Raw genomic sequence first — 115343 nt, forward strand, 5'->3', positions numbered from 1 at the left:
GAGGTCTTCCCATGATCAACGTGACCAATCGTACCAATATTAACATGCGGTTTTGTTCGTTCAAACTTGCTCTTCGCCATTTGAGCTCTCCATTTTTCGTCCAAGCCAAGGACTAAGTTAAAAATTAATTACCAACCTGAAATTACGCGTATTTCTTTTGAATCTCCAAAGCAACAGCTGAAGGCACAGGCTCGTAATGATCAAACTGCATTGTATACTGCGCACGCCCCTGACTCATAGAGCGAAGAGTATTCACATAACCAAACATATTTGCCAAAGGAACCATTGCATTCACAACCGTTGCAATGCCGCGCGCTTCAGTTCCTGAAATCTGTCCCCGACGAGAATTGAGATCACCAATAACATCACCAACATAATCATCTGGTGTAACAACTTCCACCTTCATGATCGGTTCAAGAAGCTGTGCACCAGCCTTCTTTGCCCCATCACGAAAAGCCGCACGAGCAGCAATCTCAAAAGCCAAAACCGAAGAATCAACATCGTGATAGCCACCATCAATGAGAGTCGCTTTTACACCAAGCATAGGAAAGCCCGCAAGAGGACCTGACCCCATAACACTCTCAATCCCTTTTTGGACACCGGGAATATATTCTTTAGGAACAGCACCACCAACAATCTTTGACTCAAAAATAAAGTCATCACCATCATGAGGCTCAAAAACAATTTTCACACGAGCAAATTGACCTGCACCACCCGATTGTTTCTTATGCGTATAATCAATTTCCGCCATTTTAGTAATTGACTCACGATAAGCAACTTGAGGCTGCCCAACATTTGCTTCAACCTTAAACTCACGCCGCATACGATCAACAATAATATCAAGATGAAGCTCACCCATTCCAGCTATAATAGTCTGACCAGATTCCTCATCCGATTTAACACGAAATGAAGGATCTTCGGCTGCTAGACGGTTAAGAGCAATACCCATTTTTTCTTGATCTGCTTTTGTCTTCGGTTCAATTGCAATCTCAATAACAGGCTCTGGAAATTCCATCCTCTCCAAAATAACAGGCTTCAAAGGATCACAAAGAGTATCCCCTGTTGTCGTCTCCTTAAGTCCTGCAAGAGCAACAATATCACCAGCAAATGCTTCTTCAATATCCTCACGAGAATTTGAATGCATTTGAAGCATACGCCCCAAACGCTCTTTTTTCTTTTTCACAGTATTCTCAAGAGAAATACCTTTCTGAACTTTACCTGAGTAAATACGACAGAACGTCAATGAACCAACAAAAGGATCATTCATAATTTTAAAAGCAAGCATAGATAACGGAGCATCATCAGAAGATTCGCGTGTCGTCTCAGCCTCATTCTTTACATCAACACCCTTAATCGCCGGAATATCAATTGGAGAAGGAAGATAGGAAACAACAGCATCCAAAAGTGGCTGCACCCCCTTGTTTTTAAAAGCCGTACCACAAAGAACCGGATGAAACTGAACTTCTACTGTCCCCCTACGAATGAGAGAAACAAGCTGCTCGTTGGTTGGCATAACACCTTCCAAATAAGCCTCTGTCGCAGCTTCATCAACCTCCACAGCCATCTCAATCAATTTCTCGCGATATTCTTCAGCTTTCTCCTTTAACTCAGAGGGAATTTCACTTATCACTGCCGAGGCACCAATAGAACCATCCCACTTTAAAGCCTTCATTTCTACAAGATCAACAACTCCTTCAAAGTCATTTTCAGCACCAATCGGCAACTGCAAAACAAGCGCTTTAGCACCTAACCGAGAACCAACCATCTCCACACTACGATAGAAGTCAGCTCCTATTTTGTCCATTTTATTAACAAAAACCATACGAGGCACGCGATACTTCTCAGCTTGCCGCCAAACAGTTTCCGTTTGAGGCTCCACACCAGCATTTGCATCCAACAAGGCTATTGCACCATCAAGAACACGCAAAGAGCGCTCAACTTCAATCGTAAAATCAACGTGCCCTGGCGTATCAATAATATTAAAGCGACGCTTCCGACCGTCTTGCCCTTCCCAAAATGTCGTTGTTGCAGCAGACGTAATCGTAATACCACGCTCCTGCTCCTGCTCCATCCAATCCATTGTAGAAGCCCCATCATGGGTCTCGCCAATTTTATGATTCTTACCGGTATAGAACAGAATACGTTCAGTCATCGTAGTTTTACCAGCATCAATATGCGCCATAATACCAAAATTACGATAATCTTCAATTTTATATTCGCGAGCCATTATATTTGCCTTAGTTTAAAACTTCTACCAGCGATAGTGAGAAAAAGCACGATTAGCTTCAGCCATACGATGAACATCTTCACGCTTCTTCACGGCAGAACCACGATTATTAGCCGCATCCATCAATTCACCAGATAAACGCTCAACCATCGTCGTTTCATTTCGACCACGTGCCGCCGCAATCAACCAACGAATAGCAAGAGCCTGACGACGATCAGGACGAACATCAATCGGAACTTGATAAGTAGCGCCACCAACACGGCGTGAACGAACCTCAATATGAGGAGCAATATTCTCTAAAGCTCGATGAAATAGAGCCACAGGATCTGTTTTTACTCTTTTTTCCACAGAATCGAGCGCACCATAAACAATACGCTCTGCAACTGATTTTTTACCATCAAACATAATGGCATTCATAAATTTCATAATAACCAAATCACCAAATTTTGGATCTGGATTAATCTCACGCTTTTCTGCTCTATGACGACGGGACATTAGCTTTGTCTCTCAATATTATTTTGGACGCTTTGCGCCATACTTTGAACGACGCTGTTTACGATTCTTGACACCCTGCGTATCAAGCAAACCACGAATAATGTGATAACGAACTCCTGGCAAATCTTTCACACGACCACCACGAATCATTACAACAGAGTGCTCTTGAAGATTATGTCCCTCTCCAGGAATATAACCAATCACCTCAAATCCATTCGTCAAGCGAATTTTAGCAACTTTACGAAGAGCAGAATTAGGTTTCTTCGGTGTTGTTGTATAAACACGCGTACAAACACCACGCTTCTGCGGATTCGACTGCAGAGCAGGAACCTTATTACGTTTAACTGGCGCCACACGCGGCTTGCGAATCAACTGGTTTACGGTAGGCATGTAACCTTCCTCTTTTTCGATCTACATTCGTCTCACCCAATCGGGCTTTTCTATTTTTATTTCTATCTACCCCAACAGAATCGGAACAGATATCTAAGTCTACACACAAAATCGGGCACACCTGCAAAAAAAACAGTTTACCCGACCATAAGCAGAGAAGGCAATAGCCTTTTGCACTAGCATTTGCTTTTAATCTTCTTAACACCTGTGAATAATCTTCCGGTTCATATCCAAAACGCCTGATTACATTCACATCGGTTATGTCCATCTCTAATAGCGAGAACACGTACATTCGTCAAGAACTAAACAGCAGAAAGTTTTTAAAAATGAAAATAAATTAAATTTTAAAACTTTAAATTTGCTTTTATTGCTACTCTTGATAAATCAATTTACCATAGTAATATCCCCTATAAATAAAAAAGTAGCGATGTGACTGTAGTAAAACATACATGCAGTAAATTGAATTGCATATTGGATATCTAATGATGAGCGCCATGAAAATAGCAACGTGGAATATTGCCGGGATAAAAGCACGACATGAAACATTATGTCAATGGCTGCAGCAAAGCCAGCCGGACATAGTCTGTTTACAGGAAATTAAAAGTATCGATGAAAATTTTCCACGCGATGCAATTGAAAGTTTAGGTTACCATATAGAAACACACGGACAAAAAAGTTTTAATGGCGTTGCGATTCTCTCTAAAAAAACACCAGATGAAGTGATCCGTCGATTACCAGGCAATGATAATGATAAACAAACACGTTACATTGAAGCTGTTTATTCAACAAACAAAGGTGTTGTTCGTGTTGCATCTCTCTATTTGCCAAATGGGAATCCTATTGAGAGTGAAAAATATTCCTATAAGATAGAATGGATGGAAAGATTATATACACATGCAAAATCATTACTTACGTATGAAGAACCTCTTATTCTAGCAGGTGATTATAATGTCATCCCCACTCCATTAGATGCAAAAAAACCTCAAGAATGGTATCAAGATGCCTTATTTCTTCAAGAAACAAGAAAAGCATTCCAACGTATTCTTCATTTAGGTCTTTACGATGCTATCCGGAATGTCACCGATACTCCCTCCTTCAGTTTTTGGGATTTTCAGGCAGGTGCTTGGCCTAAGAATAATGGGATTCGCATTGATCATTTATTATTATCACCAGAAGCTGTTGATCAACTAATTTGCGCTCAGAGCCAAACAGAAGTAAGGGGATATCAAAAACCATCCGACCACGTTCCTGTTTGGATTCACCTTAATATCAATTAATAAAGTAAAATCCTCATTTCATGAGACAACAAAAAAATTCCACTCAAAAATAATAACTATGCTACAGCATATAAACAGTATATCTTAAGCAAATAAAATAAAAACAAATGAATGGAGGACATAAATGAAGAAATCATTGTTAATGCTTATTGCAGCAACGGCCATTGGATTCTCAAGTTTCGCGCATGCTGAACATGATACTCTTGAAAAAATAAAACGAACAGGTGAAATTACTTTAGGTGTCCGTGAATCATCTGGTTTAGCCTACGCCCTTGGTAATAATAAATATGTAGGTTTTCATACAGAAATGGCAGAACGGATCATTGATGATATCTCAAAAAAAATTGGTAAACCAATTAAAATTCATTATCTTCCCATCACTTCTCAAAATAGAATTCCTCTCTTAAAAAATAAAACCTATGATTTTGAGTGCGGCTCAACAACACATGATATTGCCCGCAGTAAAGAAGCAGCATTTGCTTATACGACATACATTGAAGAGGTTCGGATTGCTGTAAAGAAAAACTCTAACATTAAATCTCTTGAGGATTTAAATGGAAAAACAGTTGCAACGACCACCGGTACAACATCTGTTCAACTTATTCGTAAAAATAAACGTGCAAAAAACATTCAGTTTAAAGTTTTAAAGGGGAAAGATCACGGAGATAGTTTTTTATTATTAGAATCTGGTAAGGCAGATGCTTTTGTCATGGACGCTTCAATTCTTGCTGGACATATTGCTAAATCAAAGAATCCATCTGATTATGTCATTCTTGATACTGTACTTTCAGTCGAACCTATTGCCTGTATGCTCAGATTAAATGACAAAAAATTTGAACAAACAATCAACGATAGTATTGTACGTCAGATTAAAGATGAATCACTGGAAAAGCTTTATAATAAGTGGTTTATGAAACCGATCCCACCTGCTAACACTGTTATGAACCTTCCCTTGTCAAAACAAACAAGATATGCTTGGGATCACCCAAATAATAAGCCTCGAGAAAGCTACGCAGAAAAAGATTTATAGAATTTAATAAAGAAGAACCACACTCTTTTGAAATTGAGTGTGGTTTATATTTTAATTCACTTTTTAATAAATCTGGACTATGTAGATGCGCGTGGTTTATTGTCCTATTTGTGAATGACTAATTTGAGGGAATATCAATTAATGGACTTTTCTTTCCTTTGTAGAGATGACCTTACTCAAACATTGGTAACAGGATGCTTGGGAACTCCCGGCGTGAGCCATACCTATTTAGATACACTTCTCGATGGCTTTAAAAATACGGTTATATTGTCTATCACTTCACTTATATTAGCTGTATTGTGTGGTGTTGTTATAGGAACAATGCGCACTTTACCCAAAACATCCATAATCAATTATATATTTCGCACTATCGGTACTATTTGGGTAGAGATTATGCGTAATATTCCCCTCCTTGTACAAGTGTTTTTGTGGTATTTTGTTGTTCCGAAGATTTATCCACCAGCGATGAAATTTTCCCCCATTCTCTTGATAACATGCGCATTGGGATTCTTTACATCTGCACGCATTGCTGAACAGGTTCGTTCAGGCATTGAAGCGATTCCTTCTGGACAACGCTATGCTGCTATGGCAATGGGATTTACAACTTATCAAAGTTATCGCTATATTATACTACCACGTGCTATACGTGCAATTATGCCACCTCTTACTTCAGAAGCAATGGGGATTGTGAAAAATTCATCTATAGCATTCGCCGTTTCAATAAATGAGCTCATGCAATTTCAATACCAAACAATTGAAGAAGTAAGCCATGTTTACGAAAATTATTTGCTTGTTACGATCCTTTATATTCTAATAGCCTTATTCGTATTCATTGTGATGACAGTCATTGAACAAATACTCAAAATTCCTAATTTTCAAACAAAGGGAAATTGAATATGATGAATTTCATAAGCTCTCAGTTTGGACTTTATTTTCCTTTCAATTTTTCCGACTTTGATTTTTCCTTTTTTACCTTTGATGTATTTCGTTCTTACATTTTATCAGGTTTACTCTTTAGCGTTTTTCTAACTCTTTTTGCAACGGTATTGGGGTTTGTTTTCGGCACACTTTTAGCAATGATGCGCCTTTCTTCCATAAAACTTCTTTCTTGGTTTGCAATCAGTTACATAACAGCTATGCGTTCAATACCACTTGTGATGGTTATCTTATGGTTTTTCGTGCTTCTGCCTTTTTTAACTGGTATATCCATTGGTGCAAATAAATCAGCACTCATTACCTTTACCGCATTTGAAACGGCTTATTTTGCTGAGATTATGCGTGCTGGAATCAATTCAGTTCCGCAAGGACAAAAATATGCAGGACAAGCTCTTGGAATGACATATTGGCAAAGTATGTACATTGTCATTCTTCCTCAAGCCTTTAGAGATATGCTTCCAGTCTTTTTAACACAAGTTATTATCCTTTTTCAGGATACAACCCTTGTTTATGCCATCAGTGGTCATAGCCTTTTGAATGGTTTTGATATTGCTGCTAATAATTTTGGTGTAAAGCAAGAAGCTTATATCTTAGCAGCTATTTTCTATTTTGTTATCTGTTTTACACTGTCACAAATAGTTTTGTATTTACAAAAAAAAGTATCCATTATTCGCTAACAGGAAAAAAAATGTCTACTCATATGATCGAAATAAAAAATGTTTCTAATTGGTATGGCGAAATTAAAGTCCTTAAAAACTGTACAACCAATATTAATAAAGGAGAAGTCGTTGTCGTTTGTGGTCCATCAGGCTCAGGAAAGTCAACACTCATTAAAACTATTAACGCTCTCGTCCCTTTTCAAAAAGGTGAAATTTGGATTAATGGAATACCTGTTCATTCAAAAAAAACGAATCTGCCTAAATTGCGAAGTCAGGTAGGAATGGTGTTTCAACACTTCGAGCTTTTCCCCCATTTATCTGTCACAGAAAATTTGACAATTGCACAAATCAAAGTCCTAAAACGAAGCAAAAAAGAAGCACTTGAACGTGGATTGTTATATCTTGAACGCGTTGGCCTCATTGAACACAAAGATAAATATCCTGGTCAACTTTCTGGAGGGCAACAACAACGTGTTGCTATTGCACGTGCCTTAACTATGGATCCACTTGTCATGCTTTTTGATGAACCAACATCTGCTCTAGATCCTGAAATGGTAGGTGAAGTACTCGATGTCATGATTAGCTTAGCAGAAGAAGGTATGACGATGATTTGTGTAACCCATGAAATGGGATTTGCACAAAAAGTCTCTGAGCGTGTTATTTTCATAGATCAAGGAAAAATTCTTGAAGACTGCTCATCTAAAGAGTTTTTTTCTGATCCGCAAGCAAGAAAACCGAGAACGCAAGAATTTTTGTCTAAAATCCTAAGTCATTAGCCATTAGATTATCAAAAAAAGCTATCTTTACTATGAACTTGTATACAAGAAAACAGAGTTTAATATAAGATGAAAGAATGTAAAAATATTACAATCAGATGTTTAAAAACTGTTATTCTTTAAAATCTCAGCAACCAGTGAAATTGCTGTACGTCTCTCAGATTCATTACAAAGAGCAAAAGCCTGTTCTTGCAAAGGATGAATCCAATTTTTGTCTTTTACGTTAGCTTTTTCATAGGCAGCAGTTAACATTGCTGCCCCACGGACAATTTTTCCTTCTTGAAGCAGTATATTTCCAAGCATTGCTTGGGCAGAAGGATTTCCTTTTTTTGCTGAAAGTTGAAACCATCGTGCTGCTTGTATAAGATTCTTCTCCCTTCCCTCTCCCTTTAAAAATATTTTTCCTAAATGATACTGAGCTTTAGGATTTCTATAGTTTACCGCAGCCTGCATATAAAGATGAGCAGCATAAGAAGGATCAGGTTTCACAGGTGATTGAGGAATACCTTTTTTTATATATCTCGCAAGTTTAACCAATGCATCAGAAACATAACTTTCATCCTCTGAACCAAGATCAGCACCTTTTTCAACAATATATGCAAAAAAATTATATGCCTTATAATCATTTTTAGGGACACCATCACCGTTTGCATAGATAGAGCCAAGTTTCCAATTCGCACCAATATGGCCTCTCTTAGCTGCACAACGTAATGCTGCAATAGCCTGATTTATATGCCCATTTTTATAAGCAGACATGCCACGTTTAAAAAAATAAAACGAACCATCATTCGCTTCTTGCAAGCTATTGACATCTATTACATAAACAGTCGAAAAGAATCCCCCTAAAATCACAACAATCGTGACTTTTTTCCATATCTGAAACCTATTAACCATTTCCCCCCCTATCTCAATTTTAATGATTATATCTGTTACAAATTTCTTTGTAGATATTTAAACTCTTTTTCTTAGTAAGAAGCATACGCGATTTTAAAGTAAAAATTTTAAAAGAAAAGACAAATAGATAAAAATCATCCAAAATGTTCGATAAAATTAAGTATCCATTTTTATATACAACAAATTGATTTTTAAATATAAATCATCATTCTATATTTTGTAACACATCCTTTAACATTCTAAGCTTTATCGATCTTAAAATTTTATACGTATGAGTAAAAATCGTTCAATAAAATAACGTGTATTAAACAGCAACTTGAGAATGAAGAGAATACATGATGAATGGTAAGCGTTTAAATATAAAAAACAATACGAAAGATGGGTAAATATAATGATGATAGTTAACTTATAACTTCACGACTGCCTTACCACCTTAAAGATGAAGTTTTTTGTCTCCGTCAATCTATAAACAATACAAGCTTTTTGTTTAACGGATTGCACCTGACATCATTTCACATGGGGTTACTTCATACTTTACACACAAGTTCTAACTCAGAATACTCACCACTACATACAAAAAAATACCACATGTGTAATTTTACATGCCTTATATTGCTACTCTAAATGATGATATTTTACAGAAATAAAACAATGTTTTGATTTATAATGATAATTTACCTTTTTGCATATTGAATGAGGACCTCGAATATCGTAAGATTCTCTCATTCCAAACCTGTTCCAGGTTAAATCAATCAAAACCATCCGCTTGCACATTACAAGCAGAGAGAGCTATGTGGATAAAAACTCTGTGTAAGAAAGAACTAAAAATGCCTCTTACGAACAGTTTGAGCTAAGGGTTGTCCGGATATTGGACAGAATGGTGCCCCCCGGCGCTTGTTACTTCACAAGCATAAAGAAGGGAAGCTCAATGGATTTACCGTTATACCACTCATGATCTACGTCGTGGAATAGGCTTGGATGCCTTAAAAGATGTCTCTTTAATGATAAACATAAAACAATGGATTTCAGTAGAGATTTTATGATCGTTCATGAAAAACTAACAAAAGAAAAAGTTTCTTTAAAGAAGATCTATACTAGCCCTACTGGTATGCAATTATCTATCAAAAAAATAAAAAGTTGAAATCAATCTAACCGCTCTAAAGCAACAAATATTTTTTTCTGCGCTGCACGCAGTTCTACAACCCTGTTCCGCTCACGCTCAACAATTTCTGCTTTTGCATTTGCTATAAATTGGGGGTTATTTAACTTAAGCGATATTTTTTCAATATCTTGTTCAATTTTACTGACATCCTTCCTCAAACGAACACGTTCAGCCTCCAAATCAATCAACTGTCCTAATGGTAAACAAAAAACAGCCTCTCCCAAAATCATTTGTGCCGATACTTCCGGAAGTTTATCAGAGAAATCAATAACTTCAATACGCGCTAATTTTTTAAGAAGTGCATCATAACGCTTCACACGCTCTCGCGTTACTTCCCCTCCTTCGACAACAACAAGAGGTGCTTGTGTCGCCACTGGAATATTCATTTCAAAACGTACAGACCGAATCCCCGTGACGACATCAATAAGCCAATTAATATCATCAGCAGCTTCTTCATCTATCAATGTTTCCTCTGGCCATTTTGTCAATGCGAGCATATCCTCACGCTTGATGGCTTGCGTTTCTGTAAGAGACCATAACTCTTCCGTCATATAAGGCATAAAAGGATGAAGAAGTTTATAAACTTCATCTAAAACCCAAGCAGTACAAGCTTGAGCCTCATTTTTAGCATCTTCATTTTCCCCCTGAAAAATAGGTTTGAGAAGCTCCAAATACCAATCACATAATGTATTCCAAATGAAACGGTAAAGAGTGGCAGCTGAATCATTAAATTTATAGTGTTCAATACCAGTCGTAACTGCTGAAATTGTTTTAGATAACTCTGTTAAAATCCAACGATTAAGCGGCAATTTTGCTTGTTCTGGTTTAAAAGTTGGATCATGCTTCACACCATTCATCTGTGCAAATCGGGTAGCATTCCACAATTTCGTAGCAAAATTACGATAACCAGCAATACGGGAAACATCAAGTTTTACATCACGACCTTGTGCTGCCATAATAGCTAAAGTAAACCGAAGTGCATCAGCACTATATTGATCAATAAGCTCTAAGGGATCAATAATATTTCCCTTTGATTTTGACATCTTTGCACCCTTTTGATCCCGTACAAGAGCATGCACATAAACCGTTGGGAAAGGAACGTCACCCATAAAGTGAAGTCCCATCATCATCATACGAGCAACCCAGAAAAAAATAATATCAAATCCTGTCACAGATAAAGATGTTGGGTAAAAAGTAGATAATTCAGTCGTTTTATTTGGCCATCCTAATGTTGAAAAAGGCCAAAGAGCTGATGAAAACCAAGTATCTAAAACATCCGGATCACGGATTAATTCAACAACCTCACCATAATGAGCAAAAGCTGAATCTAAAGCCTCTTTTTCACTTTTTTCAACAAAAACCGTTCCATCAGGACCATACCAAGCAGGAATCTGATGTCCCCACCATAATTGGCGAGAAATGCACCAAGGTTGAATATTTTCCATCCAATTGAAGTACGTCTTTTTCCAGTTATCGGGAACGAACTGCGTTTTGCCTTGTTGAACAGCCTCTATCGCTGGCTTTGCTAATTCAGCAGCATGAACATACCATTGATCCGTCAAAAAAGGCTCAATAGGGACACCACTGCGATCTCCATGAGGAACCATATGGGTATGATCATCAACAGAAGCTAAATATCCCTGTTCTTCCATCAAAGAAACAATCTTCTGGCGAGCAACAAAACGATCAGATTTATCGAGATTTTCTACTAACATTTTTAATTCATCTGATAAAATCAAACCATCGAAAAATGCTTCATTTTCACGAAGAAAAATCTCGGCTTGCTGGGTAAAAATATTGATCAAGCGTAAATGATTACGCTGTCCTACTTCAAAGTCATTAAAGTCATGAGCTGGTGTGATTTTTACAGCACCACTTCCAGCTTCAGGATCAGCATGGCTATCACCAACAATTAATAACCTACGACCAACAAGCGGCAAAAGAGCATTTTTACCGATAAGATTTTTATAACGCTCATCTTCAGGATTAACAGCAATTCCTGTATCACCAAGCATTGTTTCTGGTCGTGTTGTCGCCACTGTTATAAAAGTTGTCGCATCATTTGGATCAAAAATTTTACCTTCAAGTGGATATCTAAAGTGCCACAAACGTCCTTGAACTTCTTTTTGCTCAACTTCAAGATCTGAAATAGCTGTCAACAATTTAGGATCCCAATTGACGAGGCGCTTATCCCTATATATCAACCCTTGCTTATAAAGCGTGACAAAGACTTCACGAACCGCCTGCGACAACCCCTCATCCATTGTAAACCGCTCACGCGACCAATCACATGAAACCCCAAGGCGACGCAACTGGTTTGCAATAACGCCTCCAGTTTCATAACGCCATTCCCAAATACGCTCAATAAACTTTTCTCTCCCCATTTCTTGACGCGTTGGCTCTTGGCGTTCTGCAAGTTGACGCTCCACTACCATTTGCGTAGCAATCCCAGCATGATCCATACCAGGCTGCCACAACACATTTCTGCCACGCATCCGCTGAAATCTAACTATTATATCTTGAATTGTCGTATTGAGCGCATGCCCCATATGAAGTGAGCCCGTAACATTAGGAGGAGGAAGCATAACGCAAAAAGGTTCTGCACCGCTTTTAGAACCAGCTCCCGCTTTAAAAGCCCCACGAGTCTCCCATCTCTTTGCAACCCGTTGCTCTATAGAGGCAGCATCATAGTTTTTTTCTAACATTCTATCCATCCATAACGCCGCTGAAAAACACAATATATGATCAAAACCTGATCAGAATCTCGTGAATCTCAGCCATTCACTAGAGAGCTCGCAAAATCGCAAACAAAATTCTCATAAAATGAAAAACATAAAAATAATGTAAAAATAATTAAGACGATTTTTTAATCGCCTTCATAATCTCTTCACGCAAAATATCTTCCAGCAAAATAGGCAATTTAGACTGTAACCATTCTGCTATAGCAGGACGCAACACATCCTTTGCAATCTTTTCTGCAGAAGAAATACAATATGCAGACAATTCCACATGACCATCCCTTCCAGCGTCTGACTGTGATTTCCTTATCTCATCTTCATATTCTTTTGCTTTATAAACAGAATTCCGTTCTTCAGAAGAAAGCTTCATCTTTTGCATATCCATACCAACTGTATTATTTTCTGCCTCTATATCCTCTTTCTCTTGCGTTATCTTCCCTCCTTGATTTTCAGAAGAAAGACCAATACGATCAGCTAAAGCTTTCATAGCATCATCAACCGATAAGGTTGTATCATAAATACCCTCGGATGCCACTTCTGAAGCATTCACTGCAACATCTTCATTTAAAAAGTGATCAGATTGAACCGCATTTTCTTCGATTATTTCACGAATAGATGTTAAAATTTCATCCATACTTGGCTCACGTAACACGCTTGAACTCTGTACCATACTTTACAACCTCTCAAAGACGCAACAACAAATAGAATCATATTTTCAGTGTATGCAAAAGAATTATAAGATCAACATGCCTCCTACGATATTTTCAAATATGCTTGTCATAAAGAGGGCGCTACACACAGTTTTCTACACTTATAAAAATAATATCTCGCCGCAATATCTTTCAACATATTCAACTGTTGATTTACTAAGCTTTTAAAAACTAAAATAATTTAATAAGATTCAAAGAGATACTTTTATGTATTATCGGATATATTTAATTGTTTTTAAACCTAAATAACTTGCAGTCAATTTACCAATAGAAGATTGAACACTATAGCTCGCCACAACAGCATTACGCTCTGCCATTGCAAGCGCAATCTGAGCATTAATCAATAGAGTACGAGAATTTAAAACATCCAGCGTCGTTGCTTGCCCTACGAGATTTTCTTGAACACGACCTTTCAGAGCAATTTCAGCAGCACGAACACTTTCACGGTAAGCAACAACAGATGAGCGTGCGCCCTCCAACTGAAACCAAGCAGAAGTAAGTGCTTGTCGCGTATTACTATGCGCCAAATCGAGTTGAAGCTGCGCCTGTCCAAGCTGTTCCCTTGATTGGCGAATTTGCGCAGACGTACGCCCTCCTTCAAAGATTGGGACACTTACTGACAACACTATCGATTTAGAAATGCCATCTTCTCCAACCCCGCTGTAGATTCGATTATAAGATGCAGTTGCAGAAAAATCAACTTTAGGGAGCAACGCCCCTTCTTTCGCCTTTACATTATAAACACTCGCATCGACTAAATATTTAGCATAAAGGATTGCTGGATGCATCACAACGCTCATTTGGTAAGCCATATCAAGGTTGACGGGAAAATCTTTGGCTACAGGTGGGCGTTTTAACTTTTCAGGATCAGAACCAATAACTTGTCGATACACTGCCTCTGCTGCTTTTACATCAGCACGAGCAAGACTCAGCTCTGAAACCGCCACGGAACGTGCAGCTTGAGCTTGAGCAAGATCAACATGCCCTCCTTCACCCACATCAAATTTTGCTTTATTGGAACGAACTTGTTCCTCAAGAGCTGCCAAATTTTCTCTCCGAAGATCGGCAACACGACGTGCGTGATAGACATTAGCATAAGCGGTCACCGCCTCCAGAAACGTATTTTGTTCAACATTACGAAGATATTCACGCTGAGCCTGCAACTTAACTTGAGCTGAAGAAAAGATATTTTGCGTGATAAAACCATCAAATAATCTTTGATTTAATCTCACTCCTATAGATCCAGAAGTGACATAAGGACCTGTAAAAGACTTATTGCGCCCATAGTTCCCAACTCCCTCAACTTGTGGCAATAGCCCCGATCGCGCAATGACAACATCATCACTGGATATACGCACAGCTGCACGTTCACTATTCAACTTAGCATTATATTTATAAGCCTTAGAAAAGGCATCCATCAATGTTTCAGCACAAACAGCCTCTGATAGAAAAACACTCAACACCAGCAATAAACACGCCTGAAACTTCTTGTTTACTCTAAACATAATACACACAATAACAAACCCCAAATAAATTACAAAATTATCTTTTATTCACAAAACAAACAAGCACTAAAACACAAAACCAGGTGTTTTGAAAAAACAAGGAAGAGGCTTTACAGCGAGGTTAAAAGCACGACGAGCCGAGATGATCCCATCTTCTTTTATATAGATTTGTGCAACAGCAGCATTTCCATGCCCTTCAACCACAACAAGACGTCCACAGTCTTTCATTTGATCAAAGATACCTTGAGGAATAAAATCAACAGATCCCTCAATGAAAATCACGTCATAAGGTCCCTCAACGGCATATCCTTTCTCTAATGGACCATGAACGACAACCACATTATCACATTGATTCCGTTCTAAAGCTTCAAGAGCACGTTCAAAGAGAGATTTATCACTTTCCAGCGCAATCACAGACCCTGCAAGTTTTGCAAGCAACGCTGCACAATAACCACTATTTGCACCAATATCTAAAACAACATCTGATGATTTTACAGCGGCAAGCTGTAGTAATTTCGCTAGAGACGCAGGTTTCATCAAATAGCGTGCAGGAACCCCATCTTGCACTGGACATAGAACAATATCAGTATCAAGATAACTTAACACTTTCATATCTTCCGATACAAAATCTTCACGAGATACCGTTAAAAAGGCTTCAAGAACTGATAAATCCGTTACATCGACTGTACGAATTTGATTGTCAACCATTTTGCGACGAAGCTCAGCAAAATCTGCAACCATAACGAATATTTTCTCCTAACCTACAAAAAACAAACAAAACAACGACAACAAGGGACGAAGATCTCTTAAACTATGGGTGTTAGAAAAAAGGATGCTACAGTCAACAATTAGATTTTAACTGTATAATCTCTCATACAAAAGTGTCTTCACAAGAATAGAGGGAAATAATCTATTTTCCTATACCTCATCTCCCCTAAAAGCCGTTTCGTTTAAAATCGGCTGGAGGCCTCGCCCGGAATCGAACCGGGATACAAGGATTTGCAGTCCTCTGCGTAACCATTCCGCCACGAGGCCTCGTCAACAAACATAAAGGTTTCAATAAGGGAAGGCAACGCATCCGTCAAGGTGTAGAAATATTCTCTCGCCTTTTTTCCTCTTATTACACAATTTATCATATTTTTTTTAAAAAAGTAATTTTATCCTTTGCAAATCAGTATTGCTTTGCTATAGCCTTTTCAATTAAATGATTGGGCACCGTTCCCCGGTAGCTCAGCGGTAGAGCAACCGGCTGTTAACCGGTTGGTCGCTGGTTCGAATCCGGCCCGGGGAGCCACTTTTCTTTTATTCTACGTAATTTATTGTTTTTTCTAAAGTTTTTAGACATGAGGGATTCGTTAATAAAAGTAATGGAATAGGATTTTTGCAATAAAATAGAAACGCAATATCCTACGGGATGTGTTTTTTGCAATGAACGCAAAAAACTATTGATTCATTTTAAAATAGCACAAATAAGATTACTTTTCTCAAACCACCGCACCTCTATAAGAGGGCACTGCAATTATTTGCACATTATAAATTATAAATTACGATTTCTTTCATCAAAGATGAATTATTAAGCTCCATCAGCAATGAAACTGTCTCATATTTTTTTTCCAAAGAAAGAATGATTTATACTCAATAAAGAAATTAAACTTAAAAACCTGCTCATGAAGCAATCATTTTGAAAAATGGAAGAAACAATAATCAAGGTCATATATTATCTCCATACACCCCACATAACCTCCTCCCCATCCTAAAAGCAAAAAACATAAAACAAGTCTGTAAACACTCCAACGTCTTATCTAATAGGTTGCCTCCTGCTAGCCACTTCAACGCTTTACAAACAACCTTGCCTTGTTCACCACACTGTCATAAAACATTTAATACATAAAATCTTATAGGCTTTATAGCCCCAAATACTTTATATCCCCCCAAATAATAGTGTTTTACAGTAAAAACCAAGATAACGAGCTAAATTGTTAAGAATCTTGAGAAAGCCTTCAGAAATCATGACATTCTCGCTATTGTATTATGCAGTCACATGCTTTTTTAAAGAGATATCTCTTAAATCCCCCAAGACTCTTTCACAATGACACCCCCGTAAATGGTATAAAATGAAATCGATTGATCAGCCCCATCTTTATTTATAATAAAAGCCATACCATCATACTATTTTCCAACTCTCAATCTCAGCAATCCCCCATTGCCTTTGAAAGAGTTTATAAAAATTATTTTATTTATTTTTCAAATGTTTATTTATATGACAACTTCACACATAACGTGCAAGCGAATACTTTTGATTGATCCGCATAAATAACTTAAAAATGAAAAAAATACGATATAGTGAATTATTAAATATATAAAACAATGAGTTATTATTAGACATCAATTTTTAAAATTAAAAGTTATCATTAAAGATAAAACACATCCTTTATAAAAATAATTTTATATAAATAAAATCTACTTTTATTCCCATTTAAAAAAATGGGAATAAAGCAAATAAATAATTGCCTCTACAATAAAGATTTTTAATAAATCCAAAAAGTTAGAAGTTTTCATTTCTAAAAAATGAAAACCTCTAAAGGATCTTCTTACTTTGACAAGAGTATTTTATAGCTCTTTTCATCAACAAAAGTAAAAAATCTCCAGTACATGATCTTTTTTCAAGACTTTATCTAAGCAGCCCTCTTAACTGATTTTCGAAAACGAAGAGGCTTTGCACGCTTTACTACTGCTTTTGCTTTTTTATGCCTCTCATTTTGAGGTGAAGAATTCTTCCGCTGCAACTGTGCGGTATCATCTTTTCGACCTAAAAACTGTTTTTGATGTTTAGATTTTTTAAAACGGCGTTCCTTATCGTTTTCTTTTTCTTTACTTTCTCGTACAATTGGCTTTTCTGGAAACGCTGCAAATTGTTCTGGAACAGCCTCAGCCACCAATTTCATACGAATCAAGCGCTCTATAGCACGCAAGCGGGACCTTTCTACCTTCTCATCAAAAAGCGTAAGTGCTACACCAGATGCGCCATTACGTCCTGTACGACCAATACGATGTACATAACTTTCAGCTTCATCTGGTAAGTCGTAATTAATAACGTGGCTTATCCCTGGTATATCAATACCGCGTGCAGCAATATCTGTTGCCACTAGAATCTGCACAGATCTTTCACGAAAAGCTTTTAAAGCAGACTGGCGAGCACCTTGTGATTTATTTCCATGAATTGTTGCGACTAAATATCCTACCTTTTCTAAACTACGTGTGACAGCATCTGCCCCATGTTTAGTTCGAGTAAAAACAATAACCGAATCAAAAGCTGGATTTGTCAAAAGTTTACTTAAAACATTCTTTTTTTCATTCGTAGGAACACAATATAATTTTTGGCAAATCTCTACAGCCGTAGTACCTTGAGGAACAACTTCAATTTTAACCGGATCATTGAGTAAACATTTTGCAAGCACAGCAATTTCCCTCGGCATTGTTGCAGAAAAGAGTGCTGTCTGACGCTCTTGATGCAAAAGCTTTGCAATTTGCTTAACATCATGAATAAACCCCATATCCAACATACGATCTGCTTCATCCAAAATCAAAAAACGAGATTGGGAAAGATCAACACACTTTTCACGAACAAGATCTCTCAAACGCCCTGGAGTCGCTATCAAAACATCCACACCTGCTTCCATACGTTTAATTTGTTTTAAACGTGATACGCCCCCAAAAATAAGACATGTTGAAAGATGTGCTCCTTTCGCCGCAGTGCGAATCGCTTCATCAATCTGAACAGCAAGTTCGCGCGTTGGAGCTAAAATCAAAGCGCGTGCAGTTTTAGGGCAGCGTTTATCACCTAAAGCCAAAATCTGACTTAAAATAGGCAAACTAAATGCCAAAGTTTTTCCAGAGCCTGTCTGAGCAACACCTAAAATATCGTGTCCTTTCAACATCACTGGAATAGCTTGTTCTTGTATAGGTTTAGGTTTACTCATCCCAGCAATGAGTAAATTTTTAATCAAAAGAGTAGGCAAACCTAACTTTGTAAAAACATTTTCTTCTTTTATAGGCAAAATAAAATCTTTCCTTAGCTGAAGAACTCAAAAGAAGTAACCATCTGAACTCTCCACTCAAGAATCCGCGCAAGAGAAATCCCTGACATTTTAAATGAAGCAACGCCTAAAAAGCGGCTTGCGCAACTCATGAACACCTTGAAATCAAGATAAAGGCGTATAAACTTCACTTTACAAAAAGCCAACAAACCAGCCTAAATGCCTTCATCTCTATTATCTTTGGATTATGATAAAAAAGCAAGAACTTTACGAAATACATTTATCATGAATAAAAACAATATTTAGATCGTTTACTTTTTGATGATTGTGTCCATCGGTAAATGTACCTTGATAAAATCAGGATAAATCTCGAGAAAAACTGGATTTTGTAAAGTTTTTTGACCGCCATAAATTAAATACCATTGGTTTTTATCAAAAATCGCCAAAGTTTTATATTGAATGATGCGATCTTTCATCTCAAGAACTGTTGGAATTAAAGCATACAAAGTACCGTTATCAGTTTGTAAATACTCTATATTTTCTTTATCTAAATAATAAGCACCAGAAGGCAACCCCTCAAATTTCTTATGCAACTGTTGAAGAAAATCACTACGTAAAGCACTCTCTGTTGTATTCAATCGATGTGCCATCTCTTTATAAAGCCGCTCAGGCATATAACGAGAAATAGGCATAAAATCCCCATTTTTTATAGCATTATTGACATCAACAACGACTCTTGAAAGTTCATCTTTTTGTACTATTGTTGGCTGAGATGCTAAACTCTGTTGATTAACAATCAAAAAGAAAAATAGACTCAGCACCGAATAAAAAATAGGTTTCATCATTATACTTCTTGTTTTAGTAAAATTTCAGTTTCTCAAATAACAAAATCAAATAACGTTTGATCATCAGTAATATCACGATAACGCCAACCTAACGCTTGAAATTTTTCCTCTAAAAGACAAAAATTACCGTATTTTTTTGTTTCAATCGCAACCAATACAGAACCAAAGTTTCTCGCTGACTTTTTAAGATATTCAAAACGTACGATATCATCATCTGGTGATAATGTGGAAAGAAAATGACGCAATGCACCAGGATGTTGCGGAAAACTAAAAATAAAATATTTTCTCAACCCTTGGAAACGTAAAGAACGCTCTTTAATTTCTGGCAAACGCTCAAAATCAAAATTACCTCCTGAAATAACGAGAAGAATTTTTTTCCCCTTTAACTCTTGAGGAGGAATACTGTTAAGCGCATCAATCGATAAAGCACCAGCCGGTTCAAGAACCACACCTTCAACATTAAGCATTTCAACCATCGTAGAACAAACGCGGTTTTCAGGAACCGTAATGACAGAATCAGGGGGAAATTGCTTTAGAATTGTATAGTTTAGAGCACCAATTTCAGCCACAGCAGCACCATCTACAAAAGTGTCAATGCTTTCAAGCTTGACGCGTTTTCCACTCTCCAAACAAGCAAGCAAACTTGCAGCTCTTTGCGGCTCAACAAAACGAAGCTTTGTTTTCCAACCATATTCATGTAAAAACTTGCTCACTCCACTTGCCAAACCACCACCCCCTACTGGCACAATCATCAAATCTGGCTCACTTTCTCCATTGAGTTTTTTCCATTGTAAAGCAGCTTCACAAAGCACTGTTGCCTGCCCTGTAATAATGCGAATATCATCGAAAGGTGGAGCCATTACACCACCGCTCTCTACGACAAAGGATTGCGCAGCTTCATAACATTGATCAAATGTTTCACCAACCAAACGAATATCAATGAATTCTCTACCAAAAATACGTGTTTTTTCAATTTTTTGTTGTGGCGTTGTCATAGGCATGAAAATCACGCCTTTACGTTTAAAATAACGACAAACAAAAGAAACCCCTTGCGCGTGATTCCCCGCTGAAGCACAAACAAATGCAGAATCTGGTGATATACAGCTAAGCATTTCTGAAACAAAATTGAAAGCACCACGAATCTTATAAGACCGCACCGGTGTTAAATCTTCACGCTTTAAATAAATTTCTGCATCATACTTTTGACTAAGAAAATCATTTCTTTGAAGTGGTGTTTCAGCAAACACGTGATGCAATCCCACCATAGCTTTTGTGACGTCTTGAATAAATTGACTCATAACACTAATCATTTCATACTTTATTTACATTATAAAAGCTTTTTCTATCGATAAAGGAAACTATTGTCAGTCAAAATTTCACTAAAAAATGAAAAATGTTTCTTTTGTCATTAATTCTTGATTCAATAAAAGATATAGCTTATGAGAGAACTCACATCGCGGACGTGATGAAAACGGTAAACATAGCAGACTTAAAATCTGCCGGTCGAAGACCTTGCGGGTTCAAGTCCCGCCGTCCGCACCAGATTATCTTAATCTCTCTTATTTTCCAATGATTTATTAAAAGTCAAAAAAAATTAAAGCACCTTCTAAACCACCTTTCGTAACTTTATTATAACGCTATAAGACGGCACCGCGGTGGTACTAAAATACGAATCATTGCTGCTTTTTGAGGTACCTTTTTAGCACTTTGACCTCCTCCTCGTCTTTATAGGATGGAGAGGTAATCAGTATTGCTAATTTGGGATTGGCTTATACTCTTCATGACTCTTGTAAAACGACGCAAAAGCTCAGAAAAGAGATAGATGCAAAAGACAAAATAATAGATAAAGAAGCTGAAAAAATACGTGCACAAAAAGATGTGATTCAAAAACAAGAAGAGTTAATTCGAAAATCAACTGCTTCTAAGATTATTTTTCCTCGAATGGCAGTAAAAAATTGGACCAAAAGTAGTTTCAAGTACTTTCTCACGACCATTTTTTCAAGACAGGCAATCACAACACGCTCTGTCATAGCGCACATATAAATACGCAACAGCCTTCATGGGGGAAGATGATCATCAATACACAAACCGTTCTCTGCCTTGATCTAGATCTAAGACAGGCTGGGCGATTTCTCGTGTAGACAGCAGTATAACAAGTAGCACTTGTCAATTTTGAATTTTGTCGTTTTAAAGGCGATAGTATGCGCTATTTGCGTTTTCAGCAATGGCTTACAAAAATGAAGATCACAACAGATAAAGTCAATGCCTCACAAGAAGAGATGATTAAGACGGTGTGTGCAAAAGGATACAATCCAAAAGATGACAACGAAGCAAATGCTTTAGCAATTTTATATTTAGTTAAAGAAGGAAATGCGCATGTCTAATGCAATGCCATGGATAAGATTCCTTTTGAATGACTGGAACAGTGAGATCGATGGAATGACATGAGAGCAAAGGGGCATTTATATAACGCTTTTCATTCGCATGTATGACAAAAAAGCACCAATTAAAACAGATTTTGAAATGCTTGCCCGCGCTTGCAATTGCTCGCAAAAAAGTTTGTAACTATTGTCGAATATCTCATAAAGAATGATAAACTTATTGAGAAAGATAATGGTTTGTCGAATACGCGCGTTGAAGAAGAGCTAAAAGATTTTACTGATAAAAAAGTGCACATATCGCAAATTCATAGTGAGGCTGGAAAAAAGGTGCACAATAAAAAACGCTATAAAAACACTTTAATGATTTTGCTGAAGCAAACGCTAAGCAAAACCAAGCTATAAAGAAACAGAATAAGAATATATATAAACTAAAACTATCATTTTAGTTAGCAAAAAAAACTGCTTCTGAAAGTTTAGAAACAAACGAACAGGTTGACGAACCAACAGAGGTTGCTGCTGTTGAGACCACATCAGAGCAAATCGAAACGGGTGTAGAAAAACAACCTTCCATTCACGAGCAAGAGAACATTACGAAAAAGCTAAACGGGTTAGAAATGACAGTGGCTGTCGTACCCCTGATGATTTCGAACCTGTTTATGATTTCGCAATCGAAGAGGGATTGCCTCCAGAGCGTGTCAAAGCCGAAATGGCAAAATTTCGAGATTTTTGGAAAGCTAGAACAGGCAAAGATGCACGCAAAACGGATTGGAAAGCAATGTGGCGCAACTGGGTGCAAAAAGCTATCGAGGATTTAGAGAACGGAAAAAACTATGGAAATCACTCTCAAAGGCAAAAAAGTGTAGATGAACGCATCTCAGACAGTATCCTTGATATCGGGCCTCGAGGTCACTTTGAAACACATTCACGAGATGATAACTCCGGAGTTTCCTTTAGTTTTGAAAAGTGGCAAGCATTGACATAACAGCAGGAAGCGATTGCCTTAGAAGCGTGTGATCAACTTCACGAATTGTTTTCAATAAAAGTGAGTAAAGAGGACATAACCAAGGCAATTTGGATGCTTTCGTGTGGTTCAAAAAATTTCGCAACAGGCAGATCATGAAGGTATGGCGCTTACCTATGGAATGGTTTTGGAAAGTGTTTCTGCGTGGTCACTCATAAAAACGGTTAAACGGATTTTATGCGATGAGGTAGAAGGTTTATCGGATACGTTTTTTCCAAACACTCGTGAGTTAGTAAAATTATGTCGTGATTTGGAAAATAGTCTTTTGACAAAAGCCAATCTTGTACACCAGGCTGTTTTGAACACCCGTGAAAAAAGGCTGAAAGAAAAGGCAATGAGAGAGAATTCAAGACCACTCACGTTGGTTGAAAAGCAAGTGAAAAACATTGCAGGTTAGCAAACTAGTGAAAATTTCTGATCATTTTGTGATTGGATGTGCATTTAAATCGACAAAATGGCACCGTACAGAGTGATTTAAAGATTTTATGATAAAAAATCTATCATATAAAACGCTCTGTACGGTCAAATTTAAGGCAAATAGACAAATTTGTAAAATTAGGATTAAAGCATGTTCATTTTAAAACATCTATTCTTAAAAAACCGTAAACAACCCATGCGAAAGAGGTTTGTTGCAACGGCAGTGGGTATGCCCCATGGGGGATGGGACAGAGGAGTATTTTTACAACCTCTACGAATACGAAGACGGCACAAGAGAGTGTGAAAAGTTTGATGGTGGTCAGTATTACAAAACACCTAAGAATGCGGATTTTAGTACCAAAGCGCAAGTAAAATCATGGGTTTACGTTGGTGATATTCCGAAAAGCATTCTCAATTACGAACCTCTTATAGACGAGATCAACAGAGAGATAAAAAATATTGACTTTATTCAGAGTATATTGCGTATTGCTCTAAATGCGCTTCTTAAACATTTACACAAAAGCATAAAAAGCTATTGAATCATGGGCTTTATGTTATATTTTTATATAATATTAGAGAGGGCGTTTTATGCATACAACGAAATTACGTAAAGTTGGAGGATCAGTTATGCTCTCTACACCGCCTGCATTGCTTGATGTTCTTCATCTTACTGAAATATGCAAGTGGGTTTGGCTATAGATATCGCAAAATTACACTCTTTAAGAATTGTTAGCCCAATGTAATACTTCGGACGATTTTGCGGATAAAGATGTAGAGTGGTTTGATGCTAAGCTTGTTGGGAGAGAGCTCTTGTAATGAAGCGGGGTAAATTTGGTTTGTATCGCTTGACCCAACCTCTGTCTATGAGAAAAATGAATGCATCCTGTACTGATTGTGTCACCGGAGGCGTTTAATCGTTTAACAAAAACACTCATTGTTTTGCCCATTACGAGTGGAGGAAATTTTGCTAGAATAGCAGACTTTGCTGTTTCATTGGTGGGAACAGGGCTGCATACAACAGGTGTGATATGCTGCGACCAACCGCGTTCTTTAGATATAGTAGCGCGTAATGGGCGAAGTCTTAGCAAAGTTATCAACATTTCTTACTTGAATTTTTTCTACAATTTTTAATGTTTAAAAACACCAACTTTAGGTAAAAAATAAAAAAGCATAAGATCATGATTTTTTCTGTTGACAATCGGCTAAACAATTTTTCACAGAATAAAAATCAATATTTGACTAATGATGTCATTAATTATGACTCAAAAGAAGCAATGATGAAAGCTGTCATCACTAAGCCAATGTGTGTTGTTGGAGACAATAAAAGCACTGTTCGCTTTGAACCATCAACACCCAATAATCCATTTGTTGAAGTTTCCAATCAAGTCTACGCACGTCTCAAGCGNCTGTTCGCTTTGAACCATCAACACCCAATAATCCATTTGTTGAAGTTTCCAATCAAGTCTACGCACGTCTCAAGCGCGCTAATGCTGTAAAACCTTTTGTTGATGTTCAAACAAAAATAAAACCCGACAAGACAATTGAACACATTAAGCAAGTAGAAAAAGAACCCAACCAAATATTATCTGAAACAGTAACAGAGGAAACCTCTCTCGAAAAACCAAAAGAATCTAAAGCTTCCAAGCCATTAACCCCTACCCCAAAAAAGGCTTAAAAGTTGAAGTTAATCATCCACCAAAAATGGTATCTTCAACAGGCAAAAGATACCTTCACAAGCCTTCAAGCACCACGCCTTAATTGGGCTCTGCGTAATGCTCTAAACACTGCAGCAAAACAAGTCGAACGCTTTACTGAAAAGCAAGTTGCAGACATCTCATCAGCCCAAATAAAGCGTATAAGAAGAGGTGTTTATATTAAAGAAAAGGCGACAGCAAGGTTTCTTGAGACAGATATCATTGGTTCTGGAACACCAATACCTCTTAAATTTTTTAAAGTAAACGAAACAAAACGCGGCGTAACTTACACACTGTTTGGAAAAAAAGAAAGCTTACCCATGGTTTTATAAGGGGGGCAGTTTTCCAAAGCGTGTTGAATTAAAAAAGCTGAATGGTAATGTATTTCAAAGAGCGGATGGAGATCAATTCCCCATTGCAAAACAAGAAGGACCTTCAATTGCTAAAGTGATGTCTAAGCCAGAAATTGCAAGTGCTATTGCACAACATGCCAATGAAAGATTAACCAAAAACATACAGAGACAACTTTCTCGTCAAGAATACGCTGCCAACAAGAAAAGCTAAATTATGTTCTTAAGCTTTATCTATCTATTCCATATCCTTATGAGTTATGTATTATACACTTTGATTGCAATTTTAAGAACAGATTATCACTTATGTTTTGTTTTTTCCATAAAAAAGTCAATAAAATCAATTCAAAATGTACTTCCCAGCGGGTTGGCTTCGTTGCGGGGCAGACTAGTGCGAACTATCGCTAACGACAGAATTTTCAATTTGACTGTACATTTTACACTTAGCTCATTGATAAATAATAATTTCAATATGTACACTGTACAATATGTGAAACGTTTTCTTAGCAAAAAGTAATTCTTGTTGCTAGAAAATTCTATAGTAATAGGTATTTTCGAATCAGGTGCCTCAAAAACACCTTAAAACAACTAGCGGATTAGTTGCCGAAATAACTAATCTTCCGCAATTTAAAAGCTTTAACTCATTGTGTGCTACATGCATATAATAGCTTTGTCAGGTGTGGCTATGCCATATACCCCCTTCGGGGAAAGGCGTAACGACGGACTAGATGCCGTGTTTCTTAGTGCCCAGCACTCTTTTAGAATGTCATTAAGGAACGTCTAACATCTAAGAATTCTTTATGAATACCATTATTAAAATTACTGAATTATGTGGCAAAAGGCATGATGATATTATGCGTGACATCAAGAAAACGCTTGAAGAACTTAACGCCCTCAAATTTAAGGAGGTTGATTTTGGTGGGCACTACCTTGATAACAAAGGTGAAAGCCGCCCTTGTTATAACCTGCCAAAGCGTGAATGCTTAATTCTTGTTTCTAGTTACAGCACTGCCTTACGAGCAAAGATAATTGACCGTTGGAAAGAGTTGGAAAGACAAGTAGCTATTCGACAAATTGATTACTCCAAACCCGAAGTATTATTTGGCGCCTTAAATCATCTACAAAATCAAATTAAGCAGAAAAACTATGTTATTTCAGAATTAGCACCAAAAGCAAAAGCTTTAGAAGGCTTAAAACGCTCTGATGGTTTGTTTGGTTTGATTGAAGCCGCGAAGATGTTGGAGATAAGACCAAAGGATTTAACAGATTACTTGCGTAAAAATGATTGGGTGTATCGACGTGCTCCAAGTGGTCCATTGTTACCTTTAATCAGGATAAAATCAAAAAAGGATTCATGGACTGTTCTGCCATCACCATTCAAAAACCGGATGGAACAGAAAAGGTGCTGCCTTCAACAAAAATCACACCTAAAGGATTGGCGGCATATTTGAGAGAAAAATCCATGGAGGTGTGCAATGAAGGTAAATACTAACTTCTTATGCGATTTATGGATGGCATTATCTCAATTTTCTAGGCATGAAAATATGAGTGATAAGATTGTGCTGCTCTGGTTGAGATCATGAGTTTAGTAGAAAAAGCTTTGATTTTAAAACTTCACGATGAAGTGCCTATCCTTCTTTCGATATCTTTCTCATCTGACGCTCCATAAAAAAAGCCCCACAAAAGTGGGATTGGATAAAATGATGTTCTAATCAATCTCGCGCTAATTATAATAAAGTGGCTCGCTACATCCACGGGCGCCTATTTTTTCATCTTCTACATAACGAGAATGCGCAAAATTCCGTACAAGATGATCATTGTTAGAGCCACCAGTCCAATCGCCTCCTCCCAACATAACATTTATGTCTACACGTAAACTGCTTCCTTGCTCCCCTGTATGCCATTTAGTCACGGGATAACAACCAGACAAATATTGCCAAACATAACCGCAACCATCCTCACAACCGATATGCGAAATCATCCGTCTATTGTTTGTATCAACGTGTCCTCCAGACGTCTTAGGAGAAGGCGCTTGATTGCCGACAATACTGGTTGCTTGATTACTTCCATACATGCATGGCGAAAACTCATCACTCGTCAAAAATCTCTTATTAACAGACCAAAAATCAAAGGCATGATTCGCATAGCTACGATTGCTCGTTATCGGAACACCATATGCCGACTTTGCATTTACACCTGTCCCTGATTGAAGATAAATATCAACCCAAATATTATGCCACGGATTGTAAACCATCCCTTCTGGACTACTACGTGGGCGGTGATTTAAACATCAAACAGAATTGGGCAAAACATCCCCCGCTTGATAACCCGATAAGAGATGACCTTCAATCTCACCAACATCCGCACATAGCGTATGAAATCCACCGATCTTTTCAGAATTATCCTCTGTATAGCCATCAGGAGCCGTTGGATTTTGCGAAAGCTCAAAGGATAGCTCATTCGTCTGATCTTTTAAGATGAGATATATATAATAATCCTTTCCTGCTTCAAGATCTTCGTCAAAAGTCATCCTTCCACGCCCTGGAACGCGGTAAAAGAGGTACCTACCCCCATTCTCTCCACCATGATAAAAGCGAAAACATGCCCCTTCATTGATCACAAGACCTTTTCTATTTTTCGGATCGGCTTCCAGAATTCTGCTAGGTTGATGAAAACGCACATTCTCTAAAAAATTAGTGGAAAGAGAACTTACCTTACCTTGAAGTTCAGAAAGACTGTCACTGTTCCTCTGTGCCTTCTCTTGAACTTCTGTCAATGCACTCTTCGCTTCTTCCGCTAACACTTTTATCTCAAAGGCAGTTGTATTCGCAGAATTTGTCGTTGCTGTCACCGTGTCTAATGAACTCTTGACCTCTCCAAGCCCTTGATTCGTCGTATCAGCTTCTTCTTTTGCTTGCTCCGCAACACTCTTCGCTTCTTCTGCTGTCGATTTCGCAGTCTCGGCTACTTCCTTCGCTTCTACAACCAAAGGTTCTACCTTATCTGCCTTAACCTGCGCTGCTTCACAAATGATCAGATCAAATTCTGATAAACCGTATTTCTCTTGCGCATCCGCAATCACTTGGATTAATTGGTAAGTAGCAAACACCACAGTCATTGCATTTACTAATACTTTATTTGCTTTTTTTCAAAGCTTTTGAGCATCAGTTGATAGCTGATAGAGCGAGATCTGAGACATCGAGTTCGGCAGCAGCTTCTTTGTTTTTACGACGCTTGCCAACTTATGTATCAGAATACACCACAAAGGAACGAAACGGCACTTCTGTATAGCGTGTCCATTCTCTTATCGTTTTGTGACATCAAAGCCAGAAAAGGCACGAAAAACAAAACACGCTTGCCAGTTCTGGTTATTTGTTGTGCTATCTTAAAGCTGATAAAAATCTTCTCCGTTCCACATGCCACAATAAGTTTTCCACGATCTGCTTCTTTTAAACCATCACAGACTTTCTCATATTTTTGGATTTGTTGAAAAGTTATCCCTAATTGATGCCCTAATTGCTTTTACGACATTCCCAGCATTTTTCTTTGAAAGCGATTTTTTGCCTATAGAAATGCCGTTAAAATGTAGCTTTTTGCTTTTCACTCTTAAGCTCCACCCGCTGGGTGCGAGCACCCTCGCATTAGTATTCCGAGAGCCTGAAAGTATTGAATACGAAACAGATTTTTGCTTTTAGTGCTCATAGCACCTAGACATAGAAAAATATCCCATAATTCCGAGACACCCACAGAGTGGGCTCATTTATGATCGAACTTTAGGACTTTCAGACCCTACTAATCGCTGCGTAGACGAGCAAAATCACTCTTTAAGTAATAAAGTAATTTCAGAAAATTGGCAATCAAAATTAAAATAATCTCAAAGACTATAAGATTGGGCACTCTTCAAAAGAGGATAATGCGAAGAGCTGTCATCGTGGTTAGTCATCAACCCACACAATGCTTCTTTTCCAGAAAACGCAAAACGCGATATAAGAAAAAATGTTGTTTGCAAAGTTTTCTCTTGCCTATACAAAGAGAAAATAAAAAATTTGGAGGGCTCCCATGATAAATGACATCTACTGTGTTGGATACAATTATGTTGAACATGTTCATGAACTAGGCAATGTTGTTGAAGATGAACCCGTTATCTTTAGCAAACCAAAAAGTTCACTCGTTTTAGGTAATGAAATTTATCTCCCTGATTTTTCCAAAGAAATACATTTTGAAACTGAAATTGTGCTCAAAATCTCAAAGGACGCTTTCATGATCATGGAGGCAGAAGCAAAAGAATGCTATGATGCCGTAGCAATAGGTCTTGATCTCACCGCGCGGGATTTGCAAACAAAACTGAAAGGAAAAAGGCTTCCTTGGCTTTTATCGAAAGGATTTAAAGGCGCTGCATACGTCTCTGACTTCATAAACAAGGAAAAAATAAACAACCCAATAACCTTTGCAATGAAGTTGAATAGCGAAACAAGACAAGTTGGCAATACGAAAAATATGATCTTTAGCTTTGAGAAGATAATCTCATTTTTAAGTCACTACATTCAGCTAAGACGTGGTGATCTCATATACACAGGCACTCCACAGGGTGTCGGAAAACTTTCTCAGTTTGACAGAATAGAATTGTATCTCGAAAATCAATTAATTTCAGAGCTAAAAGTAAAATGAATCATCAAATACTGACCTTTTTCATTGTTTCATTTTTTTAGTCATCTCACCGGGGCCGAATATGGCCCTTATCATCGATAATGCAACGAGATTGGGAAGAAAGAACGCATTTGTAAACGTTTTAGGATTGTGTACAGCAACATATGTGCATGGGGCATTTTCCACACCTAGGTGTATCAGCGCTCATTCTCAACAACAAAACGCTGTTTTTTTTAGTAAAACTCATGGGTGGCAGCTATTTATTATACATGGGCTTTAAATCAATTAAATCTGGAATACACAGCTTAAATTCAAAAGAAAGAAGTTCAACGAATGAAAAGCATGCTACGAGTGAAACAAAGCTTTTAACCAGCTATATGGACGGTTTTTTGACACAAATACTAAACCCAAAGTATCTATATTTTACATAGCAACTTTTCCAAAATTCTTAGCTTCTGGTGGTAGCATTAAAAAAGGTTTTGAACTTGTAACCATACATTCTTTCAACATCTTTGCATGGTTTACTTTAATGACCATTTTTATATCATTTGCCAGTACCGCCTTAAAAAAGCAGCGGGTAAAAGGCTCGATTAACATTGCGACAGGAACAGTTTTATCTCTGTTTTCTTTTTTCATTTTCTTTGGATAGTTTTATCTTTTGATAACAAATTGTAAAGTTAATAGAGCAATCTTTTCCTGATTCTGTCTCTCACTATGAATAGCTCAATCTCTAACAGAACTTATACAATCCCCAGTTCTTTTTTTCTTTGTATAACTGAATTACGTTGCATTTCTTTATCATACTCTCAAGGACGTTTGTGTAAACAATGTGAGTTTCTCGCAATATTTTATAAAATGTTACCAATATCTAAACAAAATCCTTATTCATCACTTTAAAAAATAAGCTATGATATTCCTCTTTTCGTTTATGAAACATAAAGTAACTTTTTGATTTATGATAGCACCATACAAACAAAAAAATGATTTTAAAAATCATTTTAATTTTCCATTACAAATTGTTCTTAAACTAAGATGAGAACTCTCGAGTGCTATTTGAGCAAAAATTAAAACTCTCACCATTATGAATAATAATAAATAATGCACTGATTACAAATAATAAGTTTCAAAAAATTATAAAAACTCCTGACAGTTTTCTGAAATAATTTTAAAAGCCCCACGTCTTTTAAAGAACAATTAATTTGTTATTAATAACAATAAAAAGCTCCCTATTCAAATATCTGTTACGTTATTTAAGAGAAAAACATTCTCTTTTTTCAAAACCATATTCCTAAAACATATTCTTTTCTTTATCCACACAAAATCATAAAAAACGTTTTTTTCCTTTACACCTCATTTATATCATGCTTCGATACAGAACAATGCATTTTTAGTGTAATTTAATCTCAAAATAATTAAAGGGAACCCCCAAAAAATGAGCTATAAACAAAATTTAAAAGATGGTCCTCAGATGAAACTACAACGTGGCCTAGATAACCGTCACGTACAACTTATAGCCCTCGGTGGAGCTATTGGAACAGGACTCTTCATGGGATCAGGAAAAACAATTAGTGTAGCAGGCCCTTCCATCGTACTCGTTTATGCTATTATTGGATGTGCCCTATACTTTGTCATGCGTGCTATGGGAGAATTATTGCTTTCTAATTCACAGTACCGGTCCCTTATTGATTTTTCAACCGATATGCTAGGACCGGGAATCGCTTTCTTTGTAGGCTGGAGCTATTGGTTGAGCTGGGTTGTAACTGGAGCTGCAGATATTATTGCCATCATCACTTATATGCACTTTTGGTGGCCAACGCTTAATCCATGGATTGCCGTTTTTTCTTGCATTGGTTTCTTTTTAATTTTTAATCTCTTTGCCGTAAAACTATTTGGTGAACTTGAATTTTGGTTTGGTCTTATCAAAGTCGTAGCAATTTTAGCATTAATTGTTGTTGGTTTTTATATGATCGCTACGAGCTTTACTTCTCCCAATGGTACTGTTGCTTCTCTCAATCACGTATGGAACGATGGAAATATCTTTCCGCGAGGAATGACAGGTTTTTTTGCTGGATTTCAAATTGCCATTTTTTCTTTTGTTGGTATAGAAATTGCAGGAACAACTGCAGCTGAAGTCAAAAATCCTAAAAAAGTTCTACCAAAAGCAATTAATGCAATACCAGTACGTATTGTACTCTTTTACATCTTCTCTCTCATCGTGATTATGTCAGTCACACCTTGGGATCAAATTGTTCCAGATAAAAGCCCCTTTGTTTCGATGTTTTGGCTTGCTGGTATTCCGATAGCTGCTGGTTTGGTAAACTTTGTCGTTCTCACCTCGGCTGCTTCTTCGGCAAATAGTGGTATTTTTTCTACTAGCCGCATGATATATGGGCTTGCAACACAAAAAGGTGCTCCTCCAATTTTAGGTAAGCTTTCCAAATATCATGTTCCAGCCAATGCTCTATTCTTTTCCTGCTTATGTATTTTAATAGGGTATACAATTGCCTCACTCTCTCCAAGCCTCATAAGTGCTTTCACAATTGTGACGAGCATCTCAGCTATTGCATTTTTATTCGTATGGTCTGTAATTTTGGTTAGCTATATTGTATATCGTCGCAATCACCCTCATTTGCATGCTGAATCCGTCTACAAAATGCCAGGAGGAGTTATCGTGTGCGGGATAATTTTAGTTTTCTTTGCTTTCATGCTCTATTTGTTAACGTTAGAAGAAGACACCCTAACAGCTTTAAAATACGGTATATTCTGGTTTATTTGCTTAGGCATAACCTATTTTACATTTGTAAAGAAAAAAATGACTCAAGGTAACAAATAAAGTCTATACATAAAACATCTCAAAAAAGGGTAATTTTAGTTACCCTTTTTCTACTTAACCTCCTCCCCAAATATCAAAAAACGACGATTCCTACCAGCGCCGGTTTGTGAACAATCCAGCTTATTAAGAGGGAATGCTGCTGATCATTTATATGGTTCACCTACATAAGGCTCTATGGGCTAGCCCTGCCCTGAACACTCACCACACATTCTAAAAATACTTAATGTGTAAAATGTTATATGCTTTATATCACTACTCTACACAACAGTATTTTACTGTATAATAGGATAAGAACGAGCTATTCTGTAAAGAATTCTCTATAAACTTCACTGACATTGTTTACTAATAAAACATGAGATTTTATCTAAAACTTCCCCCCTCAAAAAAATTTATATTCAATTTTTTATCAAAATTAAAAATGTAGCTCTAAACAGAATATATCTTAATAGCTATCTGCAATAAAAAAAGATTCTATGAAAATATTTTTCTATTTGTAATAAATTTTAAATATTAATACTTAAATGTAAATTTTAAATATATTTTTTAATTATTTAAATAATAGTTTAACAATTTAAACTTATTTTATTTATAAATAAAGTTTTATATTTAATAAATTTACAATTTTATTTATATTTTTATATATAAAAATATAAATAAATAAATAATTTTAAATATAAATATATTTATATAAAAATTACTATAAATAAATATAATTATTGTTTATATACAAATAATAATTATGTATAAAATAAATTATATTATACATAATTAATATTAATTATGTATAAAACATAAAAATCAAAAAAAATATAATAAAATTTATCTTTTGTTTCTTATATATAAAATAATTATTCCATTAATGAATAATGTTCTTGCTTTATTCACATATAGTCATAGAAAAAAATTCCTTTACTCCTTAACCATAGCGTGTTCCGATAGAAGGAATTACCTTTTTTAGGGTAATTTTATTTAAAAATAACTAAGGAGAACTCCCCAAAAATGAACAAACAAAATTTAGAAAAAAAACCTAAGAAGAAATTACAACGTGGACTACATAACCGACACATACAACTTATAGCCCTCGGTGGAGCGATTGGAACAGGTCTCTTCATGGGATCAGGAAAAACAATCAGTGTAGCAGGGCCTTCGATTCTACTCGTTTATGCAATTATTGGTTGTGCTCTATACTTTGTCATGCGTGCTATGGGAGAGTTATTGCTTTCTAATACACAATACCGATCTTTTATTGACTTCTCAACCGATCTTCTAGGGCCATGTGCCGGATTCTTTATCGGCTGGACATATTGGTTGTGTTGGATTGTCACTGGAACTGCTGAAATTATTGCTATTGTCACTTATACACACTTTTGGTGGACTGAACTCAATCCGTGGATTCCTGTTATAATTGGTCTTATGTCCTTTTTAATTCTTAACCTCGTCGCAGTAAAACTATTTGGCGAACTTGAGTTTTGGTTTGGTTTTATCAAAATCGTAGCAATTCTAGTCTTAATCGTTGTAGGATTTTATATGATCTTTACCGGTTTTGTCTCTCCAAACGGTACGGTTGCTTCTCTTAGCCATATATGGAACGGTGGGAATATTTTTCCGCGAGGAATTACAGGCTTTTTTGCTGGATTTCAAATTGTTATTTTTGCTTTTGTTGGCATTGAACTCGCTGGAACAGCTGCTGCTGAAGTAAAAGAACCTCAAAAAGCTCTACCACAAGCTGTTAATTCAATACCAATCCGCATTGTATTCTTTTATATATTCTCTCTTCTTGTGATTATGTCTGTGACGCCGTGGGATCAAATCAGTCCAGAAAAAAGCCCATTTGTAACAATGTATGCACTTATTGGTATTCCAACTGCTGCAGGTTTGATGAACTTTGTTGTCCTCACAGCTGCCGCATCTTCAGCAAATAGTGGAATTTTTTCTACCAGCCGTATGATATATGGGCTAGCAACACAAAAAGGTGCTCCTAAATTTTTAGGAAAACTTTCTCGTAACCACGTTCCAGCTAACGCATTATTCTTTTCATGTATATGCATCTTATTTGGTTATGCAATTGTATCGTTATCTCAAACACTCATAGCTGCTTTTACAATTGTTACGACAATTGCCGCAACTTTGTTTATATTTGTATGGTCTATCATTTTGATCAGCTATATCATCTATCGCCGCAATCGTCCTCTCCAGCATACTGTCTCTCCTTATAAAATGCCTGGAGGTGTTGTTATGTGTTGGGCGCTTCTTATTTTCTTTGCATTCATTATTTATTTATTGTCATTAGAAGCTGACACTGCCATAGCTTTAAAATACACTCCAGCGTGGTTCATATTTTTAGGAATTGTATACTTTCTTTTTGGAAAAAAGAATTATGCAAAAAATTAAAAAATAAAGCTTATGTTTCCAAAAACATATAAAAAAGGGTAACTAAAGTTACCCTTTTTTTGATATTTATCTATAAAATTATAAAAGCTATTGACAAAATATCTCTGTAGAAGCTTCAATTACGCTCTTTATCAACCAAAGCGTTAGATTTTATCCAAGGCATCATAGAACGAAGTTTTTTACCAACTTCTTCAATAGGATGATTATCATTTAAACGCCGCATACTTTTAAAATGAGCAGCACCAGCTTTATATTCTTGAATCCAATTCGATGTAAATTTACCCGTTTGAATATCTTTCAATATACGTTTCATTTCTGCTCTAGTTTCATCCGTAATCACACGTGGACCAGAGATATATTCACCCCATTCAGCTGTATTAGAAATCGAATAATTCATATTTGCAATGCCCCCTTCATACATGAGATCAACAATCAGTTTCACTTCATGTAAACACTCAAAATAAGCCATTTCCGGCGCATAACCTGCCTGTGTTAATGTTTCATAACCTGCTCGAATCAGTTCAACAAGACCTCCACAGAGAACCGCTTGTTCACCAAAAAGATCAGTTTCGCACTCTTCTTTAAATGTTGTTTCAATCACCCCAGCACGTCCACCACCAAGTCCACACGCATAAGATAATGCTACATTATGTGCATGCCCTGAAGCATCTTGCGCCACCGCTATTAAGCAAGGAACACCACAACCCCGTTGGTATTCATGACGAACTGTATGCCCTGGACCTTTAGGAGCAATCATCACAATATCAACGTTTTTTTTAGGTTCAATCAAGCCAAAATGAATGCTCAAACCATGCGCAAAAGCAATCGCTGCCCCATCGTGTAAATGATCATGAATATGTTCCTTATAAATATCAGCTTGCAATTCATCTGGTGTTGCCATCATGATGAGATCTGCCCATTTTGCTGCTTCAGCAACACTCACCACTTCAAAACCATCAGCCATGGCTTTTTTAACTGTTTCCGATCCTGAACGCAAAGCTATTTGCACATTTTTAACACCAGAATCTTTCAAGTTTAAAGCGTGTGCACGCCCTTGAGAACCATAACCAACAATGGCTACTTTTTTCCCTTTAATGAGATTAACATCCGCATCACGATCATAATAAACACGCATAAAAAAATTCCTTCTTTCTCTATTTAAACTGGATTTCAGATTATTTTTATTCAATAAGAAACATTATCTACAGTGCATCACACACTTATAAAGACAAAAAACACCGCTTATAAGAACACAGCAATTGAATAATTTTAAAGTTTACATATTGCATAGAAAAAACTGTAGTCCCCAAACATTCCTAAAACATATACGGATCCCCAAATAAACTTCAACTGCTATTCTACAAAAACAATAATTACACAAAATAAGATTTCTAAAGAAAATTTAGCTAATATTCTACTCTTTTATCGTGCAACAAAACGCTATATTCTAAAAATTAAGATACAACATACAATTTTTAACATGAACCAAATCAATACAGATAGCAAGAAAAATTACAAAATAACAAGTATTGTGTTAATACAACTTTCAAAAGCATATACAACAATATCTTTAGAATAATAAAGAGGATGTTTTTACTTTTTACGTTCTTTAATATCCACGCCTCTCACGCGAAGAAGCCCCCCATACGTCCATTATGTTATCCATTTATGGCACCTTATAAAAAAATTTTAATATGCTCAAGCCCTTTTCAAGAATTCCCTATAATAGTGTAAGATTTATTGCACATCACTCTCTTTACTTCATAAAGCTACAAGTCGATATCATCATTCTATTTAACAGTTCCTATTGCATTCAGCTTATTCATAAGGAGATTTTACGTTATACTATTTACAGATAACCCAAAAATGAGCTCAAATATCAAGAAAATTTGTGTATTGATCCATTAAAATCCTACGCACTCCTTTATAATGGAAATACTTTCAAAACCCTATCTCTTCTCCATTCAAAGAAATTATAATAAGAAGATTTTAAAACTTCCTCATAATGGATAGTACAAATAAAAAACATCGCATACACTCAAAAACAAAAGATAGAAAGCAACCAATAAATAGAGGAACAATAGAATATTTATAATGCACGATAATAGTGCTATTTATCTAAGCAATATATTGTTTTTTTAAGATAAATTGGCAAACCTCTATAAAAATTTCTTTTCCAATTTTTATAGAGAGAAAAAGATTACGATAATAACCGGATAAAACGCTGAACAGTCTCATGTATTCCATACTCTAATGCATCAGCAATGAGCCCATGGCCAATAGAAACTTCATCAAGCCAAGGAATATTTTTGACAAGAGCAGGAAGATTCATAAGTGTCAGATCATGCCCTGCGTTTATACCTAACTGCAACTCTTTTGCTCTTCTTGCTGCTAAAACAAGTTTATTGAGCTCTTGATCTTGTTTTGTTTTATCCTGAAATGCACCACCGTAAGGTCCCGTGTAAAATTCCACACGATCAGCGCCCATTGCTTTAGCAATATCAAGACCATCGACAGTAGGATTAGCAAAAAGGGATACACGAATCTTTCTGTTTTTTAAATTCTGAATAATCGGTGCTAAAAATTCTGCATCATGAGCAAAATTCCAACCATGATCAGACGTTGACTGATCTGGATCATCAGGAACAAGGGTGATCTGATCCGCATAGTTTTCAGCGATATCCAAAAATTGATCACTGGGATAACCTTCAATATTAAACTCAGCTGTAGGAAAAGTGTTCTTGATTAAACAGTATATATCTGGCAAATCCGCAAAACGAATATGCCTTTCATCAGGGCGTGGATGAACCGTCAAACCTGCTGCTCCAGCAGCAAGCGCTATATGCCCAATATTCGTTATACTTGGCCACGGAAGATTACGTCGATTACGCAAAACAGCAACAGCATTAAGATTAACCGAAAGTTTTACCGCCATGCCCATTTCCATTTTTTTTATAGTATGTAACAAGATAGAAAAAAGGCATTTTTCATCTGAAACTTAGATGATATACACATTTTTTTCTATCGAACAATCGTTAAACGCTCTGCTGCGCGCGTAATTCCCGTATAAAGCCAGCGCGCATACATATCACGAAATGCAAAACTTTCATCAAACAAAACGACATTATTCCATTGAGAACCTTGCGCCTTATGAACCGTTAATGCATACCCATAATCAAAATCATCATATCGCTTTTTTAATTGCCATGAAATTTCTTGATCAGGGTTTTCAAACGCTGCTTTTAAAAGTTTAATCTTTGCTACCCCACGCTCACTTTCTTCTGGTTTCACAAGAAGATTAATACTTGGTTTAACGGTCTCCTTCTGTGAAGTCATCACCTTCCATAAAGAGCCATTCAACAAACCTTTAATAGGATCGTTTCGCAAACACACCAGCTTATCTCCCGCTTGCGGATAATCTGCTGTAAATCCCTTTAACACACGCAAACGCTGATTATAAAGGTGGCGTGTACGATTAACCCCTACCAAGACCTGATCAGCATCCAAAACCAATTGTTGATTGACCTCTTTACGTGTCACAACGCGCGCTTCTCCATAGTCACCATAAGCAATATCGCGTCCTTCACGTACATCCATAGCAAGACGTATAATCGGATTGTCGCGCGCTTGCCGATGAATTTCTGAAAGAAGAAAATCTGGTTTCCCATTAGAAAAAAAGCCCCCACCAGATATAGGAGGCAATTGACCTGGATCACCAAGAACAAGAATTGGCGTTCGAAAGCTCATTAAATCACGCGCCAATTGTTCATCAACCATCGAGCACTCATCAACAATAATGAGTTTAGCTTGTGCAGCAGCACTTCTTCGATTTAATGTAAATGTTGGAGCAATAGACTTTTTTCCTGTTATTTCATCGGAAACTTCCTCTTCTCCACGCGGACAATAAATCAGCGAATGAATCGTACAAGCATTGCTTGCACCTTTAGAACGCAAAACCTGCGCCGCCTTCCCTGTAAAAGCAGCAAATTGAACAGAACCATCAACTGTCTCTGCAAAATAGCGCGCAAGCGTCGTCTTACCGGTCCCCGCATAGCCAAAAAGGCGAAAAAGAGGAGAACGCCCTTCCCTCAACCACGCGGCAACAGCCTTTAATGCATTATCCTGTTCCCGTGAAAACTGCATAGCTTACCAACATAAGATTTGCATAAGAAGAGCAGTATTTTGAAAAAAAACGGCTATCAAGAAAAACCTTTTTATTAAGAATTGCTGACACACGCCCATCTAACAACCTTCGTAGCATAATTATCAATTATTTACCCATTGCTTTTTCAAGATATTGTAAAAATCTAAATTTTATCTATACATCGATCTTCTTGGGAACACCTTATACTTATCAAATAAAATATCATTTTTTACAACAGTAACACCAACAATGGAATATGCATATCTTAAATTTAAAATAACACCTATATACGCTTTTTTTAACCAAAATTTAGAATAAGAAAAAGAGCATTGCAATTGCAAAAACCTCACTAGAAAAAATGTCCTTAACAGGATAAGAATAATGTCATTTTATGAATACTATTTTACACAATCAATCAGCTTTCTTGCACATAAAAATAAAGTACATCCACTATTACGAAATAATAATTAAATATATCAAAAACCTTTTAGCAGAAATAGAAATAGCTCTCAACAAAACTACTTAATCCTATGATGATACACCTATAAAGTTCCTATCGTCCTCTTATCATGATTTTAATAAATTTACTCTTCATGCTACAAATATGTTATATCTCAATGCATAAAGAGAGATATCACACTTATATGAAGCACGCTTTATCTCGCACAAATATGTAGTTTTTTCTGTTTCAACAATAAAATATGGTTCGTAAGTATGACCTTCTTGGTAGTCTATTATAGAAAACTGGAACATGGTTTCAGTCCAGCGTAGCACTTCAGATTCGTCCTCTAGAATATGAGAAAAGCGCAATTCTTCATCTATTGAGTCAAACTTTTTCTTTTTGTCGCAATGTTTTAAAGTTTATAAAAACTAACTGATTAATGCTGTTCTTATTGCTAGAAATAACAATAAATCAAGGGGTATAATTTGTTAATAGGCTTGGCGTTATGTCAAAATATCAGCGATGAGATTGCTTTTTGGTTGTTTTAGAAATGAAATAATGAGCTCAAATATTGATGAATGAAACGGAAGGTTTAAATTGAAAATATTAATTCCAGATGACTATCAAAAAGCCACTCTAACATTACAGTCTATTACAAAATTAATGACATCACATGAAGTGCTGGTTATAAATAATTTAGCTAAAGAATGTGATTTAGAAGATAAGCTCAAAGAGATCGATATTCTTATCTTAATCAGAGAGCGGACTATAGTTGATAGAAATCTTCTCCTGAAACTGCCAAATTTAAAATTAATCTGCCAAACAGGCCCTATAGGTTCACATATTGATATAGAAGCTTGTAGAGACTTAGAAATTGAAATATTAGACGGTGGTGGAGATCCAACTTCTGCTGCTGAATTTGCGTGGCTCTTAATTATGTCTGCGCGTAGAAAACTCTGTAAATCTGTATCTGATATGAAAAAAGGACGATGGCAAACAACATTTGGCAACCAAATGAAAGGGGCTACTCTTGGAATATTCGGGTTTGGGCGTATTGGTAAAATGGTTGCTCAATATGCTCAAGCTTTTGGCATGTCCATTTTGGTTTATGGGAGCGAGCGTTCAACGCAAGAAGCAAAAAATTTAGGTTATCATTTTACGCATTCAAAAGAAGAATTTTTTACACGTCCTGACATTATATCCATCCATTTACGTTTAAGTGATAAAACTAGAGAAATCATAAAATTAGATGATCTATTGAGCATGAAACCTCATGCTATTTTTGTCAACACAGCGCGTTCAGCTTTGGTTGAAAAAGGGGCGATAGAAAAAATACTAAGTTTGGAAAATTCAACTTACTTTGCACTGGATGTTTATGACAGCGAACCAGTATATGAGAGCAAATTATTGCAATCAGATAGAGTTCTTTGCACACCGCATCTGGGCTATGTGACTGAAGAAAGCTTTGAGAATTATTTTGAAAAAGCTTGCCAAAATATAGCTTCTTTTATGAAGAGCACTTAATGCCGGCTGAGCCAATGTTTGTAAAATTTATCTTATGTCGCTAGCGTATCAAATTTGCACGACACATAATAGCTTATTTCCTTAAATGAAGCATATTCCTTAGCTTTCACATTAAGACCAATCGTATTGACAGATTTTTATGTAATCAGCATAAAATACCTAATTTATTGTTGCAAGCATTATTAAAAAAGGCTACTTTATTGGAATACAATTTAATTGGAGGGGGGCGGAGTGAGCAATAATAAATTTATAGAAAAGAATTATTATAGATGGATTATATTGCTTGTTGCCACTATCGCTCAAGCATCAGCTTGCTTCTTTGTTCAAGGGATTGGTCCTTTAGCTGAATTTTTTTAAGAAGGATTTCTCGCTTAGTGACTCTCAAATAGGTTTGCTGTCTTCAGCAGCGCAGTTCCTACCTATTATTGGATTACTTGTAGCTGGTGAATTACTAGACAAGTTTAACGAGCGCTATATTGTTGGAGTTGGCGCACTCGGCGTTTCTATCGCTCTTTTATTGGGAGCAATTGCAGAAAACTATATTTCCCTTTTGGTTTGTTTGCTCATTGTAGGGGGATTTTATAGCTCTGCTCAACCTGGTGGTGCTAAATCTGTTTCTGCATGGTTTCCACAATCGCAACGCGGATTTGCAATGGGAATAAGGTAAGCGGGGCTACCATTAGGTGGGGCATTAGCTGGGATGGTTCTTCCTGCGAGTGCGCTTGTCTATGGCATACAAGGTGCGTTTTTGGTCGGTGCCATCGTTTCTTTTTTAGGGGGATGTATCTTTATTATTTTTTATCACGCACCAGCAAAAGTTGTCGCTATCGTTCCAAAAAGCAAGGCAAAAGTTTCGTTCTATGCAAATGTAAAGTCTCGTCTTGCGATGTTAACTGCACCACATATGAAGAATATTATTTTTTCAGGCGTTTCACTTGTGATCGTTCAATATGTTTTAACCATTTTTATAACGATTTATTTTTATAGAATCTATCAGCTGTCCTTAAATAAAAGTGCTTATTTGTTTTTTGTTTCACAGGCTTCTGGTGCCTTAGGAAGAATTATTTTAGCAGCGTGGAGTGATCATTGTAGAAAAGGACGATTTTTTCCTGTCTTGTTTTGCATGATTGCAGTCGTTTTTGGATTTTTAATATTAATTTTAGGCATGAGTGGATCGATAATTTATTTAACTATTTTATCTGCTTGGTTAGTTTTTGGAGGAATGGGATAGTATGGACCTTGGGTTGCTTATATTGTAGACTCTTCGCCGAAAGAAAGCGTTGGCTTTTCTCTGGATTTAGCAATGTCTATAAATCAAATCGCAATTATTACTGCTCCACCATTATTTGGATTAATCTAAGATTTTACAGACACTTATTTACTAACATGGCTGATTTTAATTATTGTTTTTTCACTTTTCTTAATAAAAAATAGGGAAATATAATTGGGGAGGAAATTATAATGATAAATGAAAATACTTTTGAGTTGAGCAATGGCGAAAGAGACAAACTTTGGAAGGCTTTAGACCATGTTATTTATGATCCATACGGGTGGTATTGAATATTCGGTTGAGCTAAAAAAATAGCATTTTCGCTGCTACCACATAGAATATTGACAATTCTTATAAACCAAAAGGTGTCTATTACTCCTAGACCATATCTAATCTTTGAAAACCTTCCAATTGATAGACAAATTAATACGTCACCTAATCCTTATAATTTAGATGCGTCTTGTAAAAGTGGCTATATTAGCGAAAATTTAATTATGATGTTTTCTTTATTAATCGGAGAGCCTTATTCAATTAAATTTGAAGGCGAACATATAGTAAATAACCTTCTTCCTTTAGAGGATAATAAAAAAGATTATACAGGATTAGGATCTGAAGTTGAGTTAGATTTTCATATAGAAAATGCTGCACTAAAATTTATAAGAGGTTTAAATTTATCTCCTAAAGTGATCCTTTTATCTGGTGTTCGCAATGATGTTGATGGCCCGTTAACGAGAATATCTGATGCACGTCTCGCTCTAAAACTTTTAAATGAGGAGGATTTGAGGAGCTTAAGGGATAATTTATATATAATTAATGTTCCCTATAGATGGAGAAAAAATGGGGTAACCTCTACAAGTAAAGTACCCCTCGTTCAAGGGGTCGGTGAATTCCCAGATATCAGCGCTGTTTTTTATCCAGGCATGTTAGAGCCACAGTCAAAAAAAGCCAAGGAAGCTTTAGATCATTTTTATGAAGCTATTAAGGCTGTATCTTTTGGAATTGATGTACAACCAGGAAGATTATTATACATTGATAATAGAATGTCCCTACACTCTAGAGATAAATTTTTTGGATCATTTGATAGTTATGAAAATCCAATGCGATGGATTCAAAGAGTGTTTGTGTCTGCAGATTTATGGAATCATAGATATATAGAACAAATAAAAGAAAGAATATTTAATTTTCAATGTTAATGTCCTGATAATGATATGATGTTGAGTATTATTCTGGTTTATATATTGACTACACACCTCATATGTATAGGTTTCTCCCACATAATCATACCTGATTATAAGCTATGGTGGCCAATTGATTTTCCATGGTTGCATTTGATCTTTATTATTTCTGCCCTTCCTTTCAAGCGCTAAGGGAACTCTCCTATCAAGCTCTTGAAAGAGCAATTTGGAGTAATTTCATAAGGCGAAATCAAAACATAGTGATAAACTTTTCTATTGTTTTCACAAGTATGACGGTTTGCATGGTTGCACCCTTCAAGCACAGTGGATTTTTCTTGCACGATGGAATCTTTCATATATGAGACAACATAATTAATTTATAACAGATAATTCAATGTATTATCTAAAAAATGCAACGAAATAGCTATTAATGTGAACATATGAATTAAAAAAACAAACATCGTGTACAAATAAATTCAAACATAATTGGGCACACGACTTATAACATTTTTTAGATGAACAAATAATAATACACCCCATGTCTTTAAACACAGAATGAAAATCATAAAATGAGCTCTAAGGATAATAGAAACTCTCCACAAAGAAGAGAAAGAGATGAAGACTCCAAAGACTTCATCATCACCATCCTTCACTATTTTATTAATATATTCATTTTATACAAGAATCTTTCCCTCAGAAGAAATAGCATTTGCAATAGCTTCTTCGCTTGCCTCATCGGGTAATAACATCTCATTATGGGCACATCCTGATGGGATCATAGGAAAACAATTTTCTAAATGATAAACACGACAATCAAAAAGAACAGGCTTATCACAATCAATCATCTGCTGAATTTTATCATCAAGTTCATCGGGTTTTGAACAATGAATTCCCACGGCTCCATAAGCTTGTGCCAATTTCACAAAGTCAGGCATAGATTCCGTATAAGAATGAGAAAGACGATTACCATGCAGCAATTGCTGCCACTGGCGAACCATTCCCATATATTGATTATTTAAAATGAAAATTTTCACCGGTGTGTCATGCTGAATAGCTGTTGCAAGCTCTTGAATATTCATCTGAATGGAGGCATCACCAGAAATACACACAACAAGCGCATCAGGATGCGCTATTTGAACACCTATAGCAGCAGGTAAACCATACCCCATCGTTCCAAGACCACCAGAAGTCATCCAATGTTTTGGTTCATCAAAATGATAATACTGCGCTGCCCACATCTGATGCTGCCCGACATCCGTTGTAATATAAGCATTCGCATCTTTGGTAAAAGCATACAGCCGTTCAAGAGCATATTGCGGCATAATGACATCTTTTTTCTCCGCATATGCCAATGAATTACGAGCTTTCCAACGGTTAATTTGCGTCCACCACGCCTCACGGACTTCACTGTTAAACGCTGGTTGCTGTATCTTTAAGAGTTGCGTTATATCTCCTAAAACACAAGCCACATCACCAATAATTGGAACTTCTGCTTTTACAATTTTATTGATAGAAGAAGGGTTAATATCAATATGAATAATACGCGCATGAGGTGCAAATGCATCAAGGCGCCCCGTGATACGATCATCAAATCGTGCTCCAACAGCTAACATGACATCACAATCATGCATGGCCATATTAGCCTCATAGGTTCCATGCATTCCAAGCATTCCAAGCCAATTTTTACCGGAAGCAGGATAAGCACCAAGTCCCATTAATGTTGAAGTAATCGGAAAATCCCCCAATTGAACCAAATTACGTAAAAGCTGTATAGCTTTCATCCCCGATGAAATAACACCACCACCAGAATAAATAATAGGGCGTTTTGCCTCAACTAAAAGAGAAACGGCAGATTCAATAGCCTTAGTATTCCCTTTCATCGATGGAAAAGAATGTAAAGACTCCTGAACTTGAGGTGCTCTATAAAATCCTGAAGCAAATTGAACATCCTTAGGAATATCAATCAAAACCGGACCAGGACGACCTGATTGAGCAAGAAAAAAAGCTTCATGAATAATAGCCGCAAGATCATTGACATTTTTAACCAGCCAATTACGCTTCGTACAAGGCTTTGTAATTCCAACTGTATCAGCCTCTTGAAAAGCATTTGTTCCAATCACCGTTGTTGACACCTGCCCAGAAAAACAAATAAGAGGTATCGAATCCATAAGAGCATCTTGCAAAGGTGTAACAGCATTCGTTGCCCCTGGACCAGAAGTCACAAGCATAACCCCTACCTTCCCTGTGCTGCGTGCATAGCCTTCAGCCGCATGCCCTGCGGCTTGTTCATGGCGCACCAAAATATGCTGGAGTGTATCTTGGTGATAAAGAACATCAAAAATAGGCAAAACAGCCCCACCAGGATAACCAAAAATATGTTCAACGCCTTGATCTATAAGAGCTTGAACCACTATTTCAGCGCCCGACATTATTTTTCCATCTGCACTCTCTTGCTTTCTTGGATCATTTCTCATTTTTCCCACTCACCTACTTTATAGGACAATAAAAAAGCCCCTAACGGAGCTCATAAAAAAAGCCCCCAAAGGAGCCCATTACACAACACATACTGTATGATTACCCCCATTATTCCAACGTATAAAATATATAAAAAATTCCTTGTAGGAAGATTTCTAATTCCATTGATACCATTCGTCAATAAAAAATTATATTTTCTAAAAAATTTCTTTTTCACGAATTATCTTTTATCTTTCGATAAGTTTCTTTGCAAAGCTCTAACTCTTTTATCAAAAAGTAAGCACCCATTCTTCATCAAATTGATTACGAAACCATGTCATTTGTCTTTTTGCATATCTCCTCGTTTGTATTTTCACCGCTTCAAGAGCATTCTCAAAGCTTCTATATCCATCCAAATAAGCCATAAACTCAGGTATACCAATAGCCTTCATTGCTGGTAATGAAGAGGAAAGTTTAAGTTTTTTCATAGCCACCACTTCTTCTAAAGCTCCTCTTTCAATCATAGAATCCAAGCGTTTATGAATACGTTCATAAAGCAGAGGACGTGGTGGCATGAGAAGAATTTTTTCGGTCAAATTCGGCGCAATGATAGGTGTTGTTTTTTGTTTCTGCCACCAACTGAGCGTCTTACCGGTTGCATCATAAACTTCCAAAGCACGTACAATACGCTGTCTATCGTGCGAAGAAATTTTTTCAGCAACAACAGCATCAATCTGAAACAACTGGCGATAAAGACTTTCAGGTCCCTCTTTATCAAGCAGCAAACGCCACTTCTGCCGCACAACATTTGGAACATGAGGGATTTCCGAAATCCCCTCTAAAAGAGCACGAAAATAAAGTCCTGTCCCACCAACAAAAACAACTGATTTTAAAGAAAAAGTAGCCAATAGCTTCTCGACATCACACAACCATTGCCCTACTGAATAATTCAAAGTAGGACTCACATGACCATAAAGATAATGGGGAACAATCGCGATATCAGCCTCCCCCGGCCGTGCCGTTAAAATATTTAAAACATCATAAACCTGCATTGAATCAGTATTAATAATGAGAGCATTCTTTTCTTGAGCCATTTGCAAGGCAAGTTCTGACTTCCCACTTGCCGTTGGCCCCGCTATTAATGTAACTTTTCTCTGTGTCATGAATAGCAATTTCTCCCAATCAATAACTTATTGCAACATGCAGACACCACCAAAGCCCCCTATGAAATTTATAAAAAATGGGCTTAATAACAACACCAAAGGAATTTCCAAGCATTTTTGCTATCATAGTTCAATAGTAAACTACAGCCATAATCATTCTGTCCGTTAGTCCATTAAAAACAAACATATTCTTTGTCATTATTTATGAAAATAATACTGAGCTTAACCTATACAATCAAACAGCTTTATTTTTTCCTATAAAAACAGTATACTAATCTGCTTTATAATAGGAGATTCAGAACTTGTCTTCTTCACGCTCTCTTTTTTATAACTATTTCTTCATCCATCACCAAGAAAGGTGTAAATATATATATAACTAATTTAGTCTAATATGATTTTTCTCTAAGATAGTTTTTTTCAAACTGAAGTGAAAAAAACGTTCTCCATAGCACATAAAGTACAATCACAAAGGACTAAAAGTCTCACTAAATAAAACATTATTTATAATAATAATTGACTTAAACACAAAACATAGATCTCTTATGCAGCATTTCAAAGTCTAGGCTGTTGCAAGATTGGAAACTAGCAAATCTATGATGGTGCCAACTTGTACTTTTATTTAACGTAGAAACAGAGCTGCCCAATGGATTTTATATTGCACACCCCATGCTCTCTATCGTGAAATGAGCTTGAGAAACATTGGATATCACATGCCTGACTTGCAAAATATCCCATTACTAAGGCTGATAAAAAACAAAAAAATAATTTTTAAGGATCAATCCATTAGGAGCGTTACGAACCGTAACTCTCCATCTGGACGCGCTACAATAAATAGAGCATTTTTGCGTCCAGCTTCACGTAATTTATGAATACGTTTTTTAGCCTCATCAATTGTTGTGATAGAACTCTGATTGATATCAACAATCACTTCACCAACGCGAATACGCTTTTTATCCGCTGCACTATTTTGTGCAACAGCTGTCACCACTAATCCTCGAAGTTTATCTGAAATTGAATAACGATGACGCAAATCCTCTGTCAGTTCAGATAACGTCATTCCCATAAATTGCATTGTCACGTTTTTCGACAGATCTTGATTTTTTTTATCAGCAACTTCTTCTGTATCTTCATTTGGATCTGTTTCAATCAAACGTCCAAGCTTAACTTTTACTGTTTCTTCTTGCCCATTGCGTAAAATAGTAACGTCCACCACTTTTCCTTCTGAACTTTCTGCAACTAAACGCGGCAAATCACGTGCATGCTTAATTTTGGAATTACCAAAGGAAAGAATAACATCTCCAGTTTGTAACTGGCTATTATCTACATTATTTTCTTCCGTCTGTTCTATTTTACCAGCCACCAATGCTCCCACAGCATTGTCCAATTTTAAACTTTTTGCAATATCCTCTGTTACCGGCTGAATACGAATAGCCAACCAACCACGCCTTATTTCTCCAAAATCACGCAATTGATTAATAACAGAAAGAGCCATATCCGATGGAATAGCAAATCCAATACCGATAGATCCTCCCGAAGGTGAAACAATTGCTGTATTAATGCCAATGACTTCACCATTTCTATCAAATAACGGACCACCAGAATTGCCCCGATTAATTGCTGCATCTGTTTGAATAAAATTATCATAGGGACCAGCATTAAGATCACGGTTACGTGCAGAAATAATACCAACCGTCACACTTCCACCAAAACCATAAGGATTACCAATAGCCATAACCCAGTCACCAATACGTGCTTTTTCTGAGTCACCAAAACGCACAGCTTTTAATTTTTTACTTCCTGCATCGACTTGAAGCAACGCCAAATCAGTTTTGCTATCCTTTCCAAGAAGCTTTGCCTTTAGTTTTGTACCATCCGTAAAATTAACTTCAATATCATCAGCATCTACAATAACATGATAATTTGTAACAATAATCCCTTTTTGCGCATCAATCACAAAACCAGACCCTAAAGAACGCACCTTTTGAAATTGACTATCTTTTTGACCATCCTTGGGTATAAAAAAATCACTAAAATATTCCTCCAGCAATGAATCTTTTGGGATAACGGGTACCGAGGTGTTTGCATCCTGTTCTGTTCCTTCAACAGTCTGCGCCGTGGAAATATTCACAACTGTTTCCAAAAGCTCAGAAGCTAAATCAGGAATAGAAAGCAATGCCTTGCTTGTCTCGGCTCCCCAAGACAAACTCACTGATCCTGATAGAAACAAAGTCACACAAAAAACAACTCTTGTGATAAAAAACTTTAAAAACGTATTTTTACTCACAACACTTCTATCCATGACATGCCTTTAATCAAAGATGCAAAGAGCCCCACTAAATTTATATACGGAAAACCAGCACGGCTCGATACTCTCTACCACTTTTACCATAAAAGAAAATGGTCACAGATCATTCTTTTCATGCAAAATCTTGTATCTGCAATCCATTATTTTATCTATTCTCTCCCGATTTTGGATCAGTTTTACTGAGGCCAGTATTCATTGTCGGTAAGAATGCTTTATTTGCCTGCGGCGGATTACGAAAATAGAAAAAGAAATCCTCATTTGGAGAAATCACCATCGGTGTTTTCTCTAAATTCTTGTATTGTTCCATCGCCAACCAAAAATCGTAAAAAGACGGATTAGCCTCCCTCGCATTCAATAAAAGACGAATACTTTCAGCTTGACCTTCACCACGGGTAATTTCAGCATCACGCTTTGCAGCTGCTACAATTTCTTCATATTCACGATTAGCTTCTGCCACAATACGATCTCGCTCCTGCTGACCACGAGCCCGGATATTTTCCGCAGCAGCTTCACGTTCAGCTGCCATTTGCCGATAGACATCTTCTGAAACAGCATCAGTCAAATCGGTTTTACGAATACGCACATCAACAATGGCAATACCCAACGAACCTGCATCTACAGAAAATTGCTTCTGTACTTCAGCCATCATCGCGCCTCGTTCATCCGATAAGGCTGCTTTAAATTCTCGCTTACCATAAACAGCACGCAAAGCGTCAATAAACCGTGGTGCAAGGTTTTCACGTGCCGCAATTTGTGGACGCCCAGAAGCAATGCGCTGTAAAAACAACTTAGGATCTGTAATACGGTAAATAAAGAACGCATCCACCTCATAATACGCACCACCACGAACCTGTACAGATTGTGTAGGAACATCGTAACGCAATAACCGATTATCAACAATGATCATCTTATCGATAAAGGGCGCCTTGAAATAGATTCCAGGATTAGATTCTACCTGAACAATTTGTCCAAAACGCTTAATTGCTACCTGTTGACGAGGATAGACGATAAAAACGGACATCCACAAAATCATCAAAACAAACACTATAGCACTAAAAACAAACAAAAAGCGAGATTGCTGCATAATTAATCTCCTCCAGAAATACGAGAATCTAAGAGTAACGCAGGACGCGCTGATGTTGCCTTTACTTTTTCCGATGACTTGCTACGCAACAATTCGTTCAAAGGCAAATAAGGCATCGCTGGAGAATTTGCCTGATCAAGAACCAGCTTATTTGGTGAAGAAAGAATCCGCCCCATCGTCTCCATGTAGAGACGGTAGCGAGCAGCTTCTGGTGAAATCGCAGCCTCTCGAGCTATCGCCTGAAAACGTTCAGCACGCCCTGTTGCCTCTTCAACCATTTGTGCCTTTTCACCTTTTGCGATTTCCCGTGTGCGTGAAGCTTCACCATTTGCTAAACCAATTTTCGTAAAACGCACACGATTCCCCTCTTCAATCATTCTTCCACGTTCCTGCTCCGCCTGCTGAACAGAATTAAACGCAGCAGCAACCTTTGTCGGAGGAGCAGCTTCACTGATAGAAACACGGCTTATTTCGACACCAAGTTGATATTTATCCACAGTCAACTGGATAATCTTTCTAACGTCATTAGCAACTTCTTCTTTCTTGTCACGTAAAACATCATCAACCGGCCGCGAACCAATGACCTCACGCATTGCACTCTCAGCAACTTGGCGGACAGTTCCCTCTTGATCATTCACATTGAATAAAAACTGACTAGGGTATGAAATCCGATAATAAACGGAAAAATTAACATTAACGATATTTTGATCACTCGAAAGCATTAAACCATCACTTTGTTGCGCCTGACCGGGCTTCCCACCAATCGCGATTGTTTTTTCCGTTAAAGGTACTTTCATATAGGTCTCAATTGGCCAAAAATGAAAATGCAACCCATCACCAATAATGCCTTCTTTAGGGATGCCAAAGCGCAACTCTACCGCTTGTTCATTTTGCTGAACAATATAAATTGACTGGTATAGCCAAAAAAACACAATAAGCAGAAGGAATAAAACAGAAAAACTGCTTCTCCCGAATTGTTTAAACTGATCCTGCCCTTTGCGCAAAATTTCATTAAGATTAGGACCATTTTCACCACCATTACCGCCACCAGAACCAAAGAGATTCTTAGCTGGTGTTTTTTTGTCACCACTGTTTTTATCGCCACTCCACGGGCCACCACCATTTTGATTTGTCCAGGGCATTATCACCTCTTTAACTGATTACCACTACTCGAACACCAACCATTTGCTTGATCTTATAGGGTGTCTCTTACCTCATTACAATACAACTGATAAACCCTTCCACTTCATATTACAAAAAATTATTTCCGCTCATAAACAACAAAACGTGTCGGATGACTATCTTTATCCCCTTTTGGAATATCTTGTGTTTGCACAATAGTCCACTTTTCTTTATCAAAAACAGGAAAAAAACTATCACCTTCTATAGAAGCTAAAACTTCTGTAAGGAATATTTTATCAGCCATATGCAACCCTTGTTGAAAAATTTCACCCCCACCAATAATAAAAATTTCCTCTACATCATTTTGAGAAGCAACATTTGTTGCAAGAGAACAAGCTTGCGATAAAGAGTGAGCAACAACAGCCCCTTCAGCACAAAAGGTACAATCACGCGTAATGACGATATTTGTACGCTCTGGTAAAGGTCTCCCAATAGAATCCCAAGTTTTTCTTCCCATAATAATGGGCTTACGCAACGTCAAAGCTTTAAAGCGTTGCAAATCCGTCGATAAATGCCACGGCATTGCACCTTCACGACCGATAACACCATTTTCTGCAACAGCAGCAATTAAACAAATGGAAATCGTCATATTGCTACCGGCGCTTTAATATGGGGTTGTGCTTCATAATTAAGCAACTCAAAATCCTCAAATTGAAAAGAAAAAAGATCTGTTACCGCTGGATTTATGCGCATACATGGCAAAGCATTTGGTATACGAGACAATTGATATTTTGCCTGTTCAAAATGATTAGAATAAAGATGAGCATCTCCCAGAGTATGAATAAAATCGCCTATTTTAAGACCGCTTACTTGCGCAATCATCATCGTTAGCAATGCGTAGGATGCAATATTGAATGGAACACCTAAGAAAATATCCGCCGAACGCTGATAAAGTTGACAAGATAATTTCCCCTCCGCAATGTAAAATTGAAAAAGACAATGACACGGAGGCAACGCCATTTCCTCTATTAATGCAGGATTCCAAGCTGACACAATCAAGCGACGAGAATCTGGCGTTTCCTTAATCATCGTTAAAAGATTGTTAATTTGATCAATATGGCGTCCATCAGGAGCAGGCCAAGAACGCCACTGATAACCATAAACAGGACCAAGATTTCCCTTTTCATCAGCCCACTCGTCCCAAATTGACACACCATGCTCTTTCAACCAAGCGATATTTGTATCGCCTTTAAGAAACCACAAAAGTTCATAAATAATTGAACGTAAGTGTAGTTTCTTTGTTGTCAACAACGGAAATCCTGCTTGTAAATCAAAGCGCATCTGATACCCAAAAATAGATCGCGTTCCAACACCCGTTCGATCTGTCCGATCAATACCCTGATTTAAAACATGAGATAAAAGAGCAAGATATGATTTCATAGGGCTATTATGTCCGATTCTTCTCATTATAGAAAATAAAAACTGTAAAATCCGTACAAAGATAATTCAAATCTTTTTCCAAAAACATCTTACACAAGAAATTATCATGATCTGACTAAATTTTTGATGCAAAAGATAAAATACTATAGACAGCTTCTAAAAAAATGACATAAATGAACAAAGATGGATGAACATGAAATAAAGGGATCGACTATGGAAAAACAAGAAGCTTTAAAACCACATGATACAAGAAAACGTATCTGGGCTATCGTGTCCAGTGCATCAGGTAATCTAGTAGAATGGTATGACTTTTATGTTTATTCCTTTACATCTATTTATTTTGCATCACAATTCTTTCCCTCAGATGGCAATGACGTTACGCAACTTTTAAAAGCGGCGGGTGTTTTTGCTATTGGTTTTCTTATGCGCCCAATCGGCGGATGGCTTTTTGGCTTCATTGCCGATCGTTATGGACGCAAACGCTCAATGCTTATCTCTGTTTTTATGATGTGTGGTGGTTCGTTCTTAATCGCCCTACTTCCTACCTATGAAACCATTGGAATGGCAGCAGGAATTCTTTTACTTTTACTCAGAATGCTTCAGGGGCTTTCTGTCGGTGGTGAATATGGTACAACAGCAACTTATATGAGCGAAATCGCCCTCAAAAATCGCCGAGGATTTTTTAGCTCTTTCCAATATACCACACTGATTGGTGGTCAACTTCTAGCCAGTCTCGTTATATTCATTTTAGCGCTTTATCTCACCGAAGATCAGCTAAAAGCGTGGGGCTGGCGTATTCCATTTGCCATTGGTGGATGCGGCGCAATTGTTGCGATTTATCTACGCCGCACACTCCATGAGACAACGACCAAAGAAAGTCGTTCTAGTGCACAAGCTGGTAGTATTAGGGGACTTCTGAGCAACCACCGAAAAGCTTTCTTTCTGGTTATTGGCTTTACAGCTGGAGGATCGCTCACATTCTACACCTATACGACTTACATGCAGAAATATCTGATCACAACCACTGGCTTTGATAAACATACAGCCACAACAATCATGACAGCTGCACTCTTTGTTTTCATGTTACTCCAACCCCTCTTTGGTGCTCTTGCAGATAAAATTGGAACAAGAACTTCACTCCTTATTTGGAGTGTCTTATCTATTATCTTTACCATTCCTGGACTTAATATGATTGGTAGTACTGATAGTACATGGATTGCTTTATCAGTCATTACTGGAATGCTCTGCATTATGAGCTTTTATACATCTATCTCTGGCATTGTAAAATCAGAAATGTTTCCCGCTTCAGTACGAGCAATAGGAGTTGGGCTCTCTTATGCTATTGCCAACGCACTGTTTGGCGGTTCTGCTGAATATGTTGCGCTTGGATTAAAAGATCTTGGATATGAATCTGTCTTCTATTTTTATATAACCGGCATGATGATTATTGCATTCATCTCTGTTCTCTTAATGCCAGATGCTCGCAAAAAAGGGTATTTACAAGGAGACGATATTCATTAACCTTTAATGTTAAAAAACAAGGATTTTAACAAAAAAGCCCAGTATTCTGGGCTTTTTTATATTCTTTCCGATAGCAGTTTAAAGCTCACAATTTTTTATCCCTTCAAACACTCTAAAGAAGCAATGTTCCCTCCTGCACACGCCGCTTATAAAAATAAATGGCTTCATATTATTATGTAATAAATACTTCTTTTACTGAATTTAATTCACTGAAGATAAAAAACGTTTGATTTATTTTAATATTCCCATTCCCACTCAAAGTCGAAGACAAGTGATTATCTTTCAAGAAATTTTATCAATAATAAAGATTACACTCATGATTTTGTTTAATACGTTCTTAATGGTACCCCTCATGCAACACAAATCCTTTCATGAAAAATAGAAAATACCATTATATTATGAATTCACACACTTTTTTGAGAAACATTTCTCAATGCACCCAACTCCATTTCACAACGGCACTCGTGAATGACATAACGTAAAAGCCCCGTAAAGTATAAACATGGGCACTACTCTCTTTACACTTAATAAAAGTGCAAGCCGCTATCATTATATTATTGATGAACTCTTAATATTGTACTCCCCCTTAACACTTAAGATCATTCATAAAAAGTATTTTAACAGATACACCAACCTTGCATGCAATAGTCAATAACATCATTTTACGAAACAACATCAAGCATATAAACTAAAGAGTATCATATCTTCATAAACACTCTGCATATGCAAATAATTCACAATCAAACAAAAAATAATATTTCCTTAAGGATAGTAAAAAGCGTATGATTTACGCAATATAACAACACCATGAGCCCAAAACACCACTGATAGCTCTAGAAAAAATCTTTATGTTTCCCTAAAAAATTATCATGATACAATGGCGTTTTTATAATGCACATCGTAAATAGCTTTAAAAAGAAGAAAAGTTATAAATCTAAAAGGGGAATACTTCATGAATAATCAAACAACTTTAGATCCACATGATACAAGGAAACGTATTTTTGCTATCATATCCAGCGCATCAGGAAATCTGGTAGAATGGTACGACTTTTATGCTTACTCCTTTGCATCGGTTTATTTTGCATCACAGTTTTTTCCTGAAGATGAAGATATTGTTACACAACTGTTAAAAACGGCAGGAATCTTTTTTATTGGCTTTCTTATGCGTCCAATTGGAGCATGGCTCTTTGGCTGCATTGCCGATCGTTACGGACGCAAACGCTCAATGCTTATTTCTGTTTTTATGATGTGTGGTGGCTCTTTTCTCATTGCCATACTTCCCACTTATAAAACCTTGGGAATAACAGCAGCATTTCTTCTCCTTTTAGTCCGTATGTTTCAAGGACTTTCCGTTGGCGGTGAATATGGTACAGCAGCAACTTATATGAGCGAAGTTGCACCGAAAAATCGTCGCGGGCTCTTTGCTTCTTTTCAATATGCAACAACGATCTCAGGTCAACTTCTCGCAAGTTTTATAATATTTATTTTAGCCCTTTACCTTACTGAAGATCAGTTAAAAGCGTGGGGATGGCGTATTCCTTTTGTGATTGGTGGCTTTGGAGCAATCGTTGCAATTTATCTGCGTAGTTTGCTCCATGAAACAACAACCCACAAAAGCCGCTCTGAAAAACATGCTGGTAGTCTTCGAGAACTTTTTCGCAATCATAAAAAAGCTTTCTTTTTGGTTGTTGGCTTTACAGCTGGTGGATCACTCACATTTTATACATACACCACTTATATGCAAAAATATCTGATCACAACCACGGGCTTTGATAAACAAACCGCAACAACGATAATGACTGCCGCCCTCTTTGTTTTTGTGCTACTCCAACCCCTTTTTGGTTCCCTAGCCGATAAAATTGGAGCAAGAGCTTCACTCATTAGTTGGGGGGCATTATCCATTATCTGCACCATTCCTGTACTTAAAATGATCGGTAATGCCCATAATCCATGGACAGCACTCTTAATTATTATTGGAATACTCTGTGTTATGAGTTTTTATACGTCCATTGCTGGTATCATAAAAGCAGAATTGTTCCCTGCTTCAATCCGAGCAATTGGTGTTGGATTTGCTTTTGCCATTGGCAACGCACTCTTTGGCGGTTCTGCTGAATATGTAGCGCTTGGATTAAAAAATATGGGATACGAATCTGTTTTCTTTTTTTACATCGTTGGTATGATGGTCATTGCACTCATCTCTATTCTTCTTATGCCCGATATAGATAAAGGAGGATATCTCGATAAAGACGATAGACTTCATTAAACTTATTTTCTGGATAAAAAAGCCCAAGAAATTGGGCTTTTTTTGATCTCCTCTCCACCCTAGTAAAGAACGAAAAGCCCGCCCTACATTCGTCTTACAAACGACTCAGTTTCTCTTAAATTGTCTATAGTTACTGCCTCTTTATGTAATTTACTTGATAAGATTCTATGGGCAGCCCTACCCTAAATATTTATCACGATATCTAAAAAACACCTCATACGGAAAACCTTATCTGAGGCTTACCTCACCCTCCTAAATGATGATATGTTATGATACAATAAGATAAGTAAAGACACAAAATCCCCTTTTACATTACTTAAGCTTTATGAAATATTTTCAGTTTTTGAGCTTTCTGTTCATAAAGACCATCTCTTCTATGATCTTCCGGTATGATTCCAATAATTGCATTCTTCTCATAAAGTTTAAAGGTATCTTGATCTACTTTTCAATGTTCTCTCCCTTTAAATGCAATATGATAACTTTTTATTCTACAACACAAGTAAAAATCTTAAAACGAATGACAACATAACTCTAATAGATCATCTTAAAGAGTTTCCCTAAGAAATTGTTATAATACAATTGAATTTTTCTGGAAATCATAAACAATTATGTTTAGAAAATATGAACTATAAATCCAAAAGGGGAACAATTCATGAAAAATGAAACAACTTCAGCATCACAGGATGCAAGAAAACGTGTTTTTGCTATTATAGCAAGCGCATCAGGAAATCTCGTAGAATGGTATGATTTTTACGTTTACTCATTTGCATCAATTTATTTTGCATCACAATTCTTTCCCTCCGATGGTGATACGATTACGCCACTGTTAAAAACCGCGGGTGTGTTTTTTATTGGCTTTCTTATGCGCCCTATTGGAGCTTGGTTTTTAGGGTTTGTCGCCGATCGTTATGGACGTAAACGCTCGATGCTTATATCCATTTTTATGATGTGTGGTGGCTCTTTTTTCATCGCCATACTTCCCACCTATGAAACCTTAGGAATAACATCAGCAATCCTTTTACTTTTAGCTCGGATGATGCAAGGACTTTCAGCGGGTGGTGAATATGGTACAGCAGCCACTTATATGAGCGAAGTTGCCCTCAAAAAACATCGTGGGCTTTTTGCTTCTTTCCAATCTGCCACCCTTATTACAGGTCAACTTCTTGCCAGCTTCATTATATTTATTCTAGCATCTTATCTCTCTGAAGATCAGTTAAAAGCATGGGGATGGCGCATTCCTTTTGTAATTGGTGGATTCGGGGCAGTGATTGCGATTTATCTGCGTCGTTCTCTCCACGAAACAACCACGAAAGAAAGCCGCTCTCACAAACACTCTGGCAGTCTTAAGGAACTACTCACCAAGCATACAAAAGCCGTTGTCGTAATTGCATGCTTTGCATCAGGAGGATCACTCACATTTTACACCTTTACGACTTATATGCAAAAATATCTGATCACAACTACCGGCTTTGATAAACATACCGCAACAACGATTATGACAGCTGTACTATTTATTTTCATCCTATTCCAACCCATAGCTGGTATCATAGCCGATAAAATTGGAACAAAAACTTTACTTATCATTTGGAGTATACTCTCTGTCATCTTTACATTTCCTGGACTCTGGATAATCGGTAATACGCATAGTATATGGATTGCCTTTTCCGTCATTATTGGCTTGCTCTTCATTATGAGCATGTATACATCCATCTCTGGTGTCGTAAAATCAGCAATGTTTCCCTCTTCAATACGCGCATTAGGCGTTAGCATCTCTCATGCCATTGGTAACGCCTTATTTGGTGGTTCTGCTGAATACGTTGCGCTTGGATTAAAAAAGTACGGTCATGAATCACTCTTTTATTTTTATATAACCGTCGTGATGATCATGGCATTCATTGCTCTTCTCTTTGTCCCAAGTATGCGTAAAGGAGGCTACCTCCAAGAGGATGAAAAACATTAATCCTTTTTATCAACGAAAAAGCCCAAGAAATTGGGCTTTTTTTTATCATTATCACAAATTTAATATTGTTTAAATTTTATGAAGTGCATTAAGTTGCTTAGCAACTAGATAATAAAAAGTCATACGACTTTTTCTACGCTCTCCAGACATCATCTCAGCCACTTTTGAAACAGCCATTTTAGCACTCTTCTCATCAGCTTCTAAAACATCTTGAACCCATTTTTCAACACGTTCTAACTCTTTTGGATCCGACGTAGCAACAAGCGCTGCATCCTGCTTTTTCATCACCAAAGCTAAACGACGGCTAAGTCGTTCTACTGCTGCTTCATCGGGATTTGAATCATATAGTTTAATATCTGCTAAATTATTTGTCATTTTGCATCATCTCCTCTCCAAAAATGAGCGGACTATACTTTACAGCCGCACCATATAGCTCCATAAATAATTAGAGGATTAAAAATATTAACAACCCCCCCTTTTCCTAAGACTGTTCTTCATCTATATTTAGAGGGCTGGTTTACCAGCTATGGTAATAAATGGACGGTGAAATAAACCTATTGGACCCGGGGGCGGTACCCGGCGCCTCCACCAAAATATAAGAAACCAAAGTTATATTTTGGTGGGGGCGAAATAGGATCGACAAGGGTGTAAAGATCGCTCTTTTACTCGGCATTGTACCACCGTTATCGGGCTAAATGAGTAGTTGCAAATGACAACTATGCGGAAGCACGTCTCGCCGCTTAAGGTGGTGTGAATGTTTCAATTTGAGCCTTAAACCGTCGCAGGTTTAAGCGGGGTTCGGAGGCACCTGGCAACAGAAGCCTTCACTTTTTTAAATGTTGTTGATTGATCTTTCAGACATTATTTACCATAGAGTTTCGTATTTATTCGATTTATTGAGGTGCATCGTAGAAAAAATCTGCTAATTTAAAATATATTCTATCACACAATATCAATACGCCCCATTCTGCTACGTGAAATAAAAGGAAAAAACTTCGATGGTTAAAGATCAAATCCGTTACGATATTCTCGTTCAGGATGCGCTTCGTGGAGTTATCCGTAAAGTTTTATCGGAAGTTGCCAAAGCAGGTCTTCCGGGAAATCATCATTTTTTTATAACTTTTTTGACAAATGCCCCAGGCGTTAAAATTTCTCCTCGGCTAAAAAATCGCTATCCCGAGCAAATGACAATCGTCTTACAGCATCAATTTAGAGATCTCAGTGTTTCAGAAACAGCTTTCGAAGTAACTCTCTCTTTCAGGGAAATAACCGAAAAGCTCGTGATTCCTTTTACTTCCATTCAGGTCTTTTACGATCCTGTAGCAGCATTTGAAGCAGCATTTGATCTGCCCTCAAATCTGACCTCTGGAGAAAGTGAAAATTCAGAAAATACCTCAACTACGCCCATTACCTTATCAAACAAACAAAAAAAAGAAAATACGCTTACAAAAGAACAAAATCTCAGTACAAATAAAGAACCTTCAAATAACGATGCAAAACAAAATCAAAGTGCTGATGTTGTTTCTTTAGATTCCTTTCGGAAAAAATAATTTTTCTCATGACTGAATTGATTAATCTTCGCCAATTTCGAAAACAAAAAAAACGTACAGAAAAATCTCTTTGTGCTGAGCAAAATCGTTATCGTTTTGGACGAACAAAAACTGAAAAAAATTTTGAGCAGCAAAAATCTTTAAAAATGCAAAAATTTCTTGATCAAAATCGTTTGCGAAACGACGAATAAAGGTGGAAAAATGCACGAAAATAATTCTATCGATTGGTCAAAAGTCATTCCACGAAAGATATCTGTTCGCGTTGATGGACACGCAACAAGCGTCTCTTTAGAACCACCATTTTTAGATATTCTAAAAGATATAGCCCGCAAAAAAGGACAATCTTTAGCCTTTATTATTACCGATATTGATAGCAAAAGACCACAACAAGTAAATCTTTCGGCTTCGTTACGCGTTTATGCCCTTCAAAGCGTTCTCACCCAACGCCTTTAATGTTTGTGCTTATTTTTTTACGTTCTCTTTCTGTCTGTTCAACTGAAACTGTTGTGACTTTTTAAGAGAAGTTTTTTTTAATCTAGAACTTCAATGAAAAAAAGACTACAAAAGAGATATAATGAGTAATTTTTCTGATCACACCATACCTTTCTTTGAAGAAGATTTCCCTCCAGACCATGATAAGAAGAGCTCTGATTTTTTCTCCCATACTCTAAAAGAACAAAAATCATATAACACAGACTATTTAGAACAACTCAATCCAGAACAGCAACAAGCTGTTATGAATACTGAGGGACCTCTTTTAGTTCTTGCAGGTGCTGGTACAGGAAAAACGCGCGTTTTAACAACCCGTATTTCTCACATTTTACGCTCTGGACTTGCCTCTCCTCAGCAAATACTTGCTGTCACTTTCACCAACAAAGCAGCACGTGAAATGAAAATACGTATTGGTGAACTTATTGGAGAAGTTGTTGAAGGTATGCCTTGGCTTGGAACCTTTCATTCCACTGGAGCTAAAATTTTACGCCGTCACGCAGAGCTTGTTGATTTAAAAAGAAACTTTATAATTCTCGATAGCGATGATGTTCTTCGACTTTTAAAACAACTTATTCAAGCTGAAGGATTAGACGATAAGCGTTGGCCCGCACGAAACCTTGCCATGATGATTGATTCTTGGAAAAATCAAGGACTTTCACCAACACATATCTCAAAAAGTGATGCTCATTCCTTTGGTAACGGCATGGGACGTGAACTTTATCACAGTTATCAAAATCGATTAAAAGATCTTAATGCTTGTGATTTTGGTGACCTTCTACTTCATTCTATCTCTATCTTCCAACATAATCCAGATATTCTTCGCGAATACCATTCTCAATTTCGTTATATTCTTGTCGATGAATATCAGGATACAAATACAGCACAATATCTTTGGCTTCGCCTTTTGGCCCAACATCCTCAAGGTCAACATGTTAATCTTTGTTGTGTTGGTGATGATGATCAATCCATTTATGGATGGCGTGGTGCAAAAGTCGAAAACATATTACGTTTTGAAAAAGATTTTCCTTCTGCTAAAATTATTCGTCTAGAACGCAATTATCGCTCAACATCTCATATTCTTAAAACCGCCTCCCATCTCATTGCTCATAATGAAGAAAGACTGGGAAAAGTCCTTTTTTCTGCTCAAATAAAGAGTGAGGAAGAAAAGGTAAAAATTCATTCAGCATGGGATTCGGCAGAAGAAGCTCGAGCAATCGGAGAAGAAATCGAACGCGCACAACAAACCGGTCATGCATTAAATCATATGGCTATATTGGTACGCGCATCATTTCAAATGCGTGAATTTGAAGATCGCTTTGTAACACTTGGCCTTAATTATCGCGTCATTGGTGGTCCTCGTTTTTATGAGCGAATGGAAATACGTGATGCCATGGCTTATTTACGCATTGTTGTCCAACCTACTGATGATTTAGCTTTTGAGCGTGTTATTAATACACCGAAACGCGGCATAGGAGATGCAACCCTGCGCATTCTTTATGAGAGTGCACGTGCACGTGCTGTTCCTCTCTTTTCTGCTGCCGCTGACATCATTGAAACAGATGAATTAAAGCCTAAGGCACGCAGTGCGTTACGAAGCCTTATTGAAAACTTCCGCCGCTGGCAAAATATGCTTCAAGACACTCCTCATAGAGAACTTGCCGAGATCGTCCTTGATGATTCTGGTTATACAACCATGTGGTTAGAAGATCGTTCACCAGAAGCTCCTACAAGACTAGAAAATCTTAAAGAAATGATTCGTTCCATGGAACAATTTGAAAATCTTCAAAGTTTTTTGGAACATGTTGCACTCGTTATGGAAACGGAAAATAATGAAAATATGGATGCAGTCAACATCATGACACTTCATTCAGCCAAAGGGCTTGAATTTGAAACAGTTTTTCTTCCAGGTTGGGAAGAAGGACTCTTTCCCCACCAGCGCTCATTAGATGAAGGTGGACGTTCAGGATTAGAAGAAGAACGGCGTCTTGCTTACGTAGGTCTAACAAGAGCAAAAAAACATTTGCATATATGGTTTGTATCGAATCGAAGAATTCATGGACTTTGGCAACCTGCTCTTCCCTCCCGTTTTCTAGATGAATTACCAGCAGAACATATAGAAGTTGTAGAAATGCAAACATCCTATGGTGGTTATGGAAAATCTTCCTTTCAACATCACGATTCCTTTTATAATGACTATGCAACAGCAAGACAAAAGCGTACACAAAAAAACAAAAATATTGAAGGGAAAGTTATCTCTCAATCAATCTCTCATGTACCATCAGATTTTTCTGTCAATGATCGGATTTTTCACATAAAATTTGGTTATGGTCGTATTACAACAATAGACGATCATAAATTGACAATAATGTTCGAAAAAGCCGGAGAAAAGCGTGTACTAGACAATTTTGTAAACAAAGCTTAATTACAAGTAAACCACGATCAGTTTTTTCAAGAAACCACTTTATTTTATTCTGAATGTCATTTCCATTTACGAACAAAAGCTTCAATGGGCAAATTTTGCATATCAGGCAATGCGTTGTGAATTTTATCAAGCGGCCAATCCCACCAAGCCATATCTAAAAGGCATTCTATGACATGATTGGGAAAACGCATCCGCAACCGTTTAGCAGGCACCCCAACAACAATCGTATATGGCAAAACATCTTTCGTTATAACAGCGTTCGCGCCAATGATAGCGCCATGACCAATTGTCACCCCAGGCATAATAACCGCACCATATCCAATCCACACATCATGCCCAATAATAACACGTTTTGCACAACGCCTTTCACGAAAACCACTATCTAATGCCATATAACGAAAATATTCGTTTGGACGATAGGTTATTTTATGCGTTGAAACGCGCTCCATAGGATGCTCCAACGCATTCATCCGTACATGAGATGCAATAGAACAAAAGCGCCCAATATCGCTATAAATAGCCTCACTATTACGCTCTAAATAAGAAAAATCTCCAACGGTTACATCCCGTAAAATCACCCGCTCATTAATTTCCACATAGCGCCCTAATTTACAACCATGCAGCCGCGCTGTCGTATGGATACGAGGCTCACTTTCATGAAATCGAAGATCTTTCTCAATATTCATACATCTTTCACCAATGTTTCATCAATAGATATGGAAAGACATACCAATAAAGCCAATAAAATCAACCATGAAACAAACATTGCAAAACAAACCTGCCGATGTTACAATTTCTCAATCTATCTAAGAGAGTCAAACTATGAAAAATGTAATACGCATCTTGGGGCTGACAATCATATTTCTTGCAGGTGTTTTTATTTATGATACGCTGACAAATAAGCCTTTAGGTGATAACTTTACTCTCACTGATTCTAATGGAAAAAATATTACTGAGGCTGATGTTCGAAGCAAGCCTTCAATAATTTTTTTCGGCTTCACTATGTGTCCTGAAAGCTGCCCTACCACACTGATGAATCTTGATCGATGGCTTACAGCCCTTGGTCCTGAAGCTGATAAATTAGGTATATGGTTTGTGACTGTTGATCCTGAACGTGACACACCAAAAGTACTCCATGATTATCTCAGTAATTTTAACAATAAAATTGTTGGCATTAGTGGAGATCCTGATAAAGTTCATAAAATGGTCAATTCTTTCAACATCGTTGCTGAAAAAGTTCCTGAAACAGATGGAAACTATACATATAACCATACAGCAGCAGTTTTTTTACTCAAAAAAGGTGGAAAATTAGCTGGCGTTATCCGTTATGACACGAAAGAAAGCGATAGCGAATTAAAAGATGAAATCGCCATTGAACGGTTAAAAAAACTCATCTTAAACTAAAAAAAGCCGATCAAAAGAAAGAACAGCATGTCGCAACAAATTCGCCTCTATTATACTGCTTCTAAAAATGAAGCAGAACGGTTCTATACCCTTATAGAAACAGCCTTTGACGAAGAAGGTTATCCTCTTGCTCTTACAGAGATAGATGAACAAAATGCTGTATATGAGCTTTCTCTATATGTCGATCAAGACAATCAAGAGAACGCATTGAAACGTTTTGCCAAAATTCTTTCTATAGATTTTGATAAAATTAATATGGAAGTTTTACCCAACATTGATTGGGTACAAAAAAGCTTAGAAGGACTAAAACCTGTGCAAGCTGGTCCTTTTTTCCTTCATGGAAGTCACAACCGAAACGCCATTCCAGCAAATGTTCTCCCTATTGAAATTGAAGCTAATCAAGCTTTTGGCACCGGACATCATGGAACAACAGCCGGTTGTTTAGAAATGATCGCCAAAGTCATGAAACACGAAAATCCCCAAAATGCCCTTGATCTTGGTACTGGGAGCGGTGTACTAGCCATTGGCATAGCAATGCTCAAACCAATTACTGTGCTTGCATCCGATATTGACCCAATTGCTGTTCAAGTTGCACAACACAATATCGAATTCAATGATGTCAATGAATATGTTACAGCTATTACAGCAACAGGTTTTGCCCATGATGCAATTGCATCACGAGCCCCTTTTGATCTCATTGTTGCCAATATCCTTGCTAATCCGCTTATTGAACTTGCGCAAGAAGTGGTAACGGCACTTCAAAAAGAGGGGTCACTTATACTCTCTGGAATTCTTGAAGAACAACATGCCCATGTTTTGGAGATTTATATAAAACAAGGACTGAAGCATATCGAAACATACCACCGGCAAGGATGGGTTACGATACACCTGAAATAAAATAAAAGGACGTCGTTATGTATCAATCTTTTGAGGCGACAACAAATCCTGCTTATGCAGCAGAACGCATTTCTTGCCTTCGTAAAGAACTCAATCACCTTGGACTCGATGGTTTTCTTGTTCCGCGGTGCGATGAGCATCAAGGAGAATATGTCCCCCCTCATGCTCAACGTCTTAGCTGGCTAACCGGCTTTACTGGCTCAGCTGGGATTGCACTGATTTTAAAAAACAAAGCCATCATATTTACAGATGGGCGATATAAGCTCCAAGTTCGCCAACAAACTGATCCTGATATTTTTAATTATGAAGATCTCATAACTTGTCCTCCCTCACAATGGCTTGAAAAAAATGGTCAAAAACTTTCTATTGGCTTTGATCCATGGCTCCACACGATTGCTGCCACCGATGCATTGAGAAATGCATTAGAAATGAAAGCAGGTGGAAAACTTGTAGAAGTTCAACATAATCCCATTGATCTGCTCTGGCATAATCAACCAAAATTACCACAATCTGCCTTATCAATTCACCCTCTCAGATATGCTGGGTGCGATACAAATGAAAAACTCGCTTTGATTTACAAAGATATACAGCAAACTCATGCAAATGCTTTTATTTTTACAGACCCCTCTTCCATTGCATGGACATTCAACATACGGGGCAATGATGTTTCCAACACGCCTTTTTCCCTTTGTTTTGCTCTCATTCCACTTAACGAAACACCAGCTTTATTCATTGACAGCAAAAAACTTGGTGTAGAACAGAAACAATATCTAGAACGTTATGCAAAATTATATGAACCAGAACAGCTTATTCCCAAGATCAAAGAGTATGTTCAAAAAGGGACAGTGTTTGCCTTAGATCCACAGCTAACATGCGAAAAATTACGAACTGTTATTGAAGAAAAAAATAGCTCTTTTATCACACTTACTGATCCTGCTGCTCTACCACGTGCCATTAAAAATGACACAGAACTCAATGGCGCACGCAAAGCGCATCTACGCGATGGTGTTGCCCTAACCCGTTTTTTTTCTTGGTTAGATAAACAAATACCAGGGTCAATAAGTGAAATTTCCGCTGCTCAAAAATTAGAAGAATTTCGCATAAATACAGCAAAAGAAATGGGAGAAAAACTTAAAGATCTTTCTTTTGATACAATTTCAGCAGCAGGAGAAAATGGTGCCATTATTCATTATCGTGTAACAACGCAAACAAATAAACAACTCAAAACCGGTGAACTTTACCTCGTTGATTCAGGTGGACAATATCGTGATGGTACGACTGATGTCACACGCACCGTAGCAATTGGGAATATTGGAGAAGAAGAAAAACACTGTTTTACGCTTGTTCTCAAAGGCATGATTGCTCTTTCAACTATCAGATTTCCAAAAGGCACACGAGGACAAGACCTTGATTCTCTTGCACGCATTGCATTGTGGAAAGCTGGTTTTGATTATGCCCATGGCACCGGTCATGGTGTTGGATCTTATCTTTCTGTCCATGAAGGACCGCAAAATATTTCTCGCAAAGGGTGCCAAGAACTCATCTCCGGTATGATTCTTTCAAACGAGCCAGGCTATTACCGCGAAGGCGCTTTTGGTATCCGTCTTGAAAATTTGATGATTGTGAAGCCAGCACAAAAAATTGATGGTGGAGATATAGAAATGCTCTCGTTCGAAACACTCACACTTTGCCCCATTGATCGACGGTTAATCCTTCCAGAGCTTTTGACACAAGAAGAACGGCAATGGCTCAATGATTACCATGCGCGCGTTTATCAGATGAATGCACCTTACTTGAACGAAGAAGATAAAAAATGGGCAAAAGAAGCAACAATGCCCCTTTAAATGAAGCAACGTATAACTTTTACTCTTTCTACAAAACACAGGATCTTCTCTTTTTAAGGGAAAAATATGTATCTGCATCAGGAAATACAAAAAATATTTCTACAAGATACTTCAAGTTTTTTGCTGGTACGGTAAACGCTAACCTCGGTGAAGCAAGATGAGATACACCTATACGTGGTAATACTTATCTTGGCGATCTCCATCTAGACATTATTATATCCCTATTTCTTTTATATGGAAACTTTCGTTATATTTTGTAATCCTCCGCATCGTATTTCTAAAACACCTATTATAACCAGCTTATTACGCTGTTTGGATTCAAAAATTCTGCATATTTATTCGAATAAATTTTACCTTTTTGTTTGCTTCATAATGATAATTTATATTTTTAAATTCTTGAGTTATTTTCAACAGCTGTAATTCCTTATAATACATATTGCTACAATAAAATAGAATCTGCTATGAAATAAAAGTTAAGTATTTAGAATTTAAAAGAAATAGCATGATGATAACATCAGCGTTAAAGTTTTTCATTTATTTGCATAGTTAACAGTACAATATTATTTTCTAGACTATTACTTATTGTTGAAAAACGTTATCTACAATATAAATAGTTTCCAACTGCACAGTATGAAAACAACATATATGGAGGTATATGTTTTTACCTGAACATGTCATTCAGCTAAAAAATTAACAACAATAACAGAGTATATGAAAAACTACATAACACAAAAACAGTCACATAAGTAAAGGAGATTCAAACTCTCTACAAAATTTCACAAATACTTTGAAAAAGACACAATAAAGCGTGTATCTTATGGCTTGTTAGTTAACAAATCTTAATCACAGATCTTAATAAGCTATATCCTTATCCAGTATTTTAGAAATAAAGTGATTATCCTAATGCGTATAGTTTTATTTTGTTCCATAATATTATTTTTGGATACTATATTGGGCCTTCTGTATTGAAGGAAATTACTAAATTTAAGCGAGTTCCTATTGTTGTATTTTCTGAAAATCAAGTCATTACTCCAAATAAGTACGATAAATTATACGAAGAGTACGTAAAGACACAATATCCTGATAATATATACGAAGAGCGTCTAGAAATTGCGAAAAAATATCTGGATAATAAGAGTTATGGTGTATATCATGTTCTAAACCCTGGTATGATAGTGCTAATTCCTGAAAATAAATCTTATCCATGCGAAAGTTGTTTGGTGTGCATGCCTTGTGGACTTATTACGGAGAGAGTATAATAAAAAATTTCCAGCATTATCCCTACCTACCTACATACATAAGTTACGTTCTCAATATAATTGGAAAGAAAGCGATTTCATTTGGGCAAAAAATCTGGTCATGAACTCGACAGATCCAATGTTTAGATATGCACGAATGGTATTTAATTCTGAAATATTCTCAGTCCAAATACTAGCTCTAATAAACGAAATTTCCTATGCTGAGAAATTTGAGAGAGATGAAGGAAGTCAGAAAAAAAATTATGCTGCTAGACGCATTAGCGAATATCCGAAATTTTGTAATGAAATTGGACAAGTGTACCATCTAATAATGCCTGATAAGCATAGATACCAGTAATCTTTTATAATTCAACATAATAAACAACTCGCAGTTATATCCCTTATTCATTTATAGCGGAATGTTTTATTATATTTTATAATCTTCCGCGTTATATTTTTATTACGTCATTATAATTGGTTTATTACGGCATTTTGGATTAAATTATACATATTTGTTCAAAAATTTTACCTTTCTTCACAGTAATAATTTATATCTTTTACTAATAATAACCTTGTATATTCTTCATCATAATAGTTTAAGTTTAATATTTAAGTTCAACGTTAATCATTTTTAATAACTTAATAAATATCAAAATATATGGCGCTCTGTTTTTGCAAAAAACAGCCCCTATTATCCCCCTTTTTGATTTCATCCCCCCAAAAATGTAAGAGAGATAATCATACAAACAGCATACGATCTTCTGGAAAAATCCCTCTAAACATTATGTTTCTCAATCAGCTGTAGCCAAGCCTCTTCATCGATAACCTCAACACCTAATTCCTCAGCTTTAGCCAACTTGGAGCCCGCTCCAGGTCCTGCAACAAGAAGATCTGTTTTTTTAGAAAGTGAACCAGATGTTTTAGCCCCTAATCGCTCTGCCAATGCTTTTGCTTCATCGCGTGACATATGCGCCAAAGTTCCTGTAAAAACAATGATCTTCTCTGCTATTGGTGAAGAATCTGCTATGATAGGCTCCTCATCAAGAGGTATTACTTCTTCAAGCAAAACAGATAAAATCTCACGGTTATGCGCTTCTTGATAAAAATCAACAATTGCGCTCCCTACCTGTGGTCCAATTCCTTCGATATTGGTAAGCTCTATCCAAGCCTCATTTCCTTCTTCATTTTCCTTATCACATGGCATAAGTGCTTCCATAGCCGCAGTCTCAAAAGCTGTATAATTTTTATAAGCGCGTGCAAGGCGGCGTGCATTCACTTCGCCAACATGACGAATCCCCAATGCAAACAAAAAACGGCTCAACGGAATTTCTCGGCGCGCATTAATGGCATCATACAATTTCCGCACTGAAACAGTACCAAAACCTTCCATATTTTCCAAACGTATCAAAGACTTTTCTTGGCGCCGTTGTAAAGTAAAAATATCGGCTGGTGTATGAATACAAAGCGCCTCATCTTGAGCATAGAAAAAAAACTCTACCTGTTTTTTACCCAAGCCTTCAATATCAAAAGCATTGCGTGAAACAAAATGACGAATACGTTCAATTGCTTGTGCAGGACAAATAAGCCCCCCTGTACAGCGACGCACGGCTTCTCCCACTTCACGAACAGCATGACTCCCACACACGGGACACAGATGAGGAAACACAAAAGTAGAAGCATTTTTTGGACGCTTTGCAGCGACAATATCAACAATTTGAGGGATCACATCACCAGCGCGTTGTACAATCACGGTATCGCCTACACGGATATCACGCCCTTCACGAATGGGCTCTCCTTTATGACCAATTCCCTTAATATAATCCTCATTATGCAAACTAGCATTGGTCACCACCACTCCACCAACAGTAATAGGCGTAAGACGTGCAACAGGTGTCAAAGCTCCCGTGCGCCCAACTTGAATGTCAATATTCTCCAAAAGCGCTATCGCTTTTTCTGCTGGAAATTTATGGGCGATAGCCCAACGCGGCGAACGAGAAACAAACCCCAAGCGCTTTTGGAGCATCAAATCATTGACCTTATAAACAATGCCATCAATATCATAGCTTAAAGAATGACGGCATTCTTCGATATCGTGATAATAGCAAATAATGTCTTCTACTGTCTTAAAGACTTTTGTTAATGGATTGATAACAAAGCCATACTCTTTTAGCTTTTTCATCATCTCCATTTGACTTTCTGCCAATATTTCACTCACCTCACCACAAGCATAAGCAAAAAATTGAAGTTTTCTGCTAGCGGTTATCCGTGAATCAAGCTGACGGAGAGAACCAGCCGCCGCATTTCGAGGATTGGCAAAGGTTAACTTGCCCTTCTCTTGTTGGCTGATATTCAGTGCTTGGAAATCCTCCCGCCCCATATAAACTTCACCACGCACCTCAATGATACCAGGAAAATCACCTTGCAAAACTTGTGGAATATCAGCAATTGTTCGGGCATTTGCCGTCACATTTTCACCGACAGTTCCATCCCCACGCGTTGCCGCACGCACAAGCTGCCCCTTTTCGTAGCGCAAAGACAAAGATAAACCATCAATTTTTGGCTCCGCTGTTATTTCCAACACTTGTGTTTCTGGAAGCCGTAAAAAACGACGAATACGCTCAACAAATTCAGTAACATCTTCAGAGCTAAACGCATTATCAAGTGAAAGCATAGGCTGTACATGAACAGATTTTTCAAATTTTTCAGAAATTGGTGCTCCAATTTTATGTGAAGGAGAATCAATACGTATAAGCTCTGGAAAAAGAGCTTCAATTTCTGCATTACGACGACGTAAAGCATCATATTCTGCATCAGAAATTTCAGGCTGATCATCACGATTATAAAGCACATCATGACGTGCAATCTCTTTTGCCAACCACTCTAATTCACGTTCTGCTTCAACAGCTGTGAGATTTTTATATGCATCTTTGTTCATAAAATCTATTCCAAATTACAAGCGCTGCCACAAGGGCCTCCCACGCCTCCTCATCAAGTGAATCTCAATAAATATAAGCTTTCTAGTATTTTTATCGCTGACTAATTACCTTTATGCGAGAAGCTTTTGAGCCGCTGCACGCGCTTCTTCAGTAATCTGTTCTCCAGCCAACATACGGGCAATTTCTTCTGCACGCTCATGCTCTTTCATTTTATGAATCGCAGTAACAAAGCGTCCTTTATCATGACTCTCAATTTTTGAAATAAGAAAATGACCATGCGCTTTCGATGCAACCTGTGGAGCATGCGTAATAGCGAAAACTTGGACATGTTCTGATAAGCGTTGCAACCGTTGCCCAATAGCCGCTGCAACAGCCCCCCCAACACCTGTATCAATTTCATCAAAAATCAGCGTCGGTGCTGATCCTCGATCAGATAAAACAACTTTTAATGCCAGCAAAAAACGAGATAATTCACCGCCAGAAGCCACACTAAGCATCGGCCCAGCACGTGTTCCAGGATTTGTCCGCACCCAATATTCAATACGATCACATCCCTCTGCACTCCGCTTTTCCACATCACTTTGCATTTCAACAATAAATTCAGCCCTCTCTAACTTCAATGCCGGCAACTCAGCCATAACACTTTCAGATAAATGCTTTGCTGTCTCCCGACGCTTTATTGTTAAGGCTTGCGCCAATGTATCATAATTTTTCTTTGCCTGCTCTGCCTCATCTTCAAAACGTGTCAATATAGTCTGAGCCTCTTCAAAATCAGCGAGTTCTGCGTCCATTTTATCGCGTAACTGAATCAATTCATCCGCAGAAACTTGATATTTACGAGCAAAACCCCGAAGAGAAAAAAGACGCTCTTCTATCCGTTCCAATTCATCAGGTTCAAAATCTAATGCTCGTATTGCCGTCTCAATACCTTCTTGTGCTGTTGCAAGTGCATGCAATGCCTCATCAATAGATTTCACCACAGGTGCAATAAGTTCTTGCGCCTCAGGAATTTTCCGCTCCAAACGCCTCACCAAATTAGAAAGCACTGGGATTGGTGATTTTTGACCCGTTAAAAGATCATCTGCTTCTTTAATATCTGTTGCTATTTTTTCTAATTTAAGCATATCAGCACGACGAAGAGAAAGAGCTTCCTCTTCACCAACTTTAAAATCAAGCTTTTCAAGCTCTTCTACACACGTACGAAGATAATCAACCTCCCGTACAGCACTCTCTACTTTAAGACGCTGCCGTTGCAAACGCTCCTCAAATTCACGCCATGAGTGATAACACTGACGCAAATTTTCCACTTCATCTTCAAGACCACCAAAGGCATCTAATAATTGGCGATGTGTAGCAACATCAACAAGCGCACGATCATCATGTTGTCCATGGATTTCAACCAGCAAACGGCCAACACTCCGCATCAATGCAACACTAGACACCTGATCATTGATAAAAACACGGCTACGTCCATCACTTGATTGCACACGTCGTAAAATAATATCACCCTCATCATCAAGACCATTCTCACGAATAAGTTGACGTGCAGGATGTGAAACAGACACATCAAAAACAGCTGTGACCTGCCCGCGGTCAGCCCCATGACGCACAAGCGAAGCATCACCCCGCCCCCCTAGAGCAAGTGATAAAGCATCAAGGAGAATAGACTTCCCCGCACCCGTTTCTCCAGTTAAAACCGTCAACCCCGCTGTAAAATTAATATCGAGCGTTTCGATCAAAACAATATTATGAATCGAAAGCTGTACCAACATAGAGAATCAACGTATCCTCTTCTTGTCACCACCTAAAGCATTTGAGATCCAAGAAGATTTATGCTCACGTGGCGATATTTTATTCTTCTGCAAGAGATTATAAGAAAATTTATACCACTCACTTTTGGGATAATTACGTCCTAAAATAGCTGCTGCCGTCTGTGCTTCCGCCGTTAAGCCGAGAGCAAGATTAACTTCAGTCAAGCGGAAAAGTGCTTCTTCAATTTGATTTGTATCAGAATACTCCTCAACCACGGTACGAAACCGTCTACTTGCCGCAAGATAGCGCCGTCCCTCTTCATAATAACGGCCAATCTGCATTTCTTTACCAGCCAGTTGTTCGCGACCAAAACGGATTTTATCCTTAGCATCCTTGACATACTCAGAATTAGGATAACGCTCTATAAGAAGCTGCATAGCAGCAATAGCACGTTTCGTGTCACGTTGATCACGCGTAACATCAGGAATCCGACGGAAAGAAGAAAGACCAATAATATAGTATGCATAAGCCGAGTCAGTCGACCCTGGATAAAGAGTAATATAGCGTTGAGCCATACTAATTGAATCATCATACTTTCCGAGTCGATAATTAGTAAAAGCACCCATGACCAAAGATTTACGTCCCCAGTCTGTATAAGCGTACTGTTTTTCAATCTTCAAAAACTTCTTCGATGCGTCCCCAAGCCGCCCACTTTCAAGGCTAGCAAGCGCCTGATTATATAAAACATCTGGTGGCTCTATTTTCAAAACATAAGCAGATGGATCAAGGGTATTTTTCTCTTTAAAGAGGCATCCCGCTAACATACAGGTGCTTCCCAAAAGCACCACCCCCAATATCTTGCGTACAATGTTAGATTTTCTATATGTCATATTTCCAATGCACACATGAGATTTTTTCATAGTTTTTCCGGCCTCCACAGAATATCACCTTGTAGCAATAACAATTTATCAAAGGTTTTATACCATATCACTTTAAAATCCACATAACCAATTTAGCAGTTTAGGTCAATCATCCCCTTAAAAATCAAATAAACGATAAAAAAATCTTGTCAATTTTTTTACTCTTTCTCTAAAAAGCTTTTTTCATAATATGATTCGTCTGCCAAAACAGCCTTCACCAATTGCGCATTAATTCTATGCCCACTACAATAAGAACGAAATAATCCAATAAAAGGTGCCCCAAGCAAAGCAGTATCACCAATCGCATCAAGCATCTTGTGCCGAACACATTCATTCTCCCAATAAGGACCATCGGGATTTAAAATTTTATCATTAAGGTCGATAACAAGAGAATTTTCCAAAGAAGCACCTCTCGCCTTTCCAGAAAGCCTTAATTCCTCCACGTCTTTGATAAAACCAAAAGTGCGCGCACGTGACAAATCATCCCTAAAACCTCGTGTGGTAAGATCAAAACTGAAATGTTGCTTACCAATAGCAGAAGAAGGAAAAGAGATCGTTATATCAAAACGACGTCCATCGAATGGCAAAAGCTCTGCAACACCATGAGCTCCTTCAACCCGCACCGGCTTTTTTATAATGAAATAAGAACGCAACGCATTTTGCTGTACAATACCAACATCTTCAAAAGCTTGGCAATATAGCCACGCTGAACCATCCAAAATAGGAATCTCATTATGTGACACTTCAATAACAAGATTATCCAAATTATAAGCAGCAATTGCCGCCATCAAATGTTCAATTGTTTCAACCCTTACATCTTCATCTCCAAGTACTGTTGATAATTCAGTTTCTCCTGTTTGCGATGCATGGGCTTGAAATATTTTCTCTGTTCCGTCTAATCCACAACGCTTAAAAACAATACCACACCCAACATCCGCTGGACAAATCTTTACCACTGACAAACAGCCACTGTGAACGCCAATGCCCTTAAATGTTACTGCTTTTTTAAGAGTAGACTGATATTTTGGTACTAAATTCATCATATCATTTTATTAAATTGCTTGTACATCTTTTAACAAAATTTATAAAACTATAAAAAATATTCATAGTAAATAATAAAAAAAACCGCTTATTATAAGCGGTTTTTTTTAACAAAGTATTTTATCCAAAAAACAGTAATATATTTTACTGTATAATTTTTGTCTGATCATTAAAGAAATAATAAAATTTCTTACTTTACCTCATTTTTCATCAATTAATTTGCCTGACGACGTAAAAATGCTGGTATTTCCAACTGATCTTCTTCACTTATAAAAGTACGCTGATCTTGTGGTACCTGAGGATGCAGCTCACCAGAACGACGTGGAACATAAACAGAAGCATCTTGAGAAAGCGCCTGAGAATTTTTATTGTAAACATGAGACTCTTTCTGCTGAGACGATCTAACAGCAGGCTCCAACCTCGCTTCTGGCTCAGCTTCTTCACGATGTGTCAAGCTCTGTTTCAAACGCTGCCAAAGATTACGAGGACCTTGATCAGTCACAAATGTTCTTTGACTTTGTCCATGAGCAACAGGTGGAAAATCCTTTAACTCAGGCATACGCATTGGAGCGCGCGCTTGCATTTGTTTTGGTTGCACTGGCTTTTCTTTTTGCTTCACAAGCCCTGTCATCTCATCAAGAACATGCGCTGTTGCCTCCATACTCACAGGAGCCGTCATCGCCTGTTGAGAACCACGGCTTACTTGCATACGAGGCACATTTGATCTCTGTTCCTGAACAGCATTTGAACCATACGCAACAGCATTCGTCGCACTTCGTGTCGTCATTGAGTCTGCAGGATGTGCAAAAATTTGACTTTTGGGACGGAACTGTTCTCCGGTTGATTTACCCTTCTCTATTTCAAGTGATTCGATTACTTCTACCATTGACTCAGAACGCAGAGGCGAAGATTGAACATGAAAAGAACTGTGTGACGTTCCAGGATCGCTCTTGCGTATTGAAGAAGCAGTCCTTTGAATCTGAGGATGAGAGGACTGAACCACATCACTAACTTCACGATCAATACCGGTGGCAACCACAGAAACACGAATAACACCTTCCAATGACTCATCATCAATAGCGCCAAAGATCACATTCGCATCAGCATCTACTTCTTCACGAATACGATTAGCAGCTTCATCAACTTCAAAGAGAGTCATATCACGACCACCCGTAATAGAAATCAATAAACCACGCGCCCCACGCATAGAGGTATCATCCAACAATGGGTTTGCAATAGCAGCTTCAGCCGCAGCCAAAGCACGCCCATCACCAGATGCCTCACCCGTTCCCATCATGGCTCGACCCATTTCGTGCATAACAGAACGAACATCAGCAAAATCAAGGTTAATCAAACCCTCTTTAATCATCAAATCCGTAATGGAAGCAACACCAGAATAAAGCACTTGGTCAGCCATAGCAAAAGCATCAGCAAACGTTGTCTTATCATTTGCAATACGGAAAAGATTTTGATTGGGAATAACAATCAATGTATCGACAGACTTTTGTAATTCTTCAATACCAGCCTCTGCCGTTTTCATACGACGTGCGCCTTCAAACTGAAACGGCTTTGTCACAACACCAACAGTCAAAATACCTTTTTCACGCGCTGCGCGAGCAACAACGGGAGCAGCTCCTGTTCCAGTTCCTCCCCCCATACCAGCAGTAATGAAAACCATATGAGAGTCTGCAAGATGATCAATAATTTCATCAATACATTCCTCCGCCGCCGCTTGTCCAACTTCCGGCAAAGCCCCAGCACCCAAACCTTCTGTCACAGCTGCCCCAAGTTGGATAACACGTTCAGCCTTTGACATAGCCAAAGCCTGTGCATCCGTATTTGCAACAACAAAGTCAACTCCCTGAAGACCAGCATTTATCATATTATTCACGGCATTCCCGCCACCACCTCCAACACCAAAAACGGTAATGCGTGGCTTCAATTCCGCGATATCTGGCCGATGCAGATTAATCGTCATTTTCTTTTCCTTCTCATAAGACACCGCAAGCCAAAGCGATGAAATTTATCCAACTAGACACTTAACTAAAAACTCTCACGCAACCACTGACCAACACGCTGAAAATATCCACGCGTGCCCATCGATAAATGATTTCCTGCCGCCTGCATTGTTTTTTCTTCAAACCCCACCAATTGCGGATAAATTAACAACCCAACAGCAGATGTAAACGCCGCCCCTTTTGCAAGAGAAGGAAGCCTCGAAATACCTAAAGGCCGCCCGATACGAACATTTCTTCCTAATATAGTACGTGCCATTTCTGGCAATCCTGTTAACTGGCTTGCTCCCCCAGTCAAAATAACACGTTTACCAATGATATGACCAAAACCAGAACGATTTAAACAATCACGGACCATTTCTAAAATTTCTTCAACACGCGCACGAATGATACGCCCAAGAACCGCGCGAGGATATTGAGTTTCACGCTGTTCACTCCCAATTTCTGCTACATTAATCATTTGCCGCTCATCAGCACTTGTTAAAAGTGCTGAACCATAAACAACTTTTAAACGTTCCGCCTCTGTTAAAGACATAGAAAATCCGCGCGCAACATCAAGAGTCACATGATGCCCCCCAACAGCAAGAGCATCCGCATGAATAAATTTCCCCTCAAAAAACACTGAAAATGTTGTTGTTCCACCACCAAAATCAATACATGCAGCCCCTAAACGCGCCTCATCATTCATCAAGACAGCAAGACCACTTGCAAAGGGAGTAGCAACCATTGCTTCAACACTCAAATGTGCACGATTAATACAAGTTTCTAAATTACGCAAAGAGGCTGTTTCTGCTGTTACCACATGCACGTCGACACCAAATGTTTCCCCTGCCATGCCAATAGGATCAAAAATTCCTTTATCTCCATCCAATACATAAGAAACTGGAACTGAGTGCATAACATGACGTTCAGCATCAAAGGCTTTACGCGAAACATCTGAAAAGGCCATACGCATATCACGCTTGGTGACTTCACGACCATTCAAATGGACCTTTCCATTAATCAAAGCACTTTGTAATCGACTTGAGGAAAAATTCACAATCACTGAATCCACCACCAAACCCGCCATTTTTTCTGCCGCATCAACAGCCAATCTTATGGATTGTTCTGCTGCAAACATATCCATGACAACACCAGATTTAATACCACGTGAACGCTGCACTCCAAAGCCTAGAATTTCCGTAGAATGTGTACGACCATGTAAATAGTGCGCATGCTTCAAAGGACGCAAACAAGCAATAAGACAAACAATCTTACTTGAACCGACATCAAGTACCGTTAAAAAACGTGTTTTACGCCCCTTCAAATGATGTGATCTGAGCAGCATCATAGGCTTCCTGCCTTTCGCGCTTTTAAAATACGTTCTTCTTCTGCTACAGTAGTATGATAACGCTCCAACGTTTCATCTGATAAAGAAACAGTAATTCGATCAGCAAGACGTAAATCAACACTGAGAATATCGCGAGATAAAAGATCTTGCATTGTACCGGACGAAAAAAGAGAAGAAAGCCTTTCAAGAGCACCATTTTCAGGCAACATAACGCGCATTCCATTATTCAAAACAAGATCCCAACGTCGATCACCTACCCGCACAAAAGCACGAATACGATCATATACTTCCGGATAGACTGACAGCGCTTGAATAAACACTTTAGCAGCATTTTGTGCACCCTGCCCAACCACAAGAGGTAAATCCCGAACAATTTCCCCTTTAAAAGGCACAATGACACGACCTGTATTATCAACAATATCCATTATGCCATCATGTTGCCAAATGGCATAGGGTTCACGCTCCACAATGGAAATGCGCATTCTATTGGGATAAATTTTCTGAACATTAGCCGATTGCACCCAAGCCTGTTTTTCCAAAAGAGAACGTGCTCTTTCAACATCAAAAGTGAATATAGAAGGCGCAACATCAAGTTTTAAAATTTTAAAAATATCCTGCTTTGCCAAGCGCTTATTACCGCTTATATCGACATGAGTGACCACAAAACTACTATCCAATATGATCGTATTTACGATCACAGCCATCTGACCACTTGATGAAAGTCCATAAAAAGCCGTAACAAAGAAAAACCATACAACAGCAAAAGAGCCGAAATGGCGTGGAATATGAATATTGACAAAAACAAACTCAAACATAAACCGGAGAAAACGACGATAAAGACGTGGCAAAGCCGGCACTGAAAGCACCTCCATCGGAACATTTGTTTTATTAACATTCAACGCATACATGATGCGTCCTCCACCATCCATTGAACAATATCGCCGTAAGTACGGCCGCTCGCTTTTGCAATATCAGGAAGAAGAGACGTCGATGTCATACCGGGTTGCGTATTAATTTCAAGCCAAACCAATTCTCCCGTTTTCTCATCAAAACGAAAATCAGAACGGCTAACACCTCGACACCCTATCGCCTGATGGGCTGCTAAAGACATTCTTTGCACACTTTGGTAAATATTTAGTGAAAGTTGTGCAGGACAAATGTGAAGAGAACCACCCGTTTTATATTTCGAGTCATAATCGTAGAATGGAAAGTGTTTATCGGGAAGAATTTCACACACATCCAGCACTTCATTCCCCAAAACAGCACAAGTCAATTCACGACCAGGAATATATTTTTCAATCATCACCTCATCAGCATACCCCCACTCAACTCCCCCAATACTATGCGGCGGTGCTGCTTCATTTTCCTGGACAATGACAACACCAAAACTTGATCCTTCACACACAGGTTTAATTACATAAGGAGGCTCCATGGGATGCGTTTGTCCCAAAGCAAAGCGGCTCATGATACGAGAAGGAGCAACACAAACCCCAAAATTTTCAACGATAATTTTTGCACGTCCCTTATCCATTGCCAAAGCGGATGCCATCACACCAGAATGGGTATAAGGAATTTTTAAATATTCAAGAATCCCCTGGATCCGGCCATCTTCACCAAATGGACCATGCAATGCATTGAAGGCAATATCGGGCTGCAACTGTTCAAGAACAGAAGCAATATGAGCGTCAACATCCACGCGGCTCACGCGATACCCCTGCATCTCTAGAACATCAGCACACGCCGCCCCCGAAGATAAACTTATAGACCGTTCAGAAGAAAAACCTCCCATTAACACAGCTATATGTTTATCTTTCATAATAAATCACCCTCTTTCGCATACTATATGTAGTCTATATAGAATACATCAGCACCACATACAGGAAAAACAAAGTTTATCCTTGCGAATCAATAACCTAGCATTTTGCATAATGAATCAGACTCAAAAGCCTGATGCAAGAGATTCTTTGTTAATTTATTGATTCTTAATAGAATTTTTTATTATCTCTTTGAAATGACTCAATTTTTTATTTTCACTTTTTTAGTGAACAATAAATCAATGAAATGGATCAAAAGGAGAAACACTTCGACCACGCTCAAATTGACCAATACGCTCTATTTCCCATTGTAAAAGGTGGGCTGAATTTGCAAAAACACGCGCACGCACTGTTTCTCCCAATGCTTCAAGATCATATCCTGTTGCTTGCCCTGTATTAATCATAAAATTACAGTGCATTTCACTCATTTGAGCGCCACCAATCTGTAAACCACGACACCCTGCTTCATCAATCACGCGCCACGCGGATGTATTCTCAGGATTTTTGAAAGTTGACCCCCCTGTTTTTTCGCGAATAGGTTGCACTGTTTCTCTGTGGAGGGCAACTTCATCCATAGCAGCACGAATATCATCTTTATTGCCGAGTCTTCCTTCTAATAAAGCAGCCGTAAAAATAAAATCTTTAGGAATATCACAATGGCGATAGGAATAATGCATATCTTTCACACTCAAGATATGACGTTGCCCTTTACGATCCAGCGCATAGACCTCGACAACACGCGCTGCAGTTTCAACACCATTCGCACCCGCGTTCATTTTGAGAGCTCCTCCAAGACCTCCAGGAATACCATGATAAAAATGAAAACCTGCAATCTCAGCTTCTAAAGCGGCAGCAGCTAAATGTTTATCCGCCGTACCAGCACCAACTAAAAAGCCTTTTGGAGAAACTTGCTTCACTTTCCCAAATTTTTTTGGCGAAAGACGAATCACAACACCAGGAACCCCCCCATCACGCACCAGAAGATTAGAACCAATACCGACAATTGTTACAGGAACAAATTCAGGCAAATTTTGAAGAAAGAGAGCCAAATCTTCTTCATCAACAGGCTGATAAAAAAGCTCTGCCAACCCGCCCGTGCGAAACCACGTTACCTTACGCATCTCAACATTAGGTGTAAGCTTTCCTCTCACGCCACCCAACAGTGGTTGCAATTGCGCCAATAGCGCCTCACCATCAATGTGCTGAAAATTTACCATGACCATCCAATACCGCTAATTGATGAGGCAACGCACAAGCCCATTGTGTGATATTGCCAGCACCAAGAAAAACAACATAATCCTCTGCCTGAGCAAATTTTGAGACAAGAGACACGACATCTTCCAGACTATGTATCAAGCGCACATCACGATGACCCGCCATTTTAATATGCTCTACCAATTCTTGAGAACCAAATCCTACAATAGGCTCTTCACCAGCCGCATAAACGGGCGTAATCAACACTGTATCTGCATCATTAAAACAAGCAGAAAAATCATCAAATAAATGATACAAACGTGAATACCGATGGGGTTGTGCAATCGCAATAACACGCCCTTTTGCACTCTCACGTGCTGCACGCAAAACAGCCTTTATTTCAACAGGATGATGTCCATAATCATCAAATATTTCAATGCCACGCCAATTTCCTGTTCGCGTAAAACGCCGTTTTACTCCGCCAAATTCTGCTAAGCCCCTTTTTATAGCTTCATTTGAAATGCCTAGTTCATGCGCAATAGCAATCGCCGCCGTTGCATTAGCAACATTATGCTGCCCTGCCATGGGCAAAAGCAAATTTTTCAACTCAATCTTTCTTCCTGTTTTGCGTGAGCGAACAAGAACATCAAAATGCGTTTTTTGACCATCCATCGAAAGATTAAGAAAACGAACATCCGCTTGTGGATTTGCACCATAAGTGATCACCCAACGATCATCAATACGGCCCGCCAATGACTGAACCTCTGGATGATCAAGACACAAAACAGCAAAACCATAAAAAGGAACATTTTCTACGAATTGCCGAAAAGCCTCACGCACAGCATCAAAACTTCCATAATGATCCAAATGCTCAGCGTCAATATTAGTAATAACAGCAATATCAGCAGGCAGCTTTAAAAATGTACCATCACTTTCATCAGCTTCAACAATCATCCAATCGCCATCTCCTGTACGAGAATTCGTACCATAAGCATTAATAATACCGCCATTAATCACCACTGGATCAAAATGACCAGCATCAAGAAGGGCTGCGACCATTGATGTGGTTGTTGTTTTACCATGTGTACCACCCACCGCAATTGCACGCCGAAACCGCATCAGCTCCGCCAGCATTTCTGCACGTCTGACAAGCGGCAAATGTCTTTCCTTTGCAGCAATATACTCAGGATTTGTTTTTTTAACGGCAGTAGAAAAAACAACAACCTCTGCATTCCCTAAGTTTTCAGCACAATGACCTATATAAACGTTAATTCCTTTTTTCCGCAAACGTTCAACATTTGCACTTTCAACTTGATCTGACCCTTGAACTTTATAGCCAAGATTATAAAAAACCTCCGCAATTCCACTCATACCGATCCCCCCGATTCCGATAAAATGGATAACGCCTATATCAAGTGGCATTTTCATTAAAAAGCTCCTCTTTTATATCTGACAACAATCGCCCTGCAATTAAGGACTCAGCCATATCAGCAAGGCAACGGGTTGCATGAGGTTGTCCAACTTTTTTTGCAGCAAGCGCTTGTTTTTCCAATAAATGGGGCGCACAACAAGCGTGCATTAAAAGAGAAAAAAGCTTTTGTGCATTTAAATCTTTTTCTGATACAATTTGCGCACCACCTACACGAGCAAGCAGAGCTGCATTGGCAGCCTGATCATGATCTAAAGCATGGGGATAGGGAACAAGCAAAGCAGGTCTACCAATCACCGCTATCTCACAAACGGACGAAGCCCCAGCGCGCGACAAAATAAAATGAGCATGTGCCATACGTTCAGCCATATCATCAAAGAAAGGAGCAACTTCTGCTTGTACGCCCATATCACGATAGATTTTGATCAACCTTCCTGCTTCACCGCGGACTTGCTGTACAATTCGTAAACGTTTACGGTTCTTATCATCAAATAAAGCAATAGCTTCTGGAACAATATGTGAAAAAGCAGAAGCCCCTTGGCTACCTCCAAAAATCAAAAAATTAAATGGCTTTTCTCCCTCTGAAGAATGATAAGGAATTTTGGCCGCCTTCAACACAGCCTCACGGACAGGATTCCCCGTCAAAAGTATTTTATGAGCATAAGCGCCTTTTGGTGACAACAAACCACCAGCGATTGCACGCACAAAAATTGCCAACACCCGATTGGCACGCCCCATAACAGCATTTTGTTCATGAATAAATGTTACACGCCTCGTTAAGGACGCAATAAAAAGAGGAGGAAAGCTCGGATACCCCCCAAATCCTCCAACAAGAACAGGACGTAATTTATAAAACAACGCCAACGATTGCCCCATCCCCCTTAGCAAAGACCAAAACGTCTTTATCAGAGCAAAAGGATGGCGTCGTGTAAATGTTGCCGATGAAACGATATGAATATGCCCTTCATCAAAGCACCGAACAAAAGGTCGTGCTCTTTCATCTGTTATTAAATGAACATCATATCCACGCTGCCTTAATTCAACAGAAAGGGCTTCAGCAGGAAAAAGATGTCCACCTGTACCACCAGCCACCAAAACAATAACTTTTTTATCATTCATAAGGGGTATCCAAGACAGAAGAGGAAGAAAAAGCTGAAAGGCGCGCTTCTGGCCAACGACGTGTTAAACTGAGCAAAATGCCCATTGAAAACGCAATCGCCATCATCGAAGAACCACCATAAGAAATAAAAGGCAATGTCATGCCTTTTGGAGGAATTAAGTGAAGATTAACGGCCATATTAATCGCTGATTGAAAGCCAATCATCATTGCTATGCCAGTAATACCAAGACGTATAAAGGAATCACGTGTATTCATGGCTATATACAATGAACGCATAACGATAAAGCCAAAAAGCATCATAATTAATAAACAAAGAATAATACCATATTCTTCAGCAGCAACGGAAAATACAAAATCTGTATGGCTATCAGGAATGATACGTTTTACTGTTCCCTCCCCAGGGCCTTGCCCAAACCAACCACCATTCAAAATAGCCTCACGTCCTACATCCACTTGAAACGTATCCCCTTCACCTGTCAAAAAACCATTAATACGCTCGCGCACATGATGCAGAAAAAGATAAGCTAAAATAATTCCTACAACGCCTAAAATGAGAAAGAGAAAAATAATGGTAAGAGGTACACCAGCAATAAAAAATAGCCCCCCCCATGTTGCACTTATTAAAACTGTTTGTCCAATATCAGGCTGCAAAACCAGAAGCACACAACAAATGGCATAAAGTAGAATCGCTAACGTATAACCCAGAATTCCCCTCCTGCGTATCTGTTCTGAAAAAAGCCAAGCGGACATAACCACAAAAGCTGGCTTCATAAACTCTGAAGCCTGTACAGAAAAACCAAATAGTAGAATCCACCTCCGTGCTCCCTTTAATTCTGGACCCCAAAATAAGGTTGCAACCATAAGAGCAAGCGTTACAATGAGCAAAAGAGCACATAAACGACGAATATTAGAAAGCGAAAAAAAGGAAATGGTAACCATCGTAAAAAATGCTGAAATGCTAAAAATGATATGCCACCGAACAAAATAAAAACTATCAGCAATTCCGATTTTTTTTGCAATAATAGGGCTGGCAGCAAAAGACAGCATAATGCCAATTCCCATTAAAATTAAACAAGCTGCAAAGATAGAGCGATCAATCGTCCACCACCAATTAGCAATTGGATCTCTATCTGCACGCGTCACCATGATATCCACCTTATCCATTTTATAAATTATCTCAAAGTGATATGGTTCCCCAGCCTGTTTAACAAACACTTTAAAAACTAAATTACACAAAAAAAGATTCTGGAGTCTTAACGCAAAAATATTTTTTTATAACTGATGCTTTTTTATTGTAACTGCATCACAAAAGAGACAAATGCTTCGCCTCGCATTTCATAATTTTTAAATTGGTCATAACTTGCACAAGCAGGTGACAAAAGAACCGTCACCTCTTTTTCCTTACAACCCATTGCGTCAACAGCTGCTTCACGCACCGCATTTTTCAAAGTTAAACTCATAGAAAAGGGAAAAGCAGATCCAATAGTGCGAGCAAATTCTTCTGCCGCGCTCCCAATCAAATAGGCTTTACGAATTTTAGGAAAAAATTCTCTAAGAGACTCTATCCCTCCCTTTTTTGCCTGTCCCCCAACAATCCAAAAAATATCATTAAAGGTGGAAAGCGCAGGAGCTGTTGCATCTGCATTAGTAGCCTTGCTGTCATTGATAAACAAAACCGCCCCCATTTTACGCACCTGCTGCATACGATGATCCAACCCTTTATAACTTGCTAAATGCTTGTTCACAGAAGGATCAGTTATTTTTAAAGCCTGCAATGTTGCTAATGCCATAAGGGCATTTTGCGCATTATGACTCCCACGTAACACCGCCATAGGAGCAAGATCTGCAAGCATATGGCGCTGTCCTTGACGAACAGAAAAGAGCTTGGTCCCATCTGCATAAAAACCATTTTCAACAAAATGATCCTTGGAAACTGCCTCAATTTGCTTCCCATCATGAAGTAACTGTTGATATAAAACCCGACAAGCTGCATCATCAACTGAAATGAAAGCCTGAGAAGCCTGAGCAATCAGATGCCTTTTGGTTTGCACATAACAGGCAAAACTCCCATGTCGATCAATATGATCAGGTGTTAAATTCAATAAAAGTCCAATGGTCGGCTGAAGAGAGGGAGTAAGATCAATTTGAAATGATGAACATTCAATCACATAGATACGTTTTTTAACAAATGGCTTAAGCGTCAATATTGCCTTTCCGATATTCCCCCCCACCTGCACATCATAACCCATTTTTTCCAACAAATGCGCAAGTAAAGCCGTTGTGGTTGACTTTCCATTCGTCCCCGTAATCGCAATGAAAGGAACATCTTGGTCACAAAAACCATAATGCTGTAAAAAATGCTGGCGCGCACGAACAAATAATTCAATATCACCGATAATTTCTATATTTTTTTTTCGTGCTTTTTCAACAACCCAATGGGGTTGAGGATAATTTAAAGGAACTCCAGGAGCTACAATCAATGCAACAAATTCTGACCAATCTTCATAACGGAGATCTCGCGTTGGAATATTGTGCCGAAAAGCCATCTGCACGCTTGAAGGACTATCATCCCACGCCACCACTTCTGCACCGCCACGCATCAATGCTTGTGCCGTTGCTAGTCCAGACTGTCCCAACCCAAACAGAGCAACTTTTTGACCTTTATAACACGTAACAGAAATCACATTCTCACCGCAATTTAAGTGTTGAAAGACCTATGAGAGCGAGAACAATTGAAATAATCCAAAAGCGTATCACGACTTGGCTTTCAGTCCAGCCTTTTTTCTCAAAATGATGATGTATCGGTGCCATAAGAAACACTCGTTTTCTTGTTAATTTGAAATAACCAACCTGAATAACGACCGAAAAAGCTTCCACAACAAAAAGCCCACCAATAAGAGCCAAAACAATTTCGTGCTTCGTAGCGACTGCAACAGTCCCTAATAATCCTCCAAGAGCCAACGAACCAGTATCTCCCATAAAAATAGCTGCAGGTGGTGCATTAAACCATAAAAAACCAAGCCCTGCCCCAACAACAGCTCCCAATAAAACAGCCAATTCACCTGCTCCCGATACATAATGGATTTGGAGATAATCAGCAAAATTCATATTACCAGAAAGATAAGCAATCAGAGCAAAAGATAAGGCTGCAACCATCACAGGAACAATAGCAAGGCCATCAAGTCCATCCGTCAAATTAACCGCATTACCCGTCGCGACAATAACAAAAGCAGAAAAAGGAATAAAAAACCAGCCCAAATTGATAAGATAATCTTTCAAAAAAGGCAAAGCGAATCCAGATGAGCCAATTTGTAGGATGACAAAAGCAGCAATTGCGGCAACACAAAACTCCAAACTTAACCGTGCTTTCCCAGAAAATCCTTTGTCTGTTTGTTTTGTGACCTTAAGATAATCGTCATAAAATCCAATTGCCCCAAAAGAAAGCATAACCAATAGCGATACCCAAAAATAAATATTCGATAAATTACACCACAAAAATGCCGATACCACAATACCGGTTAAAATCATCAATCCACCCATTGTAGGTGTTCCAGCCTTTTTAAAATGTGTTTGAGGACCATCCGCACGAATCGGTTGCCCCTTACCCTGCCGCAATTTAAGAGAAGCAATGATGCTAGGTCCAAACAAAAAGACGATGAGCCCCGAATTAAGCATAGCCGCTATCGTGCGAAAAGTAATATAACGAAATACATTCACACCTGGAAGCCAATCACTAAACGAAGAAAAAAACAGCATCATGGTACAAAAAACCTCTTAAAACTATGAAGAAACCGCTTTATAGCGGTCAAGCAATGCAGTCACAATATTTGATGAACAAAGGCTATTGGATGATTTAACCATAAGCAGATCCCCAGAAGAAATTTCTGCTAAAAGGAGAGATAAAATTTTCTCAATATTTTCAGCATAATGAACCTTAACACCAGCAGACAAATCACTGACTAAAGATTTCATCGCCTCACCAAATAGAAAAACCGGATTAGCACCGGAAAGACGTATTGGCTTTATTAAATCACGATGAAGCTTTTCACTATACTCCCCTAACTCTAGCATATCTCCTAAAATAGCAATTCGCCGCCCTTCTTCCCCGACTGGTCCTGTAGCAAGAAGCTCAAGCGCAGCACGCATAGAAGCAGGATTTGCATTATAGCTTTCATCAATGAGATAAAATTCACCCCCATTTGATAAAGACAGTCGATAACGAACACCTCGCCCCTTTTGAGAAGAAAAATAGCGAAAAGAAAGAAGAACAGGCTCTAACTCAACTCCCATAGCATCACAAGCAGCAATAACCCCTAAACTATTTTGCACAATATGGCGTCCTGGAGCACTAATTTGAACCTTCCTATCCCGCCCCCCAATACGCACAATCATAGAAGTACTATCAGTTAGAAGACGTATATCTCGCGCTTGATAATCAGCATCTTTAGTCTCACCAAAGCTTAAGATCTTCTTTACACCGTATTTCTTTGCTTTTTGAACAAGATAAGAAAAAAAATCACTATCCGCATTTAAAATGGCAATTCCTTTTTCATCTAATCCTTCAAAAATTTCAGCTTTTGCCTTTGCTATTTCTTCAAGATCTTTGAAAAAACCCATATGTCCTGCACAAATATGCGTAATGAGAGCAACATGCGGACAAACAAGTTTGACCAGAGGGCGAATCTCATCTCTATGATTCATGCCAATTTCAAAGATACCATAATCACTCTCCATAGGCATCCGCGCTAAAGTGAGTGGAACCCCCCAGCAATTGTTTAAAGAAGCGAGATTCGCATGAACATTCCCAACCGTTGCAAGTGCTTGTTTCAAAGCCTCTTTTGTCGTTGTTTTTCCCACCGATCCTGTTATCGTGATAATCTTAGCTCTTGAACGTTTGCGTGCAGCTTGTGCAAGTTTTTCTAAGGCTTGCAAAACATCAGGAACAACAATAAGTGGAGCCGATATCTTTTTCATATCCCTCAAACGGTGTTCCGCAACGATAAGAACGCCTGCACCTCGTTCATAAGCTTGCGCAGCAAAATCATGACCATCAAGATGATGCCCTTTAATGCAGAAAAAAACATCCCCTTCCGCAAGAGTACGGCTATCAATGGAAACCCCAGAAAAAGTTTCTGGCAGGCTTCCCATTACAACACCATTAACTGCAGCAACAAGTGCTTGCTTATCCCATAAAGTTGTCATTTCTTTCGGTCCTCTAAAGCTTCTATCGCTTTCAGACGATCTGAAAAAGGATAAGTTGTCTGCCCTATAATTTGGCCATCCTCATGACCTTTTCCAGCAATGATTAATGTATCACCAACTTTCAAAAGCTCCACCGCGTAAGAAATAGCCTCTCCACGATCTGCTATCTCTATTGCTGTTGGCACCGCCTGTAAAATATCCTTGCGTATTTTTTCTGGCATTTCTGTGCGAGGATTATCATCCGTTACAATAACAATATCCGCTTTATCCGCCGCAATTTTTCCCATCAAAGGTCTTTTTCCTTGATCACGATCTCCTCCACAACCAAAAACAACGATCAAACGCCCTTGCGTAAAGGGACGAACAGAAAGCAAAACCTGCTCCAAAGCTTCTGGTTTATGGGCATAATCAATATAAACAGGCGCATTATTTTCTGTCTTTCCCACAAATTCCAACCGCCCAGGTGCCCCCTGCAAAGTTTCAAGCGCAGAAAAAACCTTACGAGGTGAAACACCAGTTGCAATTGCTAACCCCGCTGCCATAAGCGCATTGGCTACCTGAAAATCTCCAGCCAAAGGCAAATCAAATGTATAAATATTATTTTCCACACGACACTCAATACACTGTTTTGAGCGTTGATGTTCAACACGATTAATCGTGATAAATTGCCCCTTACGACCAATTGTCAAGACACGGCGGCGTGCTTGTGTAACAACATCAATAACCTTTTGTGAATAAACATCATCAGCAAAAATCAAAGCAGGAGAAGATACAGGCAAAAGTGTATCAAACAACCTCATTTTAGCCCGCAAATAATCCTCTACCCCCGTGTGATAATCCATGTGATCTCGCCCTAAATTAGTAAAGGCACCAGCCGTTAAACGGACTCCATCAAGTCGTCCTTGATCAAGCCCATGCGAAGAAGCTTCAAGAGCTGCATGAGTCACACCTTCATGAGAAATTTCATAAAGAAGACGGTGCAAGACGACCGGATCAGGTGTTGTGAGAGAACCATAAACATTCCGTTTAGGAGAAACAACACCAACCGTTCCTATACTCGCAGCACAAAATCCAGCATAAGTCCAAATTTGCCGAAGAAAAGAGACAACAGATGTTTTACCACTTGTACCAGTCACAGCAACGACCGTTTCAGGCTGAGAACCGTAAAAACGTGCAGCTGCCAACGCTAAACTATGACGAACATTAGAAACACGTAAAATGGGAACAGATAAATCCTCAAGAACAGCAGGACAGTCTGTAACGATTGCTCGTGCGCCACGCTTTATCGCATCATCTATATAGTGTCTTCCATCACTTTTTTTCCCCTGAACAGCGACAAAAACATAGCCCGGCAAAACTTGCCGAGAATCCACACTTATTCCTGTTATTTCTATTGAAGAAAGACTTTCATCTTCAACACATTCTGTAAAAACTGTTCCAAACAACATAACGATGCACCTTTGTATTTATTTTACTGTTGTTTAACGAAACTTGAATTGCTCTTTTTACTTAAAAGAAGCTCATATTCTTTTTTAAAATCGGGTTTTACACCAAGAAAACTAGCTGTGCGACGAACAATATTAGCAAGCATTGGTCCAGCATTCATTCCCGCTGTTGCTGAGCGCTGTCCCTCTGCAGGCTTTGGTTCATCAATAATTGTTAAAACAACATAAGCAGGATCTTCAATAGGAAAAGCAGCAAGAAAACTATTGAAATTTTTTGTTTTAGAATATTTTCCATTTTCAACTTTTTCAGCTGTTCCTGTCTTACCACCTACACGATAGCCTTCTACTTTTGCATTACGTCCAGAACCAATATCACTATTTAATTGATAAAGGTAACGCATATTTTGACTTGTTTTAGCCTGCAAAACCCGTTTTGCATGGTGCAGAGTTTGTTCTTTTGTCCGTTTTAAAAATGTCGGAGCAATTAACCAACCACCATTCATTAAAGCAGCAGCCCCGACAGCTGTTTGCAAGGGTGTTGTTGCCATACCATGCCCAAAAGAAATCGTCATAGAATGGATATCCTTCCAATGATGTGGTACAATAGGGTGGGCAACTTCAGGCAACTCTGTTGTGAGACGATCCAGTAATCCAAGTTTTTGCAAAAAACCACGATGTTTATCAATCCCTATCGCCAATGCCTCTTTAGCAGAACCAATATTAGAAGAATAAATAAAAACCTCCCATAACGTTAAGGGTCGATTTTTTCCATGAAAATCATGAATAGTATACCCACTACTTGTTTTTATTGGTTTTGAAGCATCAATAATACTGTTTAAATAAAAAATATTGGAATCAAGTGCCATGGCTGTCGTAAAACTTTTAATAATTGATCCCATTTCAAAAGCTCCTGCCGTCATCCGATTGAGACGATCACTTTTTAAAGCTTCGATAGGATTTCCAGGATCAAAATCTGGTAGTGATGCCAAAGCCAAAACTTCCCCCGTATGTATATTTAAAATAACAGCTCCTGCAGCAATTGCCTTATAACGCTTCATAGCCTGAATAAGTTCATCATGAACAATTGCCTGAACACGCACATCAATCGAAAGCTGAACTTGTTTTAATGATTCTTCCATGGCAAGACCAGCGGCACGCAAAGCACTCAACCCCGCATCATCAATATATTTTTCCATACCTGCAATGCCCTGATTATCAACATTCACCATACCGAGAATATGGGAAGTTACAGGTCCATCAGGATAAAAGCGACGAATTTCAGTCCGAAAACCAATTCCTGGTATACCAAGAGCCATAATTTGCGTCTTCTGCATTGGTGTTAACCCCCGCTGTATCCAAGAAAAACTAGATTTTCTTTTTAAGCGCTTATAGGTTTCCTGCCAATTAAGATCAGGCAAAACTGTTGAGAGCAATTCAATTGTTTCATCCACATCAATAATACGTCGTGGCTCAGCAAAAAGTGAATAAGTTTTAATATCTGTTGCCAATAAACGACCATTACGATCAACGATATCAGGCCGTGCCATCAATTGAAGAACTCCTGGCCCTTTTGCTTCTTCAATCTGTCCACCTTCCAACCCATAAGAAATAAGGCAAGCCCCCATGATGCCATATAAAATTAAAAAGCAGAACAACGAAAAAAGCAAACGTGGACGACTAGAATAGGGACGACGAACAGAAACATTATGATTATTCAACGAATTCTTTAAGCGCTTTTTCTTCTGTGAGAATAAAAAAGTCGATTTCATTACTGCGCGCCTTTTTGGACAACACTATTGATCTGAGAAGCCCGATTATTTGTCAAAATATTTTGATTATCTTCCAAGATATTTTGTTTAATCACTTCTTCAATTTGATCATGTACCCATACCGGAATGTCTTTAAACTCCACGATTTGACGCGGCTGTATAACCTCTAACCCAAGTTCTTTATGATAACGTTTCGCAAGTTTTTGCATGCGTGAAGGACTTATCATCACAGCCCACTCAGCATGAAGCAAACTTACCGTATTTTTTGCTGCAGCAATTTCATGCTCAAGATGAAGAACTTCGTTCATTCGTTTTTGAACATCATATTTTACCTTATAAGTAAGTCCTGCCATACAAATCATAATCAACACTAAAATCATATCAAATGTACGAAAAACTGTCATTTTTTGCTGCCTTCAAAACTGGCAATCTCTGCTAAACCAAATAATTTCATATCTGCTGCAAGAGCCTCTGCTTCAGTCCGTACACCAATACGCAACCTCGCAGAACGTGAACGAGGATTTTTCTGTAACTCCTCTTTAGTTGCCGTGATCCCACCTCTAAACAAAGGAAAAAATGTTGCTGGAGCAGCCTTTATTTCTGGCAGATAGCGTGATCTCATACATTCTCCAGAACGAGCCGAAAAAAATCTTTTGACCATACGATCTTCAAGAGAATGAAAACTGACAACCCCCAAACGGCCTCCAGCTTTTAAAACGCGTTCAGCAGCAAATAAACCACATGCCAATTCACCAATTTCATCATTAACATAGATACGAAGAGCCTGAAATACACGTGTTGCCGGATGAATACGATCTCCCGGTTTACGTCCTATCAACGTTTCGATAGCATCCGCCAAATCACCTGTACGCAAAAAAGGCTGCACAACACGACGCTTTTCAATCATCCGTGCAATTCGCCCCGCATAACGCTCTTCCCCTAATATCTTAAAAATACGCGCCAAATCCCTTGCTTTTAAATGATTGACAACATCGCTGGCTGTAAAACCAGTCTGAGCCATTCGCATATCCAATGGACCATCTTTTTGAAAAGAAAAACCTCTTTCTGCTTCATCAAGCTGCATTGAAGAGACACCAATATCCAAAATAACTGCATCCACCTTCTCTTCAACGACACGATCGAGCTGTGAAAACGCCATATGGACCAAAAGAAGGCGTGGAAAAAATTCTTCAACAAGCGATTGTCCTGCACTTATAGCATGAGGATCACGATCAAGAGCAATCACCTGTGCCCCTGCCTTTAACAAAGCGCGCGTGTAACCACCAGCACCAAAGGTGCCATCAATCACTTTTGCTCCAACCAATGGCATAAGCCCAGCCAAAACTGGCTGTAACAACACTGGAATATGGCGTTCAGCTCTTTGATCCTGCTTTATCAAAATAATCCGTCTTGAAGTTAGGCTGTCTTAAATCAACAGCTCTCTCATGGCAACTGATCTTAGAATAACCTGGCCTTCAACTTTCACATTAATCACAATGAACGAAAAAACTAAAGTTATCCCAAAACAGATCCTAACGCATTATACTTAAAGAAATGTTATAATTTTTTAAAACACTCTTTGCTCAAGTGTCCATTTCAAACACATAGACTCCATAAAAGACCATATATAATTGATCTTATAAAATATCGCGTATCATCATGAAATATCAGTCGGCCTATAAGCCGGGTTCTGTAGAGTAAAGCTTACACTTTACATGGCAACCATTCATCTGGGACGGATGTTACCATCCGCCTCGTGCAACCTACCCGAATGACTCGCCCGGAAATCGGCTGCAAATTAAATTTTGCACGTCATTTCTATTTGGTCTTGCTCCCGGTGGGGTTTACCTTGCCACATTCATTACTGAATGCGCGGTGGGCTCTTACTCCACCCTTTCACCCTTACCTATAAAAATAGGCGGTTTACTTTCTGTGGCACTTTCCCTAGGGTCACCCCTGCCGGGTGTTACCCGGCACCGTCTTTCCATGGAGCCCGGACTTTCCTCACCTGCCGTATTTCAGTATCAGACAAGCGCGGCTGCCCAGCCGACTGACATACTAATTTATAAAACATTTTCTGCTCCGTGAAAATAGCATCTTAAAATATTTTATGACAAACCTCTCTCAACAGATGTTTTTATTTTAATGAAGCCAGATAAGTCTTTACTTTTGCGCAATATTTCGCTGAAATAGAATTCATTTTTTTTGCAGCATGGCCTGCATTATATTTAAGGATTGTACCACATGTACTTCCACCACTGAGTTTATAGGCCCGTGCCAAATAACGCATACCATATTCAAGATTGGTCGCAGGATCATACAAATCCTGTACAGAACCACTAAAGCCCAACCCTCGTGCCGTAGAGGGTTTAATTTGCATTAAACCTATTTCGCCAGCAGCCCCCTTTATACCTGCCTTATAATTACTTTCAACTTTTACAACAGCATGTGCTAAATTAACGGGAACATTATATTTATTCGCAAGTTTCTGAATAAGAAACTCATAAGGACGATCAGGAATCTTAGAAGCAACAATCACTGAGGATTCTCCTGATTCCGCAACATTTAAGACACTATGAGTCCAACTTACATCAAATACAAAAAATACAGCACACGCTGTATTTAACAAGATTTTCAAAAATTGCATTTTCTTTCTCTTTACTCAAACATTCTCAAATTCTAGCTGCAAATAATTTGCAAACGTATTGTACAAAAAAAGAAAGCAAAAGAACGGCTTGAAAAAGGAAAGAGTAAGACAATTTCAAGATAAAATTCTGCAACAAAAGAAAATCTCTTTATGCACAAATTATAGATTTATCTATATCATAAAGTAAAAAAAATAAAGAGACTATAATTAATCTTATATCGTATTAAATAAAATGATATAATTTGTAAATTTCTGCTATCACTATTGTATCACTCAATTTTTATATTAAAAAAATAGCATCTTAAAGAGAGACAAGAACATCTTTTTACCGAAGATCCTCAATATCAAAAAAGTTTCACAAAAAATATAAACTGTTATCAACACTTCTCTCTGGTTAATAAACACCCACAGCACTCTTTATGTCCGATAAAACCCCAACAAATCATAAAACAAATCCCCGCTCCCATCATTGCGCATAAAAAATTCATAAATATACTAAAACCATCATACTCTTTATCAATTCAAAATATTGCAACAGACTTTTAGCTCTCAAGATGCCTCAAAGAAGCTTTTTACTTCTTTTTTTGAAAGAGCTTTTATCCACACAAGCCTCTCACTTGTAGTGCACAAGAAAGTGATTTTGATTTTTTCACCATGAATAAATTTAAAACGAGAGAATTTTGCAATTCTTAAGATTCTCACTTAATATGAAAATGACAAATTATCATTATAAAACAATATGCTAAAAAAGCTATATCCGTCTTTATCTCTACAACAAAGCTTAACAATTACTTTTGTCTGTTTTTTTGAAAAATGTTAGGAAACTCAATACCCCCAAAGCCTTTTAAATAAAAATAAACCCTCATCTTCATTCAAATATTTTTTCTTTGTCACAGACTACCATCTTATCAGCCTTGCACCTCATTTTCAGAAATCATACAAGTGGATAAATATCCTAAAATCCGTAGAACAAAGAAAGCTTAAATCCTTTAAAAAATTTTTATTTTCTCATATCAAATAAAAAAATAACCGGCATATAAAACACGGTTAACGTGTTTTTTTATAGTCAATACTGCTTTTGTCATTGTAGCGATTGATAATGCAATTAACTTGGACCAATACCCTTGATAGACTTTCTATCACTCCTGTAATGATTGCAACATTACCCTTATACTCCAATTGCTTACCTTTTGAGAGATAAATTTTGTTAATACCTTACAAATTAATTATCTCCTCGCACTTTTCAAGACTTCACGAAAAGCTCTTGCTCCTTAAAATAAAACCCAAAAGCGCGATTAAAAAAATAGCTAAAAATAAGCATTAGCAATGGAAGGACGAGAAATCGCTTTTGAAAGAGCCATAGCAACAGTTTCACCAGATTTGTGAGCCTGCTCACGACTCTGACCACTTTTAAAAGCAAGCGCAATTACATCACGACGCAGCTGCGCAATAAACACCTCTTGCTGTTGAGGACTCATCTTAGAAAGATGCTTGATAATATCTGGAAAAGATACAGACAATCTCTCTAACAACTCCTCCTCTGTTACATCAAGCTTCTGAGAAGAAAAAGAAGAGCGACCGGAAAAAAACTGATAAACAGCACTACTTTGAGAAGCAAAAAAGACAGCGCCAAAAATAAAAAATACAAATAAAATAAAAACAATACGACGCGAAAAAGATTCCATTATCTCTTACCTAAAGATCATAGAACACAAACATAGATTTCTTTTATGATTCTCCTTATAGCATTCAACGATGCTTCAATAAAGAAAAATCAAATTATTGAAAATGAATACGCTAACACTATCCGCCCAACAAAAACTGCCCCTCTATGTATTTAGGTAGTATAGGCGAAACAATAACAGATCTTACACTTCCCCCTAATAACACGCTACAACATCCCCCAAAACAATTATAAAAAGCCTGACTGAGGAAATCCTCAGTCAGGCCAGACAATCTAGGGGATCCACGCGGGGGGGGGGAGGAGGTTCCCCGATCGTCCTCTCACATCAACCACTAAGATAGCCGATGCAATATTCTTGCTATGGAACAAAATTCTTTAAACAACAAGAAATTCTTATCATCTTCTACGCAAAAAAACATAAAAGAGTTATAAATTGTTTAAAAATGTTTAAATTTAGGCAAAAAAAGTTTAAAATGACCCAATTTGAAGCAATTTTATTTCAAGAGGCATCAATTGGAATCTACGATCATTATAACTTTTAAATAGTTTCTTTCATAACTCTGATAATCATAATCAAAAAAAACCGTAATTTCTACGTATCCACCCTATAAAAATCAAACTATATAAAAGTAGAATCACTTTTCCAACAGCAATCACCACAAAAATAAAAATGTAGATTTTTAAAATCTTATCTATCTTCATAAAAAATTCTGTAAATGATTATTAAAATATTGTCGCATCTCTCATGTAACAATCAATGAAGAATTTAAACAGCTTAATTTTATGAAAAAATGAGAACTCTGAAGGTATTTGTTTCGAATCACGTCCTATAATCATTCCAAATAACGATAAACTATTTTACAATAACCAACAGGCTCTAACGCATTTTAACATAACAAACCGAGATCAATGCAGACCGTTTCTCTTAATCTCTATCATTTAAATGATCCCGTAAAATAATACACACAGTAGTTTCTATGCTCAAAAATTGTTATAGTCTGTTCTTCTAACGTAAATAATGCATTGATTTACAATCATAACTCATCATTTTACAACTTACATGAGAGATCTCAAGAACGTGAGATTCCCTTATTTTAAACCTTCGTCTATTGAATCAATGAATAGCCATACTACGGCACATCACAAACAAGAAAAAGCATATGGATAAAAAACATAAAACGATGATGCCCTATCAATTTTACGCTATACTAACGGGCTGCATCATAAAATGAGCAGTAAGCATAAAAAGAAAAAATCACTTTTGGCAAGAAAAATGGACTTATTTAATAACCTTCATACTTCTCATGATAAAGAGATACGAAACTTTAGTGTAATATCACGCTTTTCTTTTCTACTTTCAGCCACGGACTATCCATAGATTATCGTCAATCTTATTTTTATGAATATAATGAAAAACACATAGACAAACGTCATATATGAATGCTTGTAAGAAGAAATAAACGTAAAGTCAGATACGCTATTATAACCATTGTTGTACAAAATGTTTTTAAAATTCAGAATATCACTCCAATCCATTACTAATTTATGAGTAATTTTATGGCGTCATCTACCAAGCTTTTACGTTTTCTATTACTTGTAAATCAACACCTGCTCCTAACATGGCAATATGCTTGAGATAAAGACTAGAGCAAATGAGAACCATGTAAACAGTCCCAGCTTTTATATGCCCAATTAGAGTAAAAATATTTACGTCTGTTTGAGTAATCTTAAAAAAGCCATCATTTATTTTGAACGAAACATAAAAGCCCAAAGATAAAAACCTATTGCCATCTTTACCATCCCTTTCATTTGCCTTTACGACTTTCAAACACGCTCATAACGCTGTGTTTTAAATAATGAAAATCATGCATTGTCTTACCCTTTTACCCCTTCGTCTTTTTAGAGCATCTTTTTGCACCCCTCACTAAAAATTCCAAGGTACTTCTTATCTAAGCACCTGTTTAAAGAAACATCGTAAGATCTATTGGGTACCACCATTTTTGACATTTATGAAGGTATGAGCCATCACTATATTATATTGTGCGCTATTACATCATATCGCCGCCGCTCTCATATTTAGAAATATGTATTTCCTTTTACAAACGGTATTATTTAGATAAATATCTTCTCTTGTAACAAACAAACAGACTCTTTTGGATTCTGCAACAGGAAATTTGAAATGAAAAAATATTCCTATATTCGAGCCTCTCATTGAAATCTAAAAAATCAATATATTGGCTAATAAAACAAATATGATATCAAGACACCTTAAATAACGATCCTCATAGGCTTAACTCTATAGAAGATGCTTTCATTACACAGTACACAGCCACCAAGCCCCTGTAAAACACCAATACTCTCATATAAAAACATAATACAAATGTAAAAAACAATAGATTATCAATGATTGAATAAAGTTTTATCTCTACGCTATTCCTTAAGAAAAATCAGAGAATAAAGCAGGTCAACAAACGCGATTTATGCAAAATTGACTTGTTTATCTTTGATATCGTCAACTAATAAACGCGGATCACGAGCAAGCCAAAGCGTAACCATACCTTTCTCACTGTTTTCATTTTGTATAGGAGTAAGACAAACCGTTTGTTCTAGAACAAGTCTCGTATTTTTAAGCCATTGTTCTATTTGTAAAGCCGAAAATCCAAAACGCGTATGTGCTTGATCAGAATATGAAGACTCAATTTCATGATAACCAAAATCCACAATCAATAAACGTCCATGAGGACGCAAAACACTTGATATCTCATGAAGGAATATTTCAGGGTTTTCAAAAAAATGTAAAACCCAATGAAGAATAACTAAATCAAAAGTTGTATCTCCAACAGACAAGTGAAAAACATTGCTATCAAGCACGACTTGAACCCCATGCGTATAAAGATTAGAAAACAATTTTAAGATAGAGTCTTCACCTCTTCCAATATTCAGCATCGTCTGAAATGGTTTATCGCCAATGATTTCAAGTAAAGCGTTTTCTACACCATGATCTGCCATATAAGATGACCGTAATACATCCCGTTGCAACGCATTTTGTAAGAAATACTTCTTCCTCGTTTTTTGACGCTGCTTTTTAACATCCTTCAAACGTTCTAAATCATGCGCTAACAACACATCATTCTTTGGCAAAGCCGAAAGAACACCCATCACAATGTCTTCACCCCAAAAATCATGACAAAGCTTAAAATAAAGGCTATCCCCCTTCTGATAACGCTCAATCAATCGTGCTTCGTACAATAAACGTAAATATCGTGATATACATGCTTGCGACTGATCAAGAATAAAAATAAAATCAGGGATTGTTAAATCTTCATGATGTAAGAGCCTAAGAACACGTAAATGGCTTACTTCTGCGACCGCTTTCAGCAGCTCAACCATTGCATCTAAACTTGCACTTTTTTTCATAATTATCCCCTCAACATTCCTATAAACATTTGTTTATAGGAAAAAAATTCAAGTATACAACGCATATTCTCATCTATTTTGTGCTCTCTATTTTATCATACTATGAAAAAAATAGGCTAATGTAAAAAACGAACAGATCTTATCCATCTGCTTCTCATTATAATATTCATGATAAATCAATCCAAATCATTCTCTTACAGCTCATAAACAGAGAGGACATATAGATAAAAATATCTTTTATGCCCACCTCAAAACAAAAACTGTATACCATTGAGAAAAAATAAATAACATGATGATGCCAGCTTGCATTTTTATTAAGTAAAGATGGTAATGCTCAATGACCAGAGCATTTGTAGAAGTAGTGCTATACTCTTCATCTCCTCCTTTTCATTGCAATTTTACAAGAAATAACCGGTTATATATCATGATTAGAACAACCCTATTTAGGCTATAATTTCATAAAGTGTCTCTTACTCTTTTCAATGAATAAAAACTCCCACAGAGTACACACACTCTTTATTTATGAAATAACAAACGCAATAAAATACACTATTATTCCAACAAAGTTGAGATAAGATAAAAAATTCTAGCGTGTAAGAGGTTTATAATTTGCATGCTTAGGATTAAGAGATTCCGCCCCAAGACGACGAACTTTATCAGCCTCATATTCAGCAAAATTACCTTCAAACCATTCTACATGACCATCACCTTCAAAGGCTAAAATATGTGTTGCCAATCGATCAAGAAACATACGATCATGCGATATGATAACTGCACAACCAGCGAAATTTTCCAATGCATCTTCCAATGCACCCAATGTTTCAGTATCAAGATCATTTGTCGGTTCATCAAGAAGAAGCACATTCCCCCCCTCTTTTAGAAGTTTCGCCAAATGTACGCGATTGCGCTGCCCTCCTGATAAATTTGCCACCTTCTGCTGCTGATCTGCCCCCTTGAAATTAAAAGCCCCGCAATAAGCGCGGCTATTCATCTCATATTTGCCTAATTTAATAATGTCATTTCCACCAGAAATTTCCCCCCAAACAGTTTTATCCCCCACCAAGGAATCGCGACTCTGATCCACATAACTCATGTGAACTGTTTCACCGATACGTATCTGACCTGAATCGGGCTTTTCCTGTCCCGTCAACATTTTAAACAAGGTCGACTTTCCCATACCATTGGCCCCAATAACGCCGACAATGCCACCAGCAGGAAGTTTAAAAGAAAGAGAATCAATCAATACACGTTCACCATAAGCTTTAGAGAGATTATCAACCTCAATAACAACCTGTCCTAATCTTTCTCCAATAGGAATAATGATTTGCGCCTCTCCAGGACGGCGCTCACGTGCTGCTTGAACCAACTCATCATAAGCCTTAATCCGAGCTTTTGACTTTGCTTGTCGCCCTTTTGGACTAGAAGCGATCCATTCTTGCTCACGTGATAAAGCACGTTGACGCGCTGCCTCTTCACGGCCTTCCTGAGCCAAACGCTTGGCTTTAGCCCCCAAATAAGCAGAATAGTTCCCCTCATAAGGAATACCTCTACCGCGATCTAATTCTAAAATCCAACCCGTTACATTGTCGAGAAAATAACGATCATGGGTTATCAAAAGCACAGCCCCAGGATATTCACGTAGATGCCTCTCAAGCCAAGCCGTCGTTTCAGCATCTAAATGGTTTGTCGGTTCATCCAAAAGTAATAAATCAGGTTTTGACAAAAGCAATTTACAAAGTGCAACACGCCGCTTCTCACCACCCGAAAGTTTTGTTACATCCCCATCGGCTGGCGGACAGCCAAGAGCAGCCATAGCCATTTCCACTTGACTTTCTAAATCCCAAAGATTCTGACTGTCAATAATGTCCTGAAGCTGTGCACTTTCATCAGCCGTTTCCTCGCTATAATTCATCATCAATTCGTTATAACGCTCAAGAACTTCCTGTTTATCTGCAACACCTTCCATCACATTACCACGCACATCTTTGCTCGCATCAAGCAAAGGTTCTTGTGGTAGATAACCACAGCGAGCTCCTTCAGAAATCCATGCTTCTCCCGTATATTCCTTATCTAGCCCAGCCATAATACGTAAAATAGTTGACTTCCCTGCACCATTCGGCCCTAAAATACCGATCTTCGCATCTGGATAAAAAGACAAATGAATATTTTCTAGAACTTTTTTATTGCCGTAAGACTTGTTAAGCCCAGCCATATGATAGATAAATTGACGTGCCATAAATTTCTCTTTATATTATGCGATATTAAAGATTAGGATTTTGAAAAAACTGCTTTTGCTTTTTGAAACTGTACAGTAAATAGCACTTACGTCGTATCAAAAGCTTTCGCTCTATATTGGTACATTTTTTCTAATCTCACAAGCCCCAGTATGGTCCTGAATGCAAAAAAACATCCCCCTAAAGAGCAAAAAGCAAATCTTTTTAGCTGTACCTGAAACCTGTTATCAAACATTGCCTCTCTTTTCCATACCAGATATAACATTGTATTTTTATCGTATTAAACCGACTTATCAATGTAATATGGTACCACAAAGAAAAGCAATTCTCTATGCGCCTTCTTTTCTCGCTTTATGGGCTTTATATTACGCAGTAAAAAATCCTTCTCTTTTTTCATCGATTTTTTGCTACGGAAAGCAATGGACTTCACCCCTTGCCTTGATATGGCTTAAATTACGTTTACAAAACGACCGCCGCCTTATGGGATCTGACGTTCCAAGCCCAATGATCATGAAAGCTTTGCATCAACACGTAGCAACAAATGAATACAGTGCACTTCCCATTGGTACGTGGTTACAATTCGTAAAAAACTATAAAACCAATTGTAAAAACTTATCCATTCCCCTCTTTTGGCTTGATAATTATAAAAATAATATCAATATCCAGCATATCATTTCAAAACTTCAAGACGACATATAGCTTTTTAAAAATACGATAAAAGCTCATCTCGTATAGGAATATATTTATGGAAAAAAAAGCCTTAATCGTCATTGATGTTCAAAATGACTTCTTACTAGGTGGAGCACTTGCCGTACCACAAGGTGATGCTATTTTACCCGCCGTCAATAATCTCATAAATCATTTTGATCACATTATCTTAACCCAAGACTGGCATCCCAAAAACCATTGCAGCTTTGCTTCCTGCTATCCTGAAAAAAAGCCCTATGATACAGTCACTCTTGACTATGGTCCTCAAATACTTTGGCCTGATCATTGCATACGAGGAACACAAGGAGCAGAATTTCATCCATCTCTTAGAGTGGAAAAGGCACAACTTATCCTTAGAAAAGGCTATAATCAAAAAATGGATAGCTATTCTGCTTTTCTTGAAAATGATCAAAAAACACCAACAGGTTTACAAGTTTATCTTAAAGAACATGGTTTTACTAAGCTCATTATGTGTGGCTTAGCAACTGATTTTTGTGTCGGATTTTCTGCTCTTCACGCTATGCAATGCGGTTTTAAAGTCAGTGTTTCATTAAATGCCTGTGCTGGTATTGATGTAAACGGATCACTAAACACTATGCTTAAAACAATGAACGAAGCCGGTATAGAACTTTTAATGGTCTCTTAAAATATCCTTCTCTAATCTACCATTATAATACACTGATTTATAAAGGATAAATTATTTTGCACATATTTAAGTAAGAGTTCAGAATATCGTAAATTCTCTCATTTCAAACCTGTTTCAAAACCATTCTCTTACACGTTACAAAGAGAATCCAATGTATGAATAGAAATCATTCAAAAAAACAGCAAAAAGGCCTCTTATGAACCATTAATGCAAAAGCTTGTCATAATATTGAAAGCTGGTAAAAAGTATAGCATCAGCTTTCTGTCTTATATTTAGGTCAAAAAGTATCCTAGAGATTGTATATTATTCCCTTCATGGGTAGTATTATGCAATAAACTCAACTTAAAAAAACGCAAATAAGCAATAAAATAGTATTTTATTTTGCATAAAAGCCCTCTTTCTATTCAAAGATATGCGATAAACAAAAGTGTGAAAAAGGGAGAAATCTCCATTACTTAGATACAACATGTTTATCTAATTGACGATGCTTAAAACGAATCGAAGAATATAATGCCATTCCAATAATACAGACTCCCACAAGTCCTGTTAAAACTTCAGGAACCGATATAATCGTTTGCAGATACATAATCACTGCAAGAACTAGAATTGCATAAAAAGCACCATGCTCTAAATAACGATAATGCAATAATGTTCCTGATTCAACCAACATAATTGTCATAGAACGAACGTAAAATGCTCCGATACCAAGACCTATCGCAATAATAAAAAGGTTGTGTGAAAAGGCAAAAGCACCAACCACGCCATCGAAAGAAAAACTAGCATCAAGAACTTCTAAATAAAGAAACGCCCCTACTCCCCCGTGAGCTACTGTTGTTAAAGTCTTTTGAGGAGTATCCAAAAGATGACCGACAACTTCAACACCGATAAAGGTTAAAAGTCCATAAAGTGCTGCCAATAAAAAAGTTATTTTATTTTCTGCGTCAATCTGACCTGAAACCAATAAGATCAAAATCAAAACAATTGCAATATCAATTCCAACAAGCGCCCCAAACTTTTGAGCAGGTTTCTCTATAACATTAAGCCAATGCACTTCTTTTTCAGAATCAAAAAAATATTTTAAGCCAACCATCATAAGGAAAGTTCCTCCAAAAGCAGCAATCCCCATATGCGCATCGGTTAAAACTTCAGCATATCGATGTGGTTCCCATATCGCTAATTTGACTGCCGCAATTGGATTAATCCCAACAGCAACGACAACCACCAATAATGGAAAAACAATTCTCATCCCAAATACAGCTATCAAAATGCCCCACATAAGAAAACGACGACGCCACAATGGACTCATTCTACTAAGAACACGCGCATTGATAATAGAATTATCAAAAGATAAAGAAATTTCCAAAACTCCTAAAACAAAGCAAATAAAAAAATATTTAAGAAAACCAGTAATACTTTCCGTTTCAAACCAACCAATAACCCCTCCTAAAAAGACACCAATAATCGTGAAAAAAAAAGCAAACCCAAAATAGCGTAATAGGGCCATGATCATTCCTCAAAGTTTATTTTCTACTTCATCTAAGCACACCCAGTACCAATCCAAAGTTTGCATCTCTTTAAAGTTGCATCTATTAATGCAGAGGTGTATAGAATATATATGGTAAAGTTACATGAAAATTCTCTCAAAAAAAGCAAGAGACAAATGTAGCAACAAGGAATTTTGTTTTGAAGTGAATATCAATTGTCAATACAATAAGTGCAAGATTGCTTTCTAGCTACACAAATAAAAAAAACAACAAGAAATTAAAGCTATAATATTGACATTATATCATAGAATATTAATACATAGTGTGCTTTTATTATTTAATGATTTATACCATGATGATTTACCGAGGGAGATAATTCGTGGCACGTCCTGAAACTGAATCAAAAACCATATTTGGAAAACGTTTACGTTATGTACGTCTTGCTTTAGGCGATCCATCACGTGAAACCTTAGCTAAAAGTTTTAGCATGACAAAAAATTCCATTGCTTTTTATGAGCGTGGAGAGAGAGAACCCAATCTTAGTGTCTTACAAACATACCGCACGTTATATGGTGTCAATATTAATTGGCTTTTAACTGGACAAGGAAAAATGTTTGACACCGAATATACAAAAGGTGATTTTGACTGGAATTATTTTATTAAAAAAATCGAGGGGCTGGAAGAAACTCTTGCCGATAGTGATCGTAACGAAAAACTAAATCAAGAAAAAATCGACAGTTCTTATGAAAAATTGCAGCAATATTTGTCAAGACAAGGTTTATCAAATGGTTTTAACCCTAAAACTACAACCTCTCTTATCGATATGAAAGCTAAAATGGCCAATTCTTATACCCTTAGCTTATTCATTGATTTACTCATTCGAAGCGTATCCCAAAAAGAGGTTATAGCTAATCAATAAACGTCTATTTAAAAAGAAAAAACAAGAAATGATTAAACTCTACCAGTATGGAAAAAAGTATTTTTTACTTTATCCTTGCTGGTGAAATTTTATATAATTTATAAACTTTTTTCTGTAACGACAGAAAAATATTTGCGTTGTAAATGAAAGTATAGTGTCTTTAAATTAAAAAAAATAATTTTATAGTATAAAATTCTCATTCATATCTTATTGACAATAAATTTTTTCTTGTTAAAAGAATAATAGCTCTCATAGAAATTATTTTTTAAGGTCAGAAAATTTAAGGGGAATATATTGACGACTTCCTAGAGAGACATACATTAATGTTTACAAGCGGATTAGTTAAATATTTATCCTGAAAATTATCAGCTATTTTATGAGGTGGGAAGCATGTATTTTGAGGTGTTTCAAGGAGTTCACAATCAATGGTACTGGCGTTTAATCTCAGGAGATGCACAAAAAATTGCTTTTTCTAGTAAAGGTTATCCAACAAAACAAGATATCCTAATCAATATTGAGCAAATAAAAGAAATTACACATAAGGCTCTTATTAGAGAACTACAGTCCTAACGTTCTTTACCATTAAAACAAGCGTCTATTTTGTATAATGGTATGGTAGTCACTTTTGTGATAAATGAAAAGTGATTGATTTCCCCTCAATGAGAGGAAGTTCTGTATTATTTCTGACACTCACAAATAACAGTCATATTCTTACAGATTATATGTTTATTTTCAATCATACTCAAATCTCTATAGCCTTTATCAAAAAGAAAATCTTTTAAGTTTTGTATTTTTCATAAAAAATAAACGCACATGAAGAGAAGATAAATCATCAATGAGAAATATATTTACTCTACAAGATATTAATATCTTTTACGTTCATATTCCTCTTCTGTATCTGATAATCATAACTGACTTACCCATTTCATCTTCATAAAAAGCAAATATCTCTTTCTTTCTATTATCATGCAATTTTTTATACCTATTAGCTGAAACTATCGTAGCATTTATACCTTACATCTAAAAAGAACGTGCAAAATTGTTTCCAGTAATAATATAAAATTGCTGGATTGTATAGACGCGCTTTTTAATAACCAGCCTACCTATAAACTGGTTTATCATCATAAACTCTTATTTTATGATCAACGACGCTCTGTCTTATAAACTTAAATGTTGTCATAAAATCAGAGTAAACTTGAATATTCTCTTCCAATACAATCTCTCCATCAGCACCATAATTGGCTTCATTAAAGTTTATCTCTCTCGTCATTCCAATCTTCCTAACACATTTCCAAACCCTTTAATGCAAAATATGAATACAATCACTCTTTATCATCTTCAGATTTAAGCATTTTTTTATATTTCTTTTCATTTTTTTCATATTGCTTAATTTGTTTTTTCAGTTTTTCAATTGCTTGGTCACGTCTTTTAATCACCATACTTTGCTCTCTAATAGCCCTATCTCGTTCTTCAGTCATCTTCATAGAATCTCTTAAAAACTCATGCTTTATTCTTCTAGATTCCTCTTTTAAAATTTTCACTTGACTGCGATAATATAAAGAAAACCGAAATATAACCCCACTGCACAACAAAACAACAATCATTGCTCCCAATAAAATTTCGTTTACACTCATTTGGATCTCCCTTAATTGTCGCTCAAGTGATCATCTTGACCAATTTGTTTCATCCTCAATCAAAAAAAGAATGCAATAAATTGCATGTTCCAAGTGTGAACAGTCACTCTCGGCGTTCTTATTTTCTCCATTAAAGCATTGATAAATGACGCAAACAAATCTCTGAAAGCGGCTAAATCTACACTCACACCAATTATTTGCGACACGTTTATTGACACAAAATACAAAAAATAAGGAACGTCAAATAAAACTAACGACGCAATCCAATCATACAAGCCTTGCCCAAATCGTTCCTATCTTCCTTTTTTACGCCATGAGGAATGCGGCTATATATGAAAGTTTTTCATTATTACAAAAATCTTCAGTGTCACAAAGCACAGCATTTCTGTAAAATTTTTCCTTCCCACAAATCTTTACATCACCACAAACTAAAGCATCATTATAAACTCGAGCCTTTCTAAAATCACGAGTATCACCACAAAATTCAATACATTGAGCATTCAAAACTTGATCAAAAAAGACCGCATTAGCATAAACATATGCATCTCCACTCATATTCAAATAACGATAAAGTTCTTATTTTTCATAAACATGCGAACTCTTACGAACAACTAAACAACCATATGTTAATGCATTGTTATCAATAACAATATCATTATAAACACAGACTTCATTATAAACCGCAGCATCATAAAAACACATTCATCGCCATAAGGGCATTGATCGAATGTACAATTCTACCAAACAACCACCTTTGTGGATCAGATTACCTTCCTGTTTAATAAAATATCCAAGATCACTTTTTTGATATTTCCCATTTTTTTACGCATATATACGATATACCATCTGATAGTGATCTAATTTATTACAATAAAGAAGAAATCAGTATTCTTTGTCTATGCAATTTACATTTTTTCTACAGCCATTATCCTATCTCTTAAGGCTCTAAAGCTTCGTTATATTCACACACTACCTCAACGCAGAATTTTTTTTACAAATTCTGATGTTGGGGTATATCTTGATTTATAATGCTGCTACGTATACTATCATAGTGAAATCTCATAAACATACGAGTGTGTATCGCCCTTTCTGGTATACACATTTACTTTTTCACAACCGTGGAACTAAGCAACCATTTTTATTGATTCGAATCTGAAAGTGTATGGGGACATTTTGTTATTAGTTAAAAACAACTCTATATGCTTCCTTAGCGAAGAGCTACACATGGATATTTTCACGCTCCTTGTATCATATATTCTGGATTCGCAACGCAATATTAACGCTATAGCGTAAATATGTAAAGGTCTAAAAATGACAAAGACTGAAAAAGATTGGTTCCAACGCTTAGTTGAATTAATAAAAAGTGACGGACGAACAATGATTGAAATAAGCAGAGCTGCAGGCTGTGGACAAAATTACGTCCAACAAATGATAAATGGAGGCAAGAGGCCTTCTGTAGACAAACTCATGGCTATTTTGAATACACTGGGAAATGCTAGTGCCATATATGTAATAACTGGTTTCAACATCTCCGATGAAGACTTAAAACTCATAACTTTGATTTCGTCTGGAGATAAAAAGAAGATTGAAGCCTTAAATGTTCTGTTGAATGAGCAGAATCTGTAGAATCTGTAGAATTTTCTACTTTATCCAATATCGCTTGCTTTTGAGACGTCGATAAAGACTCCCATTTCACAATAATATCAGATAAAGTTGTTTCAAATTTTTTATCATTCTTCATAGTCATACTCCATGTAGTCACACTATATAACGCTAAAGCGTTTAAAATATATCTCATACCTTAGAAAAAAATATTTGCAATAGGCAGTATGGAAGCAATTGTGTACAAACTTATTTTACAAAATCAGATGAAGTTCTATTAGTCATGCACCATGGTGAAACAGAAAGCATCACACGATCCAGACCTTCTTATGAAAATTGGTATAATCTATCAAAAACGCGAATAATGTTACGCAGATCTTGCGATTCGGACCAATAAAAACTAATGTGAAAATATCCCTGAAGACACTCCTGAACTCTATATAAGAGAACACGAAAAAGCTTTTTGAAAAAAATACATCACAATTTATTCTACATAGCACCATCTATATTTTTTTAACAATATTGCAAAGCAAGAATATATCAATGTTATAGGAATAAATTCTTATAAACAGAGCCACATTACCTAAAACTCTGTAACACGTTTACAGGTAACCTCCCCTCTAAACGCCCCTTGTAAATACTAATATAAGTCTCTATCATAAGCAAAAATGATACTATTAAAAAATAAAACGAATCACCACGCACAATCTTTGTACGTAAATTTTATACAGATTTACAACAAGAGAGAAATTCCCTTATGCAAATTATGAAGAATTATATTTTCAAAGTATGACTTTGAAGAAAAAGTATACTTTTCCAAAAAAACACCCTCCCTGCCAATAATTTTTCATAAGAGAAAAAACTCATAATAAAGATAAAACTCTCTATACGATCAATACGAGAAAAATGTTAGCAATACAAAAAAGTGCTAGGGTTACCGCAATATTGCCAATTCCTTATGAGAGTAAAATCAAAAAAGACGTCTGTTCTTCAATAATAATTCGGATCACATGAAAACTCTATAATTTAAACTTTAAGCAAAAAATACACAAAAACAGAAAATGGCATTTTAATGAATTTTCTAATATCATAGAAAATATTTCTTACAGAATAATAAAATGCTTATTACAATAGAATCTGGATGATGCAAAGCGATAGAAATAATCACTCAATTGACTTTTCAAAGAACAATTAATAAAATTCTTTTCAAAGAACACGCCACCGTCACTATGAACAATATTTCTCAAAATATCAAATAGAATTCCTTTCTTGGAAAAAAAATATCAACAAATGTTATTATCATCGTTGCCCCATGATACATATGAATGCCCATAGATCACATTCTCTTATACACTAACCTTTCATCACGATGATGCTATTCGAACGTCTAAAAGACCTTAGCATCACTTAAGAAAAAAGCAAATTTACACTAAATGTTTTTTGAGCCATTTGTTCTGAACAGGTCCAATCTTTAAAATTGGTTTTATTGAGGTCTATTTATTTGCAGAACAAGTATAAATAAACTTATCCAATGAAGCTTTTAGCCTTCTATTTTATGAAGAACACCACACAGAAAAAGTACAAAACAGTATATGAATTAAGAAAGTAAATAGCGCCCCATATCAGTTAATCCAAATGCTAAAAGGTTGCAAATGAGAGAACTCCTTTGATGAGACTAAGAAAACATACCATCATATTAAAGCGACTGAGAGAAAAAACTGCAACAAACAACGACCAAAAGCTTCTAAAACAAACAGGAAAATAAATAAAAAACAAAAAAGGTAGAATCTCAAAACTTTTATATAAGCGATCCATTTTTCTATTGGACATTTCCCTATTGGTGGGCCCGGAGGGACTCGAACCCCCAACCAAGCGGTTATGAGCCGCTGGCTCTAACCAATTGAGCTACAGGCCCCACATAGGTTGTTTCTCTCTAAACTAAAATGCCCTATGATACAAGAGCTGACAAAGATTATAACCCATCTTTTTCTCTTTTCTATTGGTTTTTTTTTCAGTGCTCTAATTTCTTTACAAAAACTCTTAAAAATGAGAGAATAATTAACTGACAAATATAAAGGTATAGATATGATAGAAAAGAAAATTCAACCACTGAAGGGTTCTCTGGTTAAAACAGTTATATTAGCATTTACACTCTTAGCCACATCGTTGACTGTACGTGCTTATGCTGAAGAAAATAAAATGAAAAATGCAACGATTACAGTGACAGCAATCGGAGAAAGTCAAGCAGCACCGGATATGGCCATTATTAATCTAGCCGTTGTTACCTATGACAAAACTGCCCAAAAGGCATTAGCTTCCAATAATCAATCCATCAATGATATTATAAACGCTTTTAAAAACAATGGCATCCAAGAAAATGATTTGCAAACATCAGGCTTATCCATTTATCAGTCGACCTCTGATAAACACCACGAAAAAAAGAATAATGAAAAACTCTATCATGTTTCAAATTCTTTAACCGTGCGCATTCGTGATCTTACCAATGCTGGTAAAATCTTTGATCAAGCGATGACACTAGGTGTTAATTCAGTTAACGGCATTACTTTTACCAACGCAGATACAAAGCCATTTTATCAAGAAGCACGTAAAAAAGCCATTACTGAAGCCATTGAAAAAGCGCAAACGATAGCGCAAGCAGCCGATTTAAAATTAGGAAAAATTATTGAAATCAATGAAAAGGATGATTACTATCACCCAACACCACGGCTCATGAGTAGAGCAGCAGATGTAAGCTACGCAAATACAAATTTTGCAGGTGGTGAATTAAATTATAACGTGAGCGTCACTGTAGTCTTTGCGATCGATTAAGTCACAAACAAGTTGTATAAAAAATCATATTACTGGCCTTCACGTAGAAGACCAGTAATATGATAAAGATAATCTTCCTCAGATAATAATTCGTCTTCGTAAATCTCTATTTGTCCGCGTGCAGAAATATGCGCTGTATGTATCGTCTGACAATCCCCTGATACCAATGGATGCCACCAATGAAGATCTTTTCCCTCATAAATTAATCTATAAGCACAACTTTCTGGAAGCCAACGCGCTGTTTTAACTATCGTAATATCTAGCGATATACAATCTGGTACAATTGATTTACGATGAGCATAATCTCGACACCTGCAAGTTTGCCCATCTAAAAGACGACAAGCAATACTGGTTGCATAAAGGTCACCCGTATCATCGTCCTCAACTTTATGGAGACAACAACGGCCACAGCCATCACAAAGGCTCTCCCACTCAGAAATGGAAATCTCTTCTAATTTTTTTACTTTCCAAAAGGGAAGTTCTTCACTCATAAACTCAGACACACCTTTTTTAATTAAGACGATCTATAAAAAATGAAACGTTTAATTTCTATAATTTCATCTATTTCTGTCTCTTAAAAAGATTCAACTCAATGTATACTTTAAACCATGTTCTTAAAAGCTATCTGAATAAAAAGAGAATATTCAAAAATAGCGCATATAAATGAACATAACCTATTGAAACATCTCTTTGTAAACTTAACGAAGAATAAAATGCGTCACCTAAAATGATAGAAAAATTCCGCAAAGAATATACATTTTTCATCAAAAAGTCCGTATGTTGCAATATAAGTTTATTCCTAATAGATCTCATTTCTTAAAAACGAGCCGCGCTATACGCAAGGTAATGTTTTTATCGTTCATTTCTTGAAAGCCCCCTACTCTCTACTCCATAACCACCCTTTGCCCTATATCTATTCTTTTGAGACAGAGAAGTATAAAGCCCCAAAGCTAAGAAAAACATTAAACATCGTAAACTTTCTAGATTGTTCAAATTCTTCCTATGTTTTTCTCAAGAAAGTATCCAAGTACAACATGAAGCACCTCCCCCCTTCATTAAGAAGAAGGAGGAAGTTATTAAAATGCACACGAATTCCTTTATTTAAGAATCGAGAAAACTGCGCAATTTTCGTGAACGGCTAGGATGTTTCAATTTACGAAGTGCCTTTGCTTCAATCTGACGAATACGCTCTCTTGTAACTGAAAATTGTTGTCCTACTTCTTCCAACGTGTGATCTGTATTCATCCCTATTCCAAAACGCATCCGCAAAACACGTTCTTCTCGCGGTGTTAATGAAGCAAGAACGCGTGTTGTCGTATCTCGCAGATTAGCTTGGATAGCAGCATCAATTGGTAATAACGCATTCCTATCCTCAATAAAATCACCCAAATGGGAATCATCTTCATCACCAACAGGCGTTTCGAGAGAAATAGGTTCTTTTGCAATTTTAAGAACTTTTCGTACTTTTTCTAACGGCATAGAAAGCTTGCTAGATAATTCTTCTGGTGTTGGTTCTCGTCCAATTTCATGGAGAATCTGACGCGAGGTACGAACAATTTTATTAATTGTTTCAATCATATGAACAGGAATACGAATTGTACGTGCCTGATCAGCAATTGAACGTGTAATAGCTTGACGAATCCACCATGTTGCATAAGTTGAAAATTTGTAGCCGCGCCGATATTCAAACTTATCCACAGCCTTCATCAAACCGATATTGCCCTCTTGAATAAGATCAAGAAACTGCAAACCACGATTGGTGTATTTTTTTGCAATTGAAATGACAAGACGCAAATTAGATTCTACCATCTCTTTTTTTGCAATTGTTGATTCGCGTTCACCTTTCTGCACCTGCATAACAATCCGACGAAATTCACCAATCGAAATAGCCGTTTCTTGCGCAAGATTTTGTATCTCACTTCGCAGTTTTTGGATTTCTTTTGCTTCACGCACCGAAAACTCTTTCCAACCAGGTGTAGGCAAAGCAGCAATATAATTCATCCAATCTGCGTCCAATTCACGCCCTTGGTATTCTTTTAAAAAGTCCTCATGGCCAATGCCATAGCTATTGGCAATCCGTTTCAGCTTACCTTCATTATGAATCAATCTCTTATTGATGTCATAAAGCTGTTCAACCAAAGCTTCGATACGATTTTGGTTTAAAGAAAGAGATTTTACTGCTTGAATCAACTCACCCTTTAATTGAATATATTTCTTCTTCTGAGAAGATGTAAGGGCCCCCTCTTTACGCTCTGCCAAACTGCTTTCAACATGCTGATCTTGTAATTTTCGTAATTTTACATAGGTTTGAGCAATAAAATCCAATGTTTCCATAACTTGAGGACAAAGTTCATTTTCCATTGCAGCAAGCGATAAGTTAACATCGTCCTCGTCCTCTTCATCATCGTCTTCAATGTTTCTCTCTCCTGCGCTCTCCCCCATA

The 115343-nt window shown here is 37.4% G+C and carries 90 protein-coding genes, 4 tRNA genes, 2 other RNA genes and 9 pseudogenes (1 of these 105 running past the window's edge); 42 read left to right on the forward strand and 63 right to left on the reverse strand.

Going from position 1 to position 115343, the window contains the following annotated elements:
- From ACFIJW_RS01060 to rpsL, 4 genes and pseudogenes are all read right to left on the reverse strand, one after another.
- A pseudogene (locus ACFIJW_RS01060) lies at positions 1-80 on the reverse strand (elongation factor Tu); the annotation flags it as partial.
- A 62-nt stretch (positions 81-142) separates the two neighbouring features.
- Positions 143-2227, reverse strand: a complete 2085-nt coding sequence (fusA, locus tag ACFIJW_RS01065; protein ID WP_375632905.1) for an elongation factor G — start codon at positions 2225-2227, stop codon at positions 143-145.
- A gap of 24 nt (positions 2228-2251) precedes the next feature.
- Complete coding sequence (gene rpsG / locus ACFIJW_RS01070) at positions 2252-2722, reverse strand: 30S ribosomal protein S7 (RefSeq protein WP_375632907.1); 471 nt, start codon at positions 2720-2722, stop codon at positions 2252-2254.
- A gap of 18 nt (positions 2723-2740) precedes the next feature.
- Positions 2741-3112, reverse strand: coding sequence for a 30S ribosomal protein S12 (rpsL, locus tag ACFIJW_RS01075; protein WP_005773262.1), 372 nt, complete (start codon positions 3110-3112; stop codon positions 2741-2743).
- A gap of 494 nt (positions 3113-3606) precedes the next feature.
- Here rpsL and xth point away from each other — a divergent pair, with 494 nt between their 5' ends.
- The 5 genes from xth to ACFIJW_RS01100 all read left to right on the forward strand — a co-directional run bounded on the left by xth (position 3607) and on the right by ACFIJW_RS01100 (position 7790).
- Positions 3607-4389: an exodeoxyribonuclease III gene (gene xth, locus ACFIJW_RS01080; protein WP_375632909.1), complete on the forward strand. Its 783-nt coding sequence runs from the start codon at positions 3607-3609 to the stop codon at positions 4387-4389.
- 124 nt (positions 4390-4513) lie between these two features.
- Positions 4514-5419: a transporter substrate-binding domain-containing protein gene (locus ACFIJW_RS01085; RefSeq protein WP_375621442.1), complete on the forward strand. Its 906-nt coding sequence runs from the start codon at positions 4514-4516 to the stop codon at positions 5417-5419.
- A gap of 141 nt (positions 5420-5560) precedes the next feature.
- Positions 5561-6313 carry an amino acid ABC transporter permease gene (locus ACFIJW_RS01090; RefSeq protein ID WP_375632911.1) on the forward strand — a complete coding sequence of 251 codons (753 nt, stop codon included), beginning with the start codon at positions 5561-5563 and terminating at the stop codon, positions 6311-6313.
- Positions 6314-6315: 2 nt separating this feature from the next.
- A complete protein-coding gene (locus tag ACFIJW_RS01095; protein ID WP_375621443.1) occupies positions 6316-7032 on the forward strand; it encodes an amino acid ABC transporter permease in 717 nt (238 codons plus the stop codon).
- Between the two features lie 11 nt (positions 7033-7043).
- Complete coding sequence (locus ACFIJW_RS01100) at positions 7044-7790, forward strand: amino acid ABC transporter ATP-binding protein (RefSeq protein ID WP_375632913.1); 747 nt, start codon at positions 7044-7046, stop codon at positions 7788-7790.
- Positions 7791-7892: 102 nt separating this feature from the next.
- Here ACFIJW_RS01100 and ACFIJW_RS01105 read toward each other — a convergent pair whose 3' ends face one another.
- The 6 genes from ACFIJW_RS01105 to ACFIJW_RS01130 all read right to left on the reverse strand — a co-directional run bounded on the left by ACFIJW_RS01105 (position 7893) and on the right by ACFIJW_RS01130 (position 15834).
- On the reverse strand, positions 7893-8684 hold the full coding sequence (locus tag ACFIJW_RS01105; protein WP_375632915.1) for a tetratricopeptide repeat protein: 792 nt from the start codon (positions 8682-8684) through the stop codon (positions 7893-7895).
- Between the two features lie 1143 nt (positions 8685-9827).
- Positions 9828-12551 carry a valine--tRNA ligase gene (locus tag ACFIJW_RS01110; RefSeq protein WP_375632917.1) on the reverse strand — a complete coding sequence of 908 codons (2724 nt, stop codon included), beginning with the start codon at positions 12549-12551 and terminating at the stop codon, positions 9828-9830.
- Positions 12552-12699: 148 nt separating this feature from the next.
- Entirely contained in the window at positions 12700-13254 is a 555-nt protein-coding gene (locus ACFIJW_RS01115) for a DUF2497 domain-containing protein (protein WP_375632919.1), read from the reverse strand.
- A 252-nt stretch (positions 13255-13506) separates the two neighbouring features.
- Positions 13507-14799 (reverse strand): TolC family outer membrane protein, encoded by a 1293-nt coding sequence (locus tag ACFIJW_RS01120; protein WP_375632921.1) that lies wholly within the window; start codon positions 14797-14799, stop codon positions 13507-13509.
- A 66-nt stretch (positions 14800-14865) separates the two neighbouring features.
- Positions 14866-15540 carry a protein-L-isoaspartate O-methyltransferase gene (locus ACFIJW_RS01125; protein ID WP_375632626.1) on the reverse strand — a complete coding sequence of 225 codons (675 nt, stop codon included), beginning with the start codon at positions 15538-15540 and terminating at the stop codon, positions 14866-14868.
- A gap of 220 nt (positions 15541-15760) precedes the next feature.
- Positions 15761-15834 (reverse strand) — tRNA-Cys (locus tag ACFIJW_RS01130).
- A gap of 184 nt (positions 15835-16018) precedes the next feature.
- Here ACFIJW_RS01130 and ACFIJW_RS01135 point away from each other — a divergent pair.
- Positions 16019-16093: transfer RNA gene (locus ACFIJW_RS01135), tRNA-Asn, on the forward strand.
- Between the two features lie 1381 nt (positions 16094-17474).
- Here ACFIJW_RS01135 and ACFIJW_RS01140 read toward each other — a convergent pair.
- The 3 genes from ACFIJW_RS01140 to ilvA form a co-directional block, all read right to left on the reverse strand.
- Positions 17475-18857, reverse strand: a complete 1383-nt coding sequence (locus tag ACFIJW_RS01140) for a DEAD/DEAH box helicase (RefSeq protein WP_375632923.1) — start codon at positions 18855-18857, stop codon at positions 17475-17477.
- A 290-nt stretch (positions 18858-19147) separates the two neighbouring features.
- The gene (locus tag ACFIJW_RS01145) at positions 19148-19678 is read right to left on the reverse strand and encodes a hypothetical protein (protein ID WP_375607472.1); all 531 of its coding nucleotides are present in this window, start codon (positions 19676-19678) and stop codon (positions 19148-19150) included.
- A 35-nt stretch (positions 19679-19713) separates the two neighbouring features.
- Positions 19714-20991: a threonine ammonia-lyase IlvA gene (gene ilvA / locus ACFIJW_RS01150; RefSeq protein WP_375632925.1), complete on the reverse strand. Its 1278-nt coding sequence runs from the start codon at positions 20989-20991 to the stop codon at positions 19714-19716.
- A gap of 146 nt (positions 20992-21137) precedes the next feature.
- Here ilvA and ACFIJW_RS01155 point away from each other — a divergent pair.
- From ACFIJW_RS01155 to ACFIJW_RS01205, 11 genes and pseudogenes are all read left to right on the forward strand, one after another.
- Positions 21138-21223, forward strand: a tRNA-Leu gene (locus tag ACFIJW_RS01155).
- 222 nt (positions 21224-21445) lie between these two features.
- Complete coding sequence (locus ACFIJW_RS01160) at positions 21446-21724, forward strand: hypothetical protein (RefSeq protein WP_375632927.1); 279 nt, start codon at positions 21446-21448, stop codon at positions 21722-21724.
- Positions 21725-21750: 26 nt separating this feature from the next.
- Positions 21751-22065: pseudogene (locus tag ACFIJW_RS01165) on the forward strand (hypothetical protein).
- A 676-nt stretch (positions 22066-22741) separates the two neighbouring features.
- Entirely contained in the window at positions 22742-23044 is a 303-nt protein-coding gene (locus ACFIJW_RS01170) for a hypothetical protein (protein ID WP_375632929.1), read from the forward strand.
- 103 nt (positions 23045-23147) lie between these two features.
- Positions 23148-23480 (forward strand): hypothetical protein, encoded by a 333-nt coding sequence (locus ACFIJW_RS01175; RefSeq protein ID WP_375632931.1) that lies wholly within the window; start codon positions 23148-23150, stop codon positions 23478-23480.
- 171 nt (positions 23481-23651) lie between these two features.
- A pseudogene (locus tag ACFIJW_RS01180) lies at positions 23652-24039 on the forward strand (hypothetical protein).
- A 49-nt stretch (positions 24040-24088) separates the two neighbouring features.
- Positions 24089-24316: pseudogene (locus ACFIJW_RS01185) on the forward strand (antitoxin).
- 60 nt (positions 24317-24376) lie between these two features.
- Positions 24377-24631, forward strand: coding sequence for a type II toxin-antitoxin system PemK/MazF family toxin (locus tag ACFIJW_RS01190; protein WP_375632933.1), 255 nt, complete (start codon positions 24377-24379; stop codon positions 24629-24631).
- A 146-nt stretch (positions 24632-24777) separates the two neighbouring features.
- Positions 24778-25175: pseudogene (locus ACFIJW_RS01195) on the forward strand (hypothetical protein).
- Between the two features lie 3 nt (positions 25176-25178).
- A pseudogene (locus ACFIJW_RS01200) lies at positions 25179-25758 on the forward strand (hypothetical protein).
- A 586-nt stretch (positions 25759-26344) separates the two neighbouring features.
- A pseudogene (locus tag ACFIJW_RS01205) lies at positions 26345-27023 on the forward strand (phage antirepressor KilAC domain-containing protein).
- Between the two features lie 244 nt (positions 27024-27267).
- Here ACFIJW_RS01205 and ACFIJW_RS01210 read toward each other — a convergent pair.
- From ACFIJW_RS01210 to ACFIJW_RS01220, 3 genes and pseudogenes are all read right to left on the reverse strand, one after another.
- The gene (locus ACFIJW_RS01210; protein WP_375632935.1) at positions 27268-27798 is read right to left on the reverse strand and encodes a hypothetical protein; all 531 of its coding nucleotides are present in this window, start codon (positions 27796-27798) and stop codon (positions 27268-27270) included.
- Positions 27799-27834: 36 nt separating this feature from the next.
- Positions 27835-28074, reverse strand: coding sequence for a hypothetical protein (locus ACFIJW_RS01215; RefSeq protein ID WP_375633050.1), 240 nt, complete (start codon positions 28072-28074; stop codon positions 27835-27837).
- A 486-nt stretch (positions 28075-28560) separates the two neighbouring features.
- Positions 28561-29009, reverse strand: a pseudogene (locus ACFIJW_RS01220) (DEAD/DEAH box helicase family protein); the annotation flags it as partial.
- Positions 29010-29603: 594 nt separating this feature from the next.
- Here ACFIJW_RS01220 and ACFIJW_RS01225 point away from each other — a divergent pair.
- On the forward strand, positions 29604-30212 hold the full coding sequence (locus tag ACFIJW_RS01225; RefSeq protein WP_375632937.1) for a fumarylacetoacetate hydrolase family protein: 609 nt from the start codon (positions 29604-29606) through the stop codon (positions 30210-30212).
- Positions 30213-30436: 224 nt separating this feature from the next.
- Positions 30437-30622, forward strand: coding sequence for a LysE family transporter (locus tag ACFIJW_RS01230; RefSeq protein WP_375633052.1), 186 nt, complete (start codon positions 30437-30439; stop codon positions 30620-30622).
- Here ACFIJW_RS01230 and ACFIJW_RS01235 read toward each other — a convergent pair.
- Positions 30615-30827 carry a hypothetical protein gene (locus ACFIJW_RS01235; RefSeq protein WP_375632939.1) on the reverse strand — a complete coding sequence of 71 codons (213 nt, stop codon included), beginning with the start codon at positions 30825-30827 and terminating at the stop codon, positions 30615-30617. The genes ACFIJW_RS01230 and ACFIJW_RS01235 overlap by 8 nt on opposite strands.
- A 796-nt stretch (positions 30828-31623) precedes the next feature.
- Here ACFIJW_RS01235 and ACFIJW_RS01240 point away from each other — a divergent pair.
- Together ACFIJW_RS01240 and ACFIJW_RS01245 are read left to right on the forward strand one after the other, a co-directional pair.
- Positions 31624-33024, forward strand: a complete 1401-nt coding sequence (locus ACFIJW_RS01240; RefSeq protein WP_375632941.1) for an amino acid permease — start codon at positions 31624-31626, stop codon at positions 33022-33024.
- Positions 33025-34023: 999 nt separating this feature from the next.
- Positions 34024-35415, forward strand: a complete 1392-nt coding sequence (locus ACFIJW_RS01245; RefSeq protein ID WP_375632943.1) for an amino acid permease — start codon at positions 34024-34026, stop codon at positions 35413-35415.
- Between the two features lie 115 nt (positions 35416-35530).
- On the opposite strand, the gene ilvC is transcribed toward ACFIJW_RS01245, so the two are convergent.
- The 3 genes from ilvC to ACFIJW_RS01260 form a co-directional block, all read right to left on the reverse strand.
- Positions 35531-36550: a ketol-acid reductoisomerase gene (gene ilvC / locus ACFIJW_RS01250; protein ID WP_375632945.1), complete on the reverse strand. Its 1020-nt coding sequence runs from the start codon at positions 36548-36550 to the stop codon at positions 35531-35533.
- Between the two features lie 1065 nt (positions 36551-37615).
- On the reverse strand, positions 37616-38350 hold the full coding sequence (locus tag ACFIJW_RS01255) for a pyridoxine 5'-phosphate synthase (RefSeq protein WP_375632947.1): 735 nt from the start codon (positions 38348-38350) through the stop codon (positions 37616-37618).
- An 86-nt stretch (positions 38351-38436) separates the two neighbouring features.
- On the reverse strand, positions 38437-39558 hold the full coding sequence (locus tag ACFIJW_RS01260) for an ATP-dependent RecD-like DNA helicase (RefSeq protein WP_375632949.1): 1122 nt from the start codon (positions 39556-39558) through the stop codon (positions 38437-38439).
- Positions 39559-40598: 1040 nt separating this feature from the next.
- Here ACFIJW_RS01260 and ACFIJW_RS01265 point away from each other — a divergent pair.
- The 4 genes and pseudogenes from ACFIJW_RS01265 to ACFIJW_RS01280 all read left to right on the forward strand — a co-directional run bounded on the left by ACFIJW_RS01265 (position 40599) and on the right by ACFIJW_RS01280 (position 43988).
- Complete coding sequence (locus ACFIJW_RS01265) at positions 40599-41525, forward strand: D-2-hydroxyacid dehydrogenase family protein (RefSeq protein ID WP_375632951.1); 927 nt, start codon at positions 40599-40601, stop codon at positions 41523-41525.
- Positions 41526-41756: 231 nt separating this feature from the next.
- Positions 41757-41882, forward strand: a complete 126-nt coding sequence (locus ACFIJW_RS01270; RefSeq protein ID WP_375632953.1) for a hypothetical protein — start codon at positions 41757-41759, stop codon at positions 41880-41882.
- A 34-nt stretch (positions 41883-41916) separates the two neighbouring features.
- Positions 41917-42756: pseudogene (locus ACFIJW_RS01275) on the forward strand (MFS transporter).
- A gap of 404 nt (positions 42757-43160) precedes the next feature.
- Complete coding sequence (locus ACFIJW_RS01280; RefSeq protein WP_375632955.1) at positions 43161-43988, forward strand: TauD/TfdA family dioxygenase; 828 nt, start codon at positions 43161-43163, stop codon at positions 43986-43988.
- Positions 43989-44644: 656 nt separating this feature from the next.
- Here the strand turns inward: ACFIJW_RS01280 and ACFIJW_RS01285 are convergent.
- From ACFIJW_RS01285 to ACFIJW_RS01315, 7 genes are all read right to left on the reverse strand, one after another.
- The gene (locus tag ACFIJW_RS01285) at positions 44645-46444 is read right to left on the reverse strand and encodes an acetolactate synthase 3 large subunit (protein ID WP_375632957.1); all 1800 of its coding nucleotides are present in this window, start codon (positions 46442-46444) and stop codon (positions 44645-44647) included.
- Between the two features lie 270 nt (positions 46445-46714).
- The gene (gene miaA, locus ACFIJW_RS01290) at positions 46715-47587 is read right to left on the reverse strand and encodes a tRNA (adenosine(37)-N6)-dimethylallyltransferase MiaA (protein WP_375632959.1); all 873 of its coding nucleotides are present in this window, start codon (positions 47585-47587) and stop codon (positions 46715-46717) included.
- Positions 47588-48362: 775 nt separating this feature from the next.
- Positions 48363-49886 (reverse strand): Do family serine endopeptidase, encoded by a 1524-nt coding sequence (locus tag ACFIJW_RS01295; RefSeq protein WP_375632961.1) that lies wholly within the window; start codon positions 49884-49886, stop codon positions 48363-48365.
- Positions 49887-50037: 151 nt separating this feature from the next.
- A complete protein-coding gene (hflC, locus tag ACFIJW_RS01300) occupies positions 50038-50976 on the reverse strand; it encodes a protease modulator HflC (RefSeq protein WP_375628861.1) in 939 nt (312 codons plus the stop codon).
- A gap of 2 nt (positions 50977-50978) precedes the next feature.
- Positions 50979-52118, reverse strand: coding sequence for an FtsH protease activity modulator HflK (hflK, locus tag ACFIJW_RS01305; protein ID WP_375632963.1), 1140 nt, complete (start codon positions 52116-52118; stop codon positions 50979-50981).
- A gap of 119 nt (positions 52119-52237) precedes the next feature.
- A complete protein-coding gene (locus ACFIJW_RS01310) occupies positions 52238-52747 on the reverse strand; it encodes a dihydrofolate reductase (RefSeq protein ID WP_375632965.1) in 510 nt (169 codons plus the stop codon).
- The gene (locus ACFIJW_RS01315; protein ID WP_375618242.1) at positions 52744-53538 is read right to left on the reverse strand and encodes a thymidylate synthase; all 795 of its coding nucleotides are present in this window, start codon (positions 53536-53538) and stop codon (positions 52744-52746) included. The genes ACFIJW_RS01310 and ACFIJW_RS01315 overlap by 4 nt, the downstream gene beginning before the upstream one ends.
- Positions 53539-53751: 213 nt before the next feature.
- On the opposite strand from ACFIJW_RS01315, the gene ACFIJW_RS01320 reads away from it, so the two are divergent.
- The 3 genes from ACFIJW_RS01320 (at position 53752) to ACFIJW_RS01330 (ending at position 59282) form a co-directional block, all read left to right on the forward strand.
- Complete coding sequence (locus tag ACFIJW_RS01320; RefSeq protein WP_375632967.1) at positions 53752-55059, forward strand: MFS family transporter; 1308 nt, start codon at positions 53752-53754, stop codon at positions 55057-55059.
- 952 nt (positions 55060-56011) lie between these two features.
- The gene (locus ACFIJW_RS01325) at positions 56012-57322 is read left to right on the forward strand and encodes an MFS family transporter (protein ID WP_375632969.1); all 1311 of its coding nucleotides are present in this window, start codon (positions 56012-56014) and stop codon (positions 57320-57322) included.
- Positions 57323-57974: 652 nt separating this feature from the next.
- Positions 57975-59282, forward strand: coding sequence for an MFS transporter (locus tag ACFIJW_RS01330; RefSeq protein WP_375632971.1), 1308 nt, complete (start codon positions 57975-57977; stop codon positions 59280-59282).
- A 69-nt stretch (positions 59283-59351) separates the two neighbouring features.
- On the opposite strand, the gene ACFIJW_RS01335 is transcribed toward ACFIJW_RS01330, so the two are convergent.
- Entirely contained in the window at positions 59352-59657 is a 306-nt protein-coding gene (locus ACFIJW_RS01335; RefSeq protein WP_375618238.1) for a DUF2853 family protein, read from the reverse strand.
- Between the two features lie 97 nt (positions 59658-59754).
- On the opposite strand from ACFIJW_RS01335, the gene ssrA reads away from it, so the two are divergent.
- The 5 genes from ssrA (at position 59755) to ACFIJW_RS01360 (ending at position 63746) form a co-directional block, all read left to right on the forward strand.
- Positions 59755-60111, forward strand: a transfer-messenger RNA (tmRNA) gene (gene ssrA, locus ACFIJW_RS01340).
- A gap of 169 nt (positions 60112-60280) precedes the next feature.
- Positions 60281-60832 (forward strand): SspB family protein, encoded by a 552-nt coding sequence (locus ACFIJW_RS01345; protein WP_375612012.1) that lies wholly within the window; start codon positions 60281-60283, stop codon positions 60830-60832.
- 8 nt (positions 60833-60840) lie between these two features.
- Positions 60841-61023, forward strand: a complete 183-nt coding sequence (locus ACFIJW_RS01350; protein WP_375612011.1) for a DUF4169 family protein — start codon at positions 60841-60843, stop codon at positions 61021-61023.
- Positions 61024-61033: 10 nt separating this feature from the next.
- Positions 61034-61285, forward strand: a complete 252-nt coding sequence (locus ACFIJW_RS01355) for a ribbon-helix-helix domain-containing protein (protein ID WP_273788067.1) — start codon at positions 61034-61036, stop codon at positions 61283-61285.
- Between the two features lie 121 nt (positions 61286-61406).
- Positions 61407-63746, forward strand: a complete 2340-nt coding sequence (locus ACFIJW_RS01360) for an ATP-dependent helicase (RefSeq protein WP_375632973.1) — start codon at positions 61407-61409, stop codon at positions 63744-63746.
- Positions 63747-63802: 56 nt separating this feature from the next.
- Here the strand turns inward: ACFIJW_RS01360 and ACFIJW_RS01365 are convergent, their stop codons facing one another.
- Positions 63803-64432: a DapH/DapD/GlmU-related protein gene (locus ACFIJW_RS01365; protein WP_375632975.1), complete on the reverse strand. Its 630-nt coding sequence runs from the start codon at positions 64430-64432 to the stop codon at positions 63803-63805.
- A gap of 136 nt (positions 64433-64568) precedes the next feature.
- On the opposite strand from ACFIJW_RS01365, the gene ACFIJW_RS01370 reads away from it, so the two are divergent.
- The 3 genes from ACFIJW_RS01370 to ACFIJW_RS01380 are packed head-to-tail and all read left to right on the forward strand — an operon-like array spanning position 64569 to position 67891.
- Complete coding sequence (locus ACFIJW_RS01370) at positions 64569-65150, forward strand: SCO family protein (RefSeq protein WP_375632977.1); 582 nt, start codon at positions 64569-64571, stop codon at positions 65148-65150.
- A 27-nt stretch (positions 65151-65177) separates the two neighbouring features.
- Positions 65178-66047: a 50S ribosomal protein L11 methyltransferase gene (locus ACFIJW_RS01375; RefSeq protein ID WP_375632979.1), complete on the forward strand. Its 870-nt coding sequence runs from the start codon at positions 65178-65180 to the stop codon at positions 66045-66047.
- Between the two features lie 17 nt (positions 66048-66064).
- On the forward strand, positions 66065-67891 hold the full coding sequence (locus ACFIJW_RS01380) for an aminopeptidase P family protein (protein WP_375632981.1): 1827 nt from the start codon (positions 66065-66067) through the stop codon (positions 67889-67891).
- A gap of 2013 nt (positions 67892-69904) precedes the next feature.
- Here the strand turns inward: ACFIJW_RS01380 and ligA are convergent.
- From ligA to ettA, 25 genes are all read right to left on the reverse strand, one after another.
- Positions 69905-72064, reverse strand: coding sequence for an NAD-dependent DNA ligase LigA (gene ligA, locus ACFIJW_RS01385; RefSeq protein ID WP_375632983.1), 2160 nt, complete (start codon positions 72062-72064; stop codon positions 69905-69907).
- Between the two features lie 111 nt (positions 72065-72175).
- On the reverse strand, positions 72176-73837 hold the full coding sequence (recN, locus tag ACFIJW_RS01390; protein ID WP_375632985.1) for a DNA repair protein RecN: 1662 nt from the start codon (positions 73835-73837) through the stop codon (positions 72176-72178).
- Positions 73838-73843: 6 nt separating this feature from the next.
- A complete protein-coding gene (locus ACFIJW_RS01395; protein WP_375632987.1) occupies positions 73844-74737 on the reverse strand; it encodes an outer membrane protein assembly factor BamD in 894 nt (297 codons plus the stop codon).
- A 158-nt stretch (positions 74738-74895) separates the two neighbouring features.
- Positions 74896-75780 carry a UDP-3-O-acyl-N-acetylglucosamine deacetylase gene (gene lpxC / locus ACFIJW_RS01400; RefSeq protein ID WP_375632989.1) on the reverse strand — a complete coding sequence of 295 codons (885 nt, stop codon included), beginning with the start codon at positions 75778-75780 and terminating at the stop codon, positions 74896-74898.
- 212 nt (positions 75781-75992) lie between these two features.
- Positions 75993-77756, reverse strand: coding sequence for a cell division protein FtsZ (gene ftsZ, locus ACFIJW_RS01405; RefSeq protein WP_375632991.1), 1764 nt, complete (start codon positions 77754-77756; stop codon positions 75993-75995).
- A gap of 65 nt (positions 77757-77821) precedes the next feature.
- Positions 77822-79123: a cell division protein FtsA gene (ftsA, locus tag ACFIJW_RS01410; RefSeq protein ID WP_375613372.1), complete on the reverse strand. Its 1302-nt coding sequence runs from the start codon at positions 79121-79123 to the stop codon at positions 77822-77824.
- Positions 79120-80031 carry a cell division protein FtsQ/DivIB gene (locus ACFIJW_RS01415; protein ID WP_375618227.1) on the reverse strand — a complete coding sequence of 304 codons (912 nt, stop codon included), beginning with the start codon at positions 80029-80031 and terminating at the stop codon, positions 79120-79122. The genes ftsA and ACFIJW_RS01415 overlap by 4 nt, the downstream gene beginning before the upstream one ends.
- Positions 80019-80939, reverse strand: coding sequence for a D-alanine--D-alanine ligase (locus ACFIJW_RS01420; RefSeq protein WP_375632993.1), 921 nt, complete (start codon positions 80937-80939; stop codon positions 80019-80021). The genes ACFIJW_RS01415 and ACFIJW_RS01420 overlap by 13 nt, the downstream gene beginning before the upstream one ends.
- 237 nt (positions 80940-81176) lie before the next feature.
- Positions 81177-82154 (reverse strand): UDP-N-acetylmuramate dehydrogenase, encoded by a 978-nt coding sequence (murB, locus tag ACFIJW_RS01425; protein ID WP_375633054.1) that lies wholly within the window; start codon positions 82152-82154, stop codon positions 81177-81179.
- On the reverse strand, positions 82132-83559 hold the full coding sequence (gene murC, locus ACFIJW_RS01430) for a UDP-N-acetylmuramate--L-alanine ligase (RefSeq protein ID WP_375632995.1): 1428 nt from the start codon (positions 83557-83559) through the stop codon (positions 82132-82134). The genes murB and murC overlap by 23 nt, the downstream gene beginning before the upstream one ends.
- Positions 83543-84679: an undecaprenyldiphospho-muramoylpentapeptide beta-N-acetylglucosaminyltransferase gene (gene murG, locus ACFIJW_RS01435; RefSeq protein WP_375632997.1), complete on the reverse strand. Its 1137-nt coding sequence runs from the start codon at positions 84677-84679 to the stop codon at positions 83543-83545. The genes murC and murG overlap by 17 nt, the downstream gene beginning before the upstream one ends.
- Complete coding sequence (locus tag ACFIJW_RS01440) at positions 84672-85826, reverse strand: FtsW/RodA/SpoVE family cell cycle protein (protein ID WP_375632999.1); 1155 nt, start codon at positions 85824-85826, stop codon at positions 84672-84674. The genes murG and ACFIJW_RS01440 overlap by 8 nt, the downstream gene beginning before the upstream one ends.
- Positions 85827-85969: 143 nt before the next feature.
- Positions 85970-87364, reverse strand: coding sequence for a UDP-N-acetylmuramoyl-L-alanine--D-glutamate ligase (murD, locus tag ACFIJW_RS01445; RefSeq protein ID WP_375633001.1), 1395 nt, complete (start codon positions 87362-87364; stop codon positions 85970-85972).
- Between the two features lie 4 nt (positions 87365-87368).
- The gene (mraY, locus tag ACFIJW_RS01450; protein WP_375633003.1) at positions 87369-88439 is read right to left on the reverse strand and encodes a phospho-N-acetylmuramoyl-pentapeptide-transferase; all 1071 of its coding nucleotides are present in this window, start codon (positions 88437-88439) and stop codon (positions 87369-87371) included.
- 21 nt (positions 88440-88460) lie between these two features.
- Entirely contained in the window at positions 88461-89882 is a 1422-nt protein-coding gene (gene murF / locus ACFIJW_RS01455) for a UDP-N-acetylmuramoyl-tripeptide--D-alanyl-D-alanine ligase (RefSeq protein WP_375633005.1), read from the reverse strand.
- Entirely contained in the window at positions 89879-91330 is a 1452-nt protein-coding gene (locus ACFIJW_RS01460; RefSeq protein ID WP_375633007.1) for a UDP-N-acetylmuramoyl-L-alanyl-D-glutamate--2,6-diaminopimelate ligase, read from the reverse strand. Before ACFIJW_RS01460 ends, murF begins: the two co-directional genes overlap by 4 nt.
- A 23-nt stretch (positions 91331-91353) precedes the next feature.
- Positions 91354-93096 (reverse strand): peptidoglycan D,D-transpeptidase FtsI family protein, encoded by a 1743-nt coding sequence (locus ACFIJW_RS01465; RefSeq protein ID WP_375633009.1) that lies wholly within the window; start codon positions 93094-93096, stop codon positions 91354-91356.
- The gene (locus tag ACFIJW_RS01470) at positions 93096-93500 is read right to left on the reverse strand and encodes a hypothetical protein (RefSeq protein WP_375633011.1); all 405 of its coding nucleotides are present in this window, start codon (positions 93498-93500) and stop codon (positions 93096-93098) included. Before ACFIJW_RS01470 ends, ACFIJW_RS01465 begins: the two co-directional genes overlap by 1 nt.
- Positions 93497-94495, reverse strand: coding sequence for a 16S rRNA (cytosine(1402)-N(4))-methyltransferase RsmH (rsmH, locus tag ACFIJW_RS01475; RefSeq protein ID WP_375633013.1), 999 nt, complete (start codon positions 94493-94495; stop codon positions 93497-93499). The genes ACFIJW_RS01470 and rsmH overlap by 4 nt, the downstream gene beginning before the upstream one ends.
- Before the next feature lie 264 nt (positions 94496-94759).
- An RNA gene (gene rnpB / locus ACFIJW_RS01480) (RNase P RNA component class A) lies at positions 94760-95150 on the reverse strand.
- An 83-nt stretch (positions 95151-95233) separates the two neighbouring features.
- Positions 95234-95743: a lytic transglycosylase domain-containing protein gene (locus ACFIJW_RS01485; protein ID WP_375633015.1), complete on the reverse strand. Its 510-nt coding sequence runs from the start codon at positions 95741-95743 to the stop codon at positions 95234-95236.
- A gap of 1307 nt (positions 95744-97050) precedes the next feature.
- Entirely contained in the window at positions 97051-97428 is a 378-nt protein-coding gene (locus ACFIJW_RS01490; RefSeq protein WP_375618214.1) for a hypothetical protein, read from the reverse strand.
- Positions 97429-98994: 1566 nt separating this feature from the next.
- A complete protein-coding gene (locus tag ACFIJW_RS01495; RefSeq protein WP_375633017.1) occupies positions 98995-99255 on the reverse strand; it encodes a hypothetical protein in 261 nt (86 codons plus the stop codon).
- 650 nt (positions 99256-99905) lie between these two features.
- Positions 99906-100844 (reverse strand): ArsR/SmtB family transcription factor, encoded by a 939-nt coding sequence (locus tag ACFIJW_RS01500; protein WP_375633019.1) that lies wholly within the window; start codon positions 100842-100844, stop codon positions 99906-99908.
- Between the two features lie 586 nt (positions 100845-101430).
- Complete coding sequence (ettA, locus tag ACFIJW_RS01505) at positions 101431-103080, reverse strand: energy-dependent translational throttle protein EttA (RefSeq protein WP_375633021.1); 1650 nt, start codon at positions 103078-103080, stop codon at positions 101431-101433.
- 160 nt (positions 103081-103240) lie between these two features.
- On the opposite strand from ettA, the gene ACFIJW_RS01510 reads away from it, so the two are divergent.
- Together ACFIJW_RS01510 and pncA are read left to right on the forward strand one after the other, a co-directional pair.
- Positions 103241-103777, forward strand: coding sequence for a hypothetical protein (locus ACFIJW_RS01510; RefSeq protein ID WP_375618210.1), 537 nt, complete (start codon positions 103241-103243; stop codon positions 103775-103777).
- Positions 103778-103823: 46 nt separating this feature from the next.
- A complete protein-coding gene (gene pncA / locus ACFIJW_RS01515; protein WP_375618209.1) occupies positions 103824-104432 on the forward strand; it encodes a bifunctional nicotinamidase/pyrazinamidase in 609 nt (202 codons plus the stop codon).
- Between the two features lie 451 nt (positions 104433-104883).
- On the opposite strand, the gene ACFIJW_RS01520 is transcribed toward pncA, so the two are convergent.
- On the reverse strand, positions 104884-105936 hold the full coding sequence (locus ACFIJW_RS01520) for a DUF475 domain-containing protein (RefSeq protein WP_375633023.1): 1053 nt from the start codon (positions 105934-105936) through the stop codon (positions 104884-104886).
- 359 nt (positions 105937-106295) lie between these two features.
- On the opposite strand from ACFIJW_RS01520, the gene ACFIJW_RS01525 reads away from it, so the two are divergent.
- Complete coding sequence (locus tag ACFIJW_RS01525) at positions 106296-106835, forward strand: helix-turn-helix domain-containing protein (RefSeq protein WP_375611979.1); 540 nt, start codon at positions 106296-106298, stop codon at positions 106833-106835.
- A gap of 390 nt (positions 106836-107225) precedes the next feature.
- Positions 107226-107405, forward strand: a complete 180-nt coding sequence (locus ACFIJW_RS01530) for a DUF1508 domain-containing protein (RefSeq protein ID WP_142416545.1) — start codon at positions 107226-107228, stop codon at positions 107403-107405.
- A 529-nt stretch (positions 107406-107934) separates the two neighbouring features.
- Here ACFIJW_RS01530 and ACFIJW_RS01535 read toward each other — a convergent pair.
- The 4 genes from ACFIJW_RS01535 to ACFIJW_RS01550 all read right to left on the reverse strand — a co-directional run bounded on the left by ACFIJW_RS01535 (position 107935) and on the right by ACFIJW_RS01550 (position 109171).
- Positions 107935-108105: a hypothetical protein gene (locus ACFIJW_RS01535; protein WP_375621377.1), complete on the reverse strand. Its 171-nt coding sequence runs from the start codon at positions 108103-108105 to the stop codon at positions 107935-107937.
- Positions 108106-108157: 52 nt separating this feature from the next.
- Entirely contained in the window at positions 108158-108469 is a 312-nt protein-coding gene (locus tag ACFIJW_RS01540; RefSeq protein ID WP_375613354.1) for a hypothetical protein, read from the reverse strand.
- A 306-nt stretch (positions 108470-108775) separates the two neighbouring features.
- Positions 108776-109024 (reverse strand): hypothetical protein, encoded by a 249-nt coding sequence (locus tag ACFIJW_RS01545; protein ID WP_375633025.1) that lies wholly within the window; start codon positions 109022-109024, stop codon positions 108776-108778.
- A gap of 21 nt (positions 109025-109045) precedes the next feature.
- Positions 109046-109171: a hypothetical protein gene (locus ACFIJW_RS01550; protein ID WP_375613352.1), complete on the reverse strand. Its 126-nt coding sequence runs from the start codon at positions 109169-109171 to the stop codon at positions 109046-109048.
- Between the two features lie 609 nt (positions 109172-109780).
- Between ACFIJW_RS01550 and ACFIJW_RS01555 the strand changes: the two genes are divergently transcribed.
- The gene (locus ACFIJW_RS01555; protein WP_007347852.1) at positions 109781-110095 is read left to right on the forward strand and encodes a helix-turn-helix domain-containing protein; all 315 of its coding nucleotides are present in this window, start codon (positions 109781-109783) and stop codon (positions 110093-110095) included.
- Here the strand turns inward: ACFIJW_RS01555 and ACFIJW_RS01560 are convergent.
- Together ACFIJW_RS01560 and ACFIJW_RS01565 are read right to left on the reverse strand one after the other, a co-directional pair.
- The gene (locus ACFIJW_RS01560; RefSeq protein ID WP_375633027.1) at positions 110019-110210 is read right to left on the reverse strand and encodes a hypothetical protein; all 192 of its coding nucleotides are present in this window, start codon (positions 110208-110210) and stop codon (positions 110019-110021) included. The genes ACFIJW_RS01555 and ACFIJW_RS01560 overlap by 77 nt on opposite strands.
- 1699 nt (positions 110211-111909) lie before the next feature.
- Positions 111910-111986 (reverse strand) — tRNA-Ile (locus tag ACFIJW_RS01565).
- 170 nt (positions 111987-112156) lie between these two features.
- On the opposite strand from ACFIJW_RS01565, the gene ACFIJW_RS01570 reads away from it, so the two are divergent.
- Positions 112157-112900: an SIMPL domain-containing protein gene (locus ACFIJW_RS01570; protein ID WP_375633029.1), complete on the forward strand. Its 744-nt coding sequence runs from the start codon at positions 112157-112159 to the stop codon at positions 112898-112900.
- Positions 112901-112929: 29 nt separating this feature from the next.
- Here the strand turns inward: ACFIJW_RS01570 and ACFIJW_RS01575 are convergent, their stop codons facing one another.
- Complete coding sequence (locus tag ACFIJW_RS01575; RefSeq protein WP_375633030.1) at positions 112930-113391, reverse strand: YcgN family cysteine cluster protein; 462 nt, start codon at positions 113389-113391, stop codon at positions 112930-112932.
- 610 nt (positions 113392-114001) lie between these two features.
- Positions 114002-115343: the 3' portion of an RNA polymerase sigma factor RpoD gene (rpoD, locus tag ACFIJW_RS01580; protein WP_375611971.1), read on the reverse strand. The gene runs 674 nt beyond the window's last position; only the last 1342 of its 2016 coding nucleotides appear in the window; its start codon lies off the right edge, out of view; the stop codon is at positions 114002-114004.

The sequence above is a fragment of the Bartonella sp. MM97QHHN genome, from assembly GCF_042194285.1.
Lineage (GTDB): Bacteria > Pseudomonadota > Alphaproteobacteria > Rhizobiales > Rhizobiaceae > Bartonella.

Coding starts and splice junctions, on each gene's coding strand:
- fusA (WP_375632905.1), bottom strand. CDS start 2,227: ATGGCTCGCGAATATAAAATTGAAGATTATCGTAATTTTGGTATTATG.
- rpsG (WP_375632907.1), bottom strand. CDS start 2,722: ATGTCCCGTCGTCATAGAGCAGAAAAGCGTGAGATTAATCCAGATCCA.
- rpsL (WP_005773262.1), bottom strand. CDS start 3,112: ATGCCTACCGTAAACCAGTTGATTCGCAAGCCGCGTGTGGCGCCAGTT.
- xth (WP_375632909.1), top strand. CDS start 3,607: ATGAAAATAGCAACGTGGAATATTGCCGGGATAAAAGCACGACATGAA.
- ACFIJW_RS01085 (WP_375621442.1), top strand. CDS start 4,514: ATGAAGAAATCATTGTTAATGCTTATTGCAGCAACGGCCATTGGATTC.
- ACFIJW_RS01090 (WP_375632911.1), top strand. CDS start 5,561: ATGGACTTTTCTTTCCTTTGTAGAGATGACCTTACTCAAACATTGGTA.
- ACFIJW_RS01095 (WP_375621443.1), top strand. CDS start 6,316: ATGATGAATTTCATAAGCTCTCAGTTTGGACTTTATTTTCCTTTCAAT.
- ACFIJW_RS01100 (WP_375632913.1), top strand. CDS start 7,044: ATGTCTACTCATATGATCGAAATAAAAAATGTTTCTAATTGGTATGGC.
- ACFIJW_RS01105 (WP_375632915.1), bottom strand. CDS start 8,684: ATGGTTAATAGGTTTCAGATATGGAAAAAAGTCACGATTGTTGTGATT.
- ACFIJW_RS01110 (WP_375632917.1), bottom strand. CDS start 12,551: ATGTTAGAAAAAAACTATGATGCTGCCTCTATAGAGCAACGGGTTGCA.
- ACFIJW_RS01115 (WP_375632919.1), bottom strand. CDS start 13,254: ATGGTACAGAGTTCAAGCGTGTTACGTGAGCCAAGTATGGATGAAATT.
- ACFIJW_RS01120 (WP_375632921.1), bottom strand. CDS start 14,799: ATGTTTAGAGTAAACAAGAAGTTTCAGGCGTGTTTATTGCTGGTGTTG.
- ACFIJW_RS01125 (WP_375632626.1), bottom strand. CDS start 15,540: ATGGTTGCAGATTTTGCTGAGCTTCGTCGCAAAATGGTTGACAATCAA.
- ACFIJW_RS01145 (WP_375607472.1), bottom strand. CDS start 19,678: ATGAAACCTATTTTTTATTCGGTGCTGAGTCTATTTTTCTTTTTGATT.
- ilvA (WP_375632925.1), bottom strand. CDS start 20,991: ATGATTAGTGTTATGAGTCAATTTATTCAAGACGTCACAAAAGCTATG.
- ACFIJW_RS01190 (WP_375632933.1), top strand. CDS start 24,377: ATGCATCCTGTACTGATTGTGTCACCGGAGGCGTTTAATCGTTTAACA.
- ACFIJW_RS01210 (WP_375632935.1), bottom strand. CDS start 27,798: ATGGTTTACAATCCGTGGCATAATATTTGGGTTGATATTTATCTTCAA.
- ACFIJW_RS01215 (WP_375633050.1), bottom strand. CDS start 28,074: ATGACTTTTGACGAAGATCTTGAAGCAGGAAAGGATTATTATATATAT.
- ACFIJW_RS01225 (WP_375632937.1), top strand. CDS start 29,604: ATGATAAATGACATCTACTGTGTTGGATACAATTATGTTGAACATGTT.
- ACFIJW_RS01230 (WP_375633052.1), top strand. CDS start 30,437: ATGGGTGGCAGCTATTTATTATACATGGGCTTTAAATCAATTAAATCT.
- ACFIJW_RS01235 (WP_375632939.1), bottom strand. CDS start 30,827: ATGAAAAAAGAAAACAGAGATAAAACTGTTCCTGTCGCAATGTTAATC.
- ACFIJW_RS01240 (WP_375632941.1), top strand. CDS start 31,624: ATGAGCTATAAACAAAATTTAAAAGATGGTCCTCAGATGAAACTACAA.
- ACFIJW_RS01245 (WP_375632943.1), top strand. CDS start 34,024: ATGAACAAACAAAATTTAGAAAAAAAACCTAAGAAGAAATTACAACGT.
- ilvC (WP_375632945.1), bottom strand. CDS start 36,550: ATGCGTGTTTATTATGATCGTGATGCGGATGTTAATCTCATTAAAGGG.
- ACFIJW_RS01255 (WP_375632947.1), bottom strand. CDS start 38,350: ATGGCGGTAAAACTTTCGGTTAATCTTAATGCTGTTGCTGTTTTGCGT.
- ACFIJW_RS01260 (WP_375632949.1), bottom strand. CDS start 39,558: ATGCAGTTTTCACGGGAACAGGATAATGCATTAAAGGCTGTTGCCGCG.
- ACFIJW_RS01285 (WP_375632957.1), bottom strand. CDS start 46,444: ATGAGAAATGATCCAAGAAAGCAAGAGAGTGCAGATGGAAAAATAATG.
- miaA (WP_375632959.1), bottom strand. CDS start 47,587: ATGACACAGAGAAAAGTTACATTAATAGCGGGGCCAACGGCAAGTGGG.
- ACFIJW_RS01295 (WP_375632961.1), bottom strand. CDS start 49,886: ATGGATAGAAGTGTTGTGAGTAAAAATACGTTTTTAAAGTTTTTTATC.
- hflC (WP_375628861.1), bottom strand. CDS start 50,976: ATGCAGCAATCTCGCTTTTTGTTTGTTTTTAGTGCTATAGTGTTTGTT.
- hflK (WP_375632963.1), bottom strand. CDS start 52,118: ATGCCCTGGACAAATCAAAATGGTGGTGGCCCGTGGAGTGGCGATAAA.
- ACFIJW_RS01310 (WP_375632965.1), bottom strand. CDS start 52,747: ATGACGATTTCCATTTGTTTAATTGCTGCTGTTGCAGAAAATGGTGTT.
- ACFIJW_RS01315 (WP_375618242.1), bottom strand. CDS start 53,538: ATGAAATCATATCTTGCTCTTTTATCTCATGTTTTAAATCAGGGTATT.
- ACFIJW_RS01320 (WP_375632967.1), top strand. CDS start 53,752: ATGGAAAAACAAGAAGCTTTAAAACCACATGATACAAGAAAACGTATC.
- ACFIJW_RS01325 (WP_375632969.1), top strand. CDS start 56,012: ATGAATAATCAAACAACTTTAGATCCACATGATACAAGGAAACGTATT.
- ACFIJW_RS01330 (WP_375632971.1), top strand. CDS start 57,975: ATGAAAAATGAAACAACTTCAGCATCACAGGATGCAAGAAAACGTGTT.
- ACFIJW_RS01335 (WP_375618238.1), bottom strand. CDS start 59,657: ATGACAAATAATTTAGCAGATATTAAACTATATGATTCAAATCCCGAT.
- ACFIJW_RS01345 (WP_375612012.1), top strand. CDS start 60,281: ATGGTTAAAGATCAAATCCGTTACGATATTCTCGTTCAGGATGCGCTT.
- ACFIJW_RS01350 (WP_375612011.1), top strand. CDS start 60,841: ATGACTGAATTGATTAATCTTCGCCAATTTCGAAAACAAAAAAAACGT.
- ACFIJW_RS01355 (WP_273788067.1), top strand. CDS start 61,034: ATGCACGAAAATAATTCTATCGATTGGTCAAAAGTCATTCCACGAAAG.
- ACFIJW_RS01360 (WP_375632973.1), top strand. CDS start 61,407: ATGAGTAATTTTTCTGATCACACCATACCTTTCTTTGAAGAAGATTTC.
- ACFIJW_RS01365 (WP_375632975.1), bottom strand. CDS start 64,432: ATGAATATTGAGAAAGATCTTCGATTTCATGAAAGTGAGCCTCGTATC.
- ACFIJW_RS01370 (WP_375632977.1), top strand. CDS start 64,569: ATGAAAAATGTAATACGCATCTTGGGGCTGACAATCATATTTCTTGCA.
- ACFIJW_RS01375 (WP_375632979.1), top strand. CDS start 65,178: ATGTCGCAACAAATTCGCCTCTATTATACTGCTTCTAAAAATGAAGCA.
- ACFIJW_RS01380 (WP_375632981.1), top strand. CDS start 66,065: ATGTATCAATCTTTTGAGGCGACAACAAATCCTGCTTATGCAGCAGAA.
- ligA (WP_375632983.1), bottom strand. CDS start 72,064: ATGAACAAAGATGCATATAAAAATCTCACAGCTGTTGAAGCAGAACGT.
- recN (WP_375632985.1), bottom strand. CDS start 73,837: ATGTTGGTACAGCTTTCGATTCATAATATTGTTTTGATCGAAACGCTC.
- ACFIJW_RS01395 (WP_375632987.1), bottom strand. CDS start 74,737: ATGAAAAAATCTCATGTGTGCATTGGAAATATGACATATAGAAAATCT.
- lpxC (WP_375632989.1), bottom strand. CDS start 75,780: ATGATGAATTTAGTACCAAAATATCAGTCTACTCTTAAAAAAGCAGTA.
- ftsZ (WP_375632991.1), bottom strand. CDS start 77,756: ATGACGATTAATCTGCATCGGCCAGATATCGCGGAATTGAAGCCACGC.
- ftsA (WP_375613372.1), bottom strand. CDS start 79,123: ATGATGCTGCTCAGATCACATCATTTGAAGGGGCGTAAAACACGTTTT.
- ACFIJW_RS01415 (WP_375618227.1), bottom strand. CDS start 80,031: ATGTATGCGTTGAATGTTAATAAAACAAATGTTCCGATGGAGGTGCTT.
- ACFIJW_RS01420 (WP_375632993.1), bottom strand. CDS start 80,939: ATGAAAGATAAACATATAGCTGTGTTAATGGGAGGTTTTTCTTCTGAA.
- murB (WP_375633054.1), bottom strand. CDS start 82,154: ATGGTAAATTTTCAGCACATTGATGGTGAGGCGCTATTGGCGCAATTG.
- murC (WP_375632995.1), bottom strand. CDS start 83,559: ATGAAAATGCCACTTGATATAGGCGTTATCCATTTTATCGGAATCGGG.
- murG (WP_375632997.1), bottom strand. CDS start 84,679: ATGAATGATAAAAAAGTTATTGTTTTGGTGGCTGGTGGTACAGGTGGA.
- ACFIJW_RS01440 (WP_375632999.1), bottom strand. CDS start 85,826: ATGGTGACGCGTGCAGATAGAGATCCAATTGCTAATTGGTGGTGGACG.
- mraY (WP_375633003.1), bottom strand. CDS start 88,439: ATGATGCTGTTTTTTTCTTCGTTTAGTGATTGGCTTCCAGGTGTGAAT.
- murF (WP_375633005.1), bottom strand. CDS start 89,882: ATGACAACTTTATGGGATAAGCAAGCACTTGTTGCTGCAGTTAATGGT.
- ACFIJW_RS01460 (WP_375633007.1), bottom strand. CDS start 91,330: ATGTTGTTTGGAACAGTTTTTACAGAATGTGTTGAAGATGAAAGTCTT.
- ACFIJW_RS01465 (WP_375633009.1), bottom strand. CDS start 93,096: ATGAAATCGACTTTTTTATTCTCACAGAAGAAAAAGCGCTTAAAGAAT.
- ACFIJW_RS01470 (WP_375633011.1), bottom strand. CDS start 93,500: ATGACAGTTTTTCGTACATTTGATATGATTTTAGTGTTGATTATGATT.
- ACFIJW_RS01485 (WP_375633015.1), bottom strand. CDS start 95,743: ATGCAATTTTTGAAAATCTTGTTAAATACAGCGTGTGCTGTATTTTTT.
- ACFIJW_RS01490 (WP_375618214.1), bottom strand. CDS start 97,428: ATGGAATCTTTTTCGCGTCGTATTGTTTTTATTTTATTTGTATTTTTT.
- ACFIJW_RS01500 (WP_375633019.1), bottom strand. CDS start 100,844: ATGAAAAAAAGTGCAAGTTTAGATGCAATGGTTGAGCTGCTGAAAGCG.
- ettA (WP_375633021.1), bottom strand. CDS start 103,080: ATGGCACGTCAATTTATCTATCATATGGCTGGGCTTAACAAGTCTTAC.
- ACFIJW_RS01510 (WP_375618210.1), top strand. CDS start 103,241: ATGCAAAAAAACATCCCCCTAAAGAGCAAAAAGCAAATCTTTTTAGCT.
- pncA (WP_375618209.1), top strand. CDS start 103,824: ATGGAAAAAAAAGCCTTAATCGTCATTGATGTTCAAAATGACTTCTTA.
- ACFIJW_RS01520 (WP_375633023.1), bottom strand. CDS start 105,936: ATGGCCCTATTACGCTATTTTGGGTTTGCTTTTTTTTTCACGATTATT.
- ACFIJW_RS01530 (WP_142416545.1), top strand. CDS start 107,226: ATGTATTTTGAGGTGTTTCAAGGAGTTCACAATCAATGGTACTGGCGT.
- ACFIJW_RS01535 (WP_375621377.1), bottom strand. CDS start 108,105: ATGACGAGAGAGATAAACTTTAATGAAGCCAATTATGGTGCTGATGGA.
- ACFIJW_RS01540 (WP_375613354.1), bottom strand. CDS start 108,469: ATGAGTGTAAACGAAATTTTATTGGGAGCAATGATTGTTGTTTTGTTG.
- ACFIJW_RS01545 (WP_375633025.1), bottom strand. CDS start 109,024: ATGAGTGGAGATGCATATGTTTATGCTAATGCGGTCTTTTTTGATCAA.
- ACFIJW_RS01550 (WP_375613352.1), bottom strand. CDS start 109,171: ATGTGTTTTTATGATGCTGCGGTTTATAATGAAGTCTGTGTTTATAAT.
- ACFIJW_RS01555 (WP_007347852.1), top strand. CDS start 109,781: ATGACAAAGACTGAAAAAGATTGGTTCCAACGCTTAGTTGAATTAATA.
- ACFIJW_RS01560 (WP_375633027.1), bottom strand. CDS start 110,210: ATGAAGAATGATAAAAAATTTGAAACAACTTTATCTGATATTATTGTG.
- ACFIJW_RS01570 (WP_375633029.1), top strand. CDS start 112,157: ATGATAGAAAAGAAAATTCAACCACTGAAGGGTTCTCTGGTTAAAACA.
- ACFIJW_RS01575 (WP_375633030.1), bottom strand. CDS start 113,391: ATGAGTGAAGAACTTCCCTTTTGGAAAGTAAAAAAATTAGAAGAGATT.